Origin of the sequence: Psychrobacter sp. APC 3426 (genome assembly GCF_030408035.1) — a bacterium.
Classification (GTDB): Bacteria; Pseudomonadota; Gammaproteobacteria; order Pseudomonadales; family Moraxellaceae; genus Psychrobacter.
Genome location: NZ_JASDCF010000008.1, coordinates 1 through 103958, shown reverse-complemented (window position 1 = coordinate 103958; position 103958 = coordinate 1). Strand labels below are relative to the sequence as shown.

General features: G+C 44.2%; 82 protein-coding genes, 1 pseudogene and 2 riboswitches. Of the genes and pseudogenes, 41 read left to right on the top strand and 42 right to left on the bottom strand.

Annotated elements, in window-relative coordinates:
• Nucleotides 1-218 (top strand): transposase (locus QL919_RS06535; protein WP_290188767.1); only part of this gene is annotated, 218 nt, incomplete at its 5' end.
• A gap of 136 nt (nt 219-354) precedes the next feature.
• Here the strand turns inward: QL919_RS06535 and QL919_RS06530 are convergent.
• A complete protein-coding gene (locus QL919_RS06530; protein ID WP_290188766.1) occupies nt 355-1989 on the bottom strand; it encodes a phospholipase D family protein in 1635 nt (544 codons plus the stop codon).
• Nucleotides 1990-2518: 529 nt separating this feature from the next.
• Between QL919_RS06530 and QL919_RS06525 the strand changes: the two genes are divergently transcribed.
• The 4 genes from QL919_RS06525 (at nt 2519) to QL919_RS06510 (ending at nt 6502) form a co-directional block, all read left to right on the top strand.
• Nucleotides 2519-3808, top strand: coding sequence for an O-succinylhomoserine sulfhydrylase (locus QL919_RS06525; protein WP_290188765.1), 1290 nt, complete (start codon nt 2519-2521; stop codon nt 3806-3808).
• A gap of 97 nt (nt 3809-3905) precedes the next feature.
• Entirely contained in the window at nt 3906-4235 is a 330-nt protein-coding gene (locus tag QL919_RS06520; RefSeq protein ID WP_025651278.1) for a YbaB/EbfC family nucleoid-associated protein, read from the top strand.
• Nucleotides 4236-4428: 193 nt separating this feature from the next.
• Nucleotides 4429-5022 carry a recombination mediator RecR gene (gene recR, locus QL919_RS06515; protein WP_189584576.1) on the top strand — a complete coding sequence of 198 codons (594 nt, stop codon included), beginning with the start codon at nt 4429-4431 and terminating at the stop codon, nt 5020-5022.
• A 148-nt stretch (nt 5023-5170) separates the two neighbouring features.
• Nucleotides 5171-6502: an HRDC domain-containing protein gene (locus QL919_RS06510; RefSeq protein WP_290188764.1), complete on the top strand. Its 1332-nt coding sequence runs from the start codon at nt 5171-5173 to the stop codon at nt 6500-6502.
• Between the two features lie 34 nt (nt 6503-6536).
• On the opposite strand, the gene QL919_RS06505 is transcribed toward QL919_RS06510, so the two are convergent.
• The 5 genes from QL919_RS06505 to gcvT all read right to left on the bottom strand — a co-directional run bounded on the left by QL919_RS06505 (nt 6537) and on the right by gcvT (nt 13033).
• Nucleotides 6537-7229 (bottom strand): alpha/beta fold hydrolase, encoded by a 693-nt coding sequence (locus QL919_RS06505; protein ID WP_290188763.1) that lies wholly within the window; start codon nt 7227-7229, stop codon nt 6537-6539.
• Nucleotides 7230-7400: 171 nt separating this feature from the next.
• Nucleotides 7401-10298, bottom strand: coding sequence for an aminomethyl-transferring glycine dehydrogenase (gcvP, locus tag QL919_RS06500; RefSeq protein WP_290188762.1), 2898 nt, complete (start codon nt 10296-10298; stop codon nt 7401-7403).
• Nucleotides 10299-10375: 77 nt separating this feature from the next.
• Nucleotides 10376-11134, bottom strand: coding sequence for a nitroreductase family protein (locus tag QL919_RS06495; RefSeq protein WP_290188761.1), 759 nt, complete (start codon nt 11132-11134; stop codon nt 10376-10378).
• 276 nt (nt 11135-11410) lie between these two features.
• A complete protein-coding gene (gene gcvH / locus QL919_RS06490) occupies nt 11411-11791 on the bottom strand; it encodes a glycine cleavage system protein GcvH (RefSeq protein WP_011280078.1) in 381 nt (126 codons plus the stop codon).
• 69 nt (nt 11792-11860) lie between these two features.
• On the bottom strand, nt 11861-13033 hold the full coding sequence (gene gcvT / locus QL919_RS06485) for a glycine cleavage system aminomethyltransferase GcvT (RefSeq protein WP_290188760.1): 1173 nt from the start codon (nt 13031-13033) through the stop codon (nt 11861-11863).
• 168 nt (nt 13034-13201) lie between these two features.
• Nucleotides 13202-13360, bottom strand: a riboswitch (glycine riboswitch).
• Nucleotides 13361-13414: 54 nt separating this feature from the next.
• Nucleotides 13415-13584, bottom strand: a riboswitch (glycine riboswitch).
• Between the two features lie 269 nt (nt 13585-13853).
• Between gcvT and QL919_RS06480 the strand changes: the two genes are divergently transcribed.
• The 5 genes from QL919_RS06480 to QL919_RS06460 all read left to right on the top strand — a co-directional run bounded on the left by QL919_RS06480 (nt 13854) and on the right by QL919_RS06460 (nt 19122).
• On the top strand, nt 13854-14174 hold the full coding sequence (locus QL919_RS06480) for a YcgL domain-containing protein (RefSeq protein WP_290188759.1): 321 nt from the start codon (nt 13854-13856) through the stop codon (nt 14172-14174).
• Between the two features lie 280 nt (nt 14175-14454).
• Nucleotides 14455-15156, top strand: a complete 702-nt coding sequence (locus QL919_RS06475) for a hypothetical protein (protein ID WP_290188758.1) — start codon at nt 14455-14457, stop codon at nt 15154-15156.
• A gap of 256 nt (nt 15157-15412) precedes the next feature.
• Nucleotides 15413-16279 carry a MoxR family ATPase gene (locus tag QL919_RS06470; RefSeq protein WP_290188757.1) on the top strand — a complete coding sequence of 289 codons (867 nt, stop codon included), beginning with the start codon at nt 15413-15415 and terminating at the stop codon, nt 16277-16279.
• A gap of 106 nt (nt 16280-16385) precedes the next feature.
• On the top strand, nt 16386-17609 hold the full coding sequence (locus QL919_RS06465) for a VWA domain-containing protein (protein WP_290188756.1): 1224 nt from the start codon (nt 16386-16388) through the stop codon (nt 17607-17609).
• A gap of 325 nt (nt 17610-17934) precedes the next feature.
• A complete protein-coding gene (locus QL919_RS06460; protein WP_290188755.1) occupies nt 17935-19122 on the top strand; it encodes a globin domain-containing protein in 1188 nt (395 codons plus the stop codon).
• An 82-nt stretch (nt 19123-19204) separates the two neighbouring features.
• Here QL919_RS06460 and QL919_RS06455 read toward each other — a convergent pair whose 3' ends face one another.
• From QL919_RS06455 to QL919_RS06445, 3 genes are all read right to left on the bottom strand, one after another.
• On the bottom strand, nt 19205-20029 hold the full coding sequence (locus QL919_RS06455) for a phosphodiester glycosidase family protein (RefSeq protein ID WP_290188754.1): 825 nt from the start codon (nt 20027-20029) through the stop codon (nt 19205-19207).
• Nucleotides 20030-20173: 144 nt separating this feature from the next.
• Nucleotides 20174-21976, bottom strand: coding sequence for an FMN-binding glutamate synthase family protein (locus tag QL919_RS06450; protein WP_290188753.1), 1803 nt, complete (start codon nt 21974-21976; stop codon nt 20174-20176).
• A 530-nt stretch (nt 21977-22506) separates the two neighbouring features.
• Nucleotides 22507-23334: an IclR family transcriptional regulator gene (locus QL919_RS06445; protein WP_290188752.1), complete on the bottom strand. Its 828-nt coding sequence runs from the start codon at nt 23332-23334 to the stop codon at nt 22507-22509.
• Between the two features lie 189 nt (nt 23335-23523).
• Here QL919_RS06445 and QL919_RS06440 point away from each other — a divergent pair, with 189 nt between their 5' ends.
• From QL919_RS06440 to QL919_RS06430, 3 genes are all read left to right on the top strand, one after another.
• Entirely contained in the window at nt 23524-24708 is a 1185-nt protein-coding gene (locus QL919_RS06440) for an acyl-CoA dehydrogenase (RefSeq protein WP_290188751.1), read from the top strand.
• Nucleotides 24709-24885: 177 nt separating this feature from the next.
• Nucleotides 24886-26085, top strand: coding sequence for a CaiB/BaiF CoA-transferase family protein (locus QL919_RS06435; protein WP_290188750.1), 1200 nt, complete (start codon nt 24886-24888; stop codon nt 26083-26085).
• Between the two features lie 55 nt (nt 26086-26140).
• On the top strand, nt 26141-27190 hold the full coding sequence (locus tag QL919_RS06430; RefSeq protein ID WP_290188749.1) for a histone deacetylase family protein: 1050 nt from the start codon (nt 26141-26143) through the stop codon (nt 27188-27190).
• A gap of 66 nt (nt 27191-27256) precedes the next feature.
• Here QL919_RS06430 and QL919_RS06425 read toward each other — a convergent pair whose 3' ends face one another.
• Entirely contained in the window at nt 27257-28021 is a 765-nt protein-coding gene (locus QL919_RS06425) for an IclR family transcriptional regulator (RefSeq protein WP_290188748.1), read from the bottom strand.
• 262 nt (nt 28022-28283) lie between these two features.
• Here QL919_RS06425 and QL919_RS06420 point away from each other — a divergent pair, with 262 nt between their 5' ends.
• From QL919_RS06420 to QL919_RS06410, 3 genes are all read left to right on the top strand, one after another.
• Nucleotides 28284-29756 carry an NAD-dependent succinate-semialdehyde dehydrogenase gene (locus QL919_RS06420; RefSeq protein ID WP_290188747.1) on the top strand — a complete coding sequence of 491 codons (1473 nt, stop codon included), beginning with the start codon at nt 28284-28286 and terminating at the stop codon, nt 29754-29756.
• Between the two features lie 164 nt (nt 29757-29920).
• On the top strand, nt 29921-31183 hold the full coding sequence (gene gabT / locus QL919_RS06415) for a 4-aminobutyrate--2-oxoglutarate transaminase (RefSeq protein WP_290188746.1): 1263 nt from the start codon (nt 29921-29923) through the stop codon (nt 31181-31183).
• A 299-nt stretch (nt 31184-31482) separates the two neighbouring features.
• Nucleotides 31483-32925, top strand: a complete 1443-nt coding sequence (locus QL919_RS06410) for an APC family permease (RefSeq protein ID WP_290188745.1) — start codon at nt 31483-31485, stop codon at nt 32923-32925.
• A gap of 111 nt (nt 32926-33036) precedes the next feature.
• Here QL919_RS06410 and QL919_RS06405 read toward each other — a convergent pair whose 3' ends face one another.
• The 6 genes from QL919_RS06405 to QL919_RS06380 all read right to left on the bottom strand — a co-directional run bounded on the left by QL919_RS06405 (nt 33037) and on the right by QL919_RS06380 (nt 41211).
• Entirely contained in the window at nt 33037-34410 is a 1374-nt protein-coding gene (locus tag QL919_RS06405; RefSeq protein WP_290188744.1) for an NAD-dependent succinate-semialdehyde dehydrogenase, read from the bottom strand.
• Nucleotides 34411-34590: 180 nt separating this feature from the next.
• Nucleotides 34591-35712 carry an agmatine deiminase gene (gene aguA, locus QL919_RS06400; protein WP_290188743.1) on the bottom strand — a complete coding sequence of 374 codons (1122 nt, stop codon included), beginning with the start codon at nt 35710-35712 and terminating at the stop codon, nt 34591-34593.
• A gap of 64 nt (nt 35713-35776) precedes the next feature.
• Nucleotides 35777-36643: an N-carbamoylputrescine amidase gene (aguB, locus tag QL919_RS06395; protein WP_290188742.1), complete on the bottom strand. Its 867-nt coding sequence runs from the start codon at nt 36641-36643 to the stop codon at nt 35777-35779.
• Between the two features lie 163 nt (nt 36644-36806).
• Nucleotides 36807-38300 carry a Na+/H+ antiporter NhaC family protein gene (locus QL919_RS06390; protein ID WP_290188741.1) on the bottom strand — a complete coding sequence of 498 codons (1494 nt, stop codon included), beginning with the start codon at nt 38298-38300 and terminating at the stop codon, nt 36807-36809.
• A 195-nt stretch (nt 38301-38495) separates the two neighbouring features.
• Nucleotides 38496-39866, bottom strand: a complete 1371-nt coding sequence (locus QL919_RS06385) for an FAD-binding oxidoreductase (protein ID WP_290188740.1) — start codon at nt 39864-39866, stop codon at nt 38496-38498.
• A gap of 1 nt (nt 39867) precedes the next feature.
• A complete protein-coding gene (locus QL919_RS06380) occupies nt 39868-41211 on the bottom strand; it encodes a glutamine synthetase family protein (RefSeq protein ID WP_290188739.1) in 1344 nt (447 codons plus the stop codon).
• Between the two features lie 463 nt (nt 41212-41674).
• Between QL919_RS06380 and QL919_RS06375 the strand changes: the two genes are divergently transcribed.
• Both QL919_RS06375 and QL919_RS06370 read left to right on the top strand, forming a co-directional pair.
• Nucleotides 41675-42415, top strand: coding sequence for a gamma-glutamyl-gamma-aminobutyrate hydrolase family protein (locus QL919_RS06375; RefSeq protein WP_290188738.1), 741 nt, complete (start codon nt 41675-41677; stop codon nt 42413-42415).
• Entirely contained in the window at nt 42390-43190 is an 801-nt protein-coding gene (locus tag QL919_RS06370) for a cupin domain-containing protein (protein WP_290188737.1), read from the top strand. The genes QL919_RS06375 and QL919_RS06370 overlap by 26 nt, the downstream gene beginning before the upstream one ends.
• Before the next feature lie 533 nt (nt 43191-43723).
• Here QL919_RS06370 and QL919_RS06365 read toward each other — a convergent pair.
• From QL919_RS06365 to QL919_RS06355, 3 genes and pseudogenes are all read right to left on the bottom strand, one after another.
• Nucleotides 43724-44845: pseudogene (locus tag QL919_RS06365) on the bottom strand (glycosyltransferase); the annotation flags it as partial.
• A gap of 149 nt (nt 44846-44994) precedes the next feature.
• On the bottom strand, nt 44995-45867 hold the full coding sequence (locus tag QL919_RS06360; RefSeq protein WP_290188735.1) for a TIGR03915 family putative DNA repair protein: 873 nt from the start codon (nt 45865-45867) through the stop codon (nt 44995-44997).
• A gap of 88 nt (nt 45868-45955) precedes the next feature.
• The gene (locus QL919_RS06355) at nt 45956-47224 is read right to left on the bottom strand and encodes a putative DNA modification/repair radical SAM protein (protein ID WP_290188734.1); all 1269 of its coding nucleotides are present in this window, start codon (nt 47222-47224) and stop codon (nt 45956-45958) included.
• Between the two features lie 251 nt (nt 47225-47475).
• Between QL919_RS06355 and QL919_RS06350 the strand changes: the two genes are divergently transcribed.
• Nucleotides 47476-48027 carry a hypothetical protein gene (locus QL919_RS06350; protein WP_201583961.1) on the top strand — a complete coding sequence of 184 codons (552 nt, stop codon included), beginning with the start codon at nt 47476-47478 and terminating at the stop codon, nt 48025-48027.
• Between the two features lie 323 nt (nt 48028-48350).
• Here the strand turns inward: QL919_RS06350 and QL919_RS06345 are convergent, their stop codons facing one another.
• From QL919_RS06345 to carA, 4 genes are all read right to left on the bottom strand, one after another.
• Nucleotides 48351-49316: a hypothetical protein gene (locus tag QL919_RS06345; RefSeq protein ID WP_290188733.1), complete on the bottom strand. Its 966-nt coding sequence runs from the start codon at nt 49314-49316 to the stop codon at nt 48351-48353.
• Between the two features lie 329 nt (nt 49317-49645).
• Nucleotides 49646-50122 (bottom strand): transcription elongation factor GreA, encoded by a 477-nt coding sequence (greA, locus tag QL919_RS06340; RefSeq protein ID WP_290188732.1) that lies wholly within the window; start codon nt 50120-50122, stop codon nt 49646-49648.
• 325 nt (nt 50123-50447) lie between these two features.
• Nucleotides 50448-53711, bottom strand: coding sequence for a carbamoyl-phosphate synthase large subunit (carB, locus tag QL919_RS06335; RefSeq protein ID WP_290188731.1), 3264 nt, complete (start codon nt 53709-53711; stop codon nt 50448-50450).
• A 167-nt stretch (nt 53712-53878) separates the two neighbouring features.
• Nucleotides 53879-55111 (bottom strand): glutamine-hydrolyzing carbamoyl-phosphate synthase small subunit, encoded by a 1233-nt coding sequence (carA, locus tag QL919_RS06330; RefSeq protein ID WP_290188730.1) that lies wholly within the window; start codon nt 55109-55111, stop codon nt 53879-53881.
• Between the two features lie 675 nt (nt 55112-55786).
• Here carA and QL919_RS06325 point away from each other — a divergent pair.
• On the top strand, nt 55787-56323 hold the full coding sequence (locus QL919_RS06325) for a gamma carbonic anhydrase family protein (protein ID WP_290188729.1): 537 nt from the start codon (nt 55787-55789) through the stop codon (nt 56321-56323).
• A gap of 119 nt (nt 56324-56442) precedes the next feature.
• On the opposite strand, the gene QL919_RS06320 is transcribed toward QL919_RS06325, so the two are convergent.
• Entirely contained in the window at nt 56443-56892 is a 450-nt protein-coding gene (locus tag QL919_RS06320) for a hypothetical protein (protein WP_290188728.1), read from the bottom strand.
• A gap of 168 nt (nt 56893-57060) precedes the next feature.
• Between QL919_RS06320 and QL919_RS06315 the strand changes: the two genes are divergently transcribed.
• The 3 genes from QL919_RS06315 (at nt 57061) to QL919_RS06305 (ending at nt 59319) form a co-directional block, all read left to right on the top strand.
• Complete coding sequence (locus tag QL919_RS06315) at nt 57061-57762, top strand: HAD family hydrolase (RefSeq protein ID WP_290188727.1); 702 nt, start codon at nt 57061-57063, stop codon at nt 57760-57762.
• 115 nt (nt 57763-57877) lie between these two features.
• A protein-coding gene (prfB, locus tag QL919_RS06310) for a peptide chain release factor 2 (protein ID WP_290188726.1) occupies nt 57878-58973 on the top strand; the annotation gives its coding sequence in 2 pieces (ribosomal slippage) (nt 57878-57949 and nt 57951-58973; 1095 coding nt in all).
• Nucleotides 58974-59034: 61 nt separating this feature from the next.
• A complete protein-coding gene (locus tag QL919_RS06305) occupies nt 59035-59319 on the top strand; it encodes a pyrimidine/purine nucleoside phosphorylase (RefSeq protein WP_290188725.1) in 285 nt (94 codons plus the stop codon).
• A gap of 108 nt (nt 59320-59427) precedes the next feature.
• Here QL919_RS06305 and QL919_RS06300 read toward each other — a convergent pair whose 3' ends face one another.
• Entirely contained in the window at nt 59428-59883 is a 456-nt protein-coding gene (locus QL919_RS06300) for a GNAT family N-acetyltransferase (protein ID WP_290188724.1), read from the bottom strand.
• Nucleotides 59884-60017: 134 nt separating this feature from the next.
• Here QL919_RS06300 and QL919_RS06295 point away from each other — a divergent pair, with 134 nt between their 5' ends.
• The 9 genes from QL919_RS06295 to QL919_RS06255 all read left to right on the top strand — a co-directional run bounded on the left by QL919_RS06295 (nt 60018) and on the right by QL919_RS06255 (nt 74775).
• Nucleotides 60018-61202, top strand: a complete 1185-nt coding sequence (locus tag QL919_RS06295) for a DNA topoisomerase IB (protein WP_290188723.1) — start codon at nt 60018-60020, stop codon at nt 61200-61202.
• A 188-nt stretch (nt 61203-61390) separates the two neighbouring features.
• The gene (locus tag QL919_RS06290; protein ID WP_290188722.1) at nt 61391-63103 is read left to right on the top strand and encodes an AMP-binding protein; all 1713 of its coding nucleotides are present in this window, start codon (nt 61391-61393) and stop codon (nt 63101-63103) included.
• 86 nt (nt 63104-63189) lie between these two features.
• Nucleotides 63190-63981, top strand: a complete 792-nt coding sequence (locus tag QL919_RS06285) for an SDR family NAD(P)-dependent oxidoreductase (RefSeq protein ID WP_290188721.1) — start codon at nt 63190-63192, stop codon at nt 63979-63981.
• A gap of 131 nt (nt 63982-64112) precedes the next feature.
• Nucleotides 64113-64676 (top strand): L,D-transpeptidase family protein, encoded by a 564-nt coding sequence (locus QL919_RS06280; RefSeq protein ID WP_290188720.1) that lies wholly within the window; start codon nt 64113-64115, stop codon nt 64674-64676.
• 389 nt (nt 64677-65065) lie between these two features.
• Nucleotides 65066-67663 (top strand): ATP-dependent chaperone ClpB, encoded by a 2598-nt coding sequence (gene clpB / locus QL919_RS06275; RefSeq protein WP_290188719.1) that lies wholly within the window; start codon nt 65066-65068, stop codon nt 67661-67663.
• A 347-nt stretch (nt 67664-68010) separates the two neighbouring features.
• A complete protein-coding gene (locus QL919_RS06270) occupies nt 68011-69264 on the top strand; it encodes a PQQ-dependent sugar dehydrogenase (RefSeq protein WP_290188718.1) in 1254 nt (417 codons plus the stop codon).
• Nucleotides 69265-69440: 176 nt separating this feature from the next.
• Nucleotides 69441-71090, top strand: coding sequence for a BCCT family transporter (locus QL919_RS06265; protein ID WP_290188717.1), 1650 nt, complete (start codon nt 69441-69443; stop codon nt 71088-71090).
• Between the two features lie 202 nt (nt 71091-71292).
• Nucleotides 71293-72921 carry a BCCT family transporter gene (locus tag QL919_RS06260; protein WP_290188716.1) on the top strand — a complete coding sequence of 543 codons (1629 nt, stop codon included), beginning with the start codon at nt 71293-71295 and terminating at the stop codon, nt 72919-72921.
• 204 nt (nt 72922-73125) lie between these two features.
• Nucleotides 73126-74775: a BCCT family transporter gene (locus QL919_RS06255; RefSeq protein ID WP_290188715.1), complete on the top strand. Its 1650-nt coding sequence runs from the start codon at nt 73126-73128 to the stop codon at nt 74773-74775.
• Nucleotides 74776-75075: 300 nt separating this feature from the next.
• Here QL919_RS06255 and QL919_RS06250 read toward each other — a convergent pair whose 3' ends face one another.
• The 9 genes from QL919_RS06250 to dnaQ all read right to left on the bottom strand — a co-directional run bounded on the left by QL919_RS06250 (nt 75076) and on the right by dnaQ (nt 84683).
• On the bottom strand, nt 75076-75447 hold the full coding sequence (locus QL919_RS06250; protein WP_290188714.1) for a hypothetical protein: 372 nt from the start codon (nt 75445-75447) through the stop codon (nt 75076-75078).
• A gap of 291 nt (nt 75448-75738) precedes the next feature.
• The gene (locus tag QL919_RS06245; RefSeq protein ID WP_290188713.1) at nt 75739-76107 is read right to left on the bottom strand and encodes a DUF3144 domain-containing protein; all 369 of its coding nucleotides are present in this window, start codon (nt 76105-76107) and stop codon (nt 75739-75741) included.
• A 69-nt stretch (nt 76108-76176) separates the two neighbouring features.
• Complete coding sequence (gene metK / locus QL919_RS06240) at nt 76177-77343, bottom strand: methionine adenosyltransferase (RefSeq protein ID WP_290188712.1); 1167 nt, start codon at nt 77341-77343, stop codon at nt 76177-76179.
• A gap of 163 nt (nt 77344-77506) precedes the next feature.
• Nucleotides 77507-78103: a DJ-1/PfpI family protein gene (locus QL919_RS06235; protein ID WP_290188711.1), complete on the bottom strand. Its 597-nt coding sequence runs from the start codon at nt 78101-78103 to the stop codon at nt 77507-77509.
• A gap of 70 nt (nt 78104-78173) precedes the next feature.
• On the bottom strand, nt 78174-78869 hold the full coding sequence (gene nth / locus QL919_RS06230) for an endonuclease III (protein ID WP_290188710.1): 696 nt from the start codon (nt 78867-78869) through the stop codon (nt 78174-78176).
• Between the two features lie 71 nt (nt 78870-78940).
• Complete coding sequence (locus QL919_RS06225) at nt 78941-79780, bottom strand: RnfABCDGE type electron transport complex subunit B (protein ID WP_290188709.1); 840 nt, start codon at nt 79778-79780, stop codon at nt 78941-78943.
• 208 nt (nt 79781-79988) lie between these two features.
• Complete coding sequence (nudC, locus tag QL919_RS06220; protein WP_290188708.1) at nt 79989-81011, bottom strand: NAD(+) diphosphatase; 1023 nt, start codon at nt 81009-81011, stop codon at nt 79989-79991.
• Between the two features lie 157 nt (nt 81012-81168).
• Nucleotides 81169-82851, bottom strand: coding sequence for a hypothetical protein (locus QL919_RS06215; protein ID WP_290188707.1), 1683 nt, complete (start codon nt 82849-82851; stop codon nt 81169-81171).
• A 149-nt stretch (nt 82852-83000) separates the two neighbouring features.
• Nucleotides 83001-84683 carry a DNA polymerase III subunit epsilon gene (gene dnaQ, locus QL919_RS06210; protein WP_290188706.1) on the bottom strand — a complete coding sequence of 561 codons (1683 nt, stop codon included), beginning with the start codon at nt 84681-84683 and terminating at the stop codon, nt 83001-83003.
• A gap of 280 nt (nt 84684-84963) precedes the next feature.
• On the opposite strand from dnaQ, the gene QL919_RS06205 reads away from it, so the two are divergent.
• Together QL919_RS06205 and QL919_RS06200 are read left to right on the top strand one after the other, a co-directional pair.
• The gene (locus QL919_RS06205; RefSeq protein ID WP_290188705.1) at nt 84964-85521 is read left to right on the top strand and encodes a hypothetical protein; all 558 of its coding nucleotides are present in this window, start codon (nt 84964-84966) and stop codon (nt 85519-85521) included.
• A 93-nt stretch (nt 85522-85614) separates the two neighbouring features.
• Complete coding sequence (locus QL919_RS06200; protein WP_290188704.1) at nt 85615-85920, top strand: hypothetical protein; 306 nt, start codon at nt 85615-85617, stop codon at nt 85918-85920.
• A 278-nt stretch (nt 85921-86198) separates the two neighbouring features.
• On the opposite strand, the gene QL919_RS06195 is transcribed toward QL919_RS06200, so the two are convergent.
• On the bottom strand, nt 86199-86696 hold the full coding sequence (locus QL919_RS06195) for a YkvA family protein (protein WP_290188703.1): 498 nt from the start codon (nt 86694-86696) through the stop codon (nt 86199-86201).
• A 273-nt stretch (nt 86697-86969) separates the two neighbouring features.
• On the opposite strand from QL919_RS06195, the gene QL919_RS06190 reads away from it, so the two are divergent.
• Nucleotides 86970-88202, top strand: a complete 1233-nt coding sequence (locus QL919_RS06190) for an LD-carboxypeptidase (RefSeq protein WP_290188702.1) — start codon at nt 86970-86972, stop codon at nt 88200-88202.
• Between the two features lie 233 nt (nt 88203-88435).
• On the opposite strand, the gene QL919_RS06185 is transcribed toward QL919_RS06190, so the two are convergent.
• Entirely contained in the window at nt 88436-89470 is a 1035-nt protein-coding gene (locus QL919_RS06185; RefSeq protein ID WP_290188701.1) for a helix-turn-helix domain-containing protein, read from the bottom strand.
• Nucleotides 89471-89760: 290 nt separating this feature from the next.
• Here QL919_RS06185 and QL919_RS06180 point away from each other — a divergent pair, with 290 nt between their 5' ends.
• The 3 genes from QL919_RS06180 to QL919_RS06170 all read left to right on the top strand — a co-directional run bounded on the left by QL919_RS06180 (nt 89761) and on the right by QL919_RS06170 (nt 93373).
• On the top strand, nt 89761-91581 hold the full coding sequence (locus QL919_RS06180) for an acyl-CoA dehydrogenase (protein WP_290188700.1): 1821 nt from the start codon (nt 89761-89763) through the stop codon (nt 91579-91581).
• A gap of 75 nt (nt 91582-91656) precedes the next feature.
• Nucleotides 91657-92439 carry an SDR family NAD(P)-dependent oxidoreductase gene (locus tag QL919_RS06175; protein ID WP_290188699.1) on the top strand — a complete coding sequence of 261 codons (783 nt, stop codon included), beginning with the start codon at nt 91657-91659 and terminating at the stop codon, nt 92437-92439.
• A 172-nt stretch (nt 92440-92611) separates the two neighbouring features.
• Nucleotides 92612-93373: an SDR family oxidoreductase gene (locus tag QL919_RS06170; protein WP_290188698.1), complete on the top strand. Its 762-nt coding sequence runs from the start codon at nt 92612-92614 to the stop codon at nt 93371-93373.
• Between the two features lie 132 nt (nt 93374-93505).
• Here QL919_RS06170 and QL919_RS06165 read toward each other — a convergent pair whose 3' ends face one another.
• The gene (locus QL919_RS06165) at nt 93506-94702 is read right to left on the bottom strand and encodes an amino acid aminotransferase (RefSeq protein WP_290188697.1); all 1197 of its coding nucleotides are present in this window, start codon (nt 94700-94702) and stop codon (nt 93506-93508) included.
• Nucleotides 94703-94849: 147 nt separating this feature from the next.
• Here QL919_RS06165 and QL919_RS06160 point away from each other — a divergent pair, with 147 nt between their 5' ends.
• On the top strand, nt 94850-95761 hold the full coding sequence (locus tag QL919_RS06160; RefSeq protein WP_290188696.1) for a CoA ester lyase: 912 nt from the start codon (nt 94850-94852) through the stop codon (nt 95759-95761).
• A gap of 94 nt (nt 95762-95855) precedes the next feature.
• On the opposite strand, the gene QL919_RS06155 is transcribed toward QL919_RS06160, so the two are convergent.
• The 5 genes from QL919_RS06155 to QL919_RS06135 form a co-directional block, all read right to left on the bottom strand.
• Nucleotides 95856-96440 carry a TetR/AcrR family transcriptional regulator gene (locus QL919_RS06155; protein WP_290188695.1) on the bottom strand — a complete coding sequence of 195 codons (585 nt, stop codon included), beginning with the start codon at nt 96438-96440 and terminating at the stop codon, nt 95856-95858.
• Between the two features lie 245 nt (nt 96441-96685).
• The gene (gene yghU, locus QL919_RS06150) at nt 96686-97546 is read right to left on the bottom strand and encodes a glutathione-dependent disulfide-bond oxidoreductase (protein ID WP_290188768.1); all 861 of its coding nucleotides are present in this window, start codon (nt 97544-97546) and stop codon (nt 96686-96688) included.
• A gap of 59 nt (nt 97547-97605) precedes the next feature.
• On the bottom strand, nt 97606-98289 hold the full coding sequence (locus QL919_RS06145) for a glutathione S-transferase N-terminal domain-containing protein (protein WP_290188694.1): 684 nt from the start codon (nt 98287-98289) through the stop codon (nt 97606-97608).
• Nucleotides 98290-98421: 132 nt separating this feature from the next.
• On the bottom strand, nt 98422-99684 hold the full coding sequence (locus QL919_RS06140) for an MFS transporter (protein WP_290188693.1): 1263 nt from the start codon (nt 99682-99684) through the stop codon (nt 98422-98424).
• Nucleotides 99685-100078: 394 nt separating this feature from the next.
• Nucleotides 100079-101278: a sugar transporter gene (locus tag QL919_RS06135; RefSeq protein ID WP_290188692.1), complete on the bottom strand. Its 1200-nt coding sequence runs from the start codon at nt 101276-101278 to the stop codon at nt 100079-100081.
• A gap of 455 nt (nt 101279-101733) precedes the next feature.
• On the opposite strand from QL919_RS06135, the gene QL919_RS06130 reads away from it, so the two are divergent.
• Nucleotides 101734-102441 carry a hypothetical protein gene (locus QL919_RS06130; protein WP_290188691.1) on the top strand — a complete coding sequence of 236 codons (708 nt, stop codon included), beginning with the start codon at nt 101734-101736 and terminating at the stop codon, nt 102439-102441.
• Between the two features lie 327 nt (nt 102442-102768).
• Complete coding sequence (locus QL919_RS06125; protein WP_290188690.1) at nt 102769-103371, top strand: hypothetical protein; 603 nt, start codon at nt 102769-102771, stop codon at nt 103369-103371.
• Nucleotides 103372-103958: the final 587 nt, after the last annotated feature.

Here is a 103958-nt window from a genome sequence, read left to right as displayed (position 1 = left end):
TGGATAATGCCAGATTTCATAAGAATAAACGCATTCAAAAGCTACTGAACAGGCATGGTCATCGTATTCTTTGGCTACCGCCGTACAGCCCTGATCTGAACCCTATCGAGAAAAAATGGGCTCAGGTGAAGCTTCTACGCCAAGGCTGGTTGGAAAATGACTTATCCAAGTTGTTTTATGATGTTTGTCCTAACCATAACAATTTTATTTTGAACTGACTATAAGGCTATTAAATATATACCTGCGTTAATCGATGCATGCCCTAGATTTTGACCTCATGGTTTTTAACTTAATAGAGTCTAAGTTAAAAACCATAAAGTTGTTTGTTTTTTGCTGAATAGTCAGTGTTGCGCATTATAGCAGCCAGTCAATGGGTAACCAGGACATAATGGTAAGCCAAACATGATCACTCATGTCGACACGTGGCTCTGAATCATAAACCACTTGCTTGCCATCTTCCATGGTATGCCATTGAAGGCGGCCATTATCTAACAGCTTCACTTCATAAGCTTGACTCAATAAATCATCGCTAAGTGCGCCATGCAGCTGCCGCGCCAGCTCATCATCATTGATAATGACACCCATTTCAGTATTGATATTGGCAGAGCGTGGATCGACATTATATGAGCCAATAAATACTTGATAATCATCAACGGCAAAGGTTTTTGCATGTAGGCTGGTTGATGATTGGCTGCGCGCTTTCCACAGCTTGTTTTCTCGCTTTTCTTCAGCAGCCGTTGACTTAAGCTCGTAGATTTTTACCCCTGAGCGCAGTAGAGCAGGCCGCCATTGACTATAGCCAGAATGGACAGCGGTAACATCGGTGGCATCAAAAGAATTGGTCAAAACTTTGATGTCGATGCCCGCTTCCGCCAACTGCACCAAAGTACTCACACCGTCTTTGGTCGGTACAAAATAAGATGAGATAATGGTCAGCTGCTTGGTCGGACTGCCGAGCAAAGTACGTAATTGATGCACCAAGTTGGTATTTGCAGGGACGGTCTTGATCAGCTTACCAACATCATCACTTAAAAACTGCATGTCCGTCCAACGAAACGGCACGCGCTTATTGATGAGGTCACTATCTATAGTAGAGTCTTCCAAGGCGGCTTTATAAACCGTCAAACTGTTGTTGCTTGTATCCTGTCCATCATGCCCCAGTTTGTCTAATGAGGACAAAAATTCAGGATTTTTACCCTTATCAAGCGTGACTAGAGTTTCGATATCGAATGACAGCGCAGAAGACCAATAACTGGCAAAGCTGTTATCAATGTCTGCCACGACCTTTCCGATGAGTAATACATCCAAGTCTGCAAATTGGCTATTCTGATCATTACTCAGATACTCATTGCCGATATTACGTCCACCAATGATGGTAATCTGCTTGTCAAACGTCATGCTTTTATTGTGCATACGCCGATTGATACGTGGCAGACCGGTGACGTAGTTTAATGCTTGAAACTTACGATGCATCAGCGGGTTGATAATACGTACCGCAATATTTGGGTGACTGGCAAAGCGCAGCAAATGCTGATCGAATTCAGCGTCGTTATTAAAATCATCCAACAATAAACGGACAATGACCCCGCGTTCAGCCGCTTCCCATAAGTCTTTTAACAGTAGTTGACCCGCTTGATCGTTGTGCCAAATATAATACTGTGCGTCGATGCTGCGCGTGGCCATATCCGTTAATATACTGCGTGAGGCAAAAGCATTTGCGCCGGTTACAATCGGATGATAACCAGATAAGTCAGGGTGAATTTCGTTCTGCTGACTGATGGCTGCGACCAAGTCGGTACTGCTCGCTTCAGTTGTGTCTGCTGATGGGTTACTTTCCTGTTGATACAACGCGTTGACTCGCGCTGATAAGGCTTGGCTTTCAGGCAAGTGTGGCTGCTTGGGTAAAATTTGGCAGGCACTAAGACCTAACGTCAATCCGAGTGTCAGGCTCAGCGATAAGTTGCTTGGTTCTATACTAAACATCGACATAACGGGGGTTACCTTAGTGCGCCTTTATTGACGGATAATAGACAGATAGGTTGTTTTCTGAGCTTTATACAGTCTGTTTTTACAGATAATAACTTTTATAGCCAATAATATTTGCTAATAAATAACGTTGATTAGTAGACGCTATCATCGCGTCATTCAAGGTAAAATCTGAATCGTCGCTAAGCTTAGCAGTTGTTGCTATATCTGCCTATTATAAATACGTTATTTTTGTTAGATAAAAAACCATCAGATAATATCTTCGTCTTTTAAGAGATAGGCGATAATTTTTATCGATATGCTTTTGGTCGCATTATTTTTATATCAATATGCTGATATCAGTTATTAGAGGCTTAACCTCAGTATTCAAAAACAATATTTAGTATGGCTTTGAAACCAGATGTTTGGAATAAGTTGCCATGCTATGATAACGCGGGTGAATTCGCTTGAGAATCAAAATACCAACAAACACTTTATAACCAATGAATTTACGACCAACCACTTTACTATTAACCAAGGTAATGGAAGATTTATGAGTCAGTCGCAACCGCGTGATGAGAAAAACTTGAATAAAGTAGACCCTAACTGGCGCAGTGATGCCCTTAATTTAGACCTTGATTATGGCATGCAGACCATCGCTGTACGGGCAGGGCAACATCGCACCGATGAGGGTGAGCATTCAGAGGCTATCTTTACCACCAGCTCCTATGTTTATGAGTCGGCGGCGGACGCGGCAGCGCATTTTAATGGTGACAAGACGGGCAACGTGTATTCACGTCATACCAATCCGAGTGTACGTACCTTTGAGCGTCGTTTGGCAGCCCTAGAAAATGGTGAACGTGCGGTGGCGACTGCCTCAGGTATGGGCGCGATTTTGACCATGTGCTTAGCCTACCTAAAAGCGGGCGATCACTTGCTTGCGGCCAACCAATTATTTGGCTCATCTATCGGTCTGTTCAATAACTATATGGCAAAGTTCGGCGTTGAAGTCAGTTATGTCGATTGCTTCGATAATGAGGCGTGGGCAAATGCTGTGCAGCCAAATACCAAAGTGATTTATTGCGAAAGCCCTAGCAATCCGTTGGCGCAAATCTGCGATATCGGCTATTTAAGTCAGTTATGTAAAGCCAATGATATCTTATTGGTCGTTGATAACTGCTTTGCCACGCCAGCATTACAGCGCCCACTCGATTTGGGCGCTGATGTGGTCATTCACTCTGCGACTAAATATCTAGATGGACAAGGTCGGGTATTGGGTGGCGCTTTGGTCGGTAGCGACACCCTCATGCAAGAGGCGTTTACCGTGGTGCGCTCAGGCGGTATCAGCATGAGCCCATTTAACGCTTGGGTCTTTACTAAGGGGCTTGAAACGCTTAAATTGCGTATGCAAGCGCATTGCCAAAATGCCAATCAAGTGGCAGAATTTTTGGTCAATCATCCCAATGTCAGCACCGTGCATTTTTCAGGATTAAGCGATCATCCCGCTCATGAGTTGGCGACCCGTCAACACCATATGAAAGGTGGTTATGGTGCTATCATGGGCTTTGAAGTTAAATCCTCGGCTGGCGCTGATTCAAGCAAAAGGGATTCAAAAGCCGCGGCTTGGCATGTGATTGACTCAACACAAATGGTCTCTATCACCAATAATTTGGGCGATGCCAAGACTACCATTACTCATCCGGCGACCACCACCCACTTTCGCTTGAGTGCAGAGGCGCGCGCAGAAGCAGGCGTTAACGATAGCCTTATCCGTTTGTCAGTCGGCTTAGAAGATGTGGAAGATATCATCAAAGATTTGGCGCGTGGTTTAGACAGTTTGTAAAGATAACGGTATAATCACGGTCAACGCATGAACATTACGTTATGAATAACGATTCACTACTATTATACGTATTACTATAAATGACAAAGAGGCAATTATGAATATTCAAGCATTGATGCAACAGGCACAAACGATGCAAAAGAAAGTCGAAGCAAACGTTGAAAACGCTAAGAAAGAATTGGCCAATAAAGAAGTTCAAGCTGAAGCGGGCAGTGGTCTGGTAAAAGTTACTATGACAGGGCGTCACGTGGTTAAGCGTTTGACCATTGATCCAAGCTTACTGGAAGATGAGCCTGATATGATTGAAGACTTAATCGCAGCGGCTATCAATGATGCGGTGCGTCAAGCAGATGAGCTCTATGAAGAAACCATGGCTGGCGCGACCTCAGGCATGGGTCTACCACCAGGTATGCAAGGCATGTTCTAATATCTACGCCAAAAAATATAACTTTTTTATACTCGTTATGTTGATTTTTGGCAGTGATAAGCGACATATTTTATAGTTATTTAGCGATAAGTTATCTGACCATAATGTCTAATAAATGGGGTTGTTATCGACACGATACGACCCCATTTTTATAGCTACGATTTATAAATTAAGTTAAATAAAGGAAGTTACTTTGCTGACAGCCAAATTTGATCAGCTGGTCAAACAGCTGCGTATTTTGCCGGGCGTGGGGCAAAAAAGTGCCCAACGTATGGCGCTACATCTACTTACCAAAAAACGTCCTCAAGGCATGGCGCTCGCCCAAGCACTTGATGAGGCGATGCGCGATATCGTCGAATGTCAGCGCTGCCATAGCTTTAGCGACGAGGCAGTTTGTCCATTATGCCAAGATCCAAGGCGTGATGATGGTTTATTGTGCGTGGTCGAAACCGCCGCCGATGTGATGGCTATCGAGCAAACCGCAGGCTATCGTGGGCGCTATTTTGTTTTAGGCGGTCATTTATCGCCAATAGACGGCATCAGTGCCGATGATTTAAATATCGATCAGCTGGTGTGGCGGGTTAAGCAAGAGCCTGTTGAAGAGCTGATATTGGCAACTGGTACTACTGTCGAAGGTCAAACCACCGCACACTTTATCAGTGAAGCGGTCAGTCGTCATGTCAACAAGGTCACTCGCTTGGCGCAAGGCGTACCGATGGGCGGCGAGCTTGAGTACCTAGATAGTATGACCCTTGGACAAGCCATGCAAAATCGCTCTTTCTTATAGTATGCTGCATAGCAATTTCATAAACTCTCTATAAAAACCAAGTCTTGTCCATTTTATTTGATGAAATTGTTATAATTGTTTTCTTATTCACTTTTATTAAGACGCAGTTTGGCGTTTTATTTTCTCCTATTTATGCAGGTATCTGCCCGTGTCCAACCATGCTTCAACTGCTTCAACTGCTGCTATCCAACCAAATCTCTCAGACAATACTGCTGCTACTGATGATGAGCCCTCAAAACTATCAGTCAATAATGAGGTAGCGCTCGCAGGTTTGCCGCCCGAGCCAGATATCGATGCATTGCTAGATATCGCCGATGAAGCCTCGGTCACTTGGGTACGTCAGCAAGATGGTTTAAAAGAAGTTATCGATGCCTTGGCAACTTGCGGGCGGGTAGCGTTAGATACTGAATTTATCAAGCGCGATACTTATTATCCGCGCTTGGCATTGGTACAGTTAAATGTGGGTGACCATATTTATTTGTTAGATGCCCCGCAACTGCAATTGGCTGAGCTGTGGCAAGCGCTGATGAAAGTGGATGTGGCGATTTGGCATGCCTGCGGTGAGGATTTGGGGATTTTTTATCTATTATCTGGTTGTCCACCATTGACCAATATCTTTGATACCCAAATTGCCCTGTCATATTTAACTGGCCAATTGCAAATGGGCTATCAGCAGGCGCTTGATGACCAATTAGATATGCACATCGATAAAGAACAAAGCCAATCAGACTGGCTACAGCGTCCGCTATCAGATGAGCAAGAGCAATATGCGATTGATGACGTGCGATTTTTGCCAGCGCTTTATTTAAGCCTTGAGTATGAGTTAAAGAAGAAAGGCCTGTTTGAATATGTATGGGCAGATTGCCAGCTTTATGCCAGTGATTTGTATGACGCGCAGCACGTTGAAGATGAGGCGATGTATCTAACGATGGCAGATTATCGTTATACCTCTGAGCAAATGGCGATATTACAAGCAGTGGCAACGTGGCGTGAGGAGCTGGCACGGGCGACCAATCAGCCGCGTACCTTTGTCATAAAAAAACAAGCGGTACGTGAGATTATCACGGAAAAGCCAAGCAACATGCGCGAGTTGGCGCACAAAACCACGATGCACCGTAGTATGCTTCGCCTATATGGTGAAGAGTTGCTCAAGGTGATTAAGGAAGCAAAAAACTTGCATCCTGCTGAACATCCAGACTGCCTATTACCACCCTATCGCTCAAAAAACAAAGTACTGTCAAAAGCGGTACAACACGTGATAGATAAGCAAGCAGAAAAAATCGGCGTGCCTGCTAATGTATTGATGCGTAAAAAATGGCTCGCACAGCTCTACGAAGTGATTGCCTTTGATAAAGATTTAAGCGAACTACCAGAAGGGTTAAAAGGCTGGCGCAATGAGTGGGTGATGCAAATCTTGATTCCGGTGATTAAGGAGCATAAAACCGAGTTGCAGCAGGGTATGGGTATCAATGTTCGCTAAGTGATAAAAAATAGCGTTTATAAGTACTTAGTATTTATAAACGCTTAAGCTCGCTATGGTCAAACTGTCCATGTTGTAAAAAATACTTGGTTTGAGCGGCCACTGTTTTATCGACCAGCATTCCAGTGTGCGAGACGGGCAAGACAATGTGGTCAGTTGCGGCCTCTATTTTGGTTTCTTCTATATATACTGTGCCATCGTGTAGCAGATGTTCTGCTGATGGCATATTATTTGTCTTACGTAGTTTGCGATTATGATACTGCAAAAACAACTGCCCCAAGCCATAAGGGCGATCACCCGCAATTACGCCTAAGGTAATATGCTCCGGTAAGGGTGCGACCGTGCCATCTAGTGCATCGACGTACGAGCGCCCCATCACAGCTGGCGTCAAGCGCCAAATATAATCTGCACAAACACTACCTAAATGCGGTGTCCCAAGCGTTACGCAGCGTCCAATTTGCCATTGCGGATATGCAGTGACAAAATCACGAATAATCAAACCGCCCAAACTATGACCGACCAAATCGATTGGCTGGTCAGGATGATGATGGTTTTCTAGCCAGTCATTTAATCGGGCACTATTGGTTTTGATGCCATCACGCATACTACGATAGCCATATTGGTGGGTGTCAAATCCTGCTACTTGCAAGCGTTTCGCCAATGGCCGCATAATCCAAGCGGTTTGATGCAGACCATGAATCAGAATGACGCGGTTTTTTTGTTGCATGTTCGCTCCAAAAAAGTAAATAGGATATATAAGTAAAAGAACTGATGATATCAACAAATACTATCATTGATTGTGGCAAGTGTTTAATACGATAGACAAAATAAAAACCTCCAAATCAGTAGCTGATTTGGAGGTTTGTTTTTATATTAACTGTTGATAGTTGTTTGAAAACTACATATAGTTTTCGATGCTTGGGCAAGAGCACATGAGGTTCTTGTCACCATAAGCATCATCAACACGTGCCACACTCGGCCAGAATTTATGGGCACGAATGTAAGGCAGTGGGAATGCAGCCGTATCACGGCTGTACGGATGCGACCATTCGCTGCTGGTAATCATCGCCGCGGTGTGCGGCGCATTGACCAACGGGTTGTCTTCTAACGTCCAACCATCGTCGCCAGCTTTGGCTTTCATTGCTTCGGCTTTGATAGATTGTAGCGCACTGATAAAACGATCTAACTCTTCTTTAGACTCAGACTCAGTGGGCTCAATCATCAAGGTGCCCGCTACTGGGAAACTCATCGTTGGTGAGTGGAAACCATAATCCATCAAGCGCTTAGCAATATCGCTTTCAGTGATGCCAGTTTCTTCCTTCAATGGACGAATATCGATGATACATTCATGAGCGACGCGGCCGTTTTTACCGGTATAAAGAACAGGGTAGTGGTCTTTTAGCTGGCTGGCAACATAGTTGGCATTTAATAGCGCAAGCTCAGTTGCTTTTAGCAGACCATCACGGCCCATCATGGCAATATACATCCATGAGATAGGTAAGATACTTGCTGAACCATAAGGTGCTGCTGATACCGCTGAGCAATCATTCTGCGCATTATGCACAGGGCTCAACGTATGGTTGGCCATAAATGGTGCTAAGTGTGCCTTCATACCGATAGGGCCCATGCCTGGACCGCCGCCGCCATGTGGGATACAGAAGGTTTTGTGCAAGTTCATATGCAGTACGTCTGCTCCAACATCAGCAGGCTGCATCATGCCGACCTGTGCATTCATGTTGGCGCCATCCATATAGACCTGACCGCCATGCTTATGAATCAAATCACAAATATGACGGATGCCTTCTTCAAACACGCCATGCGTCGATGGATAAGTAATCATCAAGGCACCTAGATTGGCGCTATGCTCTTCACATTTGGCGGTCAAGTCATCGATGTCTACGTTACCGTTGTCATCGGTTTTGACCACGACTACTTTCATACCCATCATCATGGCGGTAGCAGGGTTGGTACCGTGCGCTGACATTGGAATCAAGCAAACATCACGGTCCGTTTCACCCAATGACTCATGGTAACGACGGATTGCTAATAAACCAGCATATTCGCCTGAAGCGCCAGAGTTAGGCTGCATAGACACTTCATCAAAACCTGTGATGGCTTTCAGTTGCTCTTGCAAGCTATCAATCATCGCAATGTAGCCGGTGACTTGATCGCGCGGTGCAAATGGATGCACATTGGCAAATTCAGGCCACGTAATCGGTAGCATCTCACTGGTCGCGTTCAATTTCATGGTACAGCTACCAAGTGAAATCATACTACGGTTCATCGCCAAATCTTTGTCTTCAAGCGATTTTAAGTAGCGCAGCATTTCATGTTCGGTATGATGCGAGTTAAAGACTGGATGGCTCAAGATGTCGTCAGTACGCAAGTGGGCGCTATCAAGTGACACGCTAGCCACTTCAGGTAAATCATGTGATTTACTAACAAATAGCTGAGTTAAAACGTTAAAGTCTTGCTCATCGCTGATTTCACTGAAGGCGACGCCCAATTTACTGTCGCCCAAACGCCATAAGTTATAGCCAACATTGTCCGCATTTTCAAAAATCTGCGTCGCAAGACTTTCTGAACCACAATCAATAACAACCGTGTCGAAGAACTGCTCATGTACCACATTTAGATTGCTGTCGTTAGCTTGTTTAATAACATTTGCAAAGGCAGTCGCAAACGCATGGATACGAGTCGCGATACGCTTCACGCCACCTGGACCATGATACACCGCATACATACCCGCTAGATTAGCAAGCAATACTTGTGAGGTACAGATGTTTGAGTTGGCTTTTTCGCGGCGGATATGCTGCTCGCGGGTTTGTAATGCCATACGTAATGCAGTATTGCCTTGTGAGTCTTTTGAGACACCGATGATACGGCCAGGTGCTGAGCGCTTGGCTTTATCAGAGAAGGCAAAGTAGGCGGCGTGTGGACCACCAAAGCCCATTGGAATACCAAAACGCTGGGTGCTACCCAATGCCACGTCTGCGCCCATATCGGCTGGTGATTTTAATAGCACCAAGCTCATGATGTCGCTAATAACGCTGACGTAGGTTTTATTTTTCTTTACCGCTGCGATAACGTCGGTTAAGTCTTTTACATCGCCTTCAACACCGACATATTGGAAAATAGCACCGAAATAATCACCTGATTTAGCCAGTTCAAAATCACCGACCACGACTTCCCAACCGAAATATTTGGCACGAGTATTGATGACATCTAAGGTTTGTGGATAGATACGGTCATCAACAAAAAACTGATTTGATTTGCTTTTGCTCACACGCTTTGACATCGCCATCGCTTCTGCCGCAGCAGTTGCTTCGTCAAGTAATGACGCACCAGCCATCTCCAAACCAGTCAAATCAATACAAACTTGCTGGAAGTTTAGCAATGCTTCTAGGCGACCTTGGGCGATTTCAGCTTGATAAGGGGTATAAGCGGTGTACCAACCTGGATTTTCAAGCACATTACGCTGAATAACTGCTGGCATGCGCACAGGCGAGTAACCCTGACCGATATAGCTCTTATTAACCGTGATGTCGTCTGCCATGGTACGTAATTTAGCAAGCGCGGCATGCTCACTCATCGCCACAGGCAAATCTAGCTCTTTATGCAAGCGCACAGGCTCAGGCACGGTATCGTTAATGAAGCTCGCCATGTCTTTATAGCCAACTGCGCTGAGCAGGTCAGCTTGCTTGGTCTCATTTGAGCCTAGATGACGATAGACAAATTCAGCTTCGTTGAATAAACCTTTAAAGGTATCAAACGTTGGGTTTTGAGAAATAGTCATGAGAGTCCTTGGTTAAGGGAGTAATAAAGGGATTGGCTAAAATAACTAATAATGATAACTAACGACGGCTTACAGTTTTAGACGTAATGGACAAACTGCTCTTGATCAAAGCGGAACTGGGTGTTGTAAACGCCATTATCAGCGCGCTCACCAGCACCAATCATCATAATGATATGCTGGTCGTTGCTTAAGTTTAATAGGCGTTTCATAGCAGGCTCATCAAAGCCGCCCATCGGACAGCTATCAAAACCGTGCGCGCGTAGGGCAAGCATTAAGTTTTCAGCGGCAAGGGAAGCATTGTTGGTGGCCCAGTTTTTGGTGTCTTCAAAAGTATAGTAAGGCGACTTGATGGGACCTTTTACGCGTCTAAATACTTGAGTGGCACTCCATTTGGCTGCTGAGACCACATTGGCAGGACCTCGCAAAAAATCCAAGGCAACGACTTTGTTATAGTAGTCCTTGACTTTTTTGGGTACGGGTGTATTAGGGTATTCGCGCAATATCTGCTGAGCGTGCTCCTGCCAGACATCCGTACGAGCAACGATTGCAATCAAGCGTGCGGCGGTTTTTGCTGCGTTTTGATTCATGCAGTTCTTAACAGCGCGTTTGCGATTGTCCGCATTATCAATCACATAAAATTCCCACGGCTGTAGATTGCTCGAGTTCGGTGCTAGCATGGCCAAACGCAGACAGTCTGCTAACACGTCGTCAGGTATCTTTGTATCGGTAAAGCGACGAACGGAACGACGTGATTCAACCACTTCGCGAAACGCTTGCAGCTGCGGGGTATGAGTAGGCGTCGCAATATTGTCTTTAAGGTCAGTGCTAGAGGTCATATTAGAATCCATACTGGGAATTGAATAATCAACTTAGGTCAGTATTGAGCAACTCTTTTCAATAGTGTCTGACAAGTGATAAATACGAGTAAATCGAATAGCAGTTGGCAGTAGTCAATTGAGCGATAAGTATTTGAGAGAAAAGCGTACAGATATCAGCTGACGCCAATATCTGCCATAACAAGTTATATTTTTTAAGCGACATTCTTTAATGTTGCAAAAACCGATATTTCATTTCACTGAAATACCGCTTTTATGCGAGTAGCAAAGCGGCTATTACAGCTCGTTTTCGTACTCGTCAGCTGTCAACAGCGCTTCGTAGTCAGCGATATTGTCAGGCTTCATTCTAAAGAACCAACCTTCACCGTATGGGTCAGAGTTGATGATTTCTGGATCGTCTTCTAATGCTTCGTTGATGGCAACGACTTCGCCTGAAATAGGCGCATAAACGTCAGAGGCTGCTTTTACTGATTCTACGACTGAGATTTCGTCGTCAACGGCGATGATGTCACCCACGTCTGGCAATTCAACAAACACCACGTCACCCAATAGGTCTTGAGCATGGTCAGTGATACCAACAGTGATAGTACCGTCGTCTTCTAGGCGTAGCCACTCGTGGCTGGCGATGTATTTCAGTTCTGCTGGGATATTGCTCATGGTCTCTCTCCTAAGTGATAGAGGATGGTTAACAAAAATAGTGGAAGCTAATAATAGAATTTATAATGACTACGAGTCAAACTGCTGCTTGCCGTTACGGACAAACGGTAGCTTAAGCACACGTACATCGACAAACTTACCTTTACCGCGCAAATCGACTTGAACGCTATCGTCATCGGATAAGCTGGCAGGGACACGGGCAATCGCAATCGAGTTTTTTAGGCTAGGGGAGAAGGTGCCACTGGTAATAAGACCAGTTTGCTCATTGTCCGTGCCTTGATTGATGGTAACGGTCATGCCTTCACGCAATACGCCGCGCGTTGTCAATAGTAAGCCGACCTGCTTCATGGCGGTGTTGTCGTCTTTTGACTGCTGACGCTTGCTTACTAAGGCGTCACGACCGATAAAGTCACGCTCATCTTTTAGCGCCAACGTCCAGCCCATGTTGCACTCATAAGGGCTGGTTTCTTCACTCATGTCATGACCATAAAGGTTCATGCCCGCTTCCATACGTAAGGTATCACGCGCACCAAGGCCAGCAGGTTTAACGCCATTGGCTTTTAATTGCTCAAAAAATGCTGGTGCATCATCGCCATGCATAATCACTTCGACGCCATCTTCACCAGTGTAGCCGGTACGAGCAACGAACCAATCTGTACCTTCGATATCTGTTAAATCAGCACCAACGAAAGGCTTCAGGGCAGCCAATGTATCTGCCCAGCTAGGTTTGGTTTGCGCCAGTTTTTCAACCGCATTTGGTCCTTGCACCGCAATCATGGCAAGCTCTAGACGCTCGGTAAGGGTGATGTCAAAACCTTCAGCGACTTTTTCAAATTGAGCCATGTCTTTATCACGGGTCGCTGCGTTTGAGACGATACGATATTTGGTAGCGTCTTCATTCATCAGGTAGACGATTAAATCATCGATGATGCCGCCTTGCTCATTGAGCATGCCAGAATATAGCGCTTTACCGACGGTTTTTAATTTATCAACATCATTGGCAAGCAGCTTTTGTAGCCATGCTTTGGCATCGCTACCTTTGACATCAACAACAACCATATGTGAGACATCGAACATACCGGCATCGGTACGCACGGCTTCATGCTCTTCAATTTGTGAACCATAATGGATTGGCAATTCCCAACCAGAAAAATCCACCAGTTTGCCATCACTATCAACGTGAGACTGGTAAAGAGGCGTGCGCTTAGGAGCTGAAGTGTTGGCATTTTGAGTGTCGGTCATAACAAATCCTTATGTGTACATCAGTCGTACTCGATAGAGTAATGAGCGATGTGCAGTATCATAGTAGCGAGAAGCAACATTGCAGGGTGCAAGTATTGCAACCAAGGGTAGCACAGAAAAAAAAGATAAAGCAGTAAGCCAAACCAACACTGAACGTCGGTTTAAGCAAAAGCCCTATCTGTCCTGTAACCTGAGATTTTCAACACGAATTATCATTATTAATCTTTGAAAGATTACGCTATAAAAGCAAGCATTGATAATGTCGTATTTTCTCCCCTTCGGTGGGTAAGGCGTCGTCCGTCCTTACCGCTCTCCAGATTTGTTATGCCTTGTGTTTGGGTGTGCTACGCGATTGACAGTAGACAGCGAAACAGTTGTGGCATGTGTTTTTCAGTCCTTTTACCTGAGCGATTGGCAGGGTGGATGCGCCTTCGGTGGTCATGCGACAATGGTAAATGTCGTATCACCAATGCGGTTTGATACGATATTCATTTACAAGATATCTTTTTTGACGATATTTATGCCTGCAGACTCTCTCCTGAAAAACGCTTTTATTATGAAAGGTTCACCGCCCTTTTACAAGTCATCAACGGCGTTAAAGTGGATAATTTTGGCAAAAACCATTTTTTAGCTGCGTAAATAGTTAAAGTACTGGTAAATACCGTGAGATATAGTTGAATAGCACACTGTCATAATTATGATATAGCAATGATTAAGCGAGCTGATTGAATGCGGTTTACCATAGCAGAACGTAAAGCGACTACTGATAATTGCCTGAAATATGCTAACCTATGACCATAGTTTCTGATAGGTTATTGTTATGCACTGCGATATTTATAAATTTCCCAAACACGACGACATGTACATCTATATTGCGCGTCCTGATTATCCTGATGACACTGACGAGATAAAAGATTGGCTTGGGGTGTTACCCAAAGACTTCCGTGCAGGATTGGGTCGTAGCCAGTTTGTCATGCATTTAGATTTGGCAGCTACGCCAACGCTTGCGCGTGTTGATAAAGAAGAGGTATTGGCAAAATTAAAGTCGCAAGGCTATTTTGTACAGTTGCCGCCACAGGACGTTATGCGCCGCCAAGCTGAGCTGCGTGCTCGTGAATCACAGGACAGTATTTACAATTAGCGCGCCTTTTAATAAAGTTTCCATTGTGAGGTGATGTTAAGTCGACTGTGGCTTGCGTCTAAGCCATTTGGTAAAAGACAAGTTTCAAAAGGCTAAATGATAAAAAACGTTACTAAGCAATGGGTAGCATGCATTTTATTAGGAAGTCGTGATAAACTAGCAGCCTAATAATTGCACATGTCGATTATATATTCGGTCTTATTTTAGTACGACAGAACGTACCCTATACCGCTAGGCACATAACGTGTTGTCGGTGATAAACGCAGGTAACTAAACACGCATGGACTGGTTAAAAAGTATCTTACACAGCTTACCATTAGAAGCCATCAGTGACATTCTCGGTGAGATTGCTATTTGGTGGGGTCAAATGGTAAAAGACGTGCCACCCGCAGACTTGCCAATGTATGCATATCTTGGTGGTTCTATTTTGGTGCTGGTCTTATGGGTGCTGGTCGCTCGTGTATTACCAAAGCCGCTAGGCGGTATGAGTTGGATGATAGTATTTGCCGTTTTGCTAGCGCCAGGTACCGCCCTTGGCGACCCAAGCTCGATTGCTCCCGCCAGTATTAGCGTTGTCTATGCCATTATGATGAAAGACTTTGCTGGCGCGATTGCCAATATGCTACCGATTATGGTGGTATTGGTCGTTGGTCTATTTGTTGGTTTTGTTTGGCAGCTGATTCGCGGAGCATTTGAATCCAGTTTAGATAAAGCCCGCAGTCGTACCGCAGAAGATACGCAGGCAACGATGCAGCTAACCACTGGTAATTACTTGGCAGACAATGCTGGTTTAGCAGAGTCATCTGATAATTCGGCATTAATGTCTAAACCTGAAATGGCTAAGACGCAAGTTACTAAGCCTGAAGTGACTGAATCTGAAACTATTACGACGGAAGTAAATAAGACTGAGGCTGATGTTAGTCTGAAAAAAGACAACAAGCCATTGAAGCAAGAGGATAGTGATAAAACTGATAAGCTTTAAATTAGAATTAAGCTTTATTCATTAAGATAAAAGACACCATGCGTGTCTTTTTTTATGTACGCTCTTTTTTATGTGACGCTACCAATATATAAATGTGCTAACTGATGACATGCTCTATTTGAATAATATTGGTTAGTAACTGCGAACGCATGAGTATTTTGGCAATCATAGCGGCTGTGCTAATCTAATTCATTATTTACCATTCATCAATTACTTTCTAATCCCTTTAATTTATAACAATAAATGAGACCTACTTATGACCACCACGACTGATACAAACAAGAAAACTTTTACTGGCACGCAAAGCTATATCGCTACCGAGGATTTGCAGTTAGCAGTCAACGCAGCAATGATGCTACAAAAACCGCTGCTTATCAAAGGCGAGCCTGGTACGGGTAAAACGTTACTGGCCGAAGAGGTTGCCGAGAGTTTGGGTATGCCGCTGATTACATGGCATGTCAAATCGACTACCAAAGCTGAGCAAGGGCTGTACGAGTATGATGCGGTATCGCGCCTACGTGATTCGCAATTAGGTGATGATAAAGTGTATGAAATTGGCAACTATATCAAGCCTGGTAAGTTATGGGATGCCTTTACCAGTAAAGAGCGCAGTGTGTTGCTGATTGATGAGATTGATAAAGCCGATATCGAGTTCCCCAATGACTTACTGCATGAGCTGGATAAGATGTCGTTTTATGTCTATGAGACAGGCGAGACCATCACTGCTGAGCAGCGTCCGGTGGTTATTATCACCTCAAACAATGAAAAAGAACTACCAGATGCATTCTTGCGTCGCTGTTTCTTTCATTATATCGACTTCCCAGAAGAAGAAACCATGCGTCAAATTATTGAGGTGCATTTCCCCGATATCCAAGAAAAGTTGGTCAACGATGCATTAGATATCTTTTATAAGCTGCGTAACGTTCAAGGACTTAAGAAGCCACCATCAACATCAGAGTTGGTTGATTGGTTGACGCTATTATTGGCAGATGACATGGCACAAGAAGAGTTGGAAGAAAACTTGCGCGGTGAAAAATCTATTCCACCACTATATGGTGCATTGCTTAAAAACGAAGCTGATGTGAACTTATTACAGCGCTTTGCCAATATGATGCGTCGTTAAGCGAAAGACCATTTGTCATGAATAAAGCCCATGAAACGGCTTTCTTCGTAACCATATCAGCAACGTCGCCATACAATAATGTCAGCCAATAAGTGATACGTGTCTTATGTTTATCAAATTGTTCTATACCTTACGTACTTACGGCGTGCCCGTCAGTACCCGTGAGCTACTTGACCTAAACGCTGCGTTAGATCAAGGGCTGATGATGCAGCCACATCCTGAGAATCCAGAGCTGTCTACCTTTGCCAGTCGTGAGGATATGTATCGGCTGATTCGACTCTGTATGGTCAAAGACGAGCGTCATTTTGATAAGTTTGACCGTGCCATGGCAGACTATTTCGAAGGGGTTGATAGCCTTGATATGGACGAGCTGTTGTCCAAGTTAACGGACGTCCCAAAAGAATGGTTAGATTTAAAGCTCGACCCAAAAAATCTGACCGAAGAGCAGCGGCGCTTGCTAAAAAAATACGGCTCGCTAGAGGAGCTGATGAAAGCTTTAGAGGAGCGTCTTAAAGAGCAAAAAGAGCGCCATCAAGGCGGTAATAAATGGGTTGGTACAGGTGGGACGTCGCCATTTGGTGCCTATGGCGACCATCCAGAAGGGGTGCGTGTCGGTGGTGAGTCACGTAAACGTAGCGCCGCCAAAGTTTGGGAGCAGCGAAAATACCGTAATCTTGATGACGACAGTCAGCTGGGTACGCGCCAAATTCAAATGGCACTGCGTAACTTGCGCCAGTTTGCACGTACCGGTAGCGCCGATGAGCTAGATATTCATGAGACCATCAAGCGCACTGCCAAAAAAGGTGTGCTCGATATTCATATGCAGGCTGAGCGCCGTAACCGCGTCAAGGTGCTGATGCTGTTTGATGTCGGCGGTAGTATGGATATACATGTGGAAGCGCTAGAAAAGCTGTTTTCAGCGGCGAAGAATGAATTTAAAACGTTAGAGTTTTTTTACTTTCATAACTGCTTATATGATTATGTGTGGAAGGACAATAATCGTCGCCATAGTGCGCCGATGCCTACCTTTGAGCTGCTCAATAAATACGGCCGAGAATATCGCGTTATCTTCGTTGGTGATGCGTCGATGTCGCCCTATGAGCTCATGACCGTAGGCGGTAGCGTTGAATATATGAACAATGAAGCGGGTATTGTTTGGTTAAAAAGGGTATTAGCACACTTTGATAAAGTCGCTTGGCTCAATCCTGAAAACCCTGCGTACTGGCAATATACCCAAACCATCGTCGAGATTAAAAAACTGTTCGACAATAGAATGTATCCCATGACCTTACATGGTGTGGAAGACATGACCAACTATATGGCACGTTAAGCGTAACTTATCGCATTTTTATGATCATTTTAAAATAATAACATGCCTTTGTAAGCAGCCATTATTAGCATAATGGCTGCTTTTTTTTCGGCTAAAGAAAATTTCTTAGCGATACAGTATTGGTCTGGAAAGCCAAATATGTTAACATTCATTTAATATGAATGTTATAGGAGTGCTTTGATTTTTTACTGCGTGGATATCTGACAAACCTTTGTGCAGTCAATCAAAACTTTGTATTCAACCATTTATATCAGCCTTTTTATATAACCCCTTTTTATACAAGAATTTTCATTTATCAATGTGATACATCACTAAGAGACATACCATGGCTTCACCAAAAACCTTAGAAATTGTAAAAGCAACTGTGCCCGTACTTGAAGAACATGGGACGACTATTACTACTGTGTTTTATAAAAATATGTTCGATGAGCATCCTGAGCTGTTGGATATCTTTAACGAAACCAACCAAAAGCTTGGCCGTCAACAGACGGCGCTGGCAATGACAGTATTGGCAGCAGCCAAACACTTGGATAAACTGGCAACGTTATTGCCACAGGTGACGCAAATCAGTCATAAGCATCGCGCTTTACAGATTCAGCCTGAGCATTATCCGATTGTTGGTAAGCATTTAATCGGTGCGATAAAAGAAGTATTAGGCGAGGCGGCGACTGACGATATTATCAATGCGTGGACTGAAGCTTATGATGAGATTGCTTCAGTGTTTATCCAGATTGAACATGGCATGTATGAAGCGGCGATGTGGGAAGGCTTTGAACCTTTCAAAGTCACGCAAAAAATAGCTGTAGCCACAGATATTGCAGCTTTTACGGTAGTACCTGTCAATGAAAACAATCAAAATATTGATTTGGGCAAATTAAATCTAACCGCAGGTCAATATATTACGGTGAAAACTGATCCAAAAGACAGCGATCATATTGCCTTGCGCCACTACTCTTTGTATTCAGCGAGCACAGACAACGGCATTCAGTTTGCGGTAAGACGTGATAATCGTAACGAACATCATGGCTTGGTCTCTAACCATTTACACGATGATTTGGAAGTCGGTGATACGGTGTTGTTGTCGGCACCCGCTGGTGACTTTGCGCTAAACGAGGCATTAATATCACAGAATGAGATTCCATTAGTGTTGGTTAGCGCAGGTGTCGGTGTGACACCAGTACTATCTATGCTCGAGGCGCAAGTGCTGAGCAACCCGCAGAGACCTATTGTTTGGGTATATGCTTGTCAAAACCAATCACATCATGCCTTTAATACTGAAGTAAACGAGCTGTTAGAAAAGGCTGAAAATGTAGAGAAGCATATTTTTTACTTCGAATCTGGGCAGATATTGGATGCAGAATGGCTTGCGCAGTTGCCGAAGCCTGCTGATATTTATGTCTGTGGCTCGATGCCATTTATGGATAGTATGATTGATGCCTTGGTGGCACTAGAGCATGGCGTAGATAGCGTTCACTATGAACCATTTGGTCCAAAAATGAGTTTAGGCGGCTAGTTGTTAGTTATTATCTATAAAAAAGCACTTGGATGACAATATCATCTCAAGTGCTTTTTACTTAATACCCTATCAAAGTGTATTACTCTTGATTTTCGACCATTCCAATCATTACACCCATCTCTTTTTTATCATGTTTATCGATACTAGGTGCATATAATGCCGATGCAATCCCGCCATCTAAAAATAAGGCATTCGGACAGCTTAAGTCATCTTTAAACAAGGAGGCAAACTGATAAAACGTCACAGGCTCATCGCTATTCACAAACTGTATGCTGCCATCACTACAAACGCCTACGCCATTGCGAAACTTGATTGAGCTGCTATCAGGATTAAACTGTGGATGTATCTCATCGTTGATAACCAGCATCGGTCCAGATTGTGTGGCATACCAAGGCTGTGCTGCGTCATTTTTAAGTTGCTCATACAAAGCGTTGCTTTCAGTGATTTGTACGTTGCCAGATTTATCCCACCACATGACCCCATTGGGCAATAGATGAAAGTTGCCGCCACCCTCGTTGAGATTTAAAGCGCGAACCTCTTTACCTTTAATGACTGTATAACCAATTGGCGCGAAACTACCGTTATACATGCCTGCGTTCATAGCAAAGTTGAGCGTTTGGTTTGCTGGTAAGCTTGTCAACAAATTATCGAAGGTAAGTAGAGGTTGAGGATTATTGCCACTGGTATTAGCCTGTTGCCAAAACAGCTGTAGTGAATAACGTTCATTATTAAATGCGTCAGTGTTTACGCTACAAATGCTATAAGTAAATGGCGAATCTTGCGACTGGCATGACCAGTTTTCCGTGTCACTATGTTTCGTATTACTAGTTAATGGCTGACAAGCACTGACGCTTAATGCGAGCAGGGCAATAGTAAAGGGCAGGACAATCGCAGAACTTGGCATCAATCAGTTGTCTTTTATGGTCTGAAGGCAATATATTAGCAGTATTACTAGCGAGCTTTCTATAGACATTCACTCGCTAGCTGTTTATTTATAAGCTCTTTATTTATAACATGGCTACTTATTAGCGATTTAGTTATAGGTCATCTACTCATTGGTAGGTGGAAAGTCGCGAAAAGTATTGTTGACGTTGCCGATTAACTGCCCACCGCCCGTGATGCTAGCGAAGTTTCCAAGGCTCTGTTCTGCCGATGTGGTGGTTTCTCTGCCTTTGTCACGCGAATCTTTGTTGTAAGCAATTAGGGCATCGTTATTGGCTAAGAAGCTATCAGGGTTTGCCATGACCCACATCTGATTAAAGACGTCTGCACGGGCGCTGCTATTCAGCAAGGCGCCTCTATCGGTAAAGTAAAAGAACTTCGATAATAGCTTGATTTGTCCATCATCTAGACGGCGTGCAATGTGATAAGGCTGCAACTGGCTTGGGTGTTGTAGCCCAACCGCACCGACGATATTAGACAGTGATTTGAGTGTGTTTCTATGAAAGCTTGCCACACGCTCAGCTTTGCTAGGCACATCAAGGGCTTTTTGACGATAGGGGTCTTGGGTCGCGACACCAGTAGGACAGGTGTTGGTATGACAAGAGCGTGACTGAATACAGCCAACGGCGAACATAAAGCCACGCGCTGAGTTGCACCAATCAGCGCCTAGCGCAATCATACGAGCAATATCAAAGCCCGAGACGATTTTACCACTAACGCCAAGCTTGATTTTGTCACGGATGCCTGCGCCAACCAAGGTGTTGTGTACCAACAAAAATCCCTCAACCATTGGCATGCCGACGTTATCCATAAACTCAACCGGTGCTGCACCTGTGCCGCCCTCTGCACCATCAATAACGATAAAGTCAGGATAGTTGTCAGCCTCCATCATGGCTTTGACAATTGCCATAAACTGCCAAGGCTGACCAATACATAGCTTAAAGCCGACAGGCTTGCCACCTGATAACTCACGTAGCTGCTGCCAAAAAGCAACCAATTCACGTGGGGTGCTAAATGCTGTGTGCGAAGAGGGCGAGACGCAATCTTGACCTGTCGGTACTTGACGTGTATCAGCAATCTCTTGAGTGATTTTTTCGGCTGGGAGCACGCCACCTTTACCAGGTTTGGCCCCTTGAGACAGCTTAATCTCAATCATTTTAACTTGTGGGTCAACGGCTTTTTCGGCGAAAGACTGCGGATCGAAGTTCCCATAATCATCACGGCAACCAAAGTAACCGGTACCTAGCTCCCAAATCAAATCACCACCGAATTTACGGTGATACGGGCTAATTGCACCTTCACCGGTATCATGCGTGAACCCGCCCATTTTTGCGCCGTGATTGAGTGCCATGATGGCGTTGGCAGACAAGCTTCCAAAACTCATCGCTGAGATATTGAAGACCGACATATTGTGTGGCTGCTGACAACGCTCGCCACCGACCATGATGCGAAAGTCTTGGTTTGCTAAAGGCTGGCTGACGGCGGATTGTAAAAACCATTCTTTACCAGGCGTATATAAATTATCCAACGTACCAAAAGCATTGGTATCGCTGACGTTTTTAGCACGTTGATAGACAAGAGCGCGCTGCTGGCGTGAAAACGGCACTTGTTCTTTATCGTTTTCTAACAAGTACTGACGAATCTCAGGACGGAAGTCTTCAAGCACGTAGCGAATATGCCCAGCCACTGGGTAGTTTCTCAAAATGGCATGCTTTGACTGTATGACGTCATAAATCCCCAAACATACCCCAAACCCACCAAGAATAATCAGCCACCAGTTCATCAGCAACAGCCCTGCTAAAAACAGCAAGGCAGCAGCGGCAAAAGTACTATAACGCAGTAGCACACCGACTAAATAAGGTGAGTTGGTTTTGGGTTCTGGATTCAGATTGGTACGAGATTGGGGCATAACGATACTCAACAGTGATACGTAAATAATAAAAAACGCGATAATAAAAAACAAACCATTAATAACAAAATAACCATGTCATAAACATGGTTATTGAGTATGGATTAAATGCTTAAATTTATCGCGTACATCATACACATATGATATCACTGCGACGGTTTAATTGGGTAACAGAGTGCTAAATTTGCTCTCAGAATGACAGTATTTAGACGTAAACGGCTCTGATTAATTATCTTAAGCAGCTTTCTGATCATTGTTTGGCGCAGAAGGTAAGTAAATGGTATTTAGTGAGACTGGCAAAAGAGTGCAAAGTATTAAAAATAAGATTGACAGTGTCTGGTGGTACCGATGGTCTAAGATTGACACCGATGGTCAGTGTCTGGTGGTAAGGTCTAAATAGTGCCTTGTGAGTGGTAACAGATGCAGGGCATGAGTAGTAAAAAAAGCGTCTACCTGCAGCGCGTGACAGACACGACAGTATTCATATTTTAGGCGCTGCCAAAGCTTCATAGAAACGCTCAATACTTTCTTTAAGCCCCACTACCAATTCTTTCTGCCAGTGCCTGCAATTTAGGCACAATCGTCGCCGTATATTCATCTGCTTCCCAGTTGGCACTAGGCACACTGGCATTGAGTGAATACGCATACTGCCCAGTGGCAACGTCAAAAACACCAACGGCCACGGCCAATATATCGGTAGAAAACTCCCCATCTGATACCGTATAACCATGCAATCTATAATGCTCTTCTGCACCAAATAAAGCCAACTGCGCGTACTTATAATCTTCTGTAGATAAGTGCTGTTGTAAATTACTAAGAATCACACTCTGTCTTGCTGGCGAGCTGGCCGCATAAAAAGCGCGCCCAATAGCAGTACGGGCGACGGGCACTGCCGAGCCAACTTGCAAATTGACTGACAGGCGAGCAGGGCTACGACAACAAGCGTGATAGCGCATTTCTCCTTCGACCTCGGTTGCTAAATTCACCGATACTTCATTGCTACTGGCAAACTGTCGTAGCAACGGCTCAGCTGCCGCCACCATGTCGTGACGACTCCACGCCGTTGCGCTGAGTCTCACTGCGCTACTGCCAAGCTGATACTGTCCGTGCTCGGTCATGCGTAAAAATCCAAGCGCCATTAAAGTATGAATAAGACGGGTGATGGTTGCTTTTGGCAAGGCGGTCATTTGACACAATTGCTGATGGCTGAGCTGCTCATGCTGCTCAAAGGCTGCCAATAAAGTCAGTCCACGCCCCAGTGCGGTGACAAACTGCCGGTCATTATCGTCCTTACTTTGCTCAAGAATGGTGGTCATTCGATCGAGTAGTGGCAGAGCTGCCGATACATTCTTAGTCATTTTATGCTCAATTTTTTTGATAAAGGTTTACAGCGCGGTAAAACTTTGTTTAAATAGATTTAAATTATGAAACTAAGTTTCGCACAGCGGAATAAGCAAGTCAACAACCTGTGCAGTCAATTTTTTTATTAATAATTGTTCGTTAATCACTACTCGTCGGTCAGGAAGACTGACATCAAGGAGATCCACATGGCAACATCTACGCGTCCAAGTTTCGATTGGGAAGATCCGTTTTTATTACGCGACCAGCTGACTGATGAAGAGCGCATGGTCACGGACAGCGCCCGTCAGTTTTTTCAAAAAGAGTTGATGCCTGGCATTATCGAAGCCAATCGTAACGAGAACTTTGACCGTAACATCATGCGTCAAATGGGTGAGATGGGCTTGCTTGGCGTAACGATTGAAGGTTATGGCTGTGCCGGTTTATCAAGTGTTGCTTATGGTCTGATTGCTAAGGAAGTAGAAGCGGTTGATTCTGGCTACCGCTCAGCGATGAGCGTACAGTCAAGCTTGGTCATGCATCCTATCTGGGCGTATGGCACTGAAGAGCAAAGAGAGCGTTATTTGCCTAAGCTTGCGACTGGTGAATATGTCGGCTGTTTTGGTCTGACCGAGCCGGATTCAGGCTCAGATCCTTCATCAATGTCAACGCGTGCACGCGCTGTGGATGGCGGTTATGAGCTGACGGGTAATAAAATGTGGATTACCAACAGCCCTATCGCTGACGTTTTTGTCGTTTGGGCAAAAGATGACGCCGGTGAGATTCGCGGCTTTGTTTTAGACAAAGGCATGAAAGGGTTATCAGCGCCGAAGATTGAAGGTAAGTTTTCACTACGTGCTTCAGTTACCGGTGAAATCGTTATGGACAAGGTATTTGTCCCTGAAGCCAATGCTTTCCCAGATATCCATGGTCTAAAAGGGCCATTTGGTTGCTTAAATAAGGCCCGTTACGGTATCGCATGGGGCGCGATGGGTGCGGCTGAGTTCTGCTGGAAGGCAGCACGCCAGTACACGCTAGACCGTAAGCAATTTGGTCGTCCGCTCGCCGCAACGCAGCTCGTACAATTGAAGCTTGCCAATATGCAGACAGAAATTACCTTGGGTCTACAAGCGGCGCTACGTGTTGGTCGTCTGATGGATGAAGACAATGCTGCGCCTGAGATGATTTCACTGATTAAGCGTAATAACTGTGGTAAGGCGCTCGATATCGCGCGTATTGCTCGTGATATGCACGGCGGTAACGGTATCTCTGATGAGTTCCATGTCATTCGCCATGTGATGAACTTAGAAGCGGTCAACACCTACGAAGGCACGCATGATATTCATGCGCTTATCTTAGGCCGTGCGCAGACGGGCATTCAGGCATTCTTTTAAGTATTTTTAGCTAATACAACTGTATTGCATAACGTACGTTGCTGCTTGGCTTTTTGTTAACAACAGCATTAATAGTAGCGTACGTTTTCAGTTGTTTTTCATGATTTCACTGCTGAGCCATTAAATCATGAAGAACAATTTTTTATCAAAGAATAAGTTACATAATAAGGGAAGATTATGACTGATATGGCAAAGGGTGCATTGCACGGTATCAAGGTGCTCGACTTGTCGAGAGTATTGGCCGGTCCTTCTTGTACCCAAGTGCTTGCCGATTTGGGCGCTGAAGTCATCAAGGTTGAGCGTCCACATATTGGTGATGAAACGCGTCATTGGGCACCGCCAAAATTCAGCGATGACACCTCCGCTTATTACGCCACTATTAACCGCAATAAAAAATCCCTCACCGTCGATATCACCACGCCTGCCGGACAAACCATTATCAAGCAGCTGGTTGCCGATAGCGATATCGTTGTTGAAAACTTTAAAGTTGGCGGGCTGAAAAAATACGGCTTAGATTATGACAGTCTAAAACAAGACAACCCGCGCCTTATTTATGCGTCATTGACGGGCTTTGGTCAAACCGGTCCAGACGCCAAGCGCCCCGGTTATGACTATATTATTCAAGGCTTGTCAGGGCTGATGAGTATCACCGGTCCAAGCGATGGTGAACCGCATAAGGTGGGTGTGGCAGTCGTCGATTTATTCGCAGGATTGCAGCTGACCATAGGTATTCAAGCGGCCTTATTAGCGCGTCAAAATACCGGACTTGGGCAGCATGTCGATGTGGCATTGCTTGATAGTGCGCTTGCGATGCTCGCCAACGTTGGTATGAATTATTTGGCATCGGATAAGGTGCCACCTAGACTCGGCAATCAGCATCCCAATATTGTTCCTTATCAAGTGTTTGCAGGTCAGGGTGACGCGCATTTTATCTTAGCTTGTGGTAATGACAGTCAGTTTGGCAAGCTTTGTGGTGTGTTGGGCGTTGATTGGCATAGTGACAACCGTTTTGCGACCAATCCACAACGCGTTGCCAATCGTGAGCTACTTTGTGATGAATTGGCTAAGCAATTTGCCGAGCAACCTCGCAGCTATTGGTTAGATGTGCTGGATAAAGCGGGTATTCCTTGTGGGGCGATTCATAATATCGCTGAGGCATTGGCGATGCCGCAAGCGCTGGCACGTGAGATGGTGGTTGATTTTGTGAAACAAGGTAGCCCTGTTCGAGCGCTTGGTAGCCCGATTAAATTATCCGCCTCACCGGTTACTTATCGTACGCCGCCACCGCAATTGAGCGAGCATACCGATAATACGCTTGCTGATTTGGGCTATGACAGCGAAATGATAGCCAAGCTGAAAGCCGATGGGATTGTTTAGTTAAGCATCAAAAAAAGCACCATTGGAAAAAATGTTCAACAAAGGAATGTTAAGCATGAAAATATATAGCCATGAAAATCTCAGTTTGCATAGACCGTTACCGTATTTCTCTTATGGCAAGATGCATGAGCCGTTAGAAATACCAGAACGCATGATCGAGTTGTTAAAGGCGCCAGCGGCATTAGGTTTAGAGGTAACCACTGCCACCGATATCGGAATGGGGCCAATATTGGCGGTTCATGATTTTGGTTACGTAGATTTTCTCAAGCATGGCTATGATGAATGGATGGCTGTTGAGGAAGATTTGGGCGCACAAGTGCAAACAGGGGTTTTTTTGCCGTATGACAATCCTGGTATCGGCATTATGGCAAAGGCTGCTAAATATCAGGCAGATGATAGTGCGCCCATCAGTGAGCATTCTTGGACGTCTATCTATTGGTCGGCACAAACGGCGCTGAATGCTGCTGAGGCCTTATTAAATGAAGATGCATCAAGTGCTGAGCGTGGGCAACATAATATCCAGCTTTGCTTTTCACGGCCGCCTGGTCACCATGCGCGCAAGAGCGCGGCGGGCGGGTTTTGTTATCTAAATAACGCCGCCATCATCGCCGAGCACCTACGGCAGAAATACGCAAAGATCGCCATTATAGACACCGACATGCACCACGGTCAGGGTATCCAAGAGATATTTTACGAGCGCAGTGATGTGCTCTATACCTCGGTTCATGGTGATCCGGTTAATTTTTATCCAGCCGTCACTGGTCATGAGTTTGAAAGGGGCAAAGATGCGGGCGAAGGCTATAACGTCAACTTCCCGATGCCACATGGCACCGATGAAGCTGGGTTTTTTAAATATGTTGATAAATCTATCGAGGCGATGACGCTATTTGACCCTGATGTCATCGTTCATGTGTTGGGCTTTGATGTGTATAAAGACGATCCAGAAGCCAGATGTGAAGTCACTACCGAAGGATTTACCATATTGGCGCAAAAGCTGAAAGCGTTAAACAAACCGTTAATTGTCTTGGTTGAAGGCGGTTATTACCTGCAAAAGCTCAATGACAATTTGCAAGCATTTTTATCAGGGCTGATTTCAGAAGATTAGCAATTATCCTCAGAATAACTGAAATGATTGGAAATAAACAAGGAACTAACGAAAAGCGTTTAGGCCTTATTGATGAGAAATAAAGCCCAAACGCTGCTCAATCTGCTCTGCCAATTCAATCAGGACAGCACTGACCTCAGCTCGTTTGGATTCATACTCTGCTTGCAAAAAGCTGACCGCCATACCTGCTACGGCATTACCTGACGCATTGCGAATATAAGTGCCAAGGCAATACATGCCTTCGCGCAGTTGCCCATCGTCAAGAGAGATGCGACTGTTTTGGATAGCCGTCAGCTCAGTGGACAAATCGATAAAGTTATCGACACCATGCTGGGTAATAGGCGTGGGGAAACCGCTGGCATAGATGGACTTTATGCTGTCCATAGAAAAGGTGGAAAGCATGGCTTTACCGGTAGCAGAGAATACTGCCGGCACGCGAACACCAGCGCGGAAAGTAAAGCCGAGCGGAGCGGGCGCTTCATGACAGGCCAAAAACACCACTTCACCAAAATCGAGCTTGGACAAAGTTACCGTATGCTGAAGCAGGGTAGGATACTGGACAATAAGGTCTTTAAATAGCTGAATGACGCCTTGCTGCTGCTCATATTTGCCCGCCCAATACATCAAATATGAGCCCAAATGAAAGCGGCTATCGCTGTCTTTATAGATAACATGCTTAGCCAAAAGACTTTGCAAAATGTTGTGGGTTGAGCTGCGCGGCAGGTTAAGCTCTTTGGCAATATGAGCCGCCGTTAAAGGCTGGGCGCTGTCGGTTATCAAATCTAAAATCTGAAAAGTTTTGTCCAAAGCAGGAACGGCAGTGGTGCTCATAAGGAACCTATAAAGTCGGTAAAATTAAAAAAACATCAAAATAAAGTGCTAAATCATCACAAAATTGATAATAGGGGTTGCAAATATGCGTCCATCATTCTTATAATGATGTCTCATATATAGAATAGATGTTCAGTATATTGAACAAATAACAAGTTATCAATAATTATTTAAGTCATAACCTTTTATTTATTGTTAGGTTTTTTATCGCTATAAATCTGCAAACTCTATCTGCAAAATAACATTGACAAGGAGTGTCAACATGTCACAACTGCCACATACGCTAACGCTATCAAACTCAGACTTACTCAAACAGCAATGCTACATCAAAGATGGCTGGCACGGTGCTAGTGATGACGCGACCATTGACGTCAGCAATCCTTTTAATGGCGAGATTATCGGTAGCGTGCCCAGCCTGACGACCGACGATGTCAATGATGCGGTTGCGGCTTCTCATGAGGCGCAAATCACGTGGGCGGCCAAAACCCCAAAAGAGCGCGCTGAGCTACTACAAAAGTGGGCCGACCTTATCGATGCCAACAAAGAAGATTTGGCCATCATTATGACCGCCGAGCAAGGCAAACCTTTAACCGAGTCACGCGGGGAAGTTGGCTATGCCAATAGTTTTATTCGCTGGTTTGCTGAAGAAGGCAAGCGTGTTTACGGCGATGTTATCCCTGCCAATCAAGCACAGCTACGCCATGTCATCCTAAAACAGCCTGTCGGTGTTTGTGCGGCTATCACGCCTTGGAATTTTCCTGCAGCGATGATTACCCGTAAAGCAGCCCCTGCACTCGCAGCAGGCTGTACCATGATTATCAAACCTGCAACCGAAACGCCATTTTCTGCCTTGGCACTGGCTGCCTTGTCTGAGCAAGCGGGCATTCCTGCAGGCGTTATCCAAGTCGTCACAGGCAAATCATCAACCATCGGCGATATCCTAACCGGCGATGCGCGCATTCATAAACTGTCATTTACCGGCTCTACCGAAGTTGGTCGCACCTTGATGGCTCAATGCGCGCCAACCATCAAAAAACTGTCATTAGAGCTCGGTGGCAATGCGCCATTTATCGTCTTTGATGATGCCGATCTTGAAAAGGCCGCTGAAGGCTTAATCGCCTCTAAATATCGCAACGCCGGTCAAACTTGTGTTTGTGCCAACCGTGTCTACGTGCAGGACAGTATCAAAGACAAATTCCTAGATGTATTTGTGAAAAAAGTCGCTGAGCTGAATGTCGGTAACGGCATGGACGAAGGCGTCGATATTGGCCCATTGATCAATAAAAAAGCGTTAGAGAAAGTACAAGCACTGCTAAAAGACGCGTTAGATAAAGGCGCAACCCTTATCACGGGCGGCAGCACCAATGGCGCATCAGAGCTGACTTATAACCCAACGGTGATTACCGATATCAGCAGTGACATGGATATCGCCCATGAGGAGATATTTGGTCCTATCGCCACTATTTTTACCTTTAAAGATGAAGACGACGTCATTCGTCAAGCCAACGACACTATTTATGGATTGGCGGCTTACTTCTACAGTGGCAGTTATGCACGCTCATGGCGCGTCACCGAAGGTTTAGAGTACGGCATCGTCGGTCATAATACCGGTCTCATTTCTACCGAAGTCGCACCATTTGGCGGCGTTAAGCAATCGGGCTTTGGCCGTGAAGGCTCAAAATACGGCATCGAAGAATATGTTGTGACCAAATACTGGTGCTCTGATGTTAGTTAATAGCTGGAGCTGATAGTTAGCTGTTTCATGTTTTAACCGTTTGATTTTTAACCAGTATTTAACGGGATTCAGCAGCAGGAATCCCCAATATTGCTAAACCTTATTCTATAAACCGCCATCACATCACTGGCATCTACGTAAAGAAGAAAGAAAAGGATATTCTTATGACTACTACCAATCAATCATTACTTGAGCGCCGTAAAGCGGTATTGCCAACCGGACTTGGCGTTGCCTTTCCTATCTTTGCCGAAAAAGCAAAAAATTCAGAAGTGTGGGACGTTGAAGGCAATCGTTACATTGATTTTGTCGGTGGTATCTCAGTACTAAATACCGGTCACAGCCATCCAAAAATCACTCAGCGTGTGCATGAGCAACTAGACAAGTTTACTCATACTGCCGCGCAAATGATTAACTATGAATGCTATGTCGATTTGGCCGAAAAATTGTGTGAAAAAGCGCCAATCAGCGGTGATACCAAAGCGTTCTTTTTGACCACTGGTGCTGAAGCCGTTGAAAACTGCATCAAGATTGCCCGTGCCAAAACCGGTCGTCCGGGTGTCATCTCTTTCGTTGGCGGTTGGCATGGTCGCACACTAATGTGCATGAGCCTAACGGGTAAAGTATTGCCATACAAAAAGAACTTTGGTCCGATGCCAGGTCCTGTGTTTCATGCGTTATTTCCAGCTGAAGAGTTAAATGTCACTGAAGCACAAGCATTGCATAGCCTTGAGATGATTTTCCAAGCGGATATCGACCCAAGTGAAGTGGCGGCGATGATTATCGAGCCAGTACAAGGCGAGGGCGGTTTCCATCAAGTGACACCATCGTTTGCCAAGTCTTTGCGCGAGATTTGCGATGAGCATGGCATTGTGCTGATTTTTGATGAAGTACAGTGTGGTTTTGCCCGTACGGGTACGTTGTTTGCCACCGAGCAGTTGGGCGTTGAGCCGGATCTAATGACCAGTGCCAAGAGCTTGGCAGGTGGTTACCCTATCTCTGCCGTTATCGGTCGCGCTGATATCATGGATGCGCCGCAAGTAGGCGGTTTGGGTGGTACTTATTCTGGTAACCCACTGGCTTGTGTGGCTGCATTGGCAGTGATGGAAGTCATCGAAGAAGAAAACCTGCTTGAGCGTAGTGTTGAGATTGGTGACAAAATCGAAGCTTTCTTAAAGGGTTTAAACTTAAGCAGCATTGGTCATATTCGTCATAAAGGCGCGATGTTAGCGTTTGAATTAATCGATAGCGATGGCAAGCCTGATGTTGAAGCAACGGCCAATTTAAAAGCCAAAGCATTTGAGCAGGGCTTACTACTAGCGTCTTGCGGCATGTATGGCAACGCCATTCGTGTGATGGTACCACTGACGGTTGAAGATGAAGTGCTACAAGAAGGTCTTGATATTATTAAAGCTATATTAACGGCGTAATTAGTACTGAGTTAATAGGTACTTAACTGATAGATATGAGCCAATAGGTACTGAGCTAGTGGTTGATAGAACAGCAAGATTGCCCATATGGCACTCGCTTTGAGTACATTTTTTTACAACGGCGCCTTGCAAATCAAGACGCCGTTGCTGTTTGTGCTATTTGCAAATGCAACAGTCAGTGCATAACAGCGTGGACGAAAAGGTATATATGATAATTATGATGGGTACTATCCCACTAAACAAAAAATAGTGTAACCATAAAAGGTTAACACGGATGACACACAGACAAGGAGCAGGTTATGTCTGAATTAAAAAAATCGTTAGGGACGCTAGATATTATCGCCTTAGCATTTGGAGCGATGGTCGGTTGGGGCTGGGTAGTCTTAGCGGGTGGATGGATTTTATCTGCTGGTACATGGGGCGCGATGCTAGCGTTCTTGATAGGCGGATTGGCCGTGATACTGATTGGTGTGACCTATGCTGAGCTTGCCGCATCGATGCCAATTACCGGCGGTGAGCATACTTATACGCATCGGGCGTTAGGGGTTAATGTCTCCTTTATCTGCTCATGGAGCATTCTATTTGGCTACTTCTCCGTAGTCGCGTTTGAGGCAGTCGCCTTGCCGACCGTCGTAGAATACTTCATTCCCAATTATAACCAAGGGTATCTTTGGACCATCGCTGGCTGGGATGTCTATGCCACTTGGGTCGGCGTTGGGATGCTTGGCTCAATCATCGTCACTTGGCTAAATATACGTGGTATGGAGGTCAGCGCATGGTTCCAAAAGACCGCAGTACTGGGCATTTTATTTGTGGGTACGCTGCTGTTCATCGGTGCTGTTTTATTCAATCCTGAAAGCTCAAACTCGATACAAGCACCAGCCTTTATTGGTGGTATCGGCGGTATGATGGCGGTTATTGTCATGGTACCGTTCATGTTTGTCGGCTTTGACGTCATCCCGCAGGCAGCAGAAGAGATTGATTTAACGCGCCCCAATATCGGTAAGTTTTTGATTATCTCAATCGTTGTTGCGGTGATGTGGTATGTGGGTATCGCGTGGAGCGTAGGCACGACGTTGCCACTGGTACAAGCAGAAAACTCAACCCTCGCCACGGCCGACGCGATGACCAATGCATGGCAAGGCAAGTGGGCAGGTATTCTGTTAGTGATTGGCGGTGTGCTTGGTATTCTATCGAGCTGGAACGCTTTCTTAATTGGTGGCAGTCGTCTGCTGTATGCCATGTCAAAAGCACATATGTTGCCGGCATTTTTAGGCAAATTACATCCAAAATATAAAACACCATCAAACGCCATCTTATTGATTGGTGGTTTGGCGACCTTAGCCCCATTGTTCGGTCGTAAAATGCTGGTTTGGATTGTAGATGCCGGTGGTTTTGGTATCGTTATCGCTTACACCTGTGTGGCTATCTCTTTCTTAGTACTACGTTACCGCGAGCCTGATATGGTACGCCCATTTAGAATACCAGCAGGTAAACTGGTCGGTATGATTACGATTGCGTTAAGTTTTGGTCTGTTGATGCTCTATATGCCAGGTATGCCATCGGCGTTGACGCCGATTGAATGGTGGATTTTCCTGGGTTGGACGGTGTTAGGTATCGTACTGTATAGCTATGCAAGGATTAAGTATCCAGGCATTAGCGAGTCGATTATGACGGAAGAATTGCGTCAATTAAAAATCGTCAACCAGTTGTGGCTAAAAGACAACCCGCCTAAACGCTAAGGTGTTTAAGGAGAGATTCTCTAAAAAGAAGGGGCTTATAATAGCCCCAAAAAAGAAGCCTAACAGTCAATGTTAGGCTTCTTTTTTATCACTGGGAGTGGCTGAGGTTATTTAAGACATATCGCGAATGAGCTTATAGTTTAAGAACTCAGTGATACCCAAGTTACCAAGCTCGCGTCCAAAGCCTGAACGCTTAACGCCGCCAAATGGCGTATTAGCTTCAGTACCAGAAGGAGCATTGATCGTAACCATACCGACTTCAAGCTTTTCAGCAATATCAGCGGCTAGATTGGCATCTTGGGTCTGAATAGAAGCCCCTAAACCGAAAGGCACGTCGTTGGCAATCTTGATAGCATGTTCGATATCTTTTGCTCTATACATGACTGCTACAGGGCCAAATAGCTCTTCACGATAGACATCCATAGACTCATCAACATCCGCTAGTACAGCAGGAGCAAACCAAGCGCCTGGCTTGTCTTTAACGATACCGCCTTCTACTAGTACTGTGGCACCTGCTTTTACCGCGTTATCTAACTGATTTTGTAAGTTAGTAGCTGCAGCCTTTGAAGATAGGGGACCAATAAACGTTTGATTATCCAGTGGATCAGAGAGGCTCATGCTCTGCACTGTATCAGTGAAGCCTTTAACGAATTTGTCATAAACAGATTCAACGATAATCATGCGTTTAGCCGCATTACAGGCTTGTCCTGTATTACCAAAGCGACCCGTAATAGCATTTTTTACAGCTTGCTCAATATCAGCGTCTTCTGCCACAATGAAGGGATCTGAGCCGCCAAGCTCTAGCACAACCTTTTTAAGCGCGCTGCCTGCTTCTTTAGCAACCGCTGCACCCGCGCGCTCAGAGCCTGTCAATGATACGCCTTGCACTCTTTTATCATGAATGATAGTAGCGGCTTGCTCATTGGTTGCGTAAATATTGTTATAAACGCCTTCTGGAAGACCAGCATCCGTTAGCATTTGGGCGATGACCTCTGCTGTCTGCGGACACTGCGGTGCATGCTTTAAGATAATCGTATTACCTGCCATCGCGTTTGGCGCAAAAAAACGAGCTACCTGATAGTGAGGATAGTTCCATGGCATAATGCCGAACAACACACCTACTGGGAATTTTTCTACTAAAGCTGAGCCGTTATCAACATCGATCTTGTCAGGAGCCAATTGCTCTTCTGCATTGTCTGCATAGTAGCGAAAAATCTGGGCGACTAGGCCAAGCTCACCTTTACCTTGCGCGATAGGCTTACCCATCTCTTTGGCGATAATATCTGCCAGCTCGTCTTGACGCTCATCATAGATATCAGCGACTTTATGCAGTATTTTGCTACGCTCTTCAAAAGAAGTTTGGCGCCAATCCTGATAAGCACTTTCTGCTTTTTCAATAGCTTGCTGGACATCTTGTTCGGTAGCAGTAGGATAGGTAGCTTCTACTTCGCCTGTGGCTGGGTTGGTTACTTGATATTCGCTCATAAGTGTTCCTTGGATTAAAATCCGTTTTTGGTTATATTTCTAAATACTTTATTTTTTATCATAAAGCGCGTGGATAGTTCTTATGATTGTCAGTCATTCTGTAATCGGTAAGGCTTATTTTGAAAATATGCTAAACCATACTAAAAAAGTATCTTTAGCGAGTCTACCAACATTCTAGTGTTATCGCTTGACAGCTGGCTGCTGCTGGGTAATACAATGGATATTACCGCCTCCAAAGACAATCTCTTTCGTCCGTACTCCCATTACATGATGACGAGGAAAGACTTTTTCAAGCTGCGCAATGGCTAAACTGTCATTTATATCATCATATTGCGGTACGATAATGGCATCATTACAGATCAAAAAATTGGCATACGAAGCGATACATATATCACCTGTACGACGTGGTTTAGCATCATCAGACTGCTCAACGTCATAATTTTCAGGCAAAGTTACGGGGTCTTTAGTACAACAAAGCTTGTGAACTTTCAAACGTCTGCCTTTAGCATCCGTCATATTTGATAGCTGCTGGTAGGTTTTTTGCGTAGCATCATAAAAAGGATGACTAGGATCATCAGTGAATAAGCAAACCACTTCACCGGGACGGGCAAAGCAGGCAATATCATCGATATGACCGGTAGTTTCATCAGGATCGATACCTTCATCAATCCACAGCACTTTTTGAACATTGAGATAGGCTTTTAGTTTGTCCTCAATCTGCTGCTCGTTTAGATGCGGATTGCGTCCTGGACTCAGCAGACACATACGTGTGGTCAACAGCGAACCTTCGCCATCAACATGAAACGCGCCGCCTTCCATGACAAAACCATCGGTGCGGTAGCGTCTAATACCAAGATAGTCACATAAGCGTGCCGCCAACTTGTCATCGTCATCCCAAGGTGAGTAAAGACCATCATAGGCTCCGCCCCACGCATTAAATGTCCAATCACAGGCGCGCAGCTCACCTTTATCATTGATTAGGAATGTCGGGACAATATCACGTGCCCACGCATCATTGCTGGGCATAGATATAACGTCGATATTATTAGGTAAGCTATCGCGGCAAGATTGATAGTCAGCAGGATTGACCAGTACGCTAACGTCACAAAATCCCTTAATTGCCAAGGCAACATCAGCATAGGCCTTCTTTGCAGGAGTAGCCTCTTGACGCCAGTTGTCCGCTCGATATGGCCATACCATCCATACCTTTTGTATTGGCTCAAATTCCGCTGGCATATAAAAACCATCTTCCCGTGGCGTTGAGCCCGTGATCGTGATGGGTGGATTCGCTAGTGATGACATATAAAGTACCTTGTTTTCGGGCAAAACAGTGTTCAAGATAATGGGTTTACCTCAGTAAGCATTATCAGTGGCTCAGTAACGCGCCGTACATAGAAGGGCGGCGGTCACGAAAGACACCCCATTGACGTCGCTCGATTGCCAGTTTGTCTAAGTCAAAAGTGGCAGTAATCACGTCTTCTTTATCCTTCGATGATTCTTGGATAATCTCGCCGCGACCATCGGTGATAAATGAGCTGCCGTAGAATTCTAGCGTGCTGTCATTACCATTTTGGCTGATGGTTTCTGTGCCGATACGATTAGCAGCGACGACTGGCATGAGGTTGGCGGCGGCGTGTCCCTGCATACAGCGCTGCCAATGACCTTTTGAGTCGATACCCAGTGTTGGCTCATCACCAATCGCAGTCGGATAAAAAAGTATCTCGGCGCCCATCAGCGCCATACTACGGGCGCACTCAGGGAACCATTGATCCCAGCAGATACCGACGCCTATCTTAGCGTATTTGGTATTCCAAACCTTAAATCCGGTATCACCAGGAGTAAAGTAGAACTTTTCGGCATAAGGAATACCATCTGGTATGTGAGTCTTACGATACGTACCCAGTATTTCACCATCAGCGTCGATGACAGTCACGCTATTAAAAAAAGTATTGCCTGACTTTTCATAAAAACTAATCGGTATTACCACTTTTAGTGCTTTAGCCAGTTTTTTGAAGTGATTGATAGCAGCATTATCAGTGACTGTGGTCGCAAGTTTGAAGTAATTAAAGTCATGAAGCTGGCAGAAGTAGGGTGTCTCAAACAACTCTTGTAGCAAGATAATGTTGGCACCAGCTTTAGCAGCTTTGGTCACTAAATCAGTGGCGGTATTGATATTTTGCTGAATATCCCAGCCACACGTCATTTGGGTGGTCGCAATCGTTACGTTTCGCATAACCTAAATCCTTTTAGAGTTGAATACATACGCTCGAATAGTAAAGAAGATATTGTAATAAAGAAAAAAGCGGCTTGTAAAAGTGAATAATGGGCAACCACCAATCCGTAATTGCCCATACTCTAATCATATGATGACCATGCTCATCTATGCTAAACCATCATTACGCCATCATATAGCCCAAACCTAGGAAGGTCACGACGGACAATACTGCACCAAGCATCGCATAGGGGAACTGCGTAAAGGCATGCTGCATAGGAGAGCAACCAGCGCCCTGTGCTGCTAATAGCGATGAATCACTGAAGAAACACGCATGGCTACCAAATGATGACGCTGACAACAATGCGCCAATCATGAGTGGCGTGCTAACGCCGAGTGCCATCGATACTGGGAAGACAATTGGCATGGCCAAAACATACAAACCCCAGCTTGATGAGGTTGCAAAAGTTAGAAAAGCCATGACCGCAAAGATGACCGCAGGGAAAATGATAATCGTCATGTAGGGCGTGATAGCGTCGATGACATACATGGTCATACCAAGCTCATCATTGATTGCTTTTAAGAAAAAGCCACCAACCACAGTCGATAGTGGATAAAGCATGACTTTAAAGCCTTTAAAGATTGCCTCAACCTGTGTCTCAAAGCTCAAGATACCTTGAACCCAATAGACAACAACGGTCACAAAACAGGTCAATAGTGCCCCGCGTAACAGATCGATCTCAAAATAAACGGTTGAGATAATCAACAAAATCATTGGGAAAGCAAAGTTCATAATATTTGCTTTGAAGGACAGTTTGCGTTTTGCTTGAACGTTTGAGACCAACTGTTCTTCTACAAAGGCTTCAGGGACAGGGTTACCGGCTTTGGCGCGAGCCTCAGCTTTTTTCATTGGACCCCAATCGCCTAGAATGCCATAAGCAACCAAGAATACAATGATAAGGGCAAACCAAGCATAGGCCATAAAAGGAATGGCGCTGATATAAAGCCCAATGCCTTCACCATCTCCAGCGACGCCGTTCTCTTCTAATAGACCCGCGAAGTATACTGCCCAAGTCGAGATAGGGACGATGATGCACATCGGTGCTGCAGTTGAATCGACGATATAAGCCAGTTTTTCGCGAGAAACGTTGTAAACGTCAGTGAGCTTTTTGACTGAAGTAGATACTGCTAGACAGTTCAAATAGTCATCAATAAAAACCACCACACCCAAGGCGAAAGTGGCTAGCAATGATTGGCGACGTGACTTAATGATTTTTTGTAACCATTCACTAAACCCATCGAGACAGCCACTGATTTCAAGCAGTTGAATAAGACCGCCCATCAAACCACAAACCAAGACAATCCAGATAATGGTTTCATTACCCAGTACCATCGACATATTGTCTGCAAAAGGAGAGATTAAATCAAAAGGATTGAGCATAACAAGGCCGGCGACACAGCCTGCAATCATAGACTCAAAAGGTCGTCTAGAGACAATGGCAGTCACTAGTACCAATAATGTTGGCAGTAAAGATAAAGCACCCCAAGATTCACCTGGGTCACGGCTAGTAGATAGCCAAGCAAAAGCCAGATAGATGACGACTGCCACTATCAGTGTTAGAAATACTCGCTTGTTATGATACTGTCCTTCGACAGCATCAGTGAGTTTCATGTTCATACATACACTCCCTGTAAAACCACATTGTTTTTTTAGAACAAACTCTACTACTTGGTGTTGCGCGATAGACAGTAGCGAATCAACTCTCTATCACGCCCTATCACAACAATCCGTTGCTATGATAGGTCGATGTAACAGCCGCTTTTATAATAAAAACACGGTATTCAATGTTTATTATTCAAGCCTTTTATGTGTTTACATACCCGTGGTATCTTTGAGCGCGTACCACCATGAACCCATGACAGAGTAGGGCACTCGTAGTGCCCTGCCACCTGGGAACGGAATCCAAGGAATCTTGGCAAAGGTATCAAACTCTTTGGTTTTGCCATTGATGGCATCCGCCAGTATCTGTCCAAATAAGTGCGAACCTGTCACACCATGACCGCTGTAACCATGAGCAAAATATACGCGATCATGTAGCTTGCCCATCTGCGGTACGCGAGAAAACGACAAGGCAAAGTTGCCACTCCAGGCATAGTCGATTTTGACATCACGCAGTTCTGGGAAAATCTTATTCATGTTTGGTCGGATTTTAGCCGTGATATCCGCTGGATCTTGACCACCGTAGACTGTACCGCCGCCAAATAACATGCGCTTATCAGCAGAAAGGCGATAGTAATCAAGGATATAGCGAACATCTTCGACACAGACGTCAGTTGGTAGTAATTGGTCTGCCAAATCACCCAAAGGTTCAGTGGCGATAATCTGCGTCGATACGGGCATGACGCGATCAGTCAGCTTGGGAATGACCTTGTTAAGATAGGCATTGCCGCACAGCACCGCTTGTTTACAAGTCACGGTGCCAAATTCGGTGATGATTTTGATAGAGTCATCTGCATACTCAATATCAACCACTAAGGTGTTCTCATAAATGGTGCCGCCGCCTTGCTCGACCGCCGCTGCTTCACCAAGCGCGAGGTTCAGTGGGTGGAAATGACCACCAGAGTGATCGATAACACCGCCCACGTAGGCATCTGTTTTAATGTGCTCTTGAATGCCACGCCTATCTAACATCTCGCGGTCATGCATACCATGGCTTTCCCACAGTGCATGCGTTTCCTGCAAATCTTTTAACTGGCCATTGTTTAAAGCGGCAAAAATGTTTTTTTCTTTTAAATCACAGTCAATATTGTAATCAGCAATAAATCGGCGAATGATTTTGCCACCGCGAGTCACTAGCTGACCGACGAAGTCTGCATTTTCTTGGCCATAGGATTTTTTAATCTTTTGTAGGCTGGCGTTAAGACCATTGACAATTTGACCACCATTGCGCCCTGATGCACCCCAACCAATCTGTGCACCTTCCAATACCACGACCTCATGACTGGTCTCAATCAGATGCAGCGCAGTGGATAAGCCACTATAACCGCCACCGACCACACAAATTTCAGTTTGAATGTCATTCTTCAAGGTAGGTCTATCAGGCTTAGGATTACGGCTGGCCGCATAGTAGCTGTCAGGGTATTGGCCTTTGTCTGAATAATGCGGGATATTGCGCGTATTATTAGATGGCTTACTTGGCTGAGTGTTCTGATCGATAGGTGGCGTAGCATTGCTATTTGACATATTAGACATCCTGTAAATAGGTGAGGTATTCAAGATTGGTCACTTGCTGAGCAAAGCGCTTGGCTTCTTGCTTTTTGACAGCGATGAGCAGCTCAATCATCTCGCTTGGGAATAGAGCGTCAATGACATCGCTGCTCTCAAATTGACGAATGGCTGATAGCCAGTCTAGAGGCAAGGTTTTCAATTCTGCTTCGTTATAAGTAATACTGTTGATAGGTTCTGGCGCCTCAAGCTTGTTTTCAATACCGTACAGCATGCCAGCTAGGACAGCGCTACAGACCAGATAAGGGTTGGCATCTGCACCAGAGACACGGTGTTCGATTCGACGTGCTCTAGAGTCGCCACCAGGAATACGTACTGCTGCCGTGCGATTTTCATAACCCCATGAGACGTTATTTGGTGCCAGCGTACCTGGGGTAAAACGGCGGTATGAATTGACATGCGGTGCAAATAATAAGGTGCAATCTGACATGGTTTTTAACAAACCGGCAACGGCATGACGCAGTATGTCTGAGCCCTCATCTGACCCATCATCAAAGACATTGTTGCCCTCTTTATCAAGCAAGCTGCAATGCACGTGGAAGCCATTACCTGACTGCAGGCCAAATGGTTTTGCCATAAATGTGGCGGTTAGCTTACGGCGTGCAGCGACCGACTTGACCACTTGTTTGAATAAAATGGCGTCATCAGCAGCTTTTAAGGGGTCATCGACGTGTAATAAGTTAATCTCAAACTGACCACAACCATTTTCGGCTAAAGCGGCATCAACAGGAATATCAAGCTTTTCACATTGAGCATAAACTTCATCTAAAAACTCATCGAACTGTAATAAATCATTGATACTCAAAATCGAGGTTTTATTCAATCTCAGTCCACTTTTTGGACGAATAGGCGGTCTTGGGGTTTCGCCTTCTGTGTAGTCAACCAAATAAAACTCAAGCTCAGTGGCCATCACTGGTGTCAATCCAAGTGCTTTGAATTTTTTGCTGATGTAATCTAGAACGTGTCTGGCATCGCCGTAGTATGGTTCATTGTCTTCGGTATAAAGCCAAACGGGTAGAAGCGATGAGGGCGCACTGGTATTGAGCAATGGATAAGCGGCGCGGCCTGTAGGACGGGCAATGGCATCGATATCACCATTAGATTGCGAAGACTCAATGACGTCAGCGCCCCAAATATCGACACCTAAAATAGACAAAGGCAAGCGGATGCTACCGTTTTCTGCTTTTTTCATTAGATTAAAGGGAATACGCTTACCACGAAGTAAGCCATTAATATCACCTGCTGCAACATAGACGTACTCGGTGTTGTTTGCAGATTCGACCATTCCATTGGTTGTCATCATGTCTATTCTTCCTATGAATATTTTGCATTGCTTGGGTTGTTGAGTTGAGTCTGTTTTTACTGCTCGTTACTCTTGTTTAAATGTTCTGCGCATTACCAGCGCTTATAAAGTATTGAGTAATGGTTTTTATGGTTAATGAGTCGTTACTCGCCTCGACTGTATTTTTTTTATCATGATATGAATCACTTATGACCAATTTGCTGTAAGCGCCATAACCAAAGTCAATGTATAGGTTATGTTCTATATCTGGTTGATGACTTCCAATATATTGATGAAAACTAAAGTTGTCAATTTTTATTTAATATTATCCAAAAACAGCTGTTATTTCATCAATTTTATGATTATAAGAATATTATTGTTGTTTATAGTTTACATATATCAAAGTCTTGTGATAAATTCTAGCTATACAAAGGAGTGGCAGTCGAGACGATTTGGTCTGTCTGTTACAATTAGGAAAGATAATATGAAAAATTCTAAACCGATTATTGCCATTGTTTCTTGCCATAAGATGGTAGATGGCCAACCGTCACAAGCGGTGTATCAAAAATATATCGATGCCGTAAACTTCTATGGTGGCAATCCAATACTGCTACCAAATACGGCTGCTGATAGTGAAAACTTTGATACGTTATTGGAGATAGCAGACGGCATTTTGTTGACCGGCAGCTATAGTAATGTGGCGCCAACACGCTATGGCGCAACTCACACAGAAGCAAAAGAAGACTTGGGTCGTGATGAGCTCAGTTTTAAATTACTGGCTCATGCAGACAAGACGGACACTCCGCTATTGGCAGTGTGCCGAGGTTTACAGGAGATGAATGTCCACTTTAAGGGCACATTGCATCCTGATTGGCGTGAAGTAGAGGGATTTTATGAGCCGCATTTAGAAGACAATACGCAGCCGCTCGAGGTGCAGTATCAGCCTGTTCATGACGTTATTATTCAACCTGAGGGCAGGCTTGCTGCGTTTGGTGAAAAATGGCACGTCAACTCGTTACATAAGCAAGCCATCAATAAAGTCGGTGAGCGCTTATTTGTCGAGGCCTTGGCGCCTGATGGTTTGGTGGAAGCGATAAGTTTGTCGCAACATCCATTTATGATTGGTGTGCAATGGCATCCTGAGTTAAACTATGCACAAGATAACTTGTCCAAGTTTCTATTCACGGAATTCATTCACTATGCCAGCAAACAAAACACTGAGTAGCATTACTGAAAATACGGTAGATACAGATAATTTAACCATTAGTAGCCATGGCATCATCCTTGATGACGGCATTGACGATGACGTTAATGCTGAAGTAGATAACGGCGCTGATAATGATACTGCTGGCAACAAAGCTACTGGTATTGAATCAGAAGGTGTCTGTATTGATGGTGAGTTGATAGCATGTGACACAAAAGAGACGCCTGAAGCTGACGCGTCCGTGGAAGAAGACATCGGTAAAAAGATTAATCAGCTGCGTCTTGCCAAAGGGTATTCACAACGTAAGCTGGCTCGACTGTCAGGTCTGACCAATACCTCCATCAGCTCTATTGAGCGCAATAAGGTCAGCCCGGCGGTTAATACCCTAAAGGCAATTTTGTCAGTATTAGGCTCCGATTTGACGACATTCTTTAGTGATGAATGGAAAGAGCCAAAAGCCAGAGTGGTTGTGACGCCAAAGGACTTATTGGAACTCAGCGAAGCCAATAGCAGAGTATCGCTAAAACAAGTTTATAACTGTAGCACCACAAAGAACTTGGGTTTTTTGATTGAGACCTATCAGCCAAACAGCTCAACAGAAGAAAAAATTGCTCATGAAGGCGAAGAGATTGGTACCGTCATCGAAGGTAAGATTCTTATTCGTATCGAAGACAGCACCTATTTATTAAATCAAGGTGATAGCTATGTGATTGATACCATTCAACCGCATACTTTTATTAATCCTACCGATAGCATCACCCGTATCGTAAGCGCCCATACGCCGACGACATATTAAATCAAGGCTTTAACACATCTCGTATGAAAGCTGCGATATGAAACAGCGATTAACAATATCTAACGCTACTTCTAGTAATGGAAGTGGCGTTTTTTTTGCTTGACATGTATCACTGTTAGATCAAAAGGCTAAAAAGTAGCATCGTTATGAAGGCGTGGTCTCATTTTTATCACCATATTTAAAGTGAGGACATGGCCTAGCTATTACTTTTTGGTATTTTCCATAATCTCTGAGTCTGATGCGGCTTCTTTTTGCGATAAATCTGACTTTGAGGCAACAGGCTTTGATGTGACGGGCTTTGAAGTTACTGATTTTGACATGCTTGTTTCTGCTTTGCTTACTGCAGAGCTATCAGTCGCTTTAGGTGTTGCTACTCTCTTAGGTTTTATCTTAGTGAGTTTTACTTTGTTTGCTTTATCTGCGGGTTCGATTTTTACATAAGCAGACTCAGGGATAGAGCGAGACGCTTTTTTTAGGCTTTTATTGATTCTTTTGACGGCCGCTGCATCGGCTGCTGCCTGCTCTTCTGCAAGTGCTTCTTCGTGTAGATTCTGATAGACAGCGAGGGTTTCTTCAATCATCTCTCGCATGGTAAATTTAGTGGTGATCTCAGGACGAGTCACACTTTCTAACTGGTTTCTAACTGATTTACACAGGGCTTTGGCATTGTATTTTTTGACCAAGCCTTGTGGGTATAACGGCTGTAAAATCTCGCTAAATGCTGCTTGGTCCCAGCCAATCACCGGCGTGCCCAAATGTATCGCTTGTAAAGCATTGATGCCAATAGATTCAGGCTCGTTGGCAAGCGCCATCACAATGTTGGCGGCTGACAGCCACTCGCGCATGTCATTGCGTTTGCTACCGACATAAGTGATGCGCTCAGACAGTCCAAGCGTGTTGCTACGTTGGCGAAAGTCTTCATGCGCAACATCACCTTCGCGGTAATCTTCATCCATAATAATCACGTGAATATTGGGAAACTGCTCTTGTAGATTTCCCAAAATATCAATCAGCCATTCTTGACCATATTCATTGCCGATGATGGTTGGAAAAACCAGCCATTTTTTATGCTCAAGTTCAGGATACTCTGCAAAAGTATGCCGCAGCCAATAGACTGAGGGGTTATGACGATAGGGATAGCGGCGAGTATCGACACCGCGATAAATGCGTTTAATCACTTTGGGGCCTGCTTCCTCACGGCGCAGTCCCTTTTTTAGATAGTTGGTGACACTATCGGACACGGTGATAATGGTGTCGACATCGAGCAGTGCTTGCGAATACTTATTAATCGGATAGAAGCCATACATGGTGGAGACCAGTTTTGGCATACGCTTGACGCGAGTACGGCGCAAAGCGAGATGTAATATCCAGGCAGGCGTGCGCGAGTGAATATGAATCACATCAGGGTTGTATTTTTCGATCAAACGGCGCAGGGATGCGACGTGTAGCAATGATAACCATGATTTTTTATTCATATAAAGCCGATGGTATATATTGCCATCACGCTTGAGGCGTTTGACCAAATCGTTGTCTTCATCGGCACTCGAGACAATAATAGAGGTATGCTCATTTTTCACCAATGCGCGCCCAAGATGAAAAATACCGCGCTCGGATTCATCATGCTTTAAGGACGACAGTAAGCGCATAACTATCATAATAAGGTTGGCCACCAATTAATATATCAAGTTGCTATTGTCAGTTAAAAGCGCTAAAAACTCAACCACGAAGGCTCATTAGCGGTAACAAATAATGTTGGCAGAGATTTTTTTATCACCGCAGGCACTATAAAGTCTTTAATGAAAGGTCAGCGCCGTTTTTGCAGATGCTCAGCATTTGGCAGCACTTGCTTTTCACTGAGGTATTTCCAGTACCGCTGCGGTAAATATTGCTTATGCAAACGCGGATTTTTACGCTCTTTGATATTGACGTTGGCAAAATATCCTTGCCAGAATTTTTGATAGCGCTGTTCGTCCTCACTATGAATGCTGGCAGGATTACGAAGGACGGCATCATCCAGGTCGGTGATGGTTTGCAAAGCAGCAGGACACGACGATGTGCTCTGGCTTTTATCATAATAAATACCATAACCGCGTGCTAAATCATAAATCGCCCAGTGTTGGTCTTGGTAGCGCTGACGAAAATGCTCACCAATCAATGGCAATACATTAAAGTCAGGCTCAACGCGGGCAAAGTAAATGTCATCAGTGGTATGTTCAAACCGCACAAAAGCTTCCATACGATGCTTCTCACGACCGACAGACTTTACCGTCTGTACCAACTCCAGCACATCTAGATTACCTAAGTCTTGCATAATATGGCGGCTAGGGTAGTCGATAGCATATTTAGCTACCTGAAATAAAGTCGTGCCGATATTGTCTTTCTCAGATAAAAACCCCCAAAGTAAGTTACGCATACCTGAGCGACCTAATAGCTTATTTAACTTTATCAGTACACGTTCGGCTTTATCTTCATCCGTTTCAACGCTCGTCGCCTCAGCTATTAGTGAGGGTACATAACAGTCCTGAGCGGTCAGTTGTAATGCTTCATCGTCTTGTAACCTGTTTTCATAAATGTAAAATACAGCGCTCAGCCAACCCTCAAAACTTGGCTCATAAAGCACAATGCTAGGCGTTAATTGACCGACAGAATACGTTGTGTGTTGGGCAAGTTGCGACATCGTCTATCCTAAGATAACTCTAAAATGTTATAGATAATTTAAAGATGATTTTTCTAAACATCTATCTAAAACGTTGATGTAAAGGGTTTTAGAACAACGCCAACTGTCCACTACGCTGATCTTTATATTTCGTCTGCGTTTGTGCCAGCACGTATTGACGGAAGTTATCACGGGTTAAATGAGACAGATGCTCGTTTTTACCTGTAGTAGCGATGAAATATTTGGCGCGATTGACCGCAGCACCCATCTTTTTCAAATGATAAAGCGTCAACTGATTGAACTTACGTGCTTTTACTATTTTTTTAGCCGTTTTAGTACCGATGCCTGGGATACGTACAATCATCTCGTAGCTCGCCGTTTGAATATTGACGGGGAAGTGCTCGCGATGACGAATGGCCCAAGCCAGTTTTGGATCACAGTCCAAATCTAAAAAGGGTGCTTCTGGTTCCACAATTTCATGAGCACCAAAACCATAAAAACGCATTAACCAATCCGCTTGATACAAACGGTTTTCACGTATCATCGGCACAGGCGTGCCAATCGCTGGCAGACGACTATCAGACAACATCGGCACGTAACCAGAGTAATAGACACGCTTGAGATCATACTGTTTATAGAAGTGACTCGATAGCTGAATCACCTGCAAGTCGGTCTCATTGCTAGCACCAACAATCATCTGGCTGGTTTGACCAGCTGGGGTGAATTTTGGTGCTTTTTTATGCGTTTTACGGCTTTCACGGATGGTAATTATTTCCTCTCTTACCGTCTCCATCGGTGCTTTTAATTGCTCATGCGACTTTTCTGGTGCGAGCAAAGCAAGTCCAGACTTAGTGGGAATCTCGATATTGACGCTGAGACGGTCTGCATAAAGCCCAGCTTCTAACAGCAATTCTTTTGAAGCACCGGGGATGGTCTTTAGATGAATATAACCATTGAAGCGCTCACGAGTACGCAATATCTTAGCGACCTCGACCAGTCGCTCCATCGTGTAGTTGCCACTTTTAAAGATGCCTGAGCTGAGAAATAATCCTTCGATATAGTTACGACGATAAAACTGCATGGTTAGATCGACCACTTCCTCGACACTAAAAGCGGCACGCGGCGTGTCATTGCTTTTACGTGAGGTACAGTACACGCAGTCATAAATACAGTGATTGGTCAGCAAGATTTTCAGCAAGCTAACGCAGCGACCATCTTCGGTATAGCTGTGACAGATACCCGTTGCGGAGGCGTCACCGAGGCCACCTCCTTGGTTTTTGCGAGTGCCAGCAGAGGATGAGCAAGAGACATCATACTTAGCAGCGTCCGCTAAGATATTAAGCTTGCCTTGGAGTCGTTCATAATTGATGGTTGCCATAAGTGGTAGTTACCAATGAATTAATGAAAGACTATTTTATCAAATTTGCAGTTAAGTCATTGTATTTATAGGATAATTTATAAAACAACACGACAGATAGTGTCGTACTGTGAATATGTAATATGGTAAACAGTGGCTTCGCATTTATTCAGAAGCTAAGCTTTGTCGCTTCATCCATAAGCCACTTTTCTAGTAGCCATTCTAACCTTGAGTCTATAAACTCATAGGACTAAAATTTTAAAGAAAACCTCATGCTTAAGAAATTTAAAGAAAAATCAGCATCTCAAAAGTTCGATACGTTTCTAAATGTCTCTTTTATCTCTTTTTTCATTGTACTCAATTTTTTGGAATGGCAGGGTAGAGGTTTTCCGCAAGCGTCGGAGCTCCAATATACTAAGGGTATCATCACTGATACGGGGTTTAGTATAGCCTTACAATCTATCGAAAATCCCAAGAAAATAACGCTTTATGGCTGTAGCTATAATGTATTTGGGTTTATTAACTCTGGGTCATGTATGGGTCCTACATACCTTGAACCTAGGCTTGGTAAGTACGCAAGAGTCGGTTGGTACCATCAGCCTAGTTTTTTAGGCGCATCGAATAAGTTACCGCAATTAGTCGTTTTGGAAGTTGAGGGAGGAGAGGAGGATCTGCAAATAACTTACGAAGATACCAAAAGTTTAGTTTTCAATCAAAACATGATAAGAGTGCTTACTACCTCAATCTTTGGTTTTGGTTTTATCTTTTTTATGACAAAACTCAATAATCTCATCAATAGACCAATTCTATATAAAGAAAAATGATATTTTCTAAAAGCTCAGCTATTTCTGCCATTGTATCAAGCAGTTATATCTTAAGCTTAAAGTAGCGTTTTATAGTCAAAATATCCTAAAAACGCTAAGGTATTGCTGATATTAATTTTTTGTAGCCTCTGTCTGCGCAGGCACAGCAAGCAAGAAAAATTGATATCAGCAGCGCGTGATGTATCGATATTACTTTTCACTGACTACACCATATTCATGAGCAAACCGCCGGCACAAAAAAAAGGTCTTGTGGACTAAATACTTAGCCCACAAGACCTTTTATTAACTTTAATATTTTTTGAGTTTCAACCTCAGCTTTATTTTTATTGAACCTTGGCGCGTATGACCACAGTCTGTGCCGCATTGGCATCAAGATTGACTAGGTTCCATTTTAGTCCAGAGTAGTTTTCTTTGATAACCACAGTATTACCAACTTGCTGGATGGTTTGATAGCTGTCACCGCCCGTAGTCGCAAGCGTTGGTAATGGACTGTTTAGTGACACCAGCTGTACGCCATTCGGCAGTGACACCATTGCATTGATGTCATTGACTGGCTGCGCGGTAGTATTGGTATAAGTGGTGTGGTATTCGATGACGTCACCTGGGGCGATATGGTTGGCCGGCACCGCCATTTCACGACCGTCTTTATTTTTTAATATCTTCATCACTTTGGTTTGCGCCTGCACGACATCTGGGGTGCTAAAGGTCGGGGTCAACTGCAAGGTCTCTAAAGAGGTAGATACGATTTGATTGGCGACAGGTTGATTGTTAACAGGCTGATTAGTGATTACTGTCGTCGCTGGTGTGTTTATGACTGGCAACTGAGACGCAGAGGCGACAGGTAGCACATGAGTGGTAGCAGTATTAATAGTATTGGTGCTAATTGGCGTCGTAATGACATCGACTTTAGAGACGGTATTGGTCGCTCTATCGGTCACAGGCACACTGGTGACAGTCGTGCTGCCTTGCGTCACAACAGTGTTATTGCCACTTTGTCGAATGACATAGCGTGGTACAGTGGTCACTTGAGTCACGGCATACGGCATACCATCTTGCATCGTAATGCCGTTTGGCGTTGCAGTAATGGTCGCGGTTTTACCATCAGAATATTGCTCAACAACGGTAGTGCTACCATTAGCAGATGAGTTGATGGTCACTTCAGGCGCGGCATGTACTGAAGAGGCGGCAAATAGTGCACCGGTCAAAAACAAAGAGACAGCCGTGGCTATTGATGTTTTTTGAATGACTGTTTTTTTAGCAGTAACAATAGATATCGATGTTAAGGTCATAAAAGACTCCTTTAAAATAACAGTAAATGTGGCAGTTGCAAAAAATAAAAAGCAGCAAAAAATAATGCCTAAACAAGCAAAACCCCCGTTAAATGACACGGTAAGGCATGCCAAATAACGAGGGTATTGAGTATTGATGACAGTTAAGTGTAACTATCACGCCGTCATTATTTTTAGTCGAAGTACATAAAAACTGTGCTTCGCGCTTTAGTCTTTAACGATTATGCGTCAAAACAAATTGACTATAAAAGTGACATTGTGTAACTGTTATAGAGAAATGCTTTTATAACACTTATTTTTTATAAAAACGCGCAGAAAAGTCTGTCATATTAGTCGTAAATAACTTTCATCACTTCGTATTCGACCATGCCTTTTGGCGTTTCTATGCGGGCTTCATCGCCTTCAAACTTACCGATAAGACCACGAGCGATAGGTGAGTTGACCGAGATTTTACCCGCTTTAAAGTCCGCTTCGTCGTCACCAACGATTTGGTAGCGCTTTTCTTCTTCAGTGTCCATGTTTTCGATAACCACGCTCACACCGAATACCACACGACCATCTTTTGGTAGCGTGGCAGGGTCAATCACTTGCGCAGCGCCAAGTTTGGCTTCGATATCACGAATACGCGCTTCACAAAAGCCTTGTTGCTCACGAGCAGCATGATATTCAGCATTTTCTTTTAAGTCGCCATGTTCACGAGCTTCAGCGATAGAAGCGGTGATGCGTGGGCGGTCGACACTTTTTAGCTGTTTTAATTCGGCTTCTAAAGCCGCGTGTCCTTGCGGAGTCATGGGGTAACGTTGCATGTTTATTTTCCTTAAACCAATAACACCACACCATCTCATAGTGAGATGGTGTCAGTGTTGTTGCAATGGGTATTAAATATAAAAAAGAGTAATGGTTAAGACTGCGTAACCCGTAAGTGGAGCATCATTTATGAGCGTCTCTCATCTCAATGGCAGAGTAGTCGCACTTAAGCTTACGTAATAAAAAGCATAGTCGCAGTTTAGCCACTATGCTTTTTAGGTCTATCATTTTAAAGATGTTGTCTTCGAGCATTATTTGATATAAACATACAATGCTCAAATAGGCTTTTAGGCAAGCCTAACGGTTATGCTTAATCTACTGAAGTTATTCGACCAAGTCAATAGGCTTTGCTTGCTCATGCAAATCTTGTAGCTTATACACATCAAACGGTAAGTCGATGGCATAAGATTTACAGACTGCATCTGCAGCACCTAAAGTAGTCACGTAGAATACTTTGCCTTGTAGGGCACTACGGCGGATAGAGAATGAATCCTCTTGCGCCTGTTTGCCCTCAGTTGTGTTAATAATAAGGTCGATTTTACCATTTTTCAAGGCATCGACAATATGTGGGCGACCTTCGGTGACTTTGTTGATTTGTTTACACTCAATACCGTTATCGCTGAGGACTTTTTGCGTGCCAGTGGTGGCGACGATGTTAAAGCCATAATCGATAAGCTGACGGGCGATAGGAGCAACTTGCTCTTTATCGCTATCACGTACTGAGATAAAGACAGTCTTAGTCTCGCCTTCGGTTGGCAGACCAGGCAAGCGCTCATTACTACCGATCACCGCTTTGTAGAACGCTTCGCCAAAGGTTTTACCCACGCCCATGACCTCGCCCGTTGATTTCATCTCAGGGCTCAAGATAGGGTCGACACCAGGGAATTTAGCAAATGGGAATACCGCTTCTTTTACCGCAAAAAATGCAGGGACGATTTCAGTGGTAAAGCCTTGGTCTTTTAACGAGGTACCCGCCATACAGCGTGCTGCCACTTGCGCCAGTGACGTACCGATACATTTAGAAACGAAAGGCACGGTACGGGCTGCACGTGGATTGACCTCAAGAATATAAACGGTGTCACCTTTTACCGCGAATTGGACGTTCATCAAACCAACCACGCCAAGCTCTTTTGCCATTGCAACGGTTTGCGCGCGCATTTTATCGCAAAGCGCATCCGATAATGAGTAAGGTGGCAATGAACAGGCTGAGTCACCAGAGTGAACGCCAGCTTGTTCGATATGTTGCATGATACCGCCTATCACCACATCAGTGCCGTCGCAGACACAGTCGACATCGACTTCGATGGCATCATCTAAGAAGCGGTCAAGGAGTACAGGCGCTTCGTTTGATGCTTGTACCGCCGTGCGCAAGTAATGTCTTAACTCGTCTTCGTTATAGACGATTTCCATCGCACGACCACCGAGTACATATGATGGGCGTACAACCAGCGGATAACCAACGTCTTTTGCTTTTACCAAACCATCTTCTAAGCTCGTCGCTAAAGCATTGGTTGGTTGCACAAGATTCAATTGCTGAATCATGTGCTGGAAGCGTTCGCGGTCTTCAGCACGGTCAATCGCATCAGGGCTCGTACCGATGATTTTGACGCCAGCAGCTTCAAGAGCGCGTGCCAGTTTCAATGGCGTTTGACCACCGAACTGTACAATGACGCCATCAGGATTTTCGATACGCACAATCTCTAACACGTCTTCTAAAGTGATTGGCTCAAAATACAGACGGTCTGAGGTATCATAATCGGTTGAAACGGTTTCAGGGTTACAGTTAACCATGATGGTCTCATAACCGTCTTCGCGCATGGCAAGCGCCGCATGGACGCAGCAATAGTCAAATTCGATACCTTGACCGATACGGTTAGGGCCGCCACCGATAACCATGATTTTCTTATTATCTGTCGGATTGGCTTCACATTCGCTATCGTACGTTGAGTACATGTAAGCGGTGCTGGTGGCAAACTCTGCGGCACAAGTATCGACGCGTTTATACACTGGGTAAACGTTTAAATCCCAACGTTTTTTGCGTAGTTGCTTTTGTGAGACGCCAAGCAATTTCGCCAAACGTAAATCTGATAAGCCTTTACGCTTAAAGCTGCGTAAATTATGCTCAGTTAAACCACCAAAACCTAACGCTTTAACTTGCGCTTCGGTTTTGACGATGTCTTCGATTTGCACCAAGAACCACGGATCGATTTTGGTTAAGTTAAACACTTCATCGACGCTCATGCCGATACGGAAAGCGTCAGCAATATAATAAATGCGTTCAGGCGTTGGAATGGTTAAGCGATTGTTAATCTCGCTACGGGCTTTCTCAACGCTGACTTTTGCTAAGTCAATTTGCTCATCGAAACCATCATTGCCGGTTTCCATGCCGCGTAATGCCTTTTGCATCGATTCTTGGAAGTTGCGACCGATTGCCATCACTTCACCAACCGATTTCATCTGGGTTGATAAAACACTATCGGCTTGCGGGAACTTTTCGAAGTTAAAGCGAGGAATTTTGGTCACGACATAATCAAGCGCAGGCTCAAAGCTCGCTGGCGTTTTGCCACCCGTGATGTCATTTTGCAATTCATCTAGCGTATAACCAACGGCTAATTTTGCAGCTATTTTGGCAATCGGGAAGCCAGTGGCTTTTGATGCCAACGCTGATGAGCGTGATACGCGTGGGTTCATCTCGATGACGACCATGCGACCTGTATCAGGATTGATACCGAACTGGACGTTTGAGCCACCCGTTTCCACCCCAATCTCACGCAGTACGGCTAATGAAGCGTTACGCATGATTTGGTATTCTTTATCCGTCAAGGTTTGCGCTGGGGCAACGGTGATGGAGTCGCCAGTATGCACACCCATTGGGTCAAAGTTTTCGATCGCACAGATGATGATGCAGTTGTCGTTTTTGTCACGAACCACTTCCATCTCATATTCTTTCCAACCGATTAATGATTCATCAATCAGCAATTGATGGTTCGGTGACAAGTCAAAGCCGCGCTCACAGATTTCGATAAACTCGTCGCGGTTATAAGCGATACCGCCACCTGAGCCGCCCATGGTGAATGACGGACGAATGATACATGGGTAGCCCATTTTTTCTTGGGTCGCAAAGGCTTGTTCCATGGTCTCAGCCGTTTCAGCACGTGGGCACTCAAGGCCGATACGCTTCATGGCTTGGTCAAACAGCTCGCGGTCTTCTGCCATCTCGATTGAATCTTTGGTCGCGCCAATCAGCTCACAGTTGTATTTGGTCAGTACGCCATGCTTATCCAATTCTAGCGCACAGTTCAGCGCTGTCTGTCCGCCCATTGTTGGCAAGATAGCATCCGGACGCTCTTTGGCGATGATTTGCTCAACCGTCTGCCAAGTAATTGGCTCGATGTAAGTCGCATCAGCCATGACAGGGTCAGTCATGATGGTTGCAGGATTTGAGTTGACCAAGATGACGCGGTAGCCTTCTTCTTTTAGCGCTTTACACGCCTGCGCGCCTGAATAGTCAAACTCACATGCTTGACCGATGACGATAGGGCCTGCGCCAATGATAAGAATGCTTTTTATGTCGGTACGTTTTGGCATAGTTAGGGCTACCTTCGTTTGGGTGATATTTTGAGTAATCTATATTTTAACGATATTTAAACTGTATTCTAAGTACAGCTTATCGTGTTCGGTGTGGTGCAGCTTGAACCACTATGTGTGATTCAAGCTTTACATGGGTTTTTTACTTACGGCTAATTATTGATAACTTACGCTTTTGCCGCTGCCATCATATCGGCAAACTTATCAAACAGTGGTGCAGCATCATGCGGGCCAGGGCTGGCTTCGGGATGACCTTGGAAGCTAAAGATGGGCTTATTGATCAGCTCGATACCTTGGTTGGTACCGTCAAATAATGAGCGATGCGTAGACTTAACATTGTCAGGTAGCGTGTCTTCATCAACCGCAAAACCATGGTTTTGGCTGGTGATCATGACCGTACCAGTGGCTAAATCTTGTACTGGATGGTTGGCACCATGATGACCGGTTTTCATTTTGATGGTATTGGCACCGCTGGCAAGACCAATCAGCTGATGACCTAAGCAGATACCAAAGGTTGGGATGTCAGTTTGTTCAATGACATGGCGTACCGCGTCGATAGCGTAATCACAAGCCGCAGGGTCGCCAGGACCGTTTGATAAGAAAATGCCATCTGGATTTAACGCCAGCACATCTGCGATAGGCGTTTGCGCTGGTACCACTGTCACATGGCAGCCGCGGTCTACGAGCATACGTAGGATATTGGTTTTGCTACCGAAGTCATAAGCGACGACATTGAATTTCTTTTCGATATGAGTGCCAAGCTGCTTAAAGAAGCCGCCCGTGCCACTATCATGGCTACCCGGCGCGTCACGATTGAGTAGGGTATCTGACAAATCCCAGCTACCGGCGGTCCATTCAAAGGTCGTTGGCGTACAGCATTCTTTTGCCAAATCCATACCTTTGATACCGGCGAACGCTTGCGCCAGTTTGATGGCTTGTTGCTCGTCATCGCTGCTGATAGTTTCACCATTGGAGGCGGTCATGATGCAACCGTTCTGCGCACCTTTATCACGTAGTAGGCGAGTCAGTTGGCGTGTGTCAATTTCAGCGATGGCGACTGTCTCATGGTTTTGTAAGTAATCACTCAGTGATTCAGAGTTGCGGAAGTTTGAAGTCGCCATAGTCGCATCACGAATGATAAGGCCTTCTGCCCATACCTGATGTCCATTGCCTGACTCGACATCTTCAGCGTTGGTACCAGTATTGCCAATATGCGGGTAAGTAAGGGTGACCAGCTGGCGTGCATAACTTGGGTCAGTTAGGATTTCTTGGTACCCTGTCATGGCTGTATTAAATACCACTTCACCGACACGATGACCGAGGCTGCCGATACTGACACCGCGAAAAATCGTACCGTCTGCTAGTGCCAAAATTGCTTGTATTTCTGCCGATGAATTCAAGGGTTGCCTCCGCTGTTATTAGTGAGTGCCATGATGTTTTGTCGATTAAAATTTTGCCAAATAGGCTCTTATTACCATGATGTAAATGCTGCTCAATTGCGATAATAAAAGGGCTTTACACAAAAATTTTCCACAAAAAAGCGAGAAGACATTATCGATGGAAACTACAAAACTCACTAGATAGTGAATAGGTAACTTGCATCATGTCCGCTCGCTTAGGCACAGATTTTGCGCATTATATACAATATACTCGCAGATAGCTAGCCGAATTTGGGTTGGCATCAAGGATGATGTCAGCGGTAACAGATACTCGCTTGGAATCTGTGAAAATGTACACAGTATAACGCCAGCTAACAACGACCTATTGGTTGACTGAATACTTATTGTTTTATCATTGCTCATTTCATCAGTAAGCACATTGAAAGAAATTATTAATAGCCTAAGCAAAATTTAGTATTCGTTTTCATCACCATTTAAAATGAAGAAATACTTAGTATTAATAGCACTGGATTTTAGTGAATGGCTTTGCCACAATGGACAGCGTTAGTGAGCAGTGTTATTTACACCGAATGCTATTTGGCAATAATATCAAAAGCGCTAAGAATCAGTTGCTATCTGTCACTTTGAAATAATAATTAACAACATATATAACAACGAATAAAACAAGGAATCGTTATGATTTACCAGTATTTAAAAAAAACGCCAGAGTTTGCAGTCCCATTTAATGGTTGGGTCGCTGATACCGCACGAGTGATAGGCGATGTGTATTTAGGCCATCAAGCCAGCGTTTGGTTTGGCGCAGTGATTCGCGGTGATAATGAGCGTATCCATATTGGTGATTATAGTAATGTGCAAGAAAACAGCGTGATTCATACCGATGCAGGTATTGAGGTTAAAATCGGTGATTACGTCACGATTGGACATTTAGCGATGCTGCATGGCTGCGAAATCGGTGATAATAGCTTGGTTGGTATTGGCGCGGTAGTGCTGAATAATGCCAAAATTGGCAAGAACTGTATCATTGGTGCCAAAGCATTGGTCACCGAAGGTAAAGAAATCCCAGACAATTCATTGGTGATGGGCGCTCCTGCAAAAGTGGTCAAAACTTTGACAGATGAGCAGGCGGCGATGCTAAAACTGTCAGCAATGCACTATGCGGAACGTTGTCAGAAGTTTAAAACAGGTTTAACAGAAATAGCCATGCCGGATTAATAAGGGTAGAAGGTATTACTGCTAGTAGGTTTAATCATTGGTAAATATCATTAGACGATACGATACGATATCGATGCGCTATTGCTATCAAAGCACCATCAGTGCCTCATAAATTCGTTTTATATCATTATCATCATAACCAGCCAGATAATAGCAAAAATAATAATACCAACAATCAGTCCACGAAAGACATCATGGCGTATGGAGTAATCATTAAGGTAAGCGTTGTCATTACTGGTGTCGTCGCCATTTAAGGCATTGATGCTTTCAGCACCGGCGCTTTTGCCGACGATAAACCCTATTAATGCACCTAATACCAACATAAATGGGGTAAATAACCAAAAAATCTCGCCATTACCAAAACCTGCTATTGAGCGGATAATAACAATGGCAAAGTCAATAAGTAAACCGCCAAAGCCATACAAGAGAGCGGTTAACAGCGCATAAAAAATACGGTCGAGAGGGGATTGATAACGCTCACCCAACTGACGCCGTCTAATCTCTTTGATTGAGCGAGCAGGACGACGTGGTTTTTTCGATGGCTGACGGTTGTTACTGGGCGATCTCATACGGTTCTCTTGTCTCTTGCTATCTAATTAGGCGCGCTAAAGAGCTTAAGCTACCATAAATTTGGCGGCTAAACAGTAAAATTATCGAACGTAAGATTTTTGGTTTCATCCCATTATTTATTCAATTTCAAACATATAATTTTTCATAAACATTTAGAAGGTCTTACTATGCAGGCGGCTCACAAACAAAACTCTCCAAAAGAGTTGGCACTTTTTGATTTAGACCATACTTTGCTCGACGTCGATAGCGATTACCTATGGGGTGAGTATATCGTCAAGCATAATCTGGTTGACGAAGCTGAATATCGCACCGCCAATCAAAAGTTTTATCAGGATTATATCGAAGGTACGCTCGATGCGACCGAATACAATGAGTTTGTCGCGCAGTTTTTGAGCAGTTTACCGATGGACAGGCTGCATGAGCTACGCGAAGACTATATTAAGACAGAAATCGAGCCACACATTCGCCCAAAAGCCATGGAGGTGCTTTGTCATCACGTCGAGAAAGGGCATGAAGTGGTGATTATTTCTGCCACCAACAACTTTGTGGTATCTGCCATTGCCAAGCGTTTCGGTATTGAAGATGCCAATGTGCTCTCGACGCCGCTTGAAGTTCAAAATGAGCGCTATACTGGCAAATTAACGGATAAGCCTAACTTTAAAGAAGGTAAGATTTATCATCTCAATAAGTGGATAGATAAGCGAAAATCAGCGGGTATTGATTTTGATAAAACTTATGCCTACTCTGATTCTAAAAATGACATTCCATTACTCGAGTGGGCAGATGTGGCTATTTGCGTGTCACCCGATGATGCGCTACATGCGCACGCGCTCGCTCATCGTTGGGCAGTAGAGGATTGGTCAATCTAAGTGGCTTAAAGATTTTTAATATAAGGTAGTACCAATTAACCAACTATTTATTGCCAATCTCATTTAAAATAGCGCCATATCAGTAAGATATTTATTTAAAAAGACAGGAATACTTATGGAAATTAATCCGTATCAAGAACAAATCAAAGATTTATCTGAGCGTGGGCAGGACCTTCGGAGGTATCTTTGACTTCGATGGTAAGCAAGAACGCCTAGAGGAAGTCAATTTAGAGTTAGAGAACCCCGAGTTATGGAATGATCCAGAGCGTGCAACCAAGATTAATAAAGAAAAAAGCCAGCTTGATGGCGTCATTGATGTCGTAGTTTCGCTTGAAACAACTTTAGCAGATGCCGCTGCCATGCTAGAGCTGGCGGTAGAAGCAGAGGACGAATCATTGCTTGCTGATGTGCAAGCAGAGCTCGACAATGCAGAGAAGCGCGTTGCGGATTTAGAGTTCCGTCGTATGTTTAGTGGCGAGATGGATCCAAACAATTGCTACTTGGATATCCAGTCAGGCAGTGGTGGCACAGAAGCGCAAGATTGGGCTGAAATGCTACTGCGTATGTACACGCGCTGGGCAGAGTCTCATGGCTTTAAGGTTGACGTCATTGAAGTGTCTTCTGGTAGCGTTGCTGGAATTAAATCGGCAACGATTGAGATTAAGGGTGATTATGCGTTTGGTTGGTTACGTACCGAAATTGGCGTGCATCGCTTAGTGCGTAAGTCACCATTTGATAGCAATAATGGTCGTCATACTTCGTTTGCTGCTGTTTTTGTGTCGCCTGAAATCGATGATAACGTCGAGATTGATATCAATCCAGCCGATTTGCGTATCGATACTTACCGCTCATCAGGCGCGGGTGGTCAGCACGTGAACACCACCGATTCCGCCGTACGTATCACCCACCAACCAAGTGGCGTGGTGGTCACTTGTCAGAACGAGCGTAGCCAACATGGAAACAAAGCGACAGCGATGAAAATGCTCCGTGCTAAGTTATATGAGCTTGAGATGCAAAAACGGATGGAGTCGCAACAAGCAGTCGAAGATGGTAAATCTGATGTCGGTTGGGGCAGTCAAATCCGCTCTTATGTACTCGATGACTCGCGCATTAAAGACTTGCGTACGGGTGTTGAAACCTTTAACACCGGTGCGGTGCTAGATGGTGACCTCGATCAGTTTATTGAAGCAAGTTTGAAAGCAGGATTGTAAGCAGCCGTTTTAAATAAGCAGCCGTTTTAAAATAGTAACTAATATTTAATTAAGGAAAATTATGCCAAGCGTTAATAATTATTTTGATGATAAAGTGACTTCTATTGCCTTTCAAACGGCTACCAAGCCTGCGACTGTCGGTGTCATGAGCATTGGTGAGTATGAGTTTGGTACCAGCGAATTTGAAACCATGAGCGTAGTGAGTGGTGCGTTAACCGTTACGTTGCCAGAAAGTAATGAGTGGCAAACCTTTAATGCTGGCGAGCAATTTACTGTTGAAGCCAATCAAAAGTTTCAAGTAAAAGTGGAAGTAGAAACGGCTTATTTATGTGTGTATGGTCAATAATCGTTTTTAGATACTTAGTAGAATAATCAACGCCAAGTGTTTAATGCTTGGCGTTTTTTTATGGCTGTCTTTTGAGATAAGTCTGGTTCATAAAATATTTGGTAACCGTTATAGGTTTTTACGATACTGTACCATATCAGTTTGGGTAGCAATTACATCATAGAGTTTGCGCGCGGTGGTATTGCCTTCTTGCGTTGTCCAATAAACACGATTACAGTTTTGCTCATTGGCAAACTCATACACCTGTTCAATCAGTGCGCGTCCCACGCCTTGACCGCGCACCGCTTCACTAACGTACAAGTCTTCTAAGTAACAACATTCAGTGGTATTCCAAGTATTAGGATGTAGCACCACATGCGTGATACCTACCAACGTGTCATCTTGCCACGCACCAAAGCCATAAATCGGTGCGTTATTATCAAGCAAGTTGTGCCACGTCGATTCTGTCGTACTTGCTGGCAAGCTGGTTTCATAAAATGCGAGATAGCGCTGCCACAATTTTAACCAACTATCGTAATCAGTATTGGATAATGCAGCGGTTTTTATCGAAAGATTATTGTTCATATCTGGCTCACTTCTGATGGATATTTAACGTTAAACGAATGTTATAACTTTCGTAGCAGTGTAATACATTGGGTTTTACACAGCATTACACTTTATCTGTGGCAAGTAAACAGCAAAAATAATGACAGTTAACTATGCTAAAACGACTACTTAATGAGATGAGTGTTGCTATGGCTAAGGAAAACAAAAATACAGTCACTGAAAATAATGGCACTGAAGATGTGCGCCATGATTACGAGCGTCTGGCACGCCGCGCCAATCTGCGCTATGTCAGTGATAATGAGCCTGGGTTTACACGCAGACGTTGGGGGCGTGGATTTACTTATAAAGACGCCACTGGCAAAACAGTGAAAGACAAAGCGTTACGTCAGCGTTTTGATGCTTTAGTGATACCGCCAATGTGGTCAGAGGTTTGGATATGCCAAGATGATAAGGGGCATCTGCAATCGACAGGCCGCGATGATAAGGCACGCAAGCAGTATTTGTATCATCCCGACTGGGATCGTGTGCGCGATCAAGCCAAATTCGATGCCATGATAGGGTTCGCCGAATCACTACCTAACTTACGTGCGCAAGTCGAAAAGGATTTAGAAGTGCAGTCGTTATCACGCGCCAATGTATTGGCGGCAGTGGTCAAGTTGCTTGAGACGACCTTAATTCGTATCGGTAATAGCCGCTATGCCAAGCTCAATAAGAGCTATGGTCTCAGTACATTACGCAGTAAGCATGTGAGTGAAACGGATAATGGCCTGGCGTTTGATTTTGTCGGTAAAAGCGCCAAAGAGCATCATATCGAACTGCAAGACGAGCGTTTAATTGACATCGTGCAAGCCTGTTCTGAGTTGCCGGGCTATCAGATTTTTAAATATTTGGACGATGAGGGCAACAAGCAGGTCGTTGATAGTAGCGATATCAATGACTATTTGCGAAAGCATACTTGCGGCAACGATTGTGAAAGCAAAATGTATAACGGCAATCTATATAGTGCAAAGGACTTTCGTACTTGGATGGCGAGTGTACTGGCGGCCAGCTACCTTTACGATGAATTGCAAACGTCAGCAGGTGAGCAAGTGCTGGCAAGTTCACCTGACAGTGACGAGCGTCAGCAATTGGTCACGGATATGGTCAAAGAAGTGGCAAATGAGCTGGGCAACACACCCGCAGTGAGCCGCGCTTCTTATATTCATCCTGTCATTATTGATAAGTTTTTAGCAGGAGAGTTCTTTGAGCCTTACAAGCAAGCACGTCGCGGGCGCACTAAGCAATATCAAAGCTGTGAAGAGAAAGCATTGCTAGGTTTCTTAAGTACCATACAATAAGGTTAATCCTATTAAGAAATGGCATATAAATATAAAAATGATACGTTATGTATTGAAATAAATATCAAAATGCGTTACTAATAGAGCATATGAAATTTAATAAGTGCAAACAATAAGTAAAAACAGTGTATAGGATAGGGCTGTTTTTCTACTCTGCCAGTCACCCGTTATTGCTAAAGGATTAGCTTATGAATACCTCTTCTACAGATACCTTACTTTCAAACGATTTGTCTTCTTCAAACCCAACTGGCTATAGCGACTACTATAATAATTTTGATATGAACGCACTATTAGCAGAGATATTTGGTGAAAACTTAGATGACCGTTTAAATGCCTATATGGCGTGTTGTGGTCGTCATGTACGTGATGGTCGCGGCGATAATTTGGCGTTAGTGCATGAAGATACTGCTGGCAATGTAACACGCATGACTTTTGCGGAACTGGATAAGGCAAGTGCGCAAGTTGCCAATGTATTATTGTCTTATGGCGTGCAAGTTGGTGAGCAAGTAGCGACCATGCTACCGCGTACGCCTGAGCTGCTCACCATTGTATTGGCGACTTGGCGGATTGGGGCGGTTTATCAACCATTATTCACCGCTTTTGGTTACGATTCGATTAAATATCGCATGGACAAGGCCAATACCCAAGTGGTTTTCACCAATCAGGAAAATCGCGGCAAGTTTGAGGATTTAGCTGAGAAAACCAAAATGGTCATGGTTAGCAATGAGAATGATGGACAGTTAAACAATAACTGGGGTGATGATAGCTATACAGAGATGATGGCGACCCAGCCACAAACGGTAGATGCTGTTTTGTTAGATGAAGGTGCACCGTTTTTGCAAATGTTTACCTCAGGTACGGTAGGTAAATCAAAAGGCGTCAGTGTGCCATTAAGTGCGCTATCAGCTTTTTATCTGTATATGCGCTATGCGATTGACCTGCGCGCCGATGATAACTATTGGAATATGGCTGATCCTGGCTGGGCGTATGGACTGTATTATGCGATTACGGGTCCTTTACTGATGGGTGTCACCACCTATTTTAATGAATCAGGCTTTGATGCTGCCAATACCCGCGACTTTATGGTCCGTCATAAGATTAGCAATTTGGCCTCTTCACCGACCGCCTTTCGGATGATGAAATCGAGTGGCGTGTTTGAAGATGCTCATAACGATGAAAATGCCAAGCTATCACTACGCTGTGCCAATTCAGCAGGCGAAACCTTGAATACCGAAGTCGTCAATTGGGTAGAGACCTATCTAAACTGCAAAGTGTGCGATCAGTATGGGCAGACCGAAACGGGCATGACCTGCTGCGAGCACCATGCATTAGCTCATGAATGTCCAGTAGGCTCGATGGGCATGGCGTTACCGGGGCACACATTGGTCGTATTAGATGATGACATGAACATATTGGCTGATGGCGAACAAGGACAGCTGGCAGTGGTCGTCAGTCAATCGCCGGCGTTTTATTTCCGCGGTTATAGCTGGAACGAAAAAGACGCCTTCGCTGATGATTACTATTTGACTGGCGATGTGGTCGAGCGCCATAGCGATGGCAGCTATTGGTTTTCTGGGCGTGATGATGACATTATCATTACAGCAGGCTACCGCGTAGGGCCTACGGATGTGGAGAATACCGTGCTTGAGCATGAGGCAGTGGCAGAATCCGCAGCAGTTGGCATACCAGATGAGGTGCGCGGTCATACGATTAAGTCTTATGTGGTGCTAAAAGATGGCATCGAAGGGACGGATGAGATTGCTAAAGAGATTCAAGACTTGGTACGTAAACGTCTATCGACGCATGCTTACCCGCGTGAGGTTGAATTTGTGGCAGCATTACCAAAAACGCCAAGTGGTAAAATTCAACGTTTCTTGTTGCGTAGCTTGTCTGCGGCATAGATTGTTGGAAACTTCGATAGTAGTTGAAAATAATAAAATAGTTAGCCTATAAGAATAGTAATAAAACATCCATTAAAGGAATAGTTATGCAAATAGAGAAACACAGCTTTTTGGTTACTGGCGGTGCGTCAGGTTTAGGTGAGTCAGTGGTTCGCGCTATCGTCGGTCAAGGCGGCAAGGTCGTCATTGCTGATTTGAACGAGTCAACTGGGCAAGCTTTGGTTGATGAGCTGGGTGACAATGTACGTTTTGTACGTTGTGATGTAACCAGTGGTGATGAGGTACAAGCGGCTGTCGAGTTGGCTGAAAAAGAGTTTGGTGGTCTGCAAGGTTCTATTAACTGTGCAGGTATCGCTGTCGTACAAAAGCTACTCGATCGCGAAAATAACCCAGCGGATCTTGATGCCTTTAGCCGCGGGGTTAATATCAATCTCGTTGGCTCTTTTAACGTCGCACGTTTGGTCGCGGCTAGTATTGCTAAGCGCGTGGCGAACGGCAATAATACAGAAAGCGCTAATGAGAAGAATGCTGATAATGGTGTCATTATCAATACCGCTTCTATCGCTGCTTTTGATGGGCAAGTAGGGCAAGCAAGCTATTCATCCTCTAAAGCGGGCGTCGTTGGCCTGACTTTACCGCTAGCGCGTGAGCTGGCACGTCATGGTATTCGTGTTATGACGATTGCGCCTGGTGTTTTTGCCACACCTATGATGGAGACTATCCCTGAAAAAGCGCGCGAGCAGTTAGAGGCCGGTGTTCCTTATCCAAAGCGTCTAGGCAATCCAAATGAGTTTGCTAAATTAGTCACGCACATTATTGATAATGCTTACCTAAATGGTGAAGTGATTCGCCTAGATGGTGCAATTCGTATGGTGTAAGGTGATTTTAGATTTTGATTGCAGCAAATTTAAGTTTAATTTATAACGTTTACATAAACTTGGCATAGTCTTTTGCTATCTTATCAAAGATGATTTTATCAATGAACGCTTACCTTTAAGAAGCAAAAGCTATGTCTTTTTTCAATATAAATAGTAAGTATTCACATTGGTTATTTATTGTCATGGGTTTTAGCCTCGCTATCATGACTAGCACGAGTGCCATTGCTGCTGAGGGTGTTTCAGAGAACAAACAAGCCATGCTTAACAATATTGTGATTGATAAAGTTTTTGTCGATAAATCTGCTCGCACCCTGCAGTTGCTAAGTGATAATACAGTTATCAAGTCTTATCATATTGCCTTGGGCGGCAATCCTGTCGGTCATAAGCAGCAACAAGGTGACAAACGCACTCCGACAGGTTCTTATACACTCGATTATAAAAATGAAAAATCTAAATTCTATCGCTCTATTCACGTAAGCTACCCCAATACTACCGATAAAGCCCGAGCCAAATCGCGAGGTGTCAGTGCTGGCGGTGATATCATGATTCATGGGCAAAAAAATGGTTTTGGGGCATTGGGTCTACTGAACCAGCAACGCGATTGGACGGAAGGCTGTATAGCCGTGACCAATGATGAGATGGATGAAATCATGGCTGCGGTAAAGGTTGGTACACCGATCGAAATTGTAGAATAAGTAGTTTGTTAACCTCCCGTATTTGACTGTTTTAGTCGTCCGCTAAAATACATTTCTCTGTGTTTGTACAGTCTCAAGACTTCCTAATTTTTCTTTACTAATCTCTCTTGAAATCTCTTATAAATGTGCCTATTAATACTTTAACGTTATATCATTGTTACGAGTAAGGTTTAATTTTTTTTGCAGATTTTATTTTTGCTCATATATGTGCTGCATAGGTCGATACCAATAAGTCAATAAATACTATTGACAATAGTTAAAATGACATTGAAATATTACTCAACAAACCTTATATAGATAACAACGAAAAGCTTGCGGCATCTTAATACTTATAAAAAGCCGCAGCGACTAGCAGATACAAACGACTATTAATTATTAAAGGACACACTATGAGATTCGAGAAATTTACCCAAAAATTGCAATCAGCGATTCAAGAAGCCCAAAGTTTGGCGCTAGGTCGCGACCACACTGGGATTGACCCTGTGCATTTGCTGGCCGTATTGCTACAAGATGAGTCTAACTTATCTATCTGTCAGCAAGCCGGCGCGTCTATTCCAGCATTAAAAAATGGCGTGGCAAAGGCGCTCGACAATCAGGCGACGATTAGCGAGCCAACTGGCGACGTTAATCTAAACCCAAATTCGGTGAAGATTTTGAACTTGGCCGATCGCCAAGCGCAAAAAGAGGGCGATGATTTTATTGCCACTGAATGGGTAATGTTGGCACTTGCTGAGCAAGGCGACACCAAAAAGATATTTGAAAATGCTGGGGTGACGGCAAGTAAGTTAAAAGCGGTCATTGAGCAGCTGCGAGGTGATGAGACGGTGAATAATCAAAACGCCGAAGATCAGCGTGATGCGCTGAATAAATATACCATTAATCTAACTGAGCAAGCTGAGCTTGGTAAGCTTGATCCGGTGATTGGTCGTGACGAAGAGATTCGCCGTACCATTCAGGTGTTATCGCGTCGTACCAAAAATAACCCTGTGCTTATCGGTGAACCGGGTGTTGGTAAAACCGCCATCGTTGAAGGCTTGGCACAAAAAATCATCAATGGTGATGTGCCAGAAGGTCTGCGCCGTAAAGAGGTGTTGTCGTTAGACTTGGGTGCTTTGATTGCCGGGGCAAAATTCCGTGGTGAATTTGAAGAGCGCCTCAAAAGTGTATTGAGTGATTTGGCGAAGCAAGAAGGTAATGTCATCTTATTTATCGATGAGCTGCATACTATGGTTGGTGCGGGTAAGTCAGAAGGCGCGATGGATGCCGGTAATATGTTAAAGCCTGCGCTGGCTCGCGGTGAGTTACATTGCGTTGGTGCGACGACTCTAGATGAGTATCGCCAGTATATCGAAAAAGATGCCGCCCTCGAGCGTCGTTTCCAAAAAGTATTGGTCGATGAGCCAACGGTCGAAGATACCATTGCGATATTACGTGGTCTAAAAGAACGTTACGAGCTGCATCATGGTGTTGATATTCAAGACAGTGCTATTATTGCGGCAGCACGCATGAGTCATCGCTATATTACCGATCGTAAGCTGCCGGATAAGGCAATTGACCTCATCGATGAAGCCGCCAGCCGTCTGCGTATGGAGATGGACAGCAAACCTGAGTCGCTTGGCAAACTTGATAGCCGTCTGATTCAGTTAAAAATGCAGCGCGAAGTATTGAAAAATGAAGAAGACGCGGGTGCACAAGCAGAGCGTAAAGTGCTTGATGCACAAATAGCAGAGCTGGAAAAAGAATACGCCGATCTCAATGAGATTTGGCAAGCAGAAAAAGCACTGGTCAAAGGCAGTCAACAGCTAAAAGACGAGCTTGATAAAGCGCGTATCGCTTATGATAAAGCCAGCCGTGAAGGTGACTACGAGACCATGAGTAAGCTGCAGTATGAGACGATTCCGCAGCTCGAGCGCCGTATTCATGAGTCTGATTTGGCCGAGCAAAAAGAGCAGACTGGTGAAAATAGCGGTATCAAACTACTGCGTAATAAGGTCACAGATAATGAAATCGCTGAAGTGGTGGCGGCGGCGACTGGTATTCCAGTCAGCAAAATGATGCAAGGTGAGCGTGACAAGATGCTAGCGATGGAAGACAGACTCCATGAGCGTGTCATTGGGCAAGATGAAGCGGTAGAAGCGGTCGCCAATGCGGTACGCCGTAGTCGTGCAGGGTTGTCTGATCCGAATCGTCCTTCAGGTTCATTCTTATTCCTTGGACCTACAGGTGTTGGTAAAACAGAGTTAACCAAATCATTGGCGAACTTCTTGTTCGACTCTGAAGATTCGATTGTCCGTATCGACATGAGTGAGTATATGGAGAAGCATAGCGTCAGTCGTTTGGTGGGTGCGCCTCCAGGGTATGTTGGCTATGAAGAAGGTGGCGCATTAACCGAGGCGGTACGCCGTAAGCCTTATAGTGTTATTTTGTTTGATGAGGTCGAAAAAGCGCACCCTGATGTGTTCAATATCTTGCTACAAGTGCTAGACGATGGTCGCTTAACGGATTCACAGGGTCGCGTCGTTGACTTTAAAAATACTGTTATCATCATGACCAGTAACTTGGGGTCGCACAAAATCCAAGAGATGGTTGGCGAGAGCTACGAGGATATCAAAGCTGAGGTAATGGAGTCGGTTGGACAGCATTTCCGTCCAGAGTTTGTCAACCGTATTGATGAGATTGTGGTCTTCCATCCGCTTGGTATGTCGCAAATGGCTGGTATTGCCGATATTCAATTGGATCGCTTACGTCAGCGTATTCAAGAGCGTGAAATGGATATCGAGCTGTCGGCAGATGCGATGAATAAACTGGTCGCAGTGGGTTATGACCCTGTGTATGGTGCGCGTCCACTCAAACGTGCTATTCAGCAAGAGATCGAAAACCCATTGTCATTGAAACTGCTGGCTGGTGATTTCGTCCCAGGCGATATCATCAAAGTCGATGTCGGCGCTGATGATAAGTTGACCTTTGATAAGCTTAGAATGAGTTAATAACAACTTTAGATGACTGTTGCTAAATGACGGTTATGGTTTAAGACAACCCCCTTATTTGCCTATATTTTATATGGGTGAATAAGGGGTTTTTGCGTTAAGCACTATCATTAAGCATCATTATTAGATGCTATCATTATTTTACCGTCTACTTGCTTTGAGCATGTTATAAATATAGTCAAGACATCCTAAAGACGCTACGGTATTGTTGATATCAAATTTATGTAGCCTCTGTCTGCCAGGCACAGCAAGCAAGAAAAATTGATATCAGCAGCGCGTGATGTATCGATATTACTTTTCACTGACGATAGCTTCAGTGTTAATCATAAAACAAGGGAGATGACATCATGATGATGACCAATAACAAACACACCAGCGGACCTTTAACATTACCATTAATCATAACAGCACTGCTCTTTAGTGCCTCTGCTTGCTCTAATCCCTCAGCCGTCAATACCAATAAAGATTTGAGCGAATATAAAGAAGGACAAGCCTCTGTCAATGAATCCATAGCAAACACGGAAAAACCTGCCTTTGCAACCAAAGCAGTAACTGCCTTTAGTGAGCCTTGGGCGATGACGGCGTTACCTACGGCTGATGATGAGCCTGCCAAACTGCTTGTGACGCAAAAGACAGGTGAGTTGTATATTGTCGATACTGCAACGGGTCATAAAACAGCCGTGGCTGGCATACCAAAAATAGCTTATGGCGGGCAAGGCGGGCTTGGTGACATTATCCTTGCACCAGATTTTTCTACTAATAATGATGTCTATATCAGTTACGTTGAGGCAGGTAGCGATGCTGATAGTAATACATTCGGTGCAAAGGTCATCAAAGCGACATTGACAGGACTAAATACTGACGCGCCAAGCTTGCAAGACATTACGCCAATCTGGGCGCAAACGCCAAAAGTAAAAGGGCAGGGGCATTATAGCCATCGCATGCTGTTCTCACCCGATGGGCAGTATCTATATATCAGCTCGGGCGATCGCCAAGAAAAATCCCCAGCGCAGGATATGACAGTCAATTTAGGTAAAATAATTAGGCTCAATGCTGACGGCTCAATACCGAATGACAATCCATTTTTTACCACTGCCGGGGATATAAAATCACAGTTTTGGACGACTGGTCATCGTAATGTGCTGGGTATGATGTTCGATGAAAAAGGCAGGCTTTGGGCGCACGAAATGGGCCCAAGAGGCGGTGATGAATTTAATCTTATTGAAAAAGGCAACAACTATGGTTGGCCAGTCGTGTCGAATGGTCGTAATTATAACGGCACTGACATCCCTGACCATGATACGCGCCCAGAGTTTGCAGCACCTACAATCACTTGGACGCCGGTGATATCACCCTCCTCGATGAGTATGTACACAGCGGGTAAGCATAATGACTTCCCGGCATGGCAAGGCAATGCGCTTATCAGTGGTCTGTCATCGAAAGCGCTCATCATTGTTGGTTTAGAGGATAGTAACGCTGCTGCTGAGCGCTATCGCTATGATATGGGTGAACGTATTCGTAATGTGTTGAATGTGGATGGGCAGGTATTTCTGCTTGAAGATGGTGGTGAGGGTGAGCTGTTGCAACTCCAACCGCAGTGATTTGATTGAATGCATCACTAGGCTATTAAGCGTATTAGGGATATTAGGCGATGCAACTATCCATCAATTTAACTTAATACTGAACGATTTCAATTAAGTTAACGTATGTAATTGATTGATAAAGAAAAGTTAATTTGTTAAAGTGTGATTTCTTAAAAATTAAGGCTATTACCTAAATGGATCATGTAAAGGTAGAAAGATTGGGCCCGTTTCCACGGGTAAATAAGCCTGTGTTTATCACGTCAGGCATTTTAATTGTTGGTTTTATTATCTTCGGTGCGTTCTTCACTGAGACGGCAGGGGCACTGTTTAGTTATCTACAGAGCTTTATTACCACCAATTTTGGTTGGTTCTTCATCGCTCTTATGAACATAGCATTAGTTTTTTGCCTGTATCTAGCGGCAAGTCGTTATGGCGATATTCGTCTCGGTAAGCAAACAGAGGAGGCACAGTATCCACTATTTTCATGGATTGCGATGCTGTTCTCAGCAGGTATTGGTATTGGCCTAGTTTACTGGGGTACTGCAGAGCCACTGTATCATTTTATGGCACCACCATTAGCAGAGCCTGAGACCATTGCAGCGGCAAAAGAAGCCATGAATGTCTCATTTTTGCATTGGGGTCTGCATGCTTGGGCGATTTATACGATTGTTGCTCTAGCGCTTGCTTATTTCCACTTTAGACGTGGTTTGCCGTTATCTATTCGCTCGACTCTATATCCTATTTTAGGACGCAAGATTTATGGCCCATGGGGTCATACCGTTGATATCTTAGCGGTTTTTGGCACGATGTTTGGGGTTGTGACCTCGCTTGGCTTAGGGGTTATGCAGATTAACTCTGGTCTTGAGAACCTATTTGGTATTCCTAATACGATTACCGTACAGTTCGTCATTATTGCCTTTGTGACGGCGCTGGCGTGTGGTTCTCTGATGCTCGGTCTCGATAAAGGGATTAAGCGCTTAAGCGATATCAATATGGGACTGACTGGTATTTTGTTAGCCTTTATGGTCATTCTAGGCCCTACGCTATTTATCTTTGACAGCTTCTTTGAAAACATCGGTAATTATCTGGCCGCGGTTGTTCCGTTAAGTTTATGGGGTGAGTCTTATAGCGGTACTGATTGGCAGGCTGGTTGGACGATATTTTACTGGGCATGGTGGGTAAGCTGGGCACCATTTGTTGGGGTGTTTATCGCGCGTATTAGTCGCGGCCGTACGGTTCGTGAGTTTGTACTGGGCGTGCTCTTGATTCCAATGACCATCTTGTTCTTTTGGTTTACCACTTTTGGTGGTGTGGCGATTCATATGGAGCTGCTAGCAGCGCTTGATCCGCTGATGGCCAGTCCAGGGTTGGTTGAAGCCGTGCAAGCAGATACGGGCAGTGCCATCTTTAAGTTGGTGGAATACTATCCGCTTACCAAGCCAATTACGTTGTTGATTGTGATTATGATTGTACTTTGGTTTGTGACCTCATCTGACTCAGCCAGTTTTGTCATCGACATGTTGACGGCAGGTGGTGATACCAATCCACCTAAGATTCAGCGTTTATTTTGGGCAATCATGCAAGGTTTAATCGCTGCTATTTTATTAGCGGCAGGCGGATTGGGGGCATTACAAGCAGCGGCTATCGTTGCAGGCTTACCCTTTGCGTTGGTTATTCTGGTGATGATGTATGCTTTATGGCGTGGTCTAGGCCGTGATCGTTTAATATTGTATCGTGCACAGCAGCAGTTTATCACTGCTGAATCTGTCGATCACAACACCGCAGACGAGTTTGTCGATGAAGACCTGTTGAAAGGTCCGCCGAAGATTGTGACAGGGGATTAACCTGTAGCGTTACTCTCAATACAAGCAAAAAAACGGTTATAAATAACTCTTATAAATAGTGGTTTTAAATAACAAGCATAAAAAATAGCTCTGACATCTCAGGGCTATTTTTTGTATCAAAAAAACATAATATAAGGGTAAAATTTGATAATCGGGTAACATCTTGTTAAGGTAAGCGACTCTAAAATATTGGATAAAAAAGATGAGTGAACTCAAAATAGGTCGTTTAGGGCCTTTTCCACGAGTAAATAAACCGGTCTTTATTGCCTCGGCAATATTGATTGTCGGGTTTATTATATTCGGTGCTCTGTTTCAAGAGTTAGCAGATACTATATTTACTAGTGCACAAGGCTTTATTACCCAACGCTTTGGTTGGATGTTTATTATCCTGATGAACGTTGCTGTGGTTTTATGTTTGTATTTGATTTTCAGCAAATATGGTGATATTCGCTTAGGTCATCAAACTGAAACACCGCAATACAGCCTGCCATCTTGGATAGGGATGCTATTCTCAGCGGGTATCGGTATCGGTATTATGTACTGGGGTACGGCTGAGCCGGTTTATCACTTTATGGCGCCGCCACTAGGTGATGCAGAGACCGTAGAAGCTGCCAAACAAGCAATGAACATCTCGTTTTTACATTATGGGATTCACGCTTGGGCAATTTATGCTGTCGTGGCATTGTCATTGGCCTATTTTCATTTTCGCCGTGGTCTCCCATTATCGATTCGTTCTAGCCTTTATCCAATATTGGGCCAGAGAATCTATGGCAAATGGGGACACACGGTTGATACGTTGGCAGTATTTGGGACGATGTTTGGTGTTGTGACCACCTTAGGTTTTGGTGTGTTGCAGATTAACTCTGGACTCGAAGGGTTATTTGGCTTGCCTAACTCTGTCACGGTGCAAGTGATCTTAATCGCCCTCATTACGATGCTGGCTTGTGGCTCGTTGCTAATGGGTTTGGACAAAGGTATCAAACGTCTCAGTGATACCAATATCATTCTTACTTTTGTGTTGTTAGGATTTGCTTTTATCATGGGCCCAACTCAGTACATTATGGACAGTTTGGTTGAAAACACTGGTAACTATATACAAAATATCGTGCAATTAAGCTTTTGGAGCGAAGCCTATAGCAAAGGCGATTGGCAGTCTTCATGGACGATATTCTACTGGGCTTGGTGGATCAGCTGGTCACCATTTGTAGGGGTGTTTATCGCTCGTATTTCCCGTGGTCGTACCATTCGTGAATTCCTACTCGGTGTGCTATTTATTCCGATGATTATCCTGTTTTTCTGGTTCACAACCTTTGGTGGTGTGGCAGTAAATATGGAGCTAATCGGTAACCCTGGGTTTATTGAAGTTGTCCAAAACGATTATGGTAGTGCTATCTTTAAGCTGATGGAGTTTTACCCATTTGCCAAAGCCACCACCATGCTGATTGTGCTCATGATTGTACTGTGGTTTGTGACGTCATCAGACTCAGCCAGCTTTGTCATTGATATGCTGACTTCTGGTGGTGAAACCAATCCGCCTAAAATTCAGCGTTTGTTTTGGGCAATTATGCAGGGTTTGGTTGCCGCGATTTTACTTGCAGCTGGTGGTTTAGGGGCGTTACAGGCCGCTGCTATCGTCGCAGGATTTCCTTTTGCTATTGTTGTGTTTATTATGTTGTATGCGATGATAAAAGGGTTTAATCGTGATGAGTTGATACTTTATCGTGCAGAACAACGATTTATCACTGATGAGTCGGTTGAGCATAATACGGCTAATGAGTTCAGGGATGAGGAGCTACTAGAAGGTCCGCCTGAGGTTGTTAAAGGCGATTAAAGACTGACAATAGATATATTCTGCATTCAGTGGCATCAATAAAAACCCCAGTCTCATTGTAGGCTGGGGTTTTATTTTGCCCAAAGACAATACGCTTTTATAATCAGGTGACTCTGTGTATACAAAACGCAACATGACAGGGTTATATTTGATAATTCGTTAACATCTTGTTATGGTGACGCTCTTTTGTCTTTGGGAAGATCTATGGATCATGTGAAGGTTGGCAGAGTAGGCCCTTTTCCACGAGTAAGTAAGCCGGTGTTTTTAACCTCAGTGATTTTAATTACTGTCTTTATTATTTTTGGTGCGTTTTTTAATGAGCAAGCAGAAGTAGTATTTAATCAAGCCAAAGCATTTGTTTCTCTACGTTTTGGATGGTTCTTTATTGTGGTGATTAATGCCACTGTCTTGATGAGTATCTATATGATATTTAGTCGATATGGTGACATCAGGTTGGGTCATCAGAATGAAGAGCCTGAGTATAAGCTCATCTCTTGGATTGGTATGCTGTTTTCCGCAGGTATCGGTATCGGACTCCTATATTGGGGTACGGCTGAGCCGCTATATCATTATATGGCACCACCTCTGGGTGAGGGTGAGACGGTTGCATCTGCTAAGCTTGCGATGAACATCTCATTTCTACATTATGGTATTCATGTATGGGCGCTCTATGGCATGGTGGCTTTGGCTTTGGCTTATTTTCACTATCGCCGTGGTTTGCCATTGGCTATTCGCTCAACGCTATATCCAATATTGGGTAAAAGAATATATGGTGGTTGGGGTCATACGGTTGATACCTTAGCGGTATTTGGCACCATGTTTGGCGTGGTGACCACTCTAGGTCTTGGGGTGCTGCAGATTAACTCTGGTCTTGAGAGCTTATTTGGTATCCCTAACAACATCAGTGTACAAATCATCTTGATTGCCGTTATCACTGTTTTGGCAGGTATGTCACTGTTCTTAGGACTCGATAAAGGTATTAAGCGCTTAAGCGATATCAATATCGTGTTGACGATTATACTTTTAAGTTTCGTGATTCTCTTAGGACCGACACAGTTTATCTTTAACAGTTTTATTGAAAACATCGGTAATTATATCCATCAGGTTGTTCCTTTAGGGTTTTGGACTGAGTCTTATGAAGGTCAAGAAAACTGGCAAGCATCGTGGACGATTTTTTATTGGGCATGGTGGATTAGCTGGTCGCCATTCGTTGGTGTGTTCGTGGCTCGTATCTCTCGTGGTCGTACCATTCGTGAATTCACATTGGGCGTATTGTTAATCCCAGTGGCTATCTTGTTCTTATGGTTCACAGCGTTCGGTGGTTCTGCGGTTCATATGGAATTGATGGCGGCAGTCAATCCTGACTTAGCAAGCCCTGGTCTTGTTGAGGCAGTTAGAGCGGATACGGGTAGTGCAATTTTTAAATTAATGGAATCTTACCCATTAACCGCCGTATTCAACTTACTCATCGTCGTGATGATTGTATTGTGGTTTGTGACCTCATCAGATTCTGCCAGTTTTGTGATTGATATGCTAACCTCAGGCGGTGATACCAATCCTCCTAAGATTCAGCGTTTATTTTGGGCAGGCACTGAGGGTATTATTGCAGCAGTATTGTTAGCAGCAGGTGGCTTAGGCGCGTTGCAAGCAGCATCGATCGTATCGGGTCTGCCGTTTGCAGTAGTGATATTGGTCATGATGTATTCGCTATTGCGAGGTTTGAGTCGAGATCACTTGATTCTCTATCGTCAGCAGCAATGGTTCATCACTGAAGAGTCAGCAGAACATAACTCAGCAAATGAGCTGCCTGACGAGGACTTGCTAGAAGGTCCACCTGAGCTAAAAAAAGGATAACCAATCGGTTAGCGCGCAAAGCTAAAGTGCATAAACGCTGACTGATTAAAGTAAGACTGAATAGTTTATAGATATTACCAATTACCCAGCTTGTCATAAGCTGGGTATTTTTATGACGGTGTTAAAACGACTCGCTTTAATAAGTCGAATAGATAGTCAAAATATCCTAAAAACACTACGGTATTGCTGATATCAATTTTTTGTAGCCTCTGTCTGCGCAGGCACAGCAAGCAAGAAAAATTGATATCAGCAGCGCGTGATGTATCGATATTACTTTTTACTGGCTATAGTCGACATATATTAGAGGCATTCGCCTTTTACATAGGCTACGGCTTCTGGGGTACTACAGGCGGAGCAGGCATTACCGGCGGTGCGATAGCTTATGACTGAACCCGTTTGGGTTTTTACACAGACAGGATCATATTGCGCGGTACATATGGTATTCGCAGGATTAAAAGGTGGGCACTGAGAAAAAACGCCAGCAGGTGGTTGGTGGGTTGAGGTGTTTGGCTGTGTAGGCGTGGTAGTGTGAGAGTCAGGCATCGTAATATCGGGCATGTAGCTGCAGCTTGCCAATGCGAGCGTCAACGGCAAACTGAATAATAAGGGTTTGATAAATGGCTGCTGACGTATAGAGAGCCATGCCTTAATTATAGTCATGTGATTTTGCATAATGATATCTCCTTATAGATAAATCCGGTAGCTCCCTGCTATCCATAGTTGGCTTTATGATTGGCTAAATGTGCGCTAAGACACGCCTTAATAAAGCCTGCTAAAATTTATAGTAGCTTATTTATCACCAACCATCCAGTATGTAAGTTACCAAAATTTATAGCCAATAAAAAACCCAAGCTTGATAATAAGCTTGGGTTTATCTATCACTATCATAACGTCTTGCGCAATGCTTGCTTGTTTTAACCAATGATTGTTTAAATAAATGGTTTCTTAAAAAACGCTACTGTACTATTTGTCTGCTTTGTCATCTTGGTTAAGCTGAACATACTTATCAAAATTTTGCGCATAATCGGTTAGGTTGTCACTTAACATCTGACGATATTGTTTGACATAAAACTCGACGATGTCATCTTTTTCTTTAGCAAAGTCATCACCTTTGACAAAACCAATAGAGGCGACAGATGCGCTATAGCGTGCGGCTGCATATAGCAGTGATGCGCCAACTTGTCCTGAATGTGCATCAGGACCTAACTGGCTGTTTGCCACACCAATGATAGCATCAGCACGTTGGTAAAAGGCCTGCATTTCAGGGGTAATCTCAATGTTTGCATCTACAGTATTGTCTTGATGGTTGTCTGGGTTGTTATCTTGAGACATGAGCAACTCCTAATAAGTGGTAATTGTTAATATATAAAATCAGTTTATAAACAAAAGAGATGAATACTATTACAAACCAGCATCTGCTTTTAAAATCTCAGCTTTGTCTGTTTTTTCCCATGTAAAGGCAGTTTCTGAACCCGGACGACCAAAATGACCAAAGGTCGCTGTTTGCTGGTACATTGGTTGTAACAAGTTCAACATACGGGTAATGCCGTATGGACGCAAATCAAAGTGAGTGCGAATCAGACGAATAATTTCGTCATTACTGATTTTGCTGGTACCAAAAGTATTAACAGAGATAGAGGTTGGCTCAGCAACACCGATTGCGTAGCTGACTTGTACTTCACAGCGCTCGGCCAGTCCTGCTGCCACAATATTCTTCGCAACATAGCGTACGGCATAGGCCGCACTGCGATCTACTTTTGAAGGGTCTTTGCCACTAAAGGCACCGCCACCATGACGCGCCATACCACCATAGGTATCGACGATGATTTTACGACCGGTCAATCCTGCATCACCGACAGGTCCACCAATCACAAATTTACCCGTTGGGTTGATATGGTAACGCGTACCGGCATGTAGCAGGTCAGCGGGCAATACTTGTTTGATAATAGATTCCATGACCGCTTCTTGCAGATCAGACTGCGAGATACTAGGGTCATGTTGCGTCGATAGGACGACTGCATCAATGGCAACAGGACGATTGCCGTCATATTTGAGCGTGACTTGCGCCTTGGCATCTGGGCGCAACCAAGGCAGCTCGCCTGCGCGTCGCAGCTCCGACTGACGTTCCATCAAACGATGGGCGAACTCGATAGGCGCTGGCATCAACACATCGGTCTCGTTACTGGCATAACCAAACATCAAGCCTTGGTCACCAGCACCTTGCTCTTCTGGGCTACTACGATCGACCCCTTGAGCAATCTCAGGAGACTGCTTGCCTAGCATATTGATAACAGCACAAGTCTCACCATCGAAACCTAAGTCTGAGTGGTGATAGCCAATACCATTGACGGTATCACGTACAATGCGTTCAACATCGATATTCGCTGTCGTGGTCACTTCACCTGCCAGTATCACGGCGCCTGTCTTGACCAAGGTCTCGCACGCCACACGTGCATCTAGGTCTTGACGTAAAATAGCATCAAGAATGGCATCTGATATTTGGTCAGCCATTTTATCAGGATGACCTTCGCTCACAGATTCTGAGGTAAATAAGTTGTATTCACGCATAATGGGATCGCTTAATTGCAGGGACTGTCGTTTATGAATTCAGTCATTATTAAATGTTAACGGAAAATAGAAGATAAAAGTGAATCAAAAAATTATGATATTTTACCGTGTATCGAAGTAAAACTCTAGCCATGGATAATACTATGAGGTAACTAGGCGCTGGTTAGCCGCGGTAAAAATCATCCACATCGCTATTTTCTTGCCAGCGATATTCAGTATAGGTGGCAATCTGCCTTGCTGTATCTATGTTATGTCTGTCGGCGATAAAGCCAAGCGCCATATCCATACCAGCACTAACCCCTGAGGAGGTATAAAATTTACCGTCGATGACCCAGCGTGCTTGCTCTATCCAGTGGACGTTATTCGATTGCGCTGTCACCCATTGCCATGACAGTTTATTAGACGTTGCACGTTTGCCATCCAGCGCCCCAGTTTTAGCCAATAATGCGCTACCAGTACAGACGCTAAGTACCCAATGAGCATGGTCAGCCAATGTTTTCAGCGTTTGCAAAAATGGTTGGTTAGTGATTTGCTGGCGAGTACCCATTCCGCCGACAACCAATACAATATCAGTAGGATACTCTAATTCTGTGACAGTAATTGTGTCGATAACAACGCCATGCTTACTGTGAATGATACCACCATTGATTGAAGCAAACTGTAGACGGTAATGCTCAGGCACGCAGCCAAACATCTCGATAGGACCGAACAAGTCCAAGGTCTCAAAGTCGTCGAATAGTAATGCGGTAAGCGTCTGCATCTGATTGCCTTTTCTCTTATTTCTTGAATATAACGCCAAAAAACTATTTTAAACAACATGTTTTCAAAAACTATAGCTCCAGAAATTTGGCTTTGTCTTTAAACATACATTCCTCATAAACTGGACAAGCACCGCATTTGGGTGTTCGAGCTTGGCAGGTATAGCGGCCATGTAAAATAAGATAATGATGCGCATCGACAATTAAGTCATCTGGAATGCGTTCGACCAGTTTCTTTTCGACGATTAATACTGTCTTACCAGTGGCAAGCCCCGTACGATTGCCCACCCGAAAGATATGGGTATCGACGGCCATCGTCGGCTGCCCAAACGCAGTATTTAACACCACGTTTGCTGTTTTGCGTCCCACGCCTGCGAGAGACTCCAAGTCTTTACGATTATCAGGAACAGTACTATCGAACTTTTCGATAAGGTCTTGGCAGGTTTTGATGACGTTCTTGGCTTTGGAATTATACAGACCAATGTTTTTGATATAAGATTTTAGCCCTTCTTCGCCCAATGCCAATATAGTCTCAGGAGTATTGGCAACGGGATACAACTGCTGGGTGGCAATATTGACGCTTACGTCTGTCGCTTGCGCGGATAAAATCACTGCAATCAGCAGCTCAAAGTTACTGTCATAATTGAGCTCAGTGACGGGCTCTTTTATCGTCTCAGCCAATTTCTCAAAAAACGGACGCACATGACGATTGGGCATCCGTCTAGATGGCGGGGTATCAGCAGTTTTATGTTTGACCGTTTTACTCATGGTATATTTACTATTATCTGGTTGTTTGTCGTTAAAAAAATGGACTAATAATCGTAATAGCTTTACAAAGGCTATAGCTGTGACAGCTCTATCTGCAATGCCTCAAGCTCGGCTTGTTTTTTATCATTAGCACGCACGCTTAATTGCTTCTCTAACTTTTTAATCTTAGTACGTATTTTTGCCGCTGCAATGGTGTTCTTGGCTTGTTCTTCGCTGATGCTCAACGACTGGCTAGCAGCATTGTTCAATTTCGCCTCTACCATGCTGACGACGGGCTTACTGTTGCTACTATCCGCCAATTGCTCAGTGACTCGTCTGAGGTGCGTGTGATAGCGCTGTCGCAAGTCATCTTGCTCAGCCACTCGCTCGGGTGCTGTGAGTTCACGTTCAATGGTGACCAAATCGATACAATCTACAGGGCAGGGGGCGATACATAGCTCACAGCCGGTACATAAATCAGTAAAAATAGTGTGCATATGCTTGCCAGTGCCGACGATAGCATCGACTGGGCAGGCAGGTATACATTTAGTACAGCCAATACAGTCATCTTCACGAATCACAGCGCGCACCTCAGTTGGACGTTTAGAGGTCGCGTCTATCGGCCACTGTGAAGGGGCAGTAGTTTGTGTCATGCTAGAGTGATAACTGTCTATATCCACAATCTGGGCAATAGCGTTGGTAACGGGCTGACCACCAGGCACGCATTTGTTATACGGCTCACCCTCCAGTACGATAGCAGCTGCATAAGGCAAACAGCCGTCTGGATGCTCACATAGACCACACTGTGTTTGTGGCAAGCAAGCATCAATCTGAGAAATCTTGGACTGTATATCAGCGGGCAGGTCATCAATATTCAAGGTATCGAATAATATTGGCAGGTTGACTAGGCGGATAGTAGTACTACTTTGCATGTAATTTGACACCTTAACACCAGTGAAAAAGAGTGGTGTTAGCATAATAAATTTGGGATAGATGACTGTGATAGCTAAGAACAAAAAGCTAAATGTAGAAGGTTAGTGGAACAGGACTAAGTACAGTGCTAAGCACACTTATCTAAGAAAGCTTATCTAACATTAGGCTAAGCGCTATTGCTCAAGTTACTGCTACTATGAATAATGCTTAAAGAGTCATGCCGTTTTCGTTCATTATTTGGGCAATCAGCTCGTAAGCTATGCTACCTTTTGCGGGTATCTTTGGCAAATTTGACAGATCAAAAAAGTCAGCGTGCGACAGCTCATCTTCTTGGATAATAAGATCACCTCCTGCATAAGAGGCTCGAAAGCCAAGCATTAGGTTCGATGGAAATGGCCATGGCTGGCTACTCACATAGCGAATATCCGTTAGGCTGATATTTACCTCTTCTGCCACCTCACGTACGACCGCATGCTCTAGGCTTTCACCCACTTCTACAAATCCTGCAATCAAACCATACTGTAGCGCTTGTGTAGGAGTTTTTTGCTGTCCATAACGGTGATGGTGCGCCAGTAAAATTTGCATTTCACCGGTTTGCGGATTCGGACGGGTGATTGCCGTGATGATACAAGGCTGTACACGTGGGTATTGGCGGAGCCTACATGCAGGACAGACCATCGCTCGCTCATCTCGTTTGGCATGCACGACTGGTGTTGCGCAGCGACTACAAAACTGAGTGTCTGCTTGCCAGCGCAATAACTGTAAGGCTTGGCTCAGCTGGTCTGTCAATGCAATAGGCAGTTGAGTAATCAGCTGACGATAAGGGACAAAAGCGTTACCACTACTTTCAGCGCTGATAGGTAAGGTGACATTATGTGCCAGCGCATAATCATACGTCATGGCGCTAGACGCTTGCGCTGTGAAGGTATTGATAGGATTGATACCATTCGATTCAGCGTCAATACTAGGTAAGCCATCTACACTATTATTGGCTTTATCATCATTGTTCTTATCAATACTGCTATGAGTATTCACTTGCCAATGACTGGGCGCTAAGCTCTCTAGCAAGGCGACGTGACCAATCTGATAGGCATGTTGGCTATTACTATTACTACAGCTATCGGCTGAAATGACATCTGATTCTGAATATGGAACTTGCAGCGGCCACCAACCATCAGGCATCTGACGGCATAGAATGGTGTCATCACTAAAGATAAAAGCGCTGGTCATATAAAATTTTCCAAATCGTGACAAAAACAAATGAAAGCAAGTCTATACCAGCTTAGGTATAGACTTGTTTATAGTCAGTATCAATGAGCGAATGTGGTCGCAGAACATTCCCGCAAAACTTTCAAACAAAAGATACTATTGCGATTAGAGTATGTCCCTAGGCGGCAAGTAGATGGCTCAAGCTCTGCTGCCCAACATCAAGTGCTTGCTTGCTAACAGGGCGGTTATGCTCGAAACCATCTAAGTGATGATCGACGGCCATAATGACATCAGCGATGCAAGCGAGCGTGCTGTCTTCAATACGTCTACCACTCTCGATACGCTGTTCGATGTTTTTTGCTAATTGGCTAAGCATACTGGCCGGTGTGGGCAATTGTAGAAAACGTACCGCGCCTGCCACTTGGCGCAGCATCTCAGGTATGTTCTGAATATTGAGCATGTCGCGTTCTGGCTCAGACAAATAGTCATTGATGGCTTGTTCAGCATTGGCAATCGCTGTGCGACTTTCTTGTATCAAGGTGTCATTGGCTGTATTAAGCTGATGCAATGAGATATGCGGGTTATTCAGTGGCAAGTAGATTGCGCCTGGCGTGTGCATTTCTGCCATTGAGATAGAGGCATTTTCTGCATGCATGAGTGCGAGCAATAGATGGTCAAAGTCCTCAGGCGAAGGCGCTTGCCAGTTGACTACCGCGTCAGCTGCTGTGCTTAAGCTATCAGCAGCGTTTGACAGTCCAAGCAGACGTAGGGCAGAGCCTAAAGACGTCAGCGCTTCTATAATCTGTGCTGTTTGTACATCAGCCGGATTGACTGAATCGCCACGTGCATAGCTATCGACATCTTCTTTAATGGTATTGATTTGGCTTTGAATGATGGTGTTTAGCGTGTCGGTAAGGGCGCGATTGGGACCGAATAAGAAGCGCTTCATTTGCTCCAATTGCGGACCTTCTAAGCGGTTGCTGGCATATTGCTCACGCAATCGCTGTGCTTCTTCGTTATCACGCTGGCATGCAAAGCTGACTAAGTCAGCAAATCGTGTGTCCATGACAGGCAAATAGCTTTGGAACTGTTGTTCTAAGTAAATAAGCGTATGTTTTTGACTGAGGTTCAGCGGTAGGATGCTGGCGATATCGGTGACGGCTGCAGTGGCTGCTTGCCAAAATAAGCTACTGGTTTTTGAGGCAATCAAGGCACAAGCAGCGCTCATCGCATCAAGCTTTTGCTGGTCGTCTGAGGTGATGCTACCATCTTGGTTTAATAGAGCGACACCAAGACCACTACGATAAGCGTACGTTAATAGCTCAGTCTCTAAGCCAAGCTCATGCAGCGGTTGAAAGTTTTTTTCGGGGTTAGCAACGATAACGCTACTGCTGCCAAACGTTGAAAAATAGTCAGCCTCCATGGGCGCTGCTTGGCCATGAGCATTTAACTTATTAATCACAGGCAACAATAGCGTGGGCTCTACCGATTCCGTCAATAAAACAAACTCAATATAGCGATCGAGCATCATAATGGCTTCTGATAAGTCCATAATCAAATCGGTGTCGTTATTATCACCATTGTCATACAGGCGCTGCAAACCATTAACGATGGCTGTGTTTAACGCCTCTGCACCGACTAAAGCAATCAATTTAAAAATACAAGACAGCTGCTTTAGGACAATAATAGAGTCTAGCAATAAAGGCGCCTGATTATTGTCATCATTAAATTCGCTTAAATGAATCTCAGCGTCCTTAAGGGTTACAATAATTTCGTCATGCAATAAATGCAATGACGGTAGGTTAAAGTCAGTGACACTAAGCGTTGGGGCGGTTAACTTCATTTGCGCAGACTGATCCATAAGGGTTCTTCCATAACGTACTGATAAGAATGACGATTATTCAAATGACGATTGAAAAAGCGTTCGTTAATATTGTTTTAACGCTTAATATAACAATAATCAAGACTATATTATACAAATGTTGAAGTAAAAAGAGGTTTTAGCGACCGCTACATATTTGTTCTAAGCTCAGGGTAATCGTCTACGAGTGACGCGTACCAATTCTGATTGGCAGTGTCATCGACATTCGAGGCTAATAATAAAGACGCTAAGTTAGCAAAGCTTGCATGACCTGTCTGTGCTCCGTCAGCTTGCGTGTCTTCTTCAATCGCTAGGGTGACCTGTCCACCAGTCATGGCCAGATAGACTTCAGCTAAAATCTCTGAGTCAAGTAAAGCCCCGTGAAAAGTACGATCTTGCTTACCGACATCTAGGCGACGAACCAGGGCATCCAGGGTGTTTTTCTGGCCAGGGTATTGCTGCTTGGCCATCACGAGTGAGTCAGTGACTTTGACCCGCTCAGCGAAGTCATTCATACCGACTTTGCCAAACTCCATATTTAAGAAGTTCATATCAAACGTCGCGTTATGAGCGATGATTTCGGCACCGTCCATAAAGTCATAAAGCGCTTGAGCCACTTGATCAAAAGTGGGTTTGTCCGCCAAAAACGCTTCAGAGATACCATGAATGCGAATAACTTCCTCATCCATACCGCGCTTGGGGTTGATATATACGTGTAGCTTCTCGCCAGTAAATTTACGCCCGACCATCTCTACAATACCGACTTCAATGATGCGATCACCTTTCATCGGATCAAGACCGGTGGTCTCAGTATCCATAATGAGCTGACGGTCAGATTCATGACGGTGTATAGGCTTTGGCAATAGCGGTATAAAGTGTGGGTTGGCACGGCTGGTATCGCCATCAAATTTCGGCGTGTTCACTTCTATATCTGACATCTGGTTATTCATGCTGGTATCGGTCATGGGCGTTTGGTCTTCTGGCATCTTTGTATTACTCATTGGTGTGCTGGCACTGTTTTGAGAACTGTCTTGAAAGTGACTGGCACCTATAAGTGCATCGTGACTAAACTCAGCACCACTGCTTGTATTTTGATAACTCTCTTTTTTAGGATTTGCATTTTCAGTCATTGCCGTTTCAGACGTTTCACTGTCAGCGCTGTCATCCTGAGCGCTGTCTAATGGCAACTCGTCAAGTTCATCGCCCATCATGTCAAACCCTAACGGATCGAATTTTAGCCAATCATCGCTAGGATTTTGATGCTCATCAACCATCAATTGGTCTTTTTTTTTAGGCAGTACTTGCGAGTTTGTCGTGGCTAAACCGTCACTGCTAGAGGTGACTCCTAGGTTTGCCAACTCATCGGCTTTTTCATTACCTGCATGTCCAGCGTGACCCTTAACCCAATGCCAATCAACATCGCGCTGGTGGCACAGCTCATCCAATCGCTGCCATAGGTCTTGATTGGCGACCGGTTTTTTACTCGCCGTTTTCCAACCTCTTTTTTTCCAACCCTCAATCCACTCGGTAATGCCTTTTTTGACATAGCTTGAGTCTGTCCAAATCTCAAGGTTGTGCTCATGCGGACTGTGAGTCAATGCTTGTATCGCACCCATCAGCTCCATGCGGTTATTGGTCGTTTCTTTGTCACCACCGTATAAGTCCTGCGTGCGACCATCACTAAATATCAGGTGTGCGCCCCAACCACCAGCGCCTGGGTTGCCTTTACAGGCCCCATCAGTATAGGCAACCGTGGTATTGGATTTTGCGGCCAACGGATTCAAGGTGTTGTTGGCATTGAATGACTGCTCTGAAGTAGAAGTGTCTGACATAAAAGCGTATTGACCTAATAAATGGTAAGCATGGAGCAGGGAGGTTTTGGCAGTGTCATTTATACACCAGCTAGCACTGCATATTTTGGGTTTGAGTATAACAAATCTAGCCGAGATATGGGCAGTCGCCATGCACAAATTCGCAAAACCACAGATGGTAATAGTAACGCTATGGTTTTCTGTTAAAATAGCGGCGATTGTAGTGCGATGGCACAATATGATGTTGAATGATGACCCGCTCAATATAAGCTTTTAATGCAAAATGCAGGATAACCCTATTATGTCCTTATGCCCAACCATTTTTGATAAAAAACTGATGCCACTGATGGCAGCAGTCGCCGCGAGTAGTATGCTACTTTTGACCGCTTGTAATGATAGTAGCAATACGCAAGTTGATGATAACGATATCGAGACCGCGGTAGATTTATCAGTGTTTGAGGGGTGTTATACCGTCAGTCATGATGAGCCTGCGCAGATAAAGGTCAGCCAACAGGATGGAGCGTGGGTCATGCAGATGAAAGAGCCGGCAACTAGCGGTCGCGTCTGGGACAGTCCAGAACCATTAGAGATGATTGCAAATAGCGACATACCGACATATTTCTCTATTGACCCTGATAATGTCGATGCAGTCATTGGACGTCCAGACAGAGTGTTGGTACTGGCTCATGTGAAGCCTGTCTATGCCAATATCGATCCGCTGCTCGACAGTGAGTATTTGTCCTACATTTATCGCGGCGCCAATACTATATACCGTGTCGAATGTGACGATGTCAACACGGATATCTTGGCCAATCCTCATGCCAATATTATTATTGATAATGTAAATGAAGGCCACTAGGGCATTTTCTTATTTAAACAATAACGAGCAAAGCTATTTATAATCCATTAGCGCTGTCTGTCACACACAGATACGTCATGAGAGTTAGGTAATATGAATTTTTTTAGTTATGTGGTGTTGGGTGGGTTTTCTTATGCCGCTGGTTGGGCAGTCAGAACATACGTGCTCAATAAAAAACCTGAACCTGAGCGTCCTTATAACCTCAAGCACCCAACCATCTTAGCGTATATGGGCGGGTTTTTTATTGTGATGCTCATAGTGTCATGGCTCATCGGTCGCTACTTGTTAGGGCATGCCGCTATTGATTTACCGTTCATCATTATAAACAGTTTGGTTGCGACCTTTGTTTATTCGTTTGGCCTTAATCCAGAAAATGCCAATTATGAAGTGCCGGATTAAGGCATGTTTAACAGGTGCATAAGTAATATAGTCAACGAAAAGTAATATCGATACATTACGCGCTGCAGATATCAATTTTTCTTGCTTGCTGTGCCTACGCAGACAGAGGCTACAAAAAATTGATATCTGCAATACCGTAGCGCTTTTAGGGTATTTTGACTATAAAGAAAATAATATGATACGAACACAGGGTCAATGGGTTGTTCATTGACCCTGTGCTTTTAACGACGGCTTACTAATAAATGCTTACTAGCAGTTGCTGGCTATGATAGCTTCGACTATTTCTTGTCTTCTTTATCTTTAGCCTTTTCATCCTTATCTTTTTTGTCCTTATCTGTGTCCTTGCTTTTATCTTCTAGCTTTTTATCAGCAGATTTCGAGTCATCATTTTTATTAGAGCCCTCGTCTTTAGATGCTGTCTGCTTATCTTTCCAAGTTTTGTATTTCAATAAATCCTTTTCCATCAGTCTCAGGCAAAATTTGATTACCAACGCATCATCGATTTGACCGATAAAGGGAATGAAATCTGGAATGATATCAATAGGGTTAAGTACATATAGCAGACCGACCACGCCTGCTGAAATGGTTTTGTAAGGGATGTCGCGATAGTTGCCTTTGTAATAGTCTTTTACTAAACTCATCAGCAGTAACAAGTCGTTGGTATAACGCTCAAGACCGCGACCGTTTTCGAGCTGCTCGTTTAGTTTGTCTTCTTTACCTAAAATGACCTTAATACTGTCTATCAGGCTTTTATTATCTTTTTCTTTGTCAGCCATACTTATATTCCTTATTTTTTGTTAAAGACTATTGAACACCCTTTACTATAACAAGAGTAGCGACTTCAGCCAAATAAGACTGTGAGTGATTCTGTATCGTTTTGTTGAATATAGAAACCATAGATTGAGCTGAGCTAAACCATCCTAAGACACGATATTGTCCAAACCTGCGCTATAATCCAGTTTTATGAGATCTTATAAAAACAAATATTTAACGTGTGCTAAAGACATCTGTCCAACAGACCATAGCTGCATGGCAAAAAAGGTAAAATAATGACCAAGAAATTTTCTGGGCTGAATCGTCGCCAGTTTCTACATCAAATGGGTATCAGTGCCGGGGCAGGGCTATTAGCAACCCAAAGCATGACAAACGCGCTGGCTGCTAATGCTACTCAGCAAGATAGTCGAACGCAGCTTACTAAAGACGACTTACCAACGGCATTGATGAATGAGAGCCTGACATCACAAGAAGCATTGCCCGAAACATTGCAGGCGCAAACGCGTTGTATCACGCCGAATATTGAGACGCGGCTTTTTGCCAGCTCCAATGTCGGTGGTAGTGACGAGCGTAATGAATTGGCGTTAGAGCGTTTAGCCTGTGCAGGTTTTAAAGTGGATAATCCTGCGGTTACCAAGCGGCAGTATCTGCGTTTTGCTGGTACAGACTCGCAGCGGGCGAGTGATTTGCAAAACATCGCCACTGGTGCTATCACCGCGCCAAAATTACTGCTCGGTGTACGTGGTGGCTATGGAGCCGTACGTTTATTACCGATGATTGATTGGTCGACGTTGGGGCGCATTATGAAAGAACGTGGCACCATACTCGCAGGCTTTAGTGATGTGACCGCTATCCAGTGCGCGCTACTGGCAAAAGGAGAGATGAGCTCGCTTGCTGCGCCAATGCTCTATAGTGAGTTTGGCAAAACCAAACCTGACCAAGTCAGCTGCCGACAGTTTGCAGAAGCATTAACCAATCCTAATTTGGCTATCAATATACAAGATGCGTCTTTAACCAGTCCTAATTTACCGAGTATTCTGACAAATTCTGAGCCAAAAAATATAACGGGCACTATTTGGGGCGGCAATTTAAGTGTGGTATCGGCGCTGGCAGGTAGTGCGTATTTGCCACGTATTGACGGTGGCATTGTATTTCTAGAGGATGTGGGCGAGCACGCCTATCGTATTGAGCGCATGCTGTATGATTTGTACTTAGCAGGCGTATTTAAAAACCAACAAGCGATTGTATTTGGTGCATTATCGGGTGCAGGTGAGGACAGCTATGACAAGCGTTACGATGTCGCTACCGTCATTCGTCAATTGCATAAGCTGACAGGGTTGCCGATTTATAGCGGCATGCGCTTTGGTCATATTGGTCAAAAACACAGTTTTCCACTAGGCGCGAGGTGTCAGATTAGTGCCAATACGGTCGGCGGTTATCAATTGATGCTTAGTGATTACCCAACGATTAAGGCCGATACGATTCATGTCGAAGGCTTGTGGCAATAAAATTTAGATCTATAGTCGAATCCAACTAAATCAGATACGTAGCTATCAAGTCGCTCAATGGAAAGTTGTTTTTCTTGCGTGCTGTGCCTACGCCGACAGATGCTGCGAAAAACAACTTTTCATCTCGCTGTATCGTTTTTATATCGAATGAGGACACGCCCTAATTATATAAAATTGTTGCTATGATAAATTTGTTGCAGCAACGTATTACTTCTAAAAAATCTACTATAAAGTTAAATCGCCAGTCGTGAAAACTTATCCTGATATTCTTTCGGAGTCAGCTCGGTGGCGCGTTTAAAAAGCCGAGTAAATGAGGATATATCCTCGTAGCCGACTTGCTCAGCGAGTGATTTTATCGTCACATCCCCTGATTCCAATAGACGCTTTGCCTGCTCAATTCGTACTGCTTGAATATACTCAATGGGGCGCATCGCGACGCATGACTGAAAACGTCTGTTTAAGGTACGCGGGGTGATATTGACCATAGCAGCTAAACGGCTGATTTGAATAGGCTGCTTGAAGTTTTCCTCAATGAACTCTTGTACTTGCTTGACCAGCTGATCTGAATGCGGCTTATGCAAAGTCACATTAGTATAGCTGTTTTGATTACCGCGTTTACTATCGATAATTTGAGTTTTTGCCACTTGGGTAGAAATCTCGCGCCCACAATAACGCTCTATTAATAACAACCCTAAGTCATAAAAGGCACTGCCACCCGCCGCACAGAATATGTTGCCCGATTGGTCTTTTGACTGGCTTTTTGATTGATTCTTTGATTGAGTGACAAACTGGTTTTCTTGCAAATCAACCAAAGGAAAATCCGCCTTAAACTTACTGGCATAGCCCCAGTGAGTTGTCGCTACTTTGCCATCGAGCAAGCCCGCCTTTGCTAAAAAGAAAGCCCCGCTACAGTTGCTGGCAATATCTGCTTTGGTATTAGCCAGTCGCTGCAAATGCGGAATTAACTCACTGTTTTGACTTAATACTTTATCGATTGAATCGCCAATTGTTGGAATCAATAATAGGTCGCACTCAATCACATCTTGAATATCGCAATGCGCTTGCATGATTAAGCGATTGCTACATCTGATATCGGCACCGCCAAGACTGGCAATCTGCACATTAAACCTTGGCTCCACGCGCTCATCCAAAAAGCGTTGCCAGCTGACTCCGGTAAATGAAAATAAATCTAGTGCCCCAGCGAGCACGCTGCCAAGCACACCATCGAAACCAAGGATAATCACTTTAAAGGGTTTAGAGTAGGGCAAAATTTAGTTTCCTTTTAGGTGTATGCAAATCTATAGCTGATAATAAATAAAAGCATTCGCTAATATTTGCGTGCAGCTGGTAAAGATTTTCTTGCGTGCTGTGCGCTTCGCCAGACAGAGGCTGCAAAAATCTCCACCAGCTGCGCTAAGCGTAATTTGAAGTTCACTCACCATACATTAGAAAGAATGTCTTATTTGACCATAATTATGTCATAAATGACAATACGGCAAGACGTTAAATTAGATTAATATCAATTGATTACCAAATTGAATAAGTTAACGAGAATACTATGGCAGCAGATACGCTTATCAACGACTTTGAATTACCGTTCCAATTATATGATGTATTGGGCACAGAAAATTTAACCAAGCATCCTAAGTTTGCAGAACACAGCCGCGAAACTTTCGATGCGGTATTAGACACCGCCAATAAAATCGCGACCCAGTTGTTCTTGCCCCACAACCATTTAGCAGATAAGAACGAGCCACAGTTTGACGGCAAAAAAGTTAGCATGATAGACGATGTCAAAGTCGCTTTTGATGCGTTTCGTGAATCAGGCTTTATCGCGGGTCGTTATAGCTTTGACGATGGCGGGATGCAATTACCTGAAACGGTTATGACGGCGGTGGCAGGCTATTTTATGGCAGCCAATCCATCGACCACGGCTTATCCATTTCTGACGACGGCGGCGATTAATGTTATCTCACATTTCGCTAGTGATGAGATTAAAAATGCCTTTATGCCGCGCATGCTAACGGGTGAGTTCACAGGAACGATGGCACTAACCGAACCACATGCAGGTTCATCGCTTGCTGATATCAAAACCACGGCAGTAAAGCAGGACGACGGCAGCTACCGCATTAAAGGTAGCAAGATTTATATCTCAGCGGGCGATCACGAATTGTCTGACAATATTGTGCATTTGGTCTTAGCCAAGGTGCCGGGCGGTCCTGGTGGCGTCAAAGGTATTTCTTTATTTGCCGTGCCCAAGTATCGACTCAATGATGATTTATCGGTCGGCGAGCGCAATGATGTGCATTTAACGGGTCTTATTCATAAACTTGGTTATAGAGGCGCGACTTCTACCGCATTAAGCTTTGGCGACGCAGGCGAATGTCACGGCTATCTTATCGGCGAAGAGCATTTTGGTCTGCGTTACATGTTTAAAATGATGAATGAGGCGCGTATCGCGGTTGGTTTTGGGGCGGCGATGATTGGCTATCGCGGTTATCAGTATTCGCTCGATTATGCCAAAGACAGAACGCAGGGCAGAATCGCACCGAACAATAAACCTGAAGATGCGGCAACGGCGATTATCAATCATGGTGATGTCAAACGCATGCTACTTGCGCAAAAAGCTTATAGCGAGGGCGGCATTTCACTGTGCTTATACGGCTCGAACCTGATTGACCGTATCAATACCTGTGAAGATGATACGCTAAAAAACGAGCTATCAGAATTATTGGATTTATTAACGCCAGTACTCAAAGCATGGCCATCTGAGTATGGTCCAAAGGCCAATGACTTGGGTATTCAAGTATTGGGCGGTGCAGGTTATACGCGTGAATATCAGGCCGAGCAGTTTTGGCGAGACAATCGTCTCAATCCCATTCATGAAGGCACAAATGGCGTGCAAGCGTTAGATTTGTCATTCCGAAAGTTATGGCAAAATAAAGGGCTTGGTATTCAAATCTTGAAGCGTGAAATCACTCAAGACTTAGAAAGTATTAGCACACCAGAGACTGCCAAACTTGCCGGTAAATTGATGCCTTATATGGGTCATTTGCATGAAGTGTTGGTGCATTTAAGCAAAATCCTGCAAACGGAAAAAGCCATCACGTTGACTGGTAATGCACAAGCATTGATGAATATCTTTGCCTCTATCGTGGTCAGTTGGATTTGGATTCGCCAAGCCAGCAAAGCTGAGCAATTGTTAAGTGAGACCATGGATAGTAATTCACAAGATACGGAAAAACAAAACTTCTATCACGGTAAACTGCAAACAGCAAAATATTTTATCGATTGGGAATTGCCCTTAATCAATCGCGATATCGAGCTGTTAAATAACGACAATGCAGTATGCACGGATATGCGAGCAGAATGGTTCTAACCAATGAAAGGTTAGTCGCATCGTGTTGTAGAAACTTGCACCAGATAAAATAATACACTTTTAAAGGAATAAAATATGACGCTAAATACAAATGGAATTGCCTCAGACGTAACTGGTAAACGCATTTTAATCACCGGCGGGGCGTCTGGTATCGGAGCCGCAAGTGCATTATTGTTAGCCAGTCGCGGGGCCAAAGTAGTCATTGGCGATTTGGCAGAAGAGATGGGCGCTGCCGTTGCTAAGCAAGGTCAGGACGCTGGCAATAGTATCGTCTTTAAAAAGGTCGATGTCACTAGTGGCGATGAAGTGCGGGCGCTATTTGCCTTTGCCATGGAAACGCTTGGTGGTCTCGATGTGGTAATAAACAATGCTGGTATCGATCATAAACCAGCACCCATGCATGAGCTGAGCGATGAAGATTTCGATCGTAATATCGCTGTTAATCTAAAAGGCGTCTGGCATTGTATGCGTGCTGCTGTCACTTGCATGGCACCCGATGGTGGCGGTCATGTGATTAATGTCGCGTCTATCGCAGGCCTGCGTTCTGCGCCGCTATTATCAGCTTATAGCGCTGCTAAGCATGGTGTCATGGGGCTAACCAAGTCTGCGGCTCATGAATATGCGCGCGTCAATATTCGTTTTAATGCGGTATGTCCGAGCTTTATCGATACGCCGATGGTGCGTAATACTATGGCAAATATGGATGAGCGTGCCCAACAAGCAACCATCAAAGCCAGCCCAATGCGCCGTTTAGGTGACGTCGATGAAGTGTCTGGTGCGATTGCTTGGCTTGCCAGTGATGAAAGCAGCTTTATGAATGGTCATGCGTTTACCCTTGATGGTGGCATGTTGGCTTAATAATCAAATAACTGCTAAACCATTACGGCGTTAGCCTCGCTCGATGTACTATTTGTACTATCTACGCTCGGCTGCCTTGTAATGAGTTTGCAGTTTTTCGATTATAACTTATTAAGTATTTCCGATAAAAAATTGAAAAATGAATAGCTAATTCAAAATATAAGGAATAACGATGAAAGATTTATTTGATTTAACAGGCAAGATTGCTTTAGTTACTGGCGCGAGCCGTGGTATTGGTGAGTCTATCGCGCGTCTATTGGCATCTAGAGGTGCACATGTGATTGTCTCTAGCCGTAAGATTGATGCTTGCCAAGCGGTAGCCGATAGCATCATCGCTGATGGTTATAAAGCCAGTGCTTTTGCTTGTCACGTGGGCGAGATGGAGCAGATTGAGGCGATTTTTGAGCATATCAAAAGCGAATTTGGTCAAATTGATATCTTAGTGAACAATGCCGCGGCAAACCCTTACTATGGGCATATTTTAGATACGGATTTGGCAGCTTTTGATAAGACGGTAGAGGTCAACATCCGTGGTTATTTCTTTATGTCTACGGCGGCGGGTAAAATGATGCGCGAGCAGGGCGGTGGAGTAATTTTAAATACGGCATCAGTCAATGGCTTGGTCGCAGGTGATAAGCAAGGCATCTATTCAATCACCAAAGCTGCAGTTATTAGCATGACCAAAGCCTTTGCCAAAGAATGTGGCCCATTAAACATTCGCGTCAATGCTTTGTTGCCAGGTCTAACCGATACCAAGTTTGCTTCTGCTTTGACTACCAATGATAAGGTTTTAAAAATGGCGTTACATGCCATTCCACTAGGACGCGTAGCCGATCCAGATGAGATGGCAGGTACGGTATTGTACCTAGTGTCTGATGCGTCGAGCTATACGACAGGTGCAACGGTGGTTGTCGATGGCGGTATGCTTGCTTAGTCTTGCTTTGAATAGTAATGAATGGTTTTAAAAATACAGCTTATGCTTAAAGTAAAAAGCCGCCTAGGACATTTCTCTAGGCGGCTTTTTTCGCTGTCATTTATAAGTGATAAGACTTTCTTAGCCGATAGCTCAATCTTTTAACACTTCGGCCATCGCATTGGCGACATAATCGACGTTGTTGACATTTAATCCTGCCATACACATGCGAGAGTTAGAGACCAAATAAACACCAAACTCTTTCTGTAAGCGTTCGATTTGCTCAGCCGTTAAGCCCGTAAAACTAAACATACCGTTTTGATTGGTAATGTAGTCAAAGTTGCGCGTTGGCACTTTGGCTTCTAGTACGGATTTTAGCTTAAGGCGCATGGCTTTGATACGATCACGCATACCATAGACTTCACCAACCCATTGCTGATGCAGGCTGTCGTCATTCATGACGATGTCAACCACGCGACCACCATGTGATGGCGGGCTAGTATAGATGCGGCGTACGGCATAATTGAGCTGCCCAAAGACGCGCTCGGCTTCGTCAGCACTTGGGCAAACCACGGACAAACCCCCCACACGCTCGCCATATAGCGATAAGTTCTTGGAGAATGAGTTACTCACAAAGACAGGTAAACCCATCTCTACCGCTTTACGAATTGCATAAGCGTCGCTGTGCATATCTTGTCCAAAGCCTTGGTAAGCGATGTCCATAAAAGGGATAAGCTCATGTTGTTTCATTACGGCTAATAACTCATCCCATTGGTCTTGGGTCAAATCCATACCAGTTGGGTTGTGGCAGCAAGGGTGCAATAATACCACATCGTTTTTATTGAGCGTTTCTATGAAACCTATCATTTCATCAAACTTAATGCTGCTGGTGGCGCTATCGTAGTAAGGGTAGGTGCCTACTTTGACATCGCAGCCTTCAAAGATAGCAATATGATTACTCCATGTCGGATCGCTCACATAGCACTTGGATGCAGGGAACCATTCATGAATAAACTCAGCGCCGACCTTTAGGGCACCTGAGCCACCGAGGGTAGCGATAGTGGCAACACGCTTGTCTTGCAAGACCTTGGCGTTTTTACCGAACAGTAGGTTTTGACAGGCTAGACGGTGCCCGGGCAATCCTGCCATGGGTAGATAAGGCCTAGGTGAGACGGGGTCAGCAATTCGTTGTTCAGCTATTTTAACGCACTCAAGCACTGGCAATTTGCTGTCTTCATCATAGTAGATGCCAATGCCCAAATTGATTTTGTTTGGGTTACTATCAGCAATAAATTTATCCACTAGACCTAAGATAGGATCACCAGCATAATAATCGACACGTTCAAACATTTTGATTCTCTACAGATAAGATAAAATAAGGTGTCAAAAGCATAAACCACATTGACGATTAACTCAATGTCATAGTGAATGTTGTGATGCAATAATAGGGTCAAATAATGAAGCAATCAGTGTCCAAACCAGTAGACGGAGTAAAAAATGGCGTCATTTAATGACAACACCGCAGATATCACGCATAAAGAACATGTTCATCAGCCAGCCTTATCTAATGATAGCTTACGCTCTACAACCCTGAACTCTACAACCTGGTTATTCGTGCCAGCGACTCGAATAGATAGAGTAAGTAAGGCCTTTGCCAGTGGCGCAGATGCCGTGATTATAGATCTAGAGGATGCGGTGGCGGCAGAGGATAAAGCGCCAGCACGTAACGCATTAAAAACCTATTACAACAGTGCAGAATATCAAGCAGTTTGGGTGCGCATAAACAAAGCAGGCAGTGATGATTTTATAAAAGATGTAGCACTATGTCAGCAGTTGCCCAACCTGGCAGGTGTGCTATTGGCGAAAGCTGAGCAGGTCACAGATATCGAACAGTTTTATGAGCGTACAGGTTTACCAGTCGTTGCATTAGTAGAAAGCGCCATTGGTTTGCATCAAGTGGATGTGATGGCAAAAGCGACAGGACTGGTCGCATTCAGTTATGGCTTTCTAGATTTATGCAATGATCTGGGAGTCCAAGTAGGGACACCGGCGGCAGATATCATCGCCAATCAGATTCGCTATCAATTAATCCTTACTTCAAAAGTCAATCAGCTAATACCACCTATTGATACGGTATATCCTGATTTTAATGATAGTGAAGGATTAATTGCTCGCGTTCAGTTATGGTCACAGATGGGCATGTCAGGCATGCTCTGTATTCATCCTAAACAAGTAGCCACTGTGCAAAATGCACTGCAACCGACAGATGCTGAAATTGAGTTTGCTCAGCGTGTGGTAGAAGAATATGAGCGCAGTGAACAAGCGGTGTTTAAAGTAGATGGTGAAATGGTTGATGCACCTGTGATTCAGCGCTGTCAGCAATTATTAAGTAGGACAGCGGTTAAATAAAAAAGCTATTAGATATGTGGTTGGAATGGTGAGGCCTGCGCCAAATGTGCCAGACTGTATAGAGATTAAAACACCTTTATCAAAGAAGTTTATCTTATGAAAACTGCTCAAAGATACCATCAATATACTTTTCTACCGCATCCGTATCATTGCTGACTTGCGCATAAGTTCTCAGACCTATGACTTGAATTTGAAAGTAGCGAGCCAGTTCAGCTGGGTCTTTATCACTGCTAATTTCACCATTATCAATGGCTTGCTGAAAGGTCTTAACAAAAGAAGCTTCAACACGTTCTAAAATGCTCGTTGCGTGATTAAGCAGTTCTGGACTATCGTTTTGCGTGAGCTCACCGATGGTTTTGACTACCATGCACATACCACTTGGCGCAGTGCCTTTACTACAAACAGTCACGCTATGAATAAACCGTTTTAGGCCAGCAATTACTGTTTCTTCTTGGGCAATACTATTGGCGAGATTCGCAGCACCTTCTTCCGCATATCGATTTAATGCCTCTTTAAACAAATTGTCTTTATTGCCAAACGCGGCATAGATACTACCGGGGCGCATATCGACGACATCTTGCAAGTTTCTCATAGAGGTAGCGTGATAGCCCTTTTCCCAATAGAGATTTTTGGCTTTTTCGATGACATCATCACGATTAAACTTCGCTTGTGCACTCATAATTTTCACCTTAAAAGCTAGTATCTTATTAAAGATATGAGCTTATTAAAAATATAGTCTTAAAATCTGGAAAACCAAGTCACACTAATATTATTGTCAGATATTATTGGTAGCGTTAATCCTAAACAACAAAAGCATAACCATTATAACGTGCTGTTAGGATAGTTTTTTCTTGCGTGCTGTAGCTAGCCGCTCGATGTTGCAAAAAAACTTATCCTAGCAAGCCCTGTATTGGTGATAACCAGTTACTCTGGTTTTAGTGCCAACACTTTATCGATATCTGCCGCACTATGACGGTTTTCCAGTTGTTCCCATTCTTCACCATGAGTGCGGTTAACGATGCGGCCACGTTGTACGGCTGGTCGCGCTAAGATAGCTTTTGCCCAGCGCTGCACATGGGTGTAATCATCGACCTGCAAAAAGTCCTTTGCTTCATACTGATTGCCCAACACCAAATTGCCATACCAAGGCCAAGTGGCAATATCAGCGATACTATACTCATCACCGGCAATAAATTCATTTTTCGCCAATTGCTTATCGAGCACATCCAACTGGCGCTTAGTTTCCATTGTAAAGCGATTGATGGCATATTCAAACTTTTCGGGTGCATAAGCGTAAAAATGCCCGAAACCCCCACCTAAGTATGGGGCAGAACCATGTAACCAAAATAACCAGTTAAAGACTTGGGTACGTTTGCTGCCTTTTTCAGGTAACAAGACCCCAAACTTTTCAGCAAGATAAACTAAAATAGAAGCAGATTCAAATACCGTTTCAGGCTCAGTGCCAGAGTAATCAACGAAAGCTGGGATTTTAGAGTTAGGGTTGATATCTACAAAGCCTGATGAAAACTGATCGCCTTCGCCAATATTAATCATATGGGCGTCATATTCTGCGTCTTTGCCCAGTGCTAATAACTCTTCTAGCATAATGGTGACTTTTTGACCGTTGGGCGTGCCCATTGAGTACAGTTGCAAAGCATGCTCACCCACTGGTAATTCTTTCTCATGGGTAGCACCTGAAACGGGGCGATTCACACTGGCCCATTTACCGCCACTCTCTGCATCATGCGTCCAAATTTTTGGGGGTATATATTGGTTTTCCATTATTATTCCTATTCTTATGTGTATTCTTATGTGTATTCTTATGTGTATTCTTATGTTTGAGGTTATCCGATGTTTTTCGCAAAGTTTTGTGGATAGAGGGCACGTGCAGCTGCGTCATCAAAATCAGATTTGAACTGAATGTCTTTAGCAATATTGCGCGCCTTATCTACGGCAGGACGAGCGTTTATACTAGCAAACCAACGTTTGAGGTTAGGGTAGTTGTCTAACCCTTCTTGGCCCAATACAAATGTTGCTTTATCAACCCAGCCCCAAGCCGAGATGTCCGCAATAGAGTAGTCGTTACCAACCAGATATTCACGGCCTTCCATGTGCTTATCTAGCACTTCATAATGACGCTCGGCTTCACGAAGATAGCGATTGATCGCATAAGGAACTTTTTCGGGTGCTTTATGTCTAAAATGCACAGATTGACCAGAAAATGGGCCCAATCCAGTCGCGATAAACATCAGCCATGAGAGCATTTCACCTCGGTCTTCTGGCTTTCCTGCAAGCTTGCCTGTCTTTTCAGCCAAGTACATCAAAATAGCCGTCGAATCAAAGACACGGTTGCCATCATCTTCGATAGCGGGCGTTTTACCATTCGGGTTGATAGCGCGATACTCAGGCGTATGTTGCTCACCTTTCATGGTATCTATTGGCATTAATTCGTACGCGAGACCTGTCTCCATCAGATAAAGAGCTACTTTCATAGGGTTAGGTGTTTGGTGAAAATAAAACTTAAGCATGTTGATATCCTTAGACGGCTCGAAAGGTTTAGGTGTTAGTCTTACGACCACTATAAAGAAAAATGAACGACCGTTCAAGTTGTTTTGAGCAATCGTTCATTTAATTGGAGTTAACTATAAAAAGGCCTCTTACTAAACAGATTTTTGCGGACGTAACAACAAAGCAAGTCCAATCGCGATAAAGGCTGCGATGCCAGAAACCATATAACTGATACTAAAGTCTCCCGTGATTTCTGCGAGATAGCCTGCTGCCACTGGCCCAAGAGCCTGTCCGCCTGAAAAGGCAAAAGTCAGCGCCGCAAGTGCACTTGCCGCCGCTGCAGGCCCGAAATAATCGCCAGCGGAGGCTGCCATAATGACAGGAACGCTCCAAACTACTAAGCCAAACAAGATAATTGACAAGTAAAGCCCTAAAGTCCAATCAGTCAATCCAACCAGCAGATAAGCGATAGCAAGGAAGAAAAAAGCCAGCGCGAGCCCAAGGCGTCTGCCAATGTGGTCAGAAATCCAGCCAAATAACATGCCTGAAAAGACACTCAGCAGACCAATCCACGCCCAAATACCACCCGCAGTCGCTTCACTCAATTGATACGAGCCAACCATACTAGTGACGATAAAGGTCACATAAACCATATAAGTAGCGCCATAAATGGCAAAAACGACCCCCAAATGTACGAGCAGTTTGATATTAGCGCGTTCTAGCTTTTTCTTATTTTTTACAGGTGAGGTGGGTACACGTCCAAAAGGATTTTGATTGACATCGTCTGGATGATTGCGAATCAAAGTGAAAGTAAGCCAAGCAACCACAATATTGATAACGGCAAAAATCAGCCAACCCGTTTGCCAAGACAGTAGACCGGAGATGGGTAAGAGTTTTGGAACCACAAAACCCGATAGAATAATGCCAAATCCAGGGCCTGCCATGACGAGTCCTAAGGCGAGCCCACGATGCGACGGGAAGAACCAATGTGACATCACGCTCATCATCGGTAAGACCACGCCACCGCTACCGATGCCAGTCAATACGTAAAGTGCGCAGAGTAGGGGAAAGCTTGTGGTAAAAGCCATACCGAGCATAGAGACGGCGATTAAGAGAAGGCTGGCAGTACCAGTGATTCGAGTACCAAATCGAGGTATAATGAGCGGGCTTAAAAGAACGGCAACCAGATATCCTATCAGGTTAGTAAAGCCCAATATTCCGCTTTGAGTGTAATTCAATCCCAAAGAAGAAGACATTGATGGTAGCAACATACCAAATGCAAATCGTCCTAAGCCAAGTCCACAGAACATCGCTATAGAGCCTGTAGCGGCTACAATCCAAGCATAATTTAAACCGCCTAGTCTGATAGGAGGAGTGCTATCTTGGTCTTCTTGTCGAATGATTTCATCATGCATCACGAATCTCCGATAAGTTGAAGAGTTCGAAAGTTCGTGACAGTCGTGAGGGTATTTAAATCAAAGAAAAACACTTCTCTGTTTTGAATCTTATTCATTTTACACTCATCCTTTTGTGTTTAATTCTTATAGGTCTTTGGTTGACTCTTACATGATATTGACATCAATAGTTTTCGCTCCTTGCTTAGCTATTGATGTAAGTCTTTCATCGACTGTTGCATAATTATGTCCAATACAAATGAGTATAACTTCACCTGAACGTTCGTTCAATAGGTATTTAAGCAAGTAGCTGAAATGACTTTTACAAGCAACACCAAAAAAAATGCCAGCCCATTAAAGTGGCTGACATGTTGATTGCTGCTATTTGACTTTAGCTACAACTTTGGCTTTTAAGCTAGCCGAGTCTTTTACTTAACTCGGGAAAGCGTTTTATCATATATAGCATGAGTAGCAGCGCCGCACTAGCGATAGCCGCACCGACATAGCCCACGCTTGATATCGAGAGATGCGTCACCGCATAACCGCCGAATAGCGCACCCGTACCAATACCTAAATTGATAATGCCTGAAAACATCGACATCAGCATGTCTTGCGCGTTGACATCGACCATAATCACTTTGGCTTGCATAGAGATAATAAGCAGCATAAGCGCAGCACCCCATAGTAAGGCAATTAGACTAAGCGCCCATATAGAGGTCACGGCATACAACAGCACGAGCATAGATAATAGCATCAGTATCGTCGATATCAGCATCAATCTGGTATTAAAACGATCACCCCAGCGACTGAATATCACACTGCCAGCAATCCCTGCGACACCGAACAGCAGCAGGACAAAAGTAGCCGAGTTTTCGCTTACTGAGCCGACCTGACGCATGAAAGGCTCAATATAAGAGTAGGCGGTATAATGCGCTGTAAAGACCAGTAGGATGAGCAAATACAAGCAGACCAATAACGGGTTTTTCAGCAGTTCTGGAATTTTTCTAAAAGAGCCTTCAAACATGCTCGGCAATGTTGGCAACAGCTTCATTTGCAGCACAAACACGATAAAGGCAATACCGCCAATACCACCAAACGTCGCGCGCCAGCCAAACCATTGACCAACCAAGCGCCCTAAAGGCACACCCAGCACCATCGCTAATGAGGTACCCGTCGCAAGTACGCTAAGTGCTAATGCCTTTTTGCCTTCAGGTGCCACACGTATGGCGATCGCGGCTGTAATAGACCAAAATATCGCATGCGATAGTGCAATCCCTACGCGGCTAATGAGCAGCACATCAAAGCTCCATGCAAATACTGACAATACATGACTGGCAATAAATACTGCAAACAGGCCTAAGAGCAAGCTTTTACGCTCAAAGCGACTGGTCAGCAGCATCAGCGGCAATGACATGGCAGCGACGATCCAAGCATACAGCGTCAACATCCAGCCAGTCTCAGCTGTAGTAATAGAAAAGTCTTGGGCAATGTCACTTAATAGGGCGACGGGTACGAATTCTGTGGTATTCATGATAAATGCGCTGACGCCCATCAAGAATACTTGAAAATACTGAGTCCGGCGAGCATTTGAGCTCGCCTCAAGGTTGCGTTTCATAAGATCCAATACGAGAAAATGCTAGGGCGTGTCTTCACTCGACAAATAATAAAAATGAGTACAAGCCCTAATACAATAAGAAGATTAGCCAATAGCGGAGTAAAAATGCTGTGTGGTACACACCTTTGGCAATATAAGAGTGGCGAGGCAAGATACCAAGTCAAAGGCATTAGTAAAAGAGCTTTTTTGCTAATGATTGTTAATTAGGCATTTTTAAAGTTATAAATTGAGATAAGTTATAACTTTTGCCAAGCGCTATCGCTTGTTTCGAACTAAAGCTTTTTGTATAGCTGTCAATAATATGGATTTTGCTCAAACAGACTGTATATCTAAAAGCCATCGAATAAGGGATAATAGGCGTTATGGATTCTGCGACACTATAATAGCCAATATGAGCCGAAAATTATAGCCACAGACATCCAATATCGCAAACTTATATAACAAGGCAGTCCTGTATGACCAAAGATAATCCTTATAATTTTTTGCCGCTACAACCTACCGGCAGAAACGAGACAGACAACGTAAATACCTATGCTCCTGAAGACATGATAAAGATATATGAGCAGCAGTTTCTCACGCAAGTGCCTGAAGACCAACTAACTGATTTTTTACCCGCGCTGAAAAGATTTTATGATATCGATAACAACACGTTAGACATCAGTGCGGTCATTTTTGATGCCATCGCTGACGCTACTATCATCTATAATCACAAAGTAAAAGCAGGTGGTTATCAGATAGTAGGAAGCTTAGTCACAGAGCAGATTGAAGTAGATGGAGACGAAGAAGGTGATGAAAGCCTAGACAACCAGGCCTACACGATAGACTGTATGCGCACGTTTTTTATCAATGATATAGAGATACCTTATCACTTTAATTTATTTATCCAAGGCGACGGTTATTCTACCTTGACCGAAAAAAACACCGTGCTAGAAAAAATATACTGGCTAGTAAATACTGGGTTTGAAGAGCCTGTATTAGGCCATTTTGAAGATGATTCTGACAATATAGCAAGCTTAGCATCTATCAACGAAGAGCTGATCAGCTTAGGTATCAGAGAGATGGATCTGAACACCATACATCAATTGGTCAATTATATTGAAGACAATCTGATTGATGAAGACATGGCAGACACGCTGAATACACTCATAGATGATGCTGAATAGGCTGGAGCTTAGTTGTAGGGTGCTCATTATTGCTATCAGGACACCCTTTTGACGCGATGTCTTGACGAGACGCATCATTAATATGACTGATGATACTCTTTTATAAGCGACATTAGCTGTCGTATGGCATTAACACCTATCTAGACAGACAGTATCACCCTTGCTACTATGTAAGCACATCGTGGGTTTAACGCTACTTCCAGCACGATGAAAAACAACCACTGGTAAAACGCACAACCCCTTATTACTCTGCATCTTTCAGCAAAGTAACTGTGCTTTTACCTTTATAAGTACAGTTGCATTCGCCAGAGTATAAGGACACATCCCATGTTTCATTCTAGTCAATATGCAAGCACATTGCAGGCTTTAATCCTACAGCGCATTGAGCAAAAAAGCCTAACACATGCTCAAATTATCCAGTCTATGGGCTATCAGACTAACATTAAAACCCAAGCTAGAGCTTTAACGCGTTTAGAGCATGTCTTGTCGTCGCCAGAGTTAGGGCTGACCAAAACTGGTTATGACTTTAAATACTCATCCACTGAGTTCGTTCGTGCTCTGTGTAGAGTGTTAGATATTGAGAAAGATCAATATTTGCCACTTTCACAGCAGTTAGAGCAATACGCGCATAAGGTACTCAATGCCACCATGCCTATTGTCTATGCCGATGTTACTTTTAGCGATGATTTTCAACCCTCGTTTGTGAGCATGATGGCTGTTTCTAAGTTTAGAAGGATAGAGTTGGATGATGAGGTGCGCTTATTTGATAGATACCAACAGCGACAAGTGATTGATGAATTGGTTCGAACGCATTACACGGCTATGTCAGGAAACATTCCATTTGATGGAATTATCAATGGCTATCGAGTGTCGTTTGAAAATGATGATGGTCAAAAAGAATACCTTTATATCCCCACTGATTTTGCCTAGTTGCCCTTAACACATGTTTCTAATAGATGATTTACATCCCTGCCAAGTACATGTTTAGTGAGTGCTAAAGGCTTGCTAACAGAAGCTTTTGAAAGAAACTGTTAAAAAAAGATGGGCGACACCAGTTGTCGTGGATGGTATAAAAATGCTTTATTTTTATAAAAATTTATACTATAGTTATTGAGTCAGGCAAAAATAACTAAGCAAACAGTTAACCCTCGGGGTGCAACGCCTCACTTCTTAACTGAGTTGTTTTTAACAATGTTATTTTTCTTTAATCCTAAACACCTTCGCCTGCACAAACCCAAAAACCATAGTTGTTAATAAGCATAAAGATTGAACACAAAAACGCTCGTTGGTCTTGCAGAAATGTTGACGATGCGACAATAAAAAGCTGCGCCTAAAAGCCAGTTCACCATAAAACTGCTACTTTGCCAAATCGATTAATCTACTTCTCTTTACCCCACTCTCAACTTCGAAAGTGATTGAAAAAAGAAGAGCACCTCACTAATCTATTGTTTTCGACCAAGAATACAATGGAGTTGTGAGATGCCCATAGACGAATTTATCATCAATATCTATTTAAT

Coding starts and splice junctions, on each gene's coding strand:
- QL919_RS06325 (WP_290188729.1), top strand. CDS start 55,787: ATGATTTACCAGTATTTAAAAAAAACGCCAGAGTTTGCAGTCCCATTT.
- QL919_RS06355 (WP_290188734.1), bottom strand. CDS start 47,224: ATGGCAACCATCAATTATGAACGACTCCAAGGCAAGCTTAATATCTTA.
- QL919_RS06410 (WP_290188745.1), top strand. CDS start 31,483: ATGTCTGAATTAAAAAAATCGTTAGGGACGCTAGATATTATCGCCTTA.
- QL919_RS06455 (WP_290188754.1), bottom strand. CDS start 20,029: ATGCCAAGTTCTGCGATTGTCCTGCCCTTTACTATTGCCCTGCTCGCA.
- gcvH (WP_011280078.1), bottom strand. CDS start 11,791: ATGAGCAATATCCCAGCAGAACTGAAATACATCGCCAGCCACGAGTGG.
- QL919_RS06345 (WP_290188733.1), bottom strand. CDS start 49,316: ATGACCTTAACATCGATATCTATTGTTACTGCTAAAAAAACAGTCATT.
- QL919_RS06390 (WP_290188741.1), bottom strand. CDS start 38,300: ATGAACATGAAACTCACTGATGCTGTCGAAGGACAGTATCATAACAAG.
- QL919_RS06270 (WP_290188718.1), top strand. CDS start 68,011: ATGATGATGACCAATAACAAACACACCAGCGGACCTTTAACATTACCA.
- QL919_RS06255 (WP_290188715.1), top strand. CDS start 73,126: ATGGATCATGTGAAGGTTGGCAGAGTAGGCCCTTTTCCACGAGTAAGT.
- QL919_RS06225 (WP_290188709.1), bottom strand. CDS start 79,780: ATGCAAAGTAGTACTACTATCCGCCTAGTCAACCTGCCAATATTATTC.
- QL919_RS06430 (WP_290188749.1), top strand. CDS start 26,141: ATGAAAATATATAGCCATGAAAATCTCAGTTTGCATAGACCGTTACCG.
- QL919_RS06155 (WP_290188695.1), bottom strand. CDS start 96,440: ATGAGTGCACAAGCGAAGTTTAATCGTGATGATGTCATCGAAAAAGCC.
- QL919_RS06380 (WP_290188739.1), bottom strand. CDS start 41,211: ATGATGACAACCAATGGAATGGTCGAATCTGCAAACAACACCGAGTAC.
- gabT (WP_290188746.1), top strand. CDS start 29,921: ATGACTACTACCAATCAATCATTACTTGAGCGCCGTAAAGCGGTATTG.
- QL919_RS06125 (WP_290188690.1), top strand. CDS start 102,769: ATGTTTCATTCTAGTCAATATGCAAGCACATTGCAGGCTTTAATCCTA.
- QL919_RS06320 (WP_290188728.1), bottom strand. CDS start 56,892: ATGAGATCGCCCAGTAACAACCGTCAGCCATCGAAAAAACCACGTCGT.
- QL919_RS06170 (WP_290188698.1), top strand. CDS start 92,612: ATGAAAGATTTATTTGATTTAACAGGCAAGATTGCTTTAGTTACTGGC.
- QL919_RS06290 (WP_290188722.1), top strand. CDS start 61,391: ATGAATACCTCTTCTACAGATACCTTACTTTCAAACGATTTGTCTTCT.
- carB (WP_290188731.1), bottom strand. CDS start 53,711: ATGCCAAAACGTACCGACATAAAAAGCATTCTTATCATTGGCGCAGGC.
- QL919_RS06370 (WP_290188737.1), top strand. CDS start 42,390: ATGCCAGCAAACAAAACACTGAGTAGCATTACTGAAAATACGGTAGAT.
- QL919_RS06315 (WP_290188727.1), top strand. CDS start 57,061: ATGCAGGCGGCTCACAAACAAAACTCTCCAAAAGAGTTGGCACTTTTT.
- nudC (WP_290188708.1), bottom strand. CDS start 81,011: ATGACCAGCGCTTTTATCTTTAGTGATGACACCATTCTATGCCGTCAG.
- QL919_RS06495 (WP_290188761.1), bottom strand. CDS start 11,134: ATGACCTCTAGCACTGACCTTAAAGACAATATTGCGACGCCTACTCAT.
- QL919_RS06245 (WP_290188713.1), bottom strand. CDS start 76,107: ATGTCTCAAGATAACAACCCAGACAACCATCAAGACAATACTGTAGAT.
- aguB (WP_290188742.1), bottom strand. CDS start 36,643: ATGCGAAACGTAACGATTGCGACCACCCAAATGACGTGTGGCTGGGAT.
- QL919_RS06295 (WP_290188723.1), top strand. CDS start 60,018: ATGCTAAAACGACTACTTAATGAGATGAGTGTTGCTATGGCTAAGGAA.
- gcvT (WP_290188760.1), bottom strand. CDS start 13,033: ATGACCGACACTCAAAATGCCAACACTTCAGCTCCTAAGCGCACGCCT.
- QL919_RS06525 (WP_290188765.1), top strand. CDS start 2,519: ATGAGTCAGTCGCAACCGCGTGATGAGAAAAACTTGAATAAAGTAGAC.
- QL919_RS06130 (WP_290188691.1), top strand. CDS start 101,734: ATGACCAAAGATAATCCTTATAATTTTTTGCCGCTACAACCTACCGGC.
- QL919_RS06285 (WP_290188721.1), top strand. CDS start 63,190: ATGCAAATAGAGAAACACAGCTTTTTGGTTACTGGCGGTGCGTCAGGT.
- QL919_RS06440 (WP_290188751.1), top strand. CDS start 23,524: ATGGCAACATCTACGCGTCCAAGTTTCGATTGGGAAGATCCGTTTTTA.
- QL919_RS06450 (WP_290188753.1), bottom strand. CDS start 21,976: ATGCCCCAATCTCGTACCAATCTGAATCCAGAACCCAAAACCAACTCA.
- gcvP (WP_290188762.1), bottom strand. CDS start 10,298: ATGACTATTTCTCAAAACCCAACGTTTGATACCTTTAAAGGTTTATTC.
- QL919_RS06200 (WP_290188704.1), top strand. CDS start 85,615: ATGAATTTTTTTAGTTATGTGGTGTTGGGTGGGTTTTCTTATGCCGCT.
- QL919_RS06180 (WP_290188700.1), top strand. CDS start 89,761: ATGGCAGCAGATACGCTTATCAACGACTTTGAATTACCGTTCCAATTA.
- QL919_RS06360 (WP_290188735.1), bottom strand. CDS start 45,867: ATGTCGCAACTTGCCCAACACACAACGTATTCTGTCGGTCAATTAACG.
- QL919_RS06135 (WP_290188692.1), bottom strand. CDS start 101,278: ATGAAACGCAACCTTGAGGCGAGCTCAAATGCTCGCCGGACTCAGTAT.
- QL919_RS06350 (WP_201583961.1), top strand. CDS start 47,476: ATGCTTAAGAAATTTAAAGAAAAATCAGCATCTCAAAAGTTCGATACG.
- QL919_RS06260 (WP_290188716.1), top strand. CDS start 71,293: ATGAGTGAACTCAAAATAGGTCGTTTAGGGCCTTTTCCACGAGTAAAT.
- greA (WP_290188732.1), bottom strand. CDS start 50,122: ATGCAACGTTACCCCATGACTCCGCAAGGACACGCGGCTTTAGAAGCC.
- QL919_RS06305 (WP_290188725.1), top strand. CDS start 59,035: ATGCCAAGCGTTAATAATTATTTTGATGATAAAGTGACTTCTATTGCC.
- QL919_RS06420 (WP_290188747.1), top strand. CDS start 28,284: ATGTCACAACTGCCACATACGCTAACGCTATCAAACTCAGACTTACTC.
- QL919_RS06165 (WP_290188697.1), bottom strand. CDS start 94,702: ATGTTTGAACGTGTCGATTATTATGCTGGTGATCCTATCTTAGGTCTA.
- metK (WP_290188712.1), bottom strand. CDS start 77,343: ATGCGTGAATACAACTTATTTACCTCAGAATCTGTGAGCGAAGGTCAT.
- QL919_RS06215 (WP_290188707.1), bottom strand. CDS start 82,851: ATGGATCAGTCTGCGCAAATGAAGTTAACCGCCCCAACGCTTAGTGTC.
- QL919_RS06140 (WP_290188693.1), bottom strand. CDS start 99,684: ATGCATGATGAAATCATTCGACAAGAAGACCAAGATAGCACTCCTCCT.
- QL919_RS06385 (WP_290188740.1), bottom strand. CDS start 39,866: ATGTCAAATAGCAATGCTACGCCACCTATCGATCAGAACACTCAGCCA.
- QL919_RS06175 (WP_290188699.1), top strand. CDS start 91,657: ATGACGCTAAATACAAATGGAATTGCCTCAGACGTAACTGGTAAACGC.
- QL919_RS06195 (WP_290188703.1), bottom strand. CDS start 86,696: ATGGCTGACAAAGAAAAAGATAATAAAAGCCTGATAGACAGTATTAAG.
- QL919_RS06460 (WP_290188755.1), top strand. CDS start 17,935: ATGGCTTCACCAAAAACCTTAGAAATTGTAAAAGCAACTGTGCCCGTA.
- QL919_RS06465 (WP_290188756.1), top strand. CDS start 16,386: ATGTTTATCAAATTGTTCTATACCTTACGTACTTACGGCGTGCCCGTC.
- QL919_RS06445 (WP_290188752.1), bottom strand. CDS start 23,334: ATGACTAAGAATGTATCGGCAGCTCTGCCACTACTCGATCGAATGACC.
- nth (WP_290188710.1), bottom strand. CDS start 78,869: ATGAGTAAAACGGTCAAACATAAAACTGCTGATACCCCGCCATCTAGA.
- QL919_RS06300 (WP_290188724.1), bottom strand. CDS start 59,883: ATGAACAATAATCTTTCGATAAAAACCGCTGCATTATCCAATACTGAT.
- QL919_RS06145 (WP_290188694.1), bottom strand. CDS start 98,289: ATGCTTAAGTTTTATTTTCACCAAACACCTAACCCTATGAAAGTAGCT.
- QL919_RS06375 (WP_290188738.1), top strand. CDS start 41,675: ATGAAAAATTCTAAACCGATTATTGCCATTGTTTCTTGCCATAAGATG.
- QL919_RS06520 (WP_025651278.1), top strand. CDS start 3,906: ATGAATATTCAAGCATTGATGCAACAGGCACAAACGATGCAAAAGAAA.
- dnaQ (WP_290188706.1), bottom strand. CDS start 84,683: ATGTCAGACACTTCTACTTCAGAGCAGTCATTCAATGCCAACAACACC.
- QL919_RS06190 (WP_290188702.1), top strand. CDS start 86,970: ATGACCAAGAAATTTTCTGGGCTGAATCGTCGCCAGTTTCTACATCAA.
- QL919_RS06425 (WP_290188748.1), bottom strand. CDS start 28,021: ATGAGCACCACTGCCGTTCCTGCTTTGGACAAAACTTTTCAGATTTTA.
- QL919_RS06480 (WP_290188759.1), top strand. CDS start 13,854: ATGCACTGCGATATTTATAAATTTCCCAAACACGACGACATGTACATC.
- QL919_RS06435 (WP_290188750.1), top strand. CDS start 24,886: ATGACTGATATGGCAAAGGGTGCATTGCACGGTATCAAGGTGCTCGAC.
- QL919_RS06470 (WP_290188757.1), top strand. CDS start 15,413: ATGACCACCACGACTGATACAAACAAGAAAACTTTTACTGGCACGCAA.
- QL919_RS06475 (WP_290188758.1), top strand. CDS start 14,455: ATGGACTGGTTAAAAAGTATCTTACACAGCTTACCATTAGAAGCCATC.
- QL919_RS06160 (WP_290188696.1), top strand. CDS start 94,850: ATGGCGTCATTTAATGACAACACCGCAGATATCACGCATAAAGAACAT.
- QL919_RS06530 (WP_290188766.1), bottom strand. CDS start 1,989: ATGTCGATGTTTAGTATAGAACCAAGCAACTTATCGCTGAGCCTGACA.
- QL919_RS06250 (WP_290188714.1), bottom strand. CDS start 75,447: ATGCAAAATCACATGACTATAATTAAGGCATGGCTCTCTATACGTCAG.
- clpB (WP_290188719.1), top strand. CDS start 65,066: ATGAGATTCGAGAAATTTACCCAAAAATTGCAATCAGCGATTCAAGAA.
- QL919_RS06405 (WP_290188744.1), bottom strand. CDS start 34,410: ATGAGCGAATATCAAGTAACCAACCCAGCCACAGGCGAAGTAGAAGCT.
- QL919_RS06505 (WP_290188763.1), bottom strand. CDS start 7,229: ATGCAACAAAAAAACCGCGTCATTCTGATTCATGGTCTGCATCAAACC.
- QL919_RS06205 (WP_290188705.1), top strand. CDS start 84,964: ATGTCCTTATGCCCAACCATTTTTGATAAAAAACTGATGCCACTGATG.
- QL919_RS06235 (WP_290188711.1), bottom strand. CDS start 78,103: ATGCAGACGCTTACCGCATTACTATTCGACGACTTTGAGACCTTGGAC.
- QL919_RS06265 (WP_290188717.1), top strand. CDS start 69,441: ATGGATCATGTAAAGGTAGAAAGATTGGGCCCGTTTCCACGGGTAAAT.
- QL919_RS06280 (WP_290188720.1), top strand. CDS start 64,113: ATGTCTTTTTTCAATATAAATAGTAAGTATTCACATTGGTTATTTATT.
- aguA (WP_290188743.1), bottom strand. CDS start 35,712: ATGTCATCACTAGCGAATCCACCCATCACGATCACGGGCTCAACGCCA.